Origin of the sequence: Streptomyces sp. NPDC008092 (genome assembly GCF_042957285.1) — a bacterium.
GTDB lineage: Bacteria > Actinomycetota > Actinomycetes > Streptomycetales > Streptomycetaceae > Streptomyces.
On sequence record NZ_JBIBHY010000008.1, the window covers coordinates 282,796 to 395,924 of the forward strand.

General features: G+C 72.5%; 96 protein-coding genes (2 of these 96 only partly in view). 39 read left to right on the top strand and 57 right to left on the bottom strand.

Translation table 11 applies throughout. The annotated features are described in order from the left end of the window. Positions 1-830, top strand: the 3' portion of a protein-coding gene (locus ACFZB3_RS26815; RefSeq protein ID WP_391379803.1) for a LysR family transcriptional regulator. Its footprint begins 19 nt before the window's first position; the window shows 830 of its 849 coding nt (coding positions 20-849); the start codon falls outside the window, past its left edge; its stop codon occupies positions 828-830. Between the two features lie 69 nt (positions 831-899). Here ACFZB3_RS26815 and ACFZB3_RS26820 read toward each other — a convergent pair whose 3' ends face one another. The 5 genes from ACFZB3_RS26820 to ACFZB3_RS26840 form a co-directional block, all read right to left on the bottom strand. Next, positions 900-2,009, bottom strand: coding sequence for a SpoIIE family protein phosphatase (locus tag ACFZB3_RS26820; RefSeq protein ID WP_391379325.1), 1,110 nt, complete (start codon positions 2,007-2,009; stop codon positions 900-902). A 205-nt stretch (positions 2,010-2,214) separates the two neighbouring features. After that, positions 2,215-3,609, bottom strand: a complete 1,395-nt coding sequence (locus ACFZB3_RS26825; protein ID WP_391379327.1) for a HupE/UreJ family protein — start codon at positions 3,607-3,609, stop codon at positions 2,215-2,217. Then, entirely contained in the window at positions 3,606-4,886 is a 1,281-nt protein-coding gene (locus tag ACFZB3_RS26830; protein ID WP_391379329.1) for a DUF3500 domain-containing protein, read from the bottom strand. The genes ACFZB3_RS26825 and ACFZB3_RS26830 overlap by 4 nt, the downstream gene beginning before the upstream one ends. Positions 4,887-5,169: 283 nt before the next feature. Further along, positions 5,170-7,002, bottom strand: coding sequence for a 5'-nucleotidase C-terminal domain-containing protein (locus tag ACFZB3_RS26835; protein ID WP_391379331.1), 1,833 nt, complete (start codon positions 7,000-7,002; stop codon positions 5,170-5,172). Between the two features lie 163 nt (positions 7,003-7,165). Further along, positions 7,166-8,449: an adenylosuccinate synthase gene (locus tag ACFZB3_RS26840; protein WP_391379333.1), complete on the bottom strand. Its 1,284-nt coding sequence runs from the start codon at positions 8,447-8,449 to the stop codon at positions 7,166-7,168. Positions 8,450-8,646: 197 nt separating this feature from the next. Between ACFZB3_RS26840 and ACFZB3_RS26845 the strand changes: the two genes are divergently transcribed. After that, on the top strand, positions 8,647-9,489 hold the full coding sequence (locus tag ACFZB3_RS26845; RefSeq protein WP_391379335.1) for a diacylglycerol kinase family protein: 843 nt from the start codon (positions 8,647-8,649) through the stop codon (positions 9,487-9,489). A 94-nt stretch (positions 9,490-9,583) separates the two neighbouring features. Here the strand turns inward: ACFZB3_RS26845 and eutC are convergent, their stop codons facing one another. Both eutC and ACFZB3_RS26855 read right to left on the bottom strand, forming a co-directional pair. After that, positions 9,584-10,366 carry an ethanolamine ammonia-lyase subunit EutC gene (eutC, locus tag ACFZB3_RS26850; RefSeq protein WP_391379337.1) on the bottom strand — a complete coding sequence of 261 codons (783 nt, stop codon included), beginning with the start codon at positions 10,364-10,366 and terminating at the stop codon, positions 9,584-9,586. Beyond that, entirely contained in the window at positions 10,363-11,745 is a 1,383-nt protein-coding gene (locus ACFZB3_RS26855; protein ID WP_391379339.1) for an ethanolamine ammonia-lyase subunit EutB, read from the bottom strand. Before ACFZB3_RS26855 ends, eutC begins: the two co-directional genes overlap by 4 nt. A 160-nt stretch (positions 11,746-11,905) precedes the next feature. Between ACFZB3_RS26855 and ACFZB3_RS26860 the strand changes: the two genes are divergently transcribed. Beyond that, on the top strand, positions 11,906-13,417 hold the full coding sequence (locus tag ACFZB3_RS26860; RefSeq protein WP_391379341.1) for an amino acid permease: 1,512 nt from the start codon (positions 11,906-11,908) through the stop codon (positions 13,415-13,417). 171 nt (positions 13,418-13,588) lie between these two features. Next, complete coding sequence (locus ACFZB3_RS26865; RefSeq protein WP_391379343.1) at positions 13,589-15,154, top strand: LPXTG cell wall anchor domain-containing protein; 1,566 nt, start codon at positions 13,589-13,591, stop codon at positions 15,152-15,154. 11 nt (positions 15,155-15,165) lie between these two features. On the opposite strand, the gene ACFZB3_RS26870 is transcribed toward ACFZB3_RS26865, so the two are convergent. Beyond that, on the bottom strand, positions 15,166-15,681 hold the full coding sequence (locus ACFZB3_RS26870; RefSeq protein ID WP_391379345.1) for a MarR family transcriptional regulator: 516 nt from the start codon (positions 15,679-15,681) through the stop codon (positions 15,166-15,168). Between the two features lie 74 nt (positions 15,682-15,755). On the opposite strand from ACFZB3_RS26870, the gene ACFZB3_RS26875 reads away from it, so the two are divergent. From ACFZB3_RS26875 to ACFZB3_RS26885, 3 genes are all read left to right on the top strand, one after another. Continuing rightward, on the top strand, positions 15,756-16,676 hold the full coding sequence (locus tag ACFZB3_RS26875; protein ID WP_391379347.1) for an ATP-binding cassette domain-containing protein: 921 nt from the start codon (positions 15,756-15,758) through the stop codon (positions 16,674-16,676). Further along, on the top strand, positions 16,673-18,241 hold the full coding sequence (locus ACFZB3_RS26880; protein ID WP_391379349.1) for an ABC transporter permease: 1,569 nt from the start codon (positions 16,673-16,675) through the stop codon (positions 18,239-18,241). Before ACFZB3_RS26875 ends, ACFZB3_RS26880 begins: the two co-directional genes overlap by 4 nt. Positions 18,242-18,330: 89 nt before the next feature. Next, a complete protein-coding gene (locus ACFZB3_RS26885; protein WP_391379351.1) occupies positions 18,331-18,876 on the top strand; it encodes a hypothetical protein in 546 nt (181 codons plus the stop codon). Positions 18,877-18,882: 6 nt separating this feature from the next. Here ACFZB3_RS26885 and ACFZB3_RS26890 read toward each other — a convergent pair whose 3' ends face one another. Further along, positions 18,883-20,088 carry a cytochrome P450 gene (locus ACFZB3_RS26890; RefSeq protein WP_391379353.1) on the bottom strand — a complete coding sequence of 402 codons (1,206 nt, stop codon included), beginning with the start codon at positions 20,086-20,088 and terminating at the stop codon, positions 18,883-18,885. Positions 20,089-20,248: 160 nt separating this feature from the next. Between ACFZB3_RS26890 and ACFZB3_RS26895 the strand changes: the two genes are divergently transcribed. The 5 genes from ACFZB3_RS26895 to ACFZB3_RS26915 all read left to right on the top strand — a co-directional run bounded on the left by ACFZB3_RS26895 (position 20,249) and on the right by ACFZB3_RS26915 (position 27,138). Next, positions 20,249-21,163 (top strand): chlororespiratory reduction 6 domain-containing protein, encoded by a 915-nt coding sequence (locus ACFZB3_RS26895; protein ID WP_391379355.1) that lies wholly within the window; start codon positions 20,249-20,251, stop codon positions 21,161-21,163. Next, positions 21,153-24,122, top strand: coding sequence for a CHAT domain-containing protein (locus ACFZB3_RS26900; RefSeq protein WP_391379357.1), 2,970 nt, complete (start codon positions 21,153-21,155; stop codon positions 24,120-24,122). The genes ACFZB3_RS26895 and ACFZB3_RS26900 overlap by 11 nt, the downstream gene beginning before the upstream one ends. After that, on the top strand, positions 24,122-24,952 hold the full coding sequence (locus ACFZB3_RS26905) for a hypothetical protein (RefSeq protein WP_391379359.1): 831 nt from the start codon (positions 24,122-24,124) through the stop codon (positions 24,950-24,952). Before ACFZB3_RS26900 ends, ACFZB3_RS26905 begins: the two co-directional genes overlap by 1 nt. Before the next feature lie 180 nt (positions 24,953-25,132). Then, positions 25,133-25,876: a UTRA domain-containing protein gene (locus ACFZB3_RS26910; protein WP_391379361.1), complete on the top strand. Its 744-nt coding sequence runs from the start codon at positions 25,133-25,135 to the stop codon at positions 25,874-25,876. Then, the gene (locus ACFZB3_RS26915) at positions 25,873-27,138 is read left to right on the top strand and encodes an MFS transporter (protein WP_391379363.1); all 1,266 of its coding nucleotides are present in this window, start codon (positions 25,873-25,875) and stop codon (positions 27,136-27,138) included. Before ACFZB3_RS26910 ends, ACFZB3_RS26915 begins: the two co-directional genes overlap by 4 nt. Before the next feature lie 41 nt (positions 27,139-27,179). Here the strand turns inward: ACFZB3_RS26915 and ACFZB3_RS26920 are convergent, their stop codons facing one another. The 10 genes from ACFZB3_RS26920 to ACFZB3_RS26965 all read right to left on the bottom strand — a co-directional run bounded on the left by ACFZB3_RS26920 (position 27,180) and on the right by ACFZB3_RS26965 (position 38,056). Further along, positions 27,180-28,022, bottom strand: coding sequence for an MHYT domain-containing protein (locus ACFZB3_RS26920; RefSeq protein ID WP_391379365.1), 843 nt, complete (start codon positions 28,020-28,022; stop codon positions 27,180-27,182). 199 nt (positions 28,023-28,221) lie between these two features. Then, the gene (locus ACFZB3_RS26925; RefSeq protein WP_391379367.1) at positions 28,222-28,896 is read right to left on the bottom strand and encodes a response regulator; all 675 of its coding nucleotides are present in this window, start codon (positions 28,894-28,896) and stop codon (positions 28,222-28,224) included. Continuing rightward, positions 28,893-30,260, bottom strand: a complete 1,368-nt coding sequence (locus ACFZB3_RS26930) for a histidine kinase (protein WP_391379369.1) — start codon at positions 30,258-30,260, stop codon at positions 28,893-28,895. The genes ACFZB3_RS26925 and ACFZB3_RS26930 overlap by 4 nt, the downstream gene beginning before the upstream one ends. 108 nt (positions 30,261-30,368) lie before the next feature. Then, entirely contained in the window at positions 30,369-31,055 is a 687-nt protein-coding gene (locus tag ACFZB3_RS26935; RefSeq protein ID WP_391379372.1) for a response regulator, read from the bottom strand. Further along, a complete protein-coding gene (locus ACFZB3_RS26940) occupies positions 31,052-32,455 on the bottom strand; it encodes a histidine kinase (protein ID WP_391379374.1) in 1,404 nt (467 codons plus the stop codon). Before ACFZB3_RS26940 ends, ACFZB3_RS26935 begins: the two co-directional genes overlap by 4 nt. Beyond that, the gene (locus tag ACFZB3_RS26945; protein ID WP_391379805.1) at positions 32,448-33,662 is read right to left on the bottom strand and encodes an acyltransferase family protein; all 1,215 of its coding nucleotides are present in this window, start codon (positions 33,660-33,662) and stop codon (positions 32,448-32,450) included. The genes ACFZB3_RS26940 and ACFZB3_RS26945 overlap by 8 nt, the downstream gene beginning before the upstream one ends. Before the next feature lie 28 nt (positions 33,663-33,690). After that, positions 33,691-34,638, bottom strand: a complete 948-nt coding sequence (locus ACFZB3_RS26950) for an alpha/beta hydrolase (RefSeq protein WP_391379376.1) — start codon at positions 34,636-34,638, stop codon at positions 33,691-33,693. Positions 34,639-34,960: 322 nt separating this feature from the next. Next, complete coding sequence (locus tag ACFZB3_RS26955; protein ID WP_391379378.1) at positions 34,961-35,836, bottom strand: alpha/beta hydrolase fold domain-containing protein; 876 nt, start codon at positions 35,834-35,836, stop codon at positions 34,961-34,963. A 176-nt stretch (positions 35,837-36,012) separates the two neighbouring features. Beyond that, positions 36,013-37,221 carry a kynureninase gene (gene kynU, locus ACFZB3_RS26960; RefSeq protein ID WP_391379380.1) on the bottom strand — a complete coding sequence of 403 codons (1,209 nt, stop codon included), beginning with the start codon at positions 37,219-37,221 and terminating at the stop codon, positions 36,013-36,015. Further along, positions 37,214-38,056, bottom strand: coding sequence for a tryptophan 2,3-dioxygenase family protein (locus ACFZB3_RS26965; RefSeq protein ID WP_391379382.1), 843 nt, complete (start codon positions 38,054-38,056; stop codon positions 37,214-37,216). The genes kynU and ACFZB3_RS26965 overlap by 8 nt, the downstream gene beginning before the upstream one ends. A 181-nt stretch (positions 38,057-38,237) precedes the next feature. On the opposite strand from ACFZB3_RS26965, the gene ACFZB3_RS26970 reads away from it, so the two are divergent. Then, complete coding sequence (locus ACFZB3_RS26970) at positions 38,238-38,657, top strand: DUF3151 family protein (protein WP_391379384.1); 420 nt, start codon at positions 38,238-38,240, stop codon at positions 38,655-38,657. A 20-nt stretch (positions 38,658-38,677) separates the two neighbouring features. Here the strand turns inward: ACFZB3_RS26970 and ACFZB3_RS26975 are convergent, their stop codons facing one another. From ACFZB3_RS26975 to ACFZB3_RS26990, 4 genes are all read right to left on the bottom strand, one after another. Next, the gene (locus ACFZB3_RS26975) at positions 38,678-39,097 is read right to left on the bottom strand and encodes a hypothetical protein (RefSeq protein WP_391379387.1); all 420 of its coding nucleotides are present in this window, start codon (positions 39,095-39,097) and stop codon (positions 38,678-38,680) included. Positions 39,098-39,311: 214 nt separating this feature from the next. Further along, positions 39,312-39,740, bottom strand: coding sequence for an ATP-binding protein (locus ACFZB3_RS26980; RefSeq protein WP_391379389.1), 429 nt, complete (start codon positions 39,738-39,740; stop codon positions 39,312-39,314). Positions 39,741-39,985: 245 nt separating this feature from the next. Next, a complete protein-coding gene (locus tag ACFZB3_RS26985) occupies positions 39,986-40,771 on the bottom strand; it encodes a zf-HC2 domain-containing protein (protein WP_391379391.1) in 786 nt (261 codons plus the stop codon). A gap of 25 nt (positions 40,772-40,796) precedes the next feature. Further along, positions 40,797-41,399, bottom strand: coding sequence for a sigma-70 family RNA polymerase sigma factor (locus ACFZB3_RS26990; protein ID WP_391379392.1), 603 nt, complete (start codon positions 41,397-41,399; stop codon positions 40,797-40,799). Between the two features lie 174 nt (positions 41,400-41,573). Between ACFZB3_RS26990 and ACFZB3_RS26995 the strand changes: the two genes are divergently transcribed. Genes ACFZB3_RS26995 through ACFZB3_RS27005 form a run of 3 tightly spaced genes read left to right on the top strand, consistent with a single transcriptional unit; the run spans position 41,574 to position 43,782 of the window. Then, the gene (locus ACFZB3_RS26995) at positions 41,574-42,056 is read left to right on the top strand and encodes a plastocyanin/azurin family copper-binding protein (RefSeq protein WP_391379394.1); all 483 of its coding nucleotides are present in this window, start codon (positions 41,574-41,576) and stop codon (positions 42,054-42,056) included. Then, positions 42,053-43,108, top strand: a complete 1,056-nt coding sequence (locus tag ACFZB3_RS27000; protein ID WP_391379396.1) for a metallophosphoesterase — start codon at positions 42,053-42,055, stop codon at positions 43,106-43,108. Before ACFZB3_RS26995 ends, ACFZB3_RS27000 begins: the two co-directional genes overlap by 4 nt. Further along, positions 43,105-43,782, top strand: a complete 678-nt coding sequence (locus tag ACFZB3_RS27005; protein WP_391379398.1) for a hypothetical protein — start codon at positions 43,105-43,107, stop codon at positions 43,780-43,782. Before ACFZB3_RS27000 ends, ACFZB3_RS27005 begins: the two co-directional genes overlap by 4 nt. Here ACFZB3_RS27005 and ACFZB3_RS27010 read toward each other — a convergent pair. The 9 genes from ACFZB3_RS27010 to ACFZB3_RS27050 all read right to left on the bottom strand — a co-directional run bounded on the left by ACFZB3_RS27010 (position 43,779) and on the right by ACFZB3_RS27050 (position 52,421). Then, complete coding sequence (locus ACFZB3_RS27010; protein WP_391379400.1) at positions 43,779-45,221, bottom strand: DHA2 family efflux MFS transporter permease subunit; 1,443 nt, start codon at positions 45,219-45,221, stop codon at positions 43,779-43,781. The two genes, ACFZB3_RS27005 and ACFZB3_RS27010, sit on opposite strands and share 4 nt — an antisense overlap. 67 nt (positions 45,222-45,288) lie before the next feature. Then, entirely contained in the window at positions 45,289-46,311 is a 1,023-nt protein-coding gene (gene fbaA, locus ACFZB3_RS27015; protein WP_391379402.1) for a class II fructose-bisphosphate aldolase, read from the bottom strand. A gap of 161 nt (positions 46,312-46,472) precedes the next feature. After that, positions 46,473-47,021: an orotate phosphoribosyltransferase gene (pyrE, locus tag ACFZB3_RS27020; protein ID WP_391379404.1), complete on the bottom strand. Its 549-nt coding sequence runs from the start codon at positions 47,019-47,021 to the stop codon at positions 46,473-46,475. A 10-nt stretch (positions 47,022-47,031) separates the two neighbouring features. Next, positions 47,032-47,829 (bottom strand): aldose 1-epimerase, encoded by a 798-nt coding sequence (locus tag ACFZB3_RS27025; protein ID WP_391379406.1) that lies wholly within the window; start codon positions 47,827-47,829, stop codon positions 47,032-47,034. A gap of 271 nt (positions 47,830-48,100) precedes the next feature. Further along, a complete protein-coding gene (locus ACFZB3_RS27030) occupies positions 48,101-48,844 on the bottom strand; it encodes an SRPBCC family protein (protein WP_391379408.1) in 744 nt (247 codons plus the stop codon). Between the two features lie 85 nt (positions 48,845-48,929). After that, positions 48,930-50,636, bottom strand: a complete 1,707-nt coding sequence (locus tag ACFZB3_RS27035) for a polyamine aminopropyltransferase (protein ID WP_391379410.1) — start codon at positions 50,634-50,636, stop codon at positions 48,930-48,932. An 84-nt stretch (positions 50,637-50,720) separates the two neighbouring features. Then, a complete protein-coding gene (locus ACFZB3_RS27040; protein WP_391379412.1) occupies positions 50,721-51,251 on the bottom strand; it encodes a DUF2617 family protein in 531 nt (176 codons plus the stop codon). A 331-nt stretch (positions 51,252-51,582) separates the two neighbouring features. Beyond that, positions 51,583-51,870 carry a hypothetical protein gene (locus ACFZB3_RS27045; RefSeq protein ID WP_391379414.1) on the bottom strand — a complete coding sequence of 96 codons (288 nt, stop codon included), beginning with the start codon at positions 51,868-51,870 and terminating at the stop codon, positions 51,583-51,585. 134 nt (positions 51,871-52,004) lie between these two features. Continuing rightward, positions 52,005-52,421 (bottom strand): hypothetical protein, encoded by a 417-nt coding sequence (locus ACFZB3_RS27050; protein WP_391379417.1) that lies wholly within the window; start codon positions 52,419-52,421, stop codon positions 52,005-52,007. Positions 52,422-52,605: 184 nt separating this feature from the next. Between ACFZB3_RS27050 and ACFZB3_RS27055 the strand changes: the two genes are divergently transcribed. From ACFZB3_RS27055 to ACFZB3_RS27070, 4 genes are all read left to right on the top strand, one after another. Next, positions 52,606-53,793 (top strand): pyridoxal phosphate-dependent aminotransferase, encoded by a 1,188-nt coding sequence (locus ACFZB3_RS27055; RefSeq protein ID WP_391379419.1) that lies wholly within the window; start codon positions 52,606-52,608, stop codon positions 53,791-53,793. Between the two features lie 306 nt (positions 53,794-54,099). Next, positions 54,100-57,828, top strand: a complete 3,729-nt coding sequence (locus tag ACFZB3_RS27060; protein ID WP_391379422.1) for a hypothetical protein — start codon at positions 54,100-54,102, stop codon at positions 57,826-57,828. After that, a complete protein-coding gene (locus ACFZB3_RS27065; protein WP_391379424.1) occupies positions 57,818-58,174 on the top strand; it encodes a hypothetical protein in 357 nt (118 codons plus the stop codon). The genes ACFZB3_RS27060 and ACFZB3_RS27065 overlap by 11 nt, the downstream gene beginning before the upstream one ends. A gap of 111 nt (positions 58,175-58,285) precedes the next feature. Continuing rightward, positions 58,286-59,467, top strand: a complete 1,182-nt coding sequence (locus ACFZB3_RS27070) for a hypothetical protein (RefSeq protein WP_391379427.1) — start codon at positions 58,286-58,288, stop codon at positions 59,465-59,467. 3 nt (positions 59,468-59,470) lie between these two features. On the opposite strand, the gene ACFZB3_RS27075 is transcribed toward ACFZB3_RS27070, so the two are convergent. From ACFZB3_RS27075 to ACFZB3_RS27085, 3 genes are all read right to left on the bottom strand, one after another. Beyond that, positions 59,471-60,001 carry a YbjN domain-containing protein gene (locus ACFZB3_RS27075; RefSeq protein WP_391379429.1) on the bottom strand — a complete coding sequence of 177 codons (531 nt, stop codon included), beginning with the start codon at positions 59,999-60,001 and terminating at the stop codon, positions 59,471-59,473. A gap of 102 nt (positions 60,002-60,103) precedes the next feature. Further along, complete coding sequence (gene clpB, locus ACFZB3_RS27080; protein WP_391379431.1) at positions 60,104-62,737, bottom strand: ATP-dependent chaperone ClpB; 2,634 nt, start codon at positions 62,735-62,737, stop codon at positions 60,104-60,106. Positions 62,738-63,257: 520 nt separating this feature from the next. Continuing rightward, the gene (locus tag ACFZB3_RS27085; protein WP_046730465.1) at positions 63,258-63,554 is read right to left on the bottom strand and encodes a (2Fe-2S)-binding protein; all 297 of its coding nucleotides are present in this window, start codon (positions 63,552-63,554) and stop codon (positions 63,258-63,260) included. Between the two features lie 373 nt (positions 63,555-63,927). On the opposite strand from ACFZB3_RS27085, the gene ACFZB3_RS27090 reads away from it, so the two are divergent. Together ACFZB3_RS27090 and ACFZB3_RS27095 are read left to right on the top strand one after the other, a co-directional pair. Further along, complete coding sequence (locus tag ACFZB3_RS27090) at positions 63,928-64,893, top strand: helix-turn-helix transcriptional regulator (RefSeq protein WP_391379433.1); 966 nt, start codon at positions 63,928-63,930, stop codon at positions 64,891-64,893. Then, on the top strand, positions 64,890-65,879 hold the full coding sequence (locus ACFZB3_RS27095) for a helix-turn-helix transcriptional regulator (protein WP_391379435.1): 990 nt from the start codon (positions 64,890-64,892) through the stop codon (positions 65,877-65,879). Before ACFZB3_RS27090 ends, ACFZB3_RS27095 begins: the two co-directional genes overlap by 4 nt. On the opposite strand, the gene ACFZB3_RS27100 is transcribed toward ACFZB3_RS27095, so the two are convergent. Then, positions 65,842-66,894: a LuxR C-terminal-related transcriptional regulator gene (locus tag ACFZB3_RS27100; protein ID WP_391379437.1), complete on the bottom strand. Its 1,053-nt coding sequence runs from the start codon at positions 66,892-66,894 to the stop codon at positions 65,842-65,844. The two genes, ACFZB3_RS27095 and ACFZB3_RS27100, sit on opposite strands and share 38 nt — an antisense overlap. 394 nt (positions 66,895-67,288) lie before the next feature. On the opposite strand from ACFZB3_RS27100, the gene ACFZB3_RS27105 reads away from it, so the two are divergent. Genes ACFZB3_RS27105 through ACFZB3_RS27115 form a run of 3 tightly spaced genes read left to right on the top strand, consistent with a single transcriptional unit; the run spans position 67,289 to position 70,609 of the window. Continuing rightward, positions 67,289-68,836, top strand: coding sequence for a circularly permuted type 2 ATP-grasp protein (locus tag ACFZB3_RS27105; protein WP_391379439.1), 1,548 nt, complete (start codon positions 67,289-67,291; stop codon positions 68,834-68,836). Continuing rightward, entirely contained in the window at positions 68,833-69,765 is a 933-nt protein-coding gene (locus ACFZB3_RS27110; protein ID WP_391379440.1) for an alpha-E domain-containing protein, read from the top strand. Before ACFZB3_RS27105 ends, ACFZB3_RS27110 begins: the two co-directional genes overlap by 4 nt. Before the next feature lies 1 nt (position 69,766). Then, entirely contained in the window at positions 69,767-70,609 is an 843-nt protein-coding gene (locus ACFZB3_RS27115; protein ID WP_391379442.1) for a transglutaminase N-terminal domain-containing protein, read from the top strand. Between the two features lie 213 nt (positions 70,610-70,822). On the opposite strand, the gene ACFZB3_RS27120 is transcribed toward ACFZB3_RS27115, so the two are convergent. After that, positions 70,823-71,932, bottom strand: a complete 1,110-nt coding sequence (locus ACFZB3_RS27120; protein ID WP_391379444.1) for a substrate-binding domain-containing protein — start codon at positions 71,930-71,932, stop codon at positions 70,823-70,825. A gap of 293 nt (positions 71,933-72,225) precedes the next feature. Between ACFZB3_RS27120 and ACFZB3_RS27125 the strand changes: the two genes are divergently transcribed. Next, positions 72,226-74,193, top strand: a complete 1,968-nt coding sequence (locus ACFZB3_RS27125; protein WP_391379447.1) for a PA14 domain-containing protein — start codon at positions 72,226-72,228, stop codon at positions 74,191-74,193. A gap of 58 nt (positions 74,194-74,251) precedes the next feature. On the opposite strand, the gene ACFZB3_RS27130 is transcribed toward ACFZB3_RS27125, so the two are convergent. The 5 genes from ACFZB3_RS27130 to ACFZB3_RS27150 form a co-directional block, all read right to left on the bottom strand. After that, positions 74,252-74,698, bottom strand: coding sequence for a heat shock protein transcriptional repressor HspR (locus ACFZB3_RS27130; protein ID WP_351713617.1), 447 nt, complete (start codon positions 74,696-74,698; stop codon positions 74,252-74,254). A 5-nt stretch (positions 74,699-74,703) separates the two neighbouring features. Continuing rightward, the gene (gene dnaJ, locus ACFZB3_RS27135; protein ID WP_391379450.1) at positions 74,704-75,879 is read right to left on the bottom strand and encodes a molecular chaperone DnaJ; all 1,176 of its coding nucleotides are present in this window, start codon (positions 75,877-75,879) and stop codon (positions 74,704-74,706) included. A 45-nt stretch (positions 75,880-75,924) separates the two neighbouring features. Next, on the bottom strand, positions 75,925-76,581 hold the full coding sequence (grpE, locus tag ACFZB3_RS27140) for a nucleotide exchange factor GrpE (protein ID WP_391379452.1): 657 nt from the start codon (positions 76,579-76,581) through the stop codon (positions 75,925-75,927). After that, positions 76,578-78,413: a molecular chaperone DnaK gene (gene dnaK, locus ACFZB3_RS27145; protein WP_391379455.1), complete on the bottom strand. Its 1,836-nt coding sequence runs from the start codon at positions 78,411-78,413 to the stop codon at positions 76,578-76,580. Before dnaK ends, grpE begins: the two co-directional genes overlap by 4 nt. 94 nt (positions 78,414-78,507) lie before the next feature. Continuing rightward, on the bottom strand, positions 78,508-79,527 hold the full coding sequence (locus ACFZB3_RS27150) for an MraY family glycosyltransferase (protein ID WP_391379458.1): 1,020 nt from the start codon (positions 79,525-79,527) through the stop codon (positions 78,508-78,510). Between the two features lie 228 nt (positions 79,528-79,755). On the opposite strand from ACFZB3_RS27150, the gene ACFZB3_RS27155 reads away from it, so the two are divergent. Continuing rightward, positions 79,756-82,038, top strand: a complete 2,283-nt coding sequence (locus ACFZB3_RS27155) for a heterodisulfide reductase-related iron-sulfur binding cluster (RefSeq protein ID WP_391379460.1) — start codon at positions 79,756-79,758, stop codon at positions 82,036-82,038. 80 nt (positions 82,039-82,118) lie between these two features. Here the strand turns inward: ACFZB3_RS27155 and ACFZB3_RS27160 are convergent, their stop codons facing one another. Both ACFZB3_RS27160 and ACFZB3_RS27165 read right to left on the bottom strand, forming a co-directional pair. Then, positions 82,119-82,502 carry a fic family toxin-antitoxin system, toxin component gene (locus tag ACFZB3_RS27160; RefSeq protein WP_391379462.1) on the bottom strand — a complete coding sequence of 128 codons (384 nt, stop codon included), beginning with the start codon at positions 82,500-82,502 and terminating at the stop codon, positions 82,119-82,121. Beyond that, positions 82,496-82,771: a hypothetical protein gene (locus ACFZB3_RS27165; RefSeq protein WP_361286616.1), complete on the bottom strand. Its 276-nt coding sequence runs from the start codon at positions 82,769-82,771 to the stop codon at positions 82,496-82,498. The genes ACFZB3_RS27160 and ACFZB3_RS27165 overlap by 7 nt, the downstream gene beginning before the upstream one ends. Before the next feature lie 246 nt (positions 82,772-83,017). Between ACFZB3_RS27165 and ACFZB3_RS27170 the strand changes: the two genes are divergently transcribed. Then, on the top strand, positions 83,018-84,322 hold the full coding sequence (locus ACFZB3_RS27170; RefSeq protein ID WP_391379809.1) for a hypothetical protein: 1,305 nt from the start codon (positions 83,018-83,020) through the stop codon (positions 84,320-84,322). Positions 84,323-84,355: 33 nt separating this feature from the next. Here ACFZB3_RS27170 and ACFZB3_RS27175 read toward each other — a convergent pair whose 3' ends face one another. Beyond that, positions 84,356-85,447, bottom strand: a complete 1,092-nt coding sequence (locus tag ACFZB3_RS27175) for a substrate-binding domain-containing protein (protein WP_391379811.1) — start codon at positions 85,445-85,447, stop codon at positions 84,356-84,358. 446 nt (positions 85,448-85,893) lie between these two features. Here ACFZB3_RS27175 and ACFZB3_RS27180 point away from each other — a divergent pair, with 446 nt between their 5' ends. The 3 genes from ACFZB3_RS27180 (at position 85,894) to ACFZB3_RS27190 (ending at position 89,048) form a co-directional block, all read left to right on the top strand. Beyond that, positions 85,894-86,934 carry a substrate-binding domain-containing protein gene (locus ACFZB3_RS27180; RefSeq protein WP_391379464.1) on the top strand — a complete coding sequence of 347 codons (1,041 nt, stop codon included), beginning with the start codon at positions 85,894-85,896 and terminating at the stop codon, positions 86,932-86,934. An 88-nt stretch (positions 86,935-87,022) separates the two neighbouring features. After that, the gene (locus ACFZB3_RS27185) at positions 87,023-87,259 is read left to right on the top strand and encodes a hypothetical protein (RefSeq protein ID WP_391379466.1); all 237 of its coding nucleotides are present in this window, start codon (positions 87,023-87,025) and stop codon (positions 87,257-87,259) included. Between the two features lie 391 nt (positions 87,260-87,650). Beyond that, a complete protein-coding gene (locus tag ACFZB3_RS27190) occupies positions 87,651-89,048 on the top strand; it encodes an alpha/beta hydrolase (RefSeq protein WP_391379468.1) in 1,398 nt (465 codons plus the stop codon). Positions 89,049-89,169: 121 nt separating this feature from the next. Here the strand turns inward: ACFZB3_RS27190 and ACFZB3_RS27195 are convergent, their stop codons facing one another. After that, on the bottom strand, positions 89,170-91,647 hold the full coding sequence (locus tag ACFZB3_RS27195; RefSeq protein WP_391379470.1) for a SpoIIE family protein phosphatase: 2,478 nt from the start codon (positions 91,645-91,647) through the stop codon (positions 89,170-89,172). 265 nt (positions 91,648-91,912) lie between these two features. Beyond that, a complete protein-coding gene (locus tag ACFZB3_RS27200; RefSeq protein WP_391379473.1) occupies positions 91,913-93,259 on the bottom strand; it encodes a S8 family serine peptidase in 1,347 nt (448 codons plus the stop codon). A 275-nt stretch (positions 93,260-93,534) separates the two neighbouring features. On the opposite strand from ACFZB3_RS27200, the gene ACFZB3_RS27205 reads away from it, so the two are divergent. Continuing rightward, complete coding sequence (locus tag ACFZB3_RS27205; protein ID WP_391379476.1) at positions 93,535-94,854, top strand: DUF5933 domain-containing protein; 1,320 nt, start codon at positions 93,535-93,537, stop codon at positions 94,852-94,854. A 52-nt stretch (positions 94,855-94,906) separates the two neighbouring features. Here ACFZB3_RS27205 and ACFZB3_RS27210 read toward each other — a convergent pair whose 3' ends face one another. Beyond that, complete coding sequence (locus ACFZB3_RS27210; RefSeq protein ID WP_391379478.1) at positions 94,907-97,582, bottom strand: SpoIIE family protein phosphatase; 2,676 nt, start codon at positions 97,580-97,582, stop codon at positions 94,907-94,909. 119 nt (positions 97,583-97,701) lie between these two features. Further along, positions 97,702-99,123, bottom strand: a complete 1,422-nt coding sequence (locus tag ACFZB3_RS27215; RefSeq protein WP_391379481.1) for a helix-turn-helix domain-containing protein — start codon at positions 99,121-99,123, stop codon at positions 97,702-97,704. A gap of 175 nt (positions 99,124-99,298) precedes the next feature. Here ACFZB3_RS27215 and ACFZB3_RS27220 point away from each other — a divergent pair, with 175 nt between their 5' ends. From ACFZB3_RS27220 to ACFZB3_RS27235, 4 genes are all read left to right on the top strand, one after another. Further along, a complete protein-coding gene (locus tag ACFZB3_RS27220; protein ID WP_391379483.1) occupies positions 99,299-100,018 on the top strand; it encodes a DUF4232 domain-containing protein in 720 nt (239 codons plus the stop codon). Positions 100,019-100,077: 59 nt separating this feature from the next. Beyond that, positions 100,078-100,200, top strand: coding sequence for a hypothetical protein (locus ACFZB3_RS27225; protein WP_391379485.1), 123 nt, complete (start codon positions 100,078-100,080; stop codon positions 100,198-100,200). A 349-nt stretch (positions 100,201-100,549) separates the two neighbouring features. Next, positions 100,550-101,572 (top strand): FUSC family protein, encoded by a 1,023-nt coding sequence (locus ACFZB3_RS27230; protein ID WP_391379487.1) that lies wholly within the window; start codon positions 100,550-100,552, stop codon positions 101,570-101,572. Positions 101,573-101,708: 136 nt separating this feature from the next. After that, the gene (locus tag ACFZB3_RS27235) at positions 101,709-102,386 is read left to right on the top strand and encodes a GAP family protein (RefSeq protein WP_391379489.1); all 678 of its coding nucleotides are present in this window, start codon (positions 101,709-101,711) and stop codon (positions 102,384-102,386) included. Positions 102,387-102,414: 28 nt separating this feature from the next. On the opposite strand, the gene ACFZB3_RS27240 is transcribed toward ACFZB3_RS27235, so the two are convergent. Further along, positions 102,415-102,570: a DUF6131 family protein gene (locus tag ACFZB3_RS27240; RefSeq protein ID WP_391379491.1), complete on the bottom strand. Its 156-nt coding sequence runs from the start codon at positions 102,568-102,570 to the stop codon at positions 102,415-102,417. 149 nt (positions 102,571-102,719) lie between these two features. On the opposite strand from ACFZB3_RS27240, the gene ACFZB3_RS27245 reads away from it, so the two are divergent. Further along, positions 102,720-103,406 carry a response regulator gene (locus ACFZB3_RS27245; RefSeq protein ID WP_391379493.1) on the top strand — a complete coding sequence of 229 codons (687 nt, stop codon included), beginning with the start codon at positions 102,720-102,722 and terminating at the stop codon, positions 103,404-103,406. A 19-nt stretch (positions 103,407-103,425) separates the two neighbouring features. On the opposite strand, the gene ACFZB3_RS27250 is transcribed toward ACFZB3_RS27245, so the two are convergent. From ACFZB3_RS27250 to ACFZB3_RS27265, 4 genes are all read right to left on the bottom strand, one after another. After that, complete coding sequence (locus ACFZB3_RS27250; protein WP_391379495.1) at positions 103,426-104,820, bottom strand: hypothetical protein; 1,395 nt, start codon at positions 104,818-104,820, stop codon at positions 103,426-103,428. A 153-nt stretch (positions 104,821-104,973) separates the two neighbouring features. Further along, positions 104,974-106,194, bottom strand: a complete 1,221-nt coding sequence (locus tag ACFZB3_RS27255; RefSeq protein ID WP_391379497.1) for a cytochrome P450 — start codon at positions 106,192-106,194, stop codon at positions 104,974-104,976. A 26-nt stretch (positions 106,195-106,220) separates the two neighbouring features. Continuing rightward, positions 106,221-107,615 carry an FAD-dependent oxidoreductase gene (locus ACFZB3_RS27260; protein WP_391379500.1) on the bottom strand — a complete coding sequence of 465 codons (1,395 nt, stop codon included), beginning with the start codon at positions 107,613-107,615 and terminating at the stop codon, positions 106,221-106,223. Continuing rightward, positions 107,612-107,851, bottom strand: a complete 240-nt coding sequence (locus tag ACFZB3_RS27265) for a 4Fe-4S domain-containing protein (protein ID WP_391379502.1) — start codon at positions 107,849-107,851, stop codon at positions 107,612-107,614. Before ACFZB3_RS27265 ends, ACFZB3_RS27260 begins: the two co-directional genes overlap by 4 nt. A 488-nt stretch (positions 107,852-108,339) precedes the next feature. Here ACFZB3_RS27265 and ACFZB3_RS27270 point away from each other — a divergent pair, with 488 nt between their 5' ends. Continuing rightward, complete coding sequence (locus ACFZB3_RS27270) at positions 108,340-109,134, top strand: glucose 1-dehydrogenase (RefSeq protein ID WP_391379813.1); 795 nt, start codon at positions 108,340-108,342, stop codon at positions 109,132-109,134. Positions 109,135-109,175: 41 nt separating this feature from the next. On the opposite strand, the gene ACFZB3_RS27275 is transcribed toward ACFZB3_RS27270, so the two are convergent. Further along, on the bottom strand, positions 109,176-111,038 hold the full coding sequence (locus tag ACFZB3_RS27275; RefSeq protein WP_391379505.1) for a glycoside hydrolase family 15 protein: 1,863 nt from the start codon (positions 111,036-111,038) through the stop codon (positions 109,176-109,178). A 128-nt stretch (positions 111,039-111,166) separates the two neighbouring features. Continuing rightward, positions 111,167-111,967 carry a DUF4239 domain-containing protein gene (locus tag ACFZB3_RS27280; protein WP_391379506.1) on the bottom strand — a complete coding sequence of 267 codons (801 nt, stop codon included), beginning with the start codon at positions 111,965-111,967 and terminating at the stop codon, positions 111,167-111,169. 349 nt (positions 111,968-112,316) lie between these two features. On the opposite strand from ACFZB3_RS27280, the gene ACFZB3_RS27285 reads away from it, so the two are divergent. Continuing rightward, complete coding sequence (locus ACFZB3_RS27285) at positions 112,317-113,021, top strand: TetR family transcriptional regulator (RefSeq protein WP_391379508.1); 705 nt, start codon at positions 112,317-112,319, stop codon at positions 113,019-113,021. 37 nt (positions 113,022-113,058) lie between these two features. Here ACFZB3_RS27285 and ACFZB3_RS27290 read toward each other — a convergent pair whose 3' ends face one another. After that, positions 113,059-113,129: the 3' end of an SsgA family sporulation/cell division regulator gene (locus ACFZB3_RS27290; RefSeq protein WP_391379510.1), read on the bottom strand. It continues 352 nt past the right edge of the window; only the last 71 of its 423 coding nucleotides appear in the window; its start codon lies off the right edge, out of view; the stop codon is at positions 113,059-113,061.

Genomic DNA, 113,129 nt, shown 5'->3' on the forward strand with positions numbered 1-113,129 from the left:
GGTACTTCGTGGCCGTCGCAGAGGAGCTGCACTTCGGGCGGGCGGCCCGGCGGCTCGGGATGGCGCAGCCCCCGCTGTCGCGGACGATCAGCCAGTTGGAGCGGCGGCTCGGGGCGAAGCTGCTGGAACGCACCAGCCGTGCGGTCGCCCTGACCGAGGCCGGGTCGGTGCTGCTGCGGGAGGCACGGGCCGCGCTGGACGCCGTCGAGGCGGCCGAGCAGCGCACCCGCCGCGCGGCGCTCGCCGCGTCCGGCCGGCCGGGCGTGGTGCTGGCCACGAAGGCGGGCGCGTCCGGCGAACTGCTGGCGAAGCTGCTCGACGCCTACGCCGCCGAACCGGACGCGGTCGCCGTCGATCTGCTGCTGTGCGGGGTCGGCGAGCAGGAGCGGATGCTGCGCGACGGACGGGCCGACGTGGCGCTGCTGCACCTGCCGTTCGACAGCGCGGTGGGCTTCGACACCGAGGAACTGCTGACGGAGGGCCAGGTGCTGGTGGTGCCGGCCGGGCATCCTCTCGCCGTCCGCAAGCAGGTGCGGACGACCCAGGCCACCGAGCTGGCCGGCCTGCCCCTGGCGCGCTGGCGAGGCCGCGACGGCAGGTACCCGGCGGGTCCCGGTCCGGAGGTCAGGGACCAGGCCCAGCTGTACCAGCTGATCGCGCTGGGCCGCGCCTGCTGTGTCGTGCCGGAGTCCGTCCGGTCCCAGCTGCGCGAGGATCTGGCCGCCGTACCGGTGGTGGACGCGCCGCCGGTCACCACCGTGATCGCGTGGCCGCCGCACAGCCGCTCCCGGGCCGTCGCCGGGCTGGTCCGAGCCGCCACACTGCTCTGAAGCTCGGGCAACCGTCGTCAGGCGCGGCGCGCCGTCGCCGTGGTGGTCCTCGGCTCCCTGACCGGAGGTTCACAGGCGGACGATGACCAGGGCGGTGTCGTCGGTGGCGTCGCCGGGTGGGAGCAGGTCGGTGAGTACGGCGTCGGCCAGTGCTTCGCATGGGGTGGTGCGGTGGCGGACCAGGGAGTCGGCGAGCCGGGCGAGGCCCTTGTCGATGTCCTCGCCGCGGCGTTCGATCAGGCCGTCGGTATAGAGCACGAGGACGGCGTCGTCGCGGAAGGCCGTGACGGCCTGGGTCCGGGGGCCGTGCTGGGGGCGGGCGGCCAGGGGCGGGTCGGTGGCCTGGTCGAGGAAGTCGACGGTCCCGTCCGGCTGCAGGAGTGCCGGTGGGGGGTGTCCGGCGCTGCTGTAGGTGATGGTGTGGCTCTCCCAGTCGACGAATGCCGTGGCCACGGTGGTGTTCTCGGCGCCGTCGACGGTGCGGGCGTACTGCCCGAGGACCTCCAGGGCGCGGGCGGGGCCTTCGGGGACGAGGGAGGCGGCGGTGAGGGCGCTGCGCAGCTGCCCCATGACACCGGCCGCGGGCAGACCGTGGCCGACGACGTCCCCGACGGCGACGGCGATGCGGTCGCCGGGCAGGTCGACCAGGTCGTACCAGTCACCGGCGACGTTGAGGGCTTCGGCGGCGGGCCGGTAGCGGACGGCCGCCGGGTGCCGGCCGATCTGGCGCGGGGCGGGCAGCATGGCTTCCTGCAGGGTCAGCGCGACCTCACGGGCGCGGATGAGTTCGGTGACGTCCTCCAGCCGGTGCAGGAGCAGCGTCACCTGCCCGTCGGCTCCGAACACGGGAATGTTGGTCACGTTGAAGTACCGCTCGTGCCACACCCCGGGCTGTTCGGGGTCCTCCCTGTCGAAGCGCTGCAGCGCCACGACACTGCGCTCACCGGTGGCCGCCGCCCGGCGCAGGGACGCCAGAACCCTGAGCAGGAGAGGCTCGGCGGACTCGTTCCCGGTGTTGTCCTCGGGCAGGAAGCGCCCGATCACCTGCTCACGGGGCAGGCCCCGGAGCCGCACGAACTCCGCGTTGGCGTCCGCGAAGATCAGCTGCGGAGTCACCAGCGCCGCGGCCCCGGGAAGGGCCTGGAACACCGCCGCGTAGTCGACCTCCGGTGCTGCCATGATCTTCCTTGCTCACCCCGCTGGTCTCTGTCTTTTCACGATACGAGCAGGTGGTCGTGGCTCGCACCACGAGGTCGGCGGCCCCGAGCGTGGGCCGTAGGGGCCTCGACGCCGGTGGCGAGGGCGCCGGACACCCGCCGTGCGGACCAGTGCCCGATGGCCGTCACCCCGCCGGACCCGGCGGCCGAGGCCGCCCTGCGCAGGCTCATGACCGGTCCGGGGCCGCACGCCATCGGGGCCTGAGCCCGTCCCGGGGGGTGCCGCGCAGGCGGGTGGCCAGGGTCCGTCCGGTCCATCCGGTGCTGATGAGCGCGGCCAGCGTGAGAACGGCCACCAGCAGCGTGGTGTGGGATCCGGCGCCGTCGGCCGCGCGGGCGACCGGGTTGGGCAGGCCGAGGCGGTCGGCCAGCCAGCCGAGGGCCGCGATGCCGGTGAGCACCGCGCCGGCCAGCCGCAGTACGGGCTGGACGCGCAGGCGGGCCAGCACCAGCAGCGAGGGCAGGGCGAGGCAGACCAGCAGCAGCTGGACCAGTTCGATGCCGAGGTTGAAGCCGAGGAGGCTGGTGACCAGCTGGCCGGTGGAGAGGTGCATCTCGGCCAGCACGAAGGAGAACGCCATGCCGTGGCCGAGGCCGAAGACGCCCGCCACGACCGCTTCCCGTCCGGGGAAGAGGGGGCGGATCGCGTGGATCGCGCCGACCAGGATGCTCGCGGCGATGAACGCCTCCACCGGCCAGGACGGGATGTTCAGCCGTCCCAGGGAGCTCGCGGCCAGGGCGACCGAGTGGCCCGCGGTGAAGGCGAGGGTGATGCCGCCGATGCGGGTCAGCGCCTTGCGGGGGCCGACCAGGCCGGTCCAGCGGCCGCCGGTCGCGGCGAGCGGGGCCGGCAGCAGCAGGATCAGCAGGAAGAGCAGGTGGTCGGTGCCGGTGAGGATGTGGTTGCCGCCCAGTTCGACCATGGCGACGAAGCCGCGCCAGGCGCTGCCGGGGCCGAGGTCGACCTTCAGGGCCGGGACCTTCATGTGCCGGATGTCGAGTTCGATCGTGCCGACCTGGGTGGTGCCCTTGCCGTCGACCTGGCCGTTCGCCCAGTCCTGGCGGACCGTCACGAGGGTGACGTGGGTGACCACCTGGTGCACGATCACGTCGTAGTCGAAGGTGAAGTGGCGTACGTCGGCGCCCGCGGGCGGGGTGAGGACCGCGGCGACGGTCAGTTCGCGGTAGGGGCCGGTGGACGTCTGCCGGGTGGCGCTCAGGTGCATCGAGCCGACGGCGACCTGCCAGGCCTTGCCGCCGGTGGTGGTCGGGTGGATGTGCTGGGCGAGGTAGGCGCGGATCGCCTTGGTCCGCGCGGCCGGGACGGCCCTGCCGGTGACGTCGTCCAGGTCGATGCCGCTGGCCCGGGAGAAGTCGGAGACGGGCAGTTCCAGCCGGGCGGACACCGAGGACCTGTACACGTCCAGCTGCACCACCGAGTGCGGCATCGGATGCGCGGCGGCCGGCGACGCCCCGAGCAGGAGCGCCGCCGGTACCACGATCGCGATTCCGGCCACCAGGCGTGTCAGGGCGTCGGTCAGCCAGTTTCGCGGTCCGGTCATGAGAAGGAGAACTCGTTCCCGTAGTCGCGGGTGTGGTCGCGGTACACGGTGTGGTAGTGGACCTGGTTCTGGAACACGACACCGTTCTGGCAGACGAACTCGACCCAGACGCTGGGTCCGTCGATGCGCACGTAGTCGCCCTGGGTGTCCAGGCCGGTGCCGCCGGAGTAGGCGACGTAGGTCTGGTCGAGTTCCTTCGCGTACGTCTTCATCAGCTGGGCGGCGGTGGCGTCGTCCACGTCCGCGATCCAGGGGTGGATCGCCGCCAGGACCAGCTTCTTCTGCTTCGGCGACAGCTCGCTGGCCTTGATGCCCTCCTTGGTCTCCGGGAAGTCGCCGTCCTTGCCGGGACCGAGCAGTACGTCGCTGAACGACTCCGACAGCTTGGCCTCGGCCAGCTGCGCGGTGCTCAGGCTGCCGGTCAGCTTCAGCAGGCCGTCGCGGAACTTCGCCAGCGGCGCGTAGGTGGTGCCGTCGTCCGCGGTCCAGCTGGTCGGCTCGACGCCGGTGAAGAAGGGGCTGGCGCCGGAGACCTTGCCGTCCTTGTACGTGATGTTCACGGCGAGATGGTGGCCGCCGAAGTGCAGCTGCCAGGTGCCGGTCCTGGACGGGGTGCCGAGGAGCGCCAGGTAGTAGTAGCCGCTGCCGTACGAGAAGCCGCCAGCGCCGCCGCCACCGGAGGGCGGGGCGCCGGTCGGGACGTCGGTGGGCGCCGCGGAGGCGGAGTCGGTTGCGGTGGCGGAGGGGTCGGCGGAGGCCGAGTCGGTCGCCGTGGCCGTGGGCGCGTCCGTCGGCGCGGCCGAGGCGGAGCTGGTGCTCTCGGCCGAGGCGAGCACGTCGTCGGCCTTGAGGGTCTGCAGGACGTGCTCGTAGCCGGTGTCCTTGCCGGTGCCCAGGGCCGTCTTCAACAGGGTCTCGGCGGCGGCCAGCTGGTCGTCCGACAGCGTGCTGAACTGGATGCCGGGGCGGCAGGTCCCGCCGCAGGGCAGGTTCGACCAGGCGGTCGCGTTCGCCTGCGTGAGGTCCAGCAGGGTCGAGGCCTGCTGGTCCGAGGTCAGGGTGTTCAGGAAGGCGTTGGCGGCGCTGACGACGGCCGCGCTGCCCTTGGCCTGCTTGTCGACCGGACGCTGGACGCCCACCGCCGATTTCTCACCGGCGGGCGTCGCCGCATTCGCCACGGCGAATCCACCACCGGCGAGAACCAGGGCGGTGGCGGCTCCGAGCGCGACCCGCCGAGTCCGCCTGGAGCGGACCAGACGGGTTCTCTCTTTGCTCACGAAATACTCCTTCGGCATGCCGAACTAGCCATACGGGCACACCCGTTGGCCTGGTCGGGAGATCAGGGGAACGCACCGCGGACGCTACCAACAACATTGTTGACACTCAATGCGAAAACCCAGCCGAATAGATATTTCGAATGACGATCGTGGCAGGATTTTCAGGATTCACAGAAACAATGAAATCCACAAATGAAATCGACAGGTCCCTCTTGTTCGGGAAAAAGAAAAAGTGGTGGCCCCACCCGAGGGGTGGGGCCACCACACGTGCGGCTGCGAGGTGCTAGAAGACGGGCGTGCCGCCCTGCGTCAGCTTCCAGTTGGTGGCCGCGAAGGCCGCCGGGTCGATGGTGCCCTTGGCCGTGGCGTAGGCGATCATCAGATCCCGGACCTGGTTGGTGGAGCTGTAGGCGGTCTCCGCGGCGGCGATGTGCGGGTAGCCGGAGCCGCCGTTGGCGCGGTAGTTGTTGACGGCGACGACGAAGACCTGGTCGTCGGGGACCGCCGCGCCGTTGTAGGTGAGGTTCTTGATGCGCGAGCCCTCGGCCGCCGCGATGTCGATCTCGTACGAGACGCCGGACGCGGTGTCGTACATGTAGTCCCAGAAGCTGTTGGCGTTGGTGAGGGTGGCGGTGTCCACCGCCGTGCCGGACGGGACCTGGTGGTAGTACTTCGCCGCGTACTCCAGGTAGTCCTTGAGCTGGGCGCCGGTGAGCTTCTTGCCGTACAGCGTGTTCTCGTAGATGTAGAGACCGGCGATGTCGCGGATCGTCACGTTGCCGGCCGGGATGTCGGCGGTGCGGCTGAAGCACGCGGCCACCGAGATCAGCGGGAGCGCCGCGTCCGCCGCGGACAGGCCCGCCTTCACCGCCTCCGTCTGGACCTCGTGGATGAAGTCGATGGCGGGCACGTCCTTCCAGCAGGCCTCCGCCGTCGACATGTTCTGCGTGGAGGTGCCGATGGCCGTGTTGACGTACTTGACGACCAGGTTGTGGTCGGCGGTGAGGAGCTCGGTGATCCGCGGGTCCTCGGCGACCGTGTTGCTGTTGAGGGTGGTGGCCGTCTTCTTGGTGATCTTCCAGGAGCCGTGCACGTGCTCCAGCTCGAAGTCGAAGACCGAGAGGCGGTAGCCGTAGCAGTACGGCTCGGAGAGGAGGACGTCCTCGCCGGTCTCGGCGTTCTTCACCGTGTACGTCGGGACGTCGACGTGGGTGTGGCCGACGAGGATCGCGTCGATGCCGGGGACCTGCTCGGCGACCAGGTTCGACGCGTTCTCCACGTAGGGGAGTTCGTCGCCCCACGAGGTCGAGCCGTCCAGGCCCGAGTGGTCGGTGAGGAAGACGACGTCGCAGCCGAGGGCGCGCAGCCGCGGCACGTACTTCTTCGCCTGCTCGACCAGACCGGTGAAGGCCATCTTCCCGGAGACGTTGTCCTTGTCCCACAGGGCGATGCCCGGGTTGGTGAGGCCGAGGATGCCGACCTTGATGTCCGGGCCGTGCGGGACCTTGATGTGCTTGACGGTGTAGGGCCGGAAGGCCGGCTTCAGCGTCTTGGCGTCCAGGGCGTTGGCGCCGAGCAGCGGGAAGTCGCACTGCTTCTCGAAGGTGCGGATGACGTCGATGCCGTAGTTGAACTCGTGGTTGCCGAGGGCCGCCGCGTCGTACCGCATCTCGTTCATGGCGATCGCCATGGGGTGCTTGGGGCCGCGCTTGCCGTCCTTGCCCGTGATCGGGTCGACGTTCGCGTAGTAGTACGCGAGGGACGTGCCCTGGATGATGTCGCCCGCGTCGACGAGCAGCACGCGGTCCGCACCCTTCTCCTTGCGCAGGTTCTTCACCAGGGTGGCGATGCGCGCGATGCCGTACGTGTTGCCCTTGGAGTCCACCGGGGCGGCGTTGGTGTAGTAGTCCCAGTTGAAGACGTGGCTGTGCAGGTCGGTGGTGCCCAGGATGGAGAAGCTCCAGGTCTTGGGCGCCTTCGGGGGCTTGGCGTGGCCGTGGCCGGCCTCGGCGGCCTCGGCGCTGCCGGTACCGACCGTTCCCGCGACGGCCACGGCAGCGCCGGTGACGGCCGACTTCTGCACGAACTCACGGCGGTTCATGGGATTGACGGGCATTCAGGGCTCCTGGGAAGGCGGAGAGGACGGGTGTGGCATGCGGGAGGCGGCGGGCTACCCGCGTAGATGCTGGCCGTCGCCCGTTACCGGCGTAACCACGGAAAGCCCAAGGGCCGGTCAAGGATTCCCAAGACCGGCCCAAGTGGACGCGCGTACACACGACTTACAGGAACGAGTTGATCTCGATGGTCTCGTCCCGGCCCGGGCCCACGCCGATCGCGGAGATCGGGGCGCCGGACATCTCCTCCAGCGCCTTGACGTAGTCCTGCGCGTTCTTCGGCAGGTCCGCGAAGGACTTGGCCTTGGTGATGTCCTCGGACCAGCCCGGCAGCGTCTCGTAGATCGGCTTCGCGTGGTGGAAGTCGGTCTGGGAGTACGGGAGTTCCTCGACCCGCTTGCCGTCGATGTCGTAGGCGACGCAGACCGGGATCTGCTCCCAGCCGGTCAGGACGTCGAGCTTGGTGAGGAAGAAGTCGGTCAGGCCGTTCACGCGGGTCGCGTAGCGGGCGATGACCGCGTCGAACCAGCCGCAGCGGCGGTCCCGGCCGGTCGTCACGCCCCGCTCGCCGCCGATCCGGCGCAGCGCGTCGCCGTCCGCGTCGAAGAGCTCGGTCGGGAACGGGCCGGCGCCGACGCGGGTCGTGTACGCCTTCAGGATGCCGATGACACGAGTGATCTTCGTCGGGCCGACGCCGGAGCCGGTGCAGGCGCCGCCCGCGGTCGGGTTCGACGACGTCACGAAGGGATACGTGCCGTGGTCGATGTCGAGGAGCGTGCCCTGGCCGCCCTCGAACAGGACGACCTTGTCGTCCTCCAGGGCCTGGTTGAGGACCAGGACGGTGTCGGCGACGAACGGAGCGAGCTTCTCCGCGTAGCCGAGCAGCTCCTCCACGACCTGCTCGACGGCGATCGCGCGCCGGTTGTAGAGCTTGGTGAGCATCTGGTTCTTGACGTCGAGGGCCGCCTCGACCTTCTGGGTCAGGATCGACTCGTCGTAGAGGTCCTGGACCCGGATGCCGACGCGGTTGATCTTGTCGGCGTAGGTCGGGCCGATGCCGCGCCCCGTGGTCCCGATCTTCCGCTTCCCGAGGAAGCGTTCCGTCACCTTGTCGACGGTCACGTGATACGGCGTGATGATGTGCGCGTTACCGCTGATGAGGAGCTTTGACGTGTCGACGCCACGCTCGTTCAGACCGCTCAGCTCGGAGAGCAGGACCGACGGGTCGACGACGACACCGTTGCCGATGACCGGGACACACGTGGGCGAGAGGATTCCGGAAGGGAGGAGGTGCAGCGCGTACTTCTGGTCGCCGACGACGACCGTGTGACCGGCGTTGTTGCCGCCCTGGTAACGCACCACGTAGTCGACGGAACCGCCTAGCAGGTCCGTCGCCTTTCCCTTGCCTTCGTCACCCCACTGAGCACCGAGCAGCACAAGTGCGGGCACGCGCGTACACCCCTTCCGGGCGGGGCATGTCCAAGGTCAGGGGCGTACGCGTAAGGTTCGTCGCCGCGTACCACCGCGACCGTCGTTGGCCGCACAACCGTCGGACCGGATGCCCCGGAATAGACGAAGCCCCTGGCGCAACAGCGCAAGGGGCTCTTGCACAGTGATGCTACCCGAGGAAGCGAGGCACGACCGAGGTGGCGACATTCGCGAGGTCCGATCAGCTGCTGGTGATCATCGATCCGGCGGCACGGGAAACGGACGGCGAATCCGTCCGGATCGCGAAAGACGTGCTCAGCGCGGGTGCGGCCGCGAAGGTGTGCATGCCGGACGGGCCCGAGGAATTCGCCCGGGTGATGTCCCGCAGGGGCTCGCGGCGGCCGGTGGTCGTCGGGGACGACGGCGCCCTGGTCCGTGCGGTGACCTTTCTGCACCGCAGGCGGGAGCTGGCCGACTGCGTGCTGTCCATGGTCCCGGTCGGGGGCGCGCTGGGGGTCGCGCACGCACTGGGGGTGCCCGCCGGTGCGGTGGCGGCGGCCCGGGCGGTCCTGGACGGGGTGGAACGCCGGATGGACCTCCTCGTCGACGACAGCGACGGGGTGGTGCTGGGCGCGCTGCGGATCCCGCCGCTGGCGGTGGTGGCGCAGGCTCCGGTGCCGGTGCCGGCCCGGGGATGGCTGCGGCCGTACCAGCACCTCGTGCGCTCCCTGTCCGCGCGCCCGGTCCCGGTCCCGGCGGTGCCCGGTCCGCCCGCGCGGCTGCGGGTGGAGGTCGACGGGGAGACCGTGGTGGACCTGGACCAGCCGGTCGAGGGGGTCTCGGTGACCCCGGGCGGCCAGGACGGCCTCGCCGAGGTGGAGGTGCGCCCGCTGTCGGTGGGCGCGGAGGCCACCCCGGTACGGGCCGCGGGGCGGACGGTGACGGTGGCGGGCCCGGACTTCCGCTACCGGGCCGACGGCGGACTGGCCGGTCCGGTACGGCGGCGGACCTGGCGGGTGGTGGAGGGCGGGTGGGGGCTCACGGTGCCGGGGGCCCCGTAGCGGGGGCGCGGCGGCCGCCGTCTGGCACGAGGCGCCTGCCCCCTGCCCACGAGCCTGCCCACCAGCCCGCCCACCAGCCCGCTCACGAGCCCGTTCACGAGCCGATGGCGGCTCGGGGCAGTCGGTCGGTCGCGGCTTCCTGGCCGGACTCGTCCTTCAGCGCCACCCCCGTGACCCCGAGCTCCCGCGCCCTTCCCATCAGCCCCGCCAGCTTGCCCGCCGCCGTCTCGTACGCGAGGCCCCGCGGTGGCCGGATGTTGCTCAGGCAGTTGCGGTCGGCGTCCGTCGTCACGCCCGGCACCGGCCGGTACGTCAGGTACGCGCCCAGGGAGTCCGCCGCCGACATGCCGGGCCGTTCGCCGATCAGGACCACCACCAGGCACGTGCCCATCGCGTGGGCGATGTCGTCGCCGAGGGCCACCCGGGCCTGTTCGGCAAGGACCACCGGGGCGACGCGCCAGTCGGGGAGGCGGGCCGCCGTCGCCCGGACCACCGCCGCCGCGTGCTCGTGCACGGCCCGGCTGGACAGCCCGTCGGCGACGACGAACACCACGTCCCAGCCGCCGGCCGGGAGGTGGGCGCGGTCCACGGGGTCGAGGCGGCGCCCCAGGTCGGGGCGCTGGAGATAGGTCAGCCGGTCGCCGGCCGCGCTGCGGACCCGTACCGTCGGCAGGCCCGCCAGCCCGGCCGCGACCAGGTCCGGCTCGAACGGCGAGTGGACCGCGTCCCGGGCCGCGGCGTGCGCCGACTGGAGGCCCAGGCGGTGCCGGGTGGGCAGGGCGGGGCCGGAGCGGCCGAGGCCGATCCGGGCCTGGGTGTGGCGGCGCAGCAGCGGCCAGAGTTCGTCGAGTCCGGTGGTCGTCGGCACCTCGGTCATGCGGCCAGTTCCCTTCCGATCGCCGCCAGCGGGTGGCCGCCGACCTCGCGTACGCCGCCGTCCTCGGCCAGCAGCCCGATCGACTCCAGCCACGCCTCGAACTCCGGTGCCGGGCGCAGGCCCAGCACCTCGCGCAGGTACAACGCGTCGTGGTAGGAGGCCGACTGGTAGTTGAGCATGATGTCGTCGCCGCCCGGCGTGCAGATCACGAAGGACGCGCCCGCGACGGCGAGCATGGTCAGCATGGTGGCGATGTCGTCGTCATCGGCGTCGGCGTGGTTCGTGTAGCAGATGTCCAGGCCCATCGGCAGGCCGAGGAGCTTGCCGCAGAAGTGGTCCTCCAGGGCGGCCCGGAGGATCTGCCGGCCGTCGTAGAGGTACTCGGGGCCGATGAAGCCGACGACGGTGTTCACCAGGAGCGGGCGGTAGCGGCGGGCCACCGCGTACGCCCGTGCCTCGACCGTCTGCTGGTCCACCCCGTGGTGCGCGTCCGCCGACAGGGCGCTGCCCTGCCCGGTCTCGAAGTACATGACGTTGTCGCCGACGGTTCCGCGGCCGAGCGCGAGGGCCGCCTCGCAGGCCTCGTCGAGCAGGCCCAGGGTCACGCCGAAGGAGGCGTTCGCGGCCTGGGTGCCGGCGATGGACTGGAAGACCAGGTCGACCGGGGCGCCGCGCTCCATCAGGTCCACGCTGGTGGTGACGTGGCAGAGCACGCAGGACTGGGTGGGGATCGAGTAGCGGTCGATCACTCCGTCCAGGAGCTCCAGCAGGTCGCGGACGGCCTTGGGGCTGTCGGTCGCCGGGTTGATGCCGATCACCGCGTCGCCGGAGCCGAGCAGGAGGCCGTCGAGGAGGGCGGCCGCCACGCCCGCCGGGTCGTCGGTGGGGTGGTTGGGCTGCAGCCGCGTCGCGAGCCGCCCCGGCAGGCCGATCGTCGAGCGGAACGCGGTGACCACCCGGACCTTGCGGGCGACGGCGACCAGGTCCGCGTTGCCCATCAGCTTGGACACGGCGGCGGCCATCTCCGGCGTGATCCCCGGCGCCACCGCGGCCAGCGCCCCGGTGTCCGCCGCCAGCAGCCACTCGCGGAACTCGCCGACGGTCAGCCCGGCGACGGGTGCGAAGGCGGCCGCGTCGTGGGTGTCCAGGATCAGCCGGGTCACGTCGTCGTCCTCGTAGGGGATCACCGGCTCGGCCAGGAAGGTGGCGAGCGGCACCTCCGCCAGCGCCCAGCGGGCCGCGACCCGTTCCCGCGCGCTCGCGGCGGCGAGGCCGGCCAGCCGGTCGCCGGAGCGTTCGGGGCTCGCGGCGGCCAGCAGGCGGGCCAGGGAGCCGAAGCGGTGGCGTTCGCCACCGAGGGTGGCCGTGTACGTGCTCATGGCGGCGACCGTACGAGCCGGGTGTTGCGGACAGATTGCGTCAGATTTCTAAAGGTCTGGTTGACAAACATTTAACGCGCCGAGACCCTCGGCGGACTCATTCGGCCTTCAGAGTTCCGGTTCGGTACAGCCGGCGAGCAGCAGGAGAGGGGCCACCCCGATGGCAGTGGACGAGGGAGTCGCCCCGGCGACGGAAACAGGCGGCGAGAGCACGGTTCACCGGCTCAAGCCGAACGCGATCGGTTTGCTCGGGGTGGTCTTCATGGCCGTCGCGACCGCCGCGCCGATCACCGCGATGACCGGCAACGTGCCCTTCATGGTGTCGTCGGGCAACGGCATCGGCGCCCCGGCGAGCTACCTCGTCGCAATGGTCGTCCTGGCAATCTTTTCCGTCGGCTTCACGTCGATGGCGAAGCACATCACCTCGACGGGCGCCTTCTACGGCTTCATCTCCTACGGTCTCGGCCGCACCGCGGGCCTGGCCTCGGGGCTGCTCGCCACCTTCGCGTACGTCGTCTTCGAACCGGCGCTGATCGGCATCTTCTCGGTCTTCGCCAACACAACCCTGAAGGACCAGACCGGACTTGACGTCCCGTGGTGGGCGTTCGCGATCCTGATGCTCGCGATCAACGCGACCGGCACCTGGTTCGGCGTCAGCGTCGCCGAGAAGCTGCTCGTCGTCCTGCTCGGCACCGAGGTGACCGTCCTCGCGGCGATGGCGATCTCGGTCGCCCTGCACGGCGGCGGCCCGCACGGCTTCACCTTCGGCCCGGTCAACCCGGTCAACGCCTTCAAGGGCACCTCGGCCGGCCTCGGCCTGTTCTTCGCCTTCTGGTCCTGGGTCGGCTTCGAGTCGACGGCGATGTACGGCGAGGAGTCCCGCGACCCGAAGAAGATCATCCCCAAGGCGACGATGATCTCGGTGCTCGGCGTCGGCGTCTTCTACGTCTTCGTCTCCTGGATGGCCATCACCGGCAACGGCGAGGCGGAGGCCGTGAAGGCCGCCTCCTCCGCGAACCCCCTCGCGCTCTTCTTCAACCCGACCGAGCACTACGTGGGCCACTGGGCGGTCGTCCTCATGCAGTGGCTGATGATCACCGGCTCACTGGCCTGCGGCATGGCCTTCCACAACTGCGCGGCCCGCTACATGTACGCGCTGGGCCGCGAGGGCGTCCTGCCGAAGCTGCAGAACACCGTCGGCCGCACCCACCACAGGCACGGCTCCCCGCACATCGCCGGCCTGGTGCAGACGTTGATCTCCGCCGTCCTGATCGCCGCGTTCTGGATCGCGGGCAAGGACCCGTACAACGCCCTCTACGTCCTGCTGGCCATCCTCGGCACGATGGCGATCCTGGTCGTGCAGGCCGTGTGCTCGTTCGCGGTGCTGGTCTACTTCCGGAAGAACCACCCCGAGAGCCGGCACTGGTTCCGGACCTTCACCGCCCCGCTCGTCGGCGGTGTCGCGATGCTCGCCGTGGTCGTCCTGCTGGTGTCCAACATGGGCGTCGCGGCCGGCACCGAGTCCGGCTCGCTGCTGCTGAAGGCGACGCCGTGGCTGGTGGCGCTGGTGGCGGCGACGGGCGTCGGCTACGCGCAGTACCTCAAGTACCGCGCGCCCGAGCGGTACGCGCTGCTGGGACGGACCGTGCTGGAGGAGACGCGGGAGCGGTAGGCCTGCGGAGCGGTGGGCCTGCGGAGCGGTAGACCTGCGGAGCGGTGGGCGTGAGGGGCCGTCGGCCGGTTCGAGCCGACGGCATGGTGAACTCCCGGACAACCATCGGCATGCACCAGGTGTCTCAGTGGTGTGGCAGGGGCGAGGGCCGCCCCGCCGGGAGGAGCCACCATGACCCACCGCCGGCACCGTTTCGGGGCCGCGCTGGCAGTCTTCGCGGCCGCGGTCACCGCATGGCTGCCCGTCACGTCCGCCCGGGCCGCCGACGGCCCGGTGGTGCACATCCGGCTCCAGGACGACACCCTGGGGCTGCCGCTGCCGCCGACGGGCGACCCCACGCTGGTGAACTGGGGCCTGTACAACGACGGTCCGGGCACCGCCAGGGACGTCACCATCAGCGCGGACCTGAGCAACGTCATCGACTGGGTCACCACGGACGCGGCCGTGCCCGCCGACCACATCTACACCTGGCCCATGAACGACGTCCACGAGGGCGAGGCGGACGGCTCGTTCATCGGCCTGAGCGCCAAGCCCGGCACCCCCCTCGGCACCACCGGCACGGTGACCCTCAGCGGCACGTCCGCCAACGGCACCGTGGTCTCCACCACCGCGAAGGTGACCGTGGGCACCACCGACCTGGAGGTCAACAGACTGGCGGCCCGCAAGGGCGACAGGCCCGGATCCACGATCGGCACCCCGGTCACGATCAGCAACGTCGGCACCCTGGCCGCCGACGGGGTCCAACTGCGGATGCGCACCACCATCGGGCTGGCGTACGCGAAGCACTACTCCAACTGCGTGTACTCCAAGGAGAGCGCGGACGTCTACGGCCTCACCGAGCAGGCGCTCTGCACGTTCGACACGGTGATCGAGCCCGGCAGGAGCTACCGGGTGGACCAGCCGGTCGGGCTGGACGTGACGGACCAGGCCCTGTTCGAGTACTTCGGCCACGAGGCCCTGCCCCTGTCCGGTGCCGCGCCGAAGCCGGGGGACGGTCCCGTGCTCTCCCTCGTCGCCGCCGGGGACGCCGCGACCGGCGGCACCTCGATCGACCGGCAGCACATCGACGCCGACAACACCGCCGACATGGTCGCGGGCGGCGCCACCGCCGAGGGCAAGCCGGGCGACCTGGTGCACGTCACCGTCTCCCTGGGCAACGAGGGCCCGGGCTGGGTCGGTTACAACGCGAGCGACGACCAGCCCGCGCTGCTGGTGACCGTCCCCACCGGCACCAGGGCCGTGGAGATCCCCGACCGCTGCAGCGTGTGGAGCGAGGAGGCGCGGTCCGGCACCGGCGAACGGACGCCGGGCGCGCCGCAGTACATCTGCAACCCGCGCCCGAACCAGTTCACCGTCGGGGACACCCGCTCCTTCGAGTTCGGCCTGCGGATCCGCGCCGGCGGCGCGACCAGCACCGGTGAGGCCCGTGCGACCACGGCCTACGGCAACACCATGACGTTCGACCACACGCACGGCAACGACACCGCGGCCGTCACGGTCGAGGTCAGGGGCGGCAGCACGGCGACGCCGAGCGCCTCCGCGTCGGCGTCGGCGACGGCCGCTGCCGGCGGCGGCAACACCCCCGGGACGCAGACGGTCGCCGCCGCCGGCGGTTCCGGTTCCCTCGCCGCCACCGGCAGCGGCGGCGCCGTACCCGCGGCCGTCGCCGGCGGCGCGGCCGCGCTGCTGCTCGGCGGCGGTCTGGTCCTCCTGGCCAGGCGCCGGAACCGGGCCTGAGACAGGCGGGGTCAGCGGTCTTCGGCGAGGCCTCGTCCCTCGCCGAAGAGCCGGTCGCGATGGACCCGCCAGCGCTCCATCATCTTCACGACCTCCTCGTCGACGAACTCGAAGAACGCCAGCGTCTCGGTCATCCGCCGCCCCGCCGGGGTGTCGGGGCCGAGGCTGGCGACCCCCTCCCTCAGGGCGGCCTCCCAGCGCTTGATCACGGCCTCGCGGTTGGTCAGCGCCTCGTACCACTGGTCGCCGTGCACCCGGTAGCGCTCCCGGCGCGAGCCCGGCTCCCGCTCCCGCGCGACCATGTGGGTCATCGTCAGGTAGCGCACCGCCCCGGACACCGCCGCGGGGCTGATCTGCAGCAGCTCGCCCAGCTCGGCGGAGGTCAGCACGCCCTCGTCGGAGGAGAGCAGGGCGGCGAAGACCCGGGCGGGCATGCGCTGCATCCCGGCCTCGACGAGCTGCGCCGCGAAGGACTCGACGAACCTCGACACGGCCTCCGCGTCCCGGCCACCGGCTGTTTCCGTCATGGGCTCCACCCTATCCGAGCTTCAGACGCTTCCTTAACTTCACAAATTTCTGAAAGAAGCGTACGTTCTGAACCATGACGAAGGCCATCACGGTCGCCGGGCTCCACAAGTCCTTCGGCCGCACCCACGCCCTGGACGGCCTCGACCTGGCCGTCGAGGCCGGCGAGGTGCACGGCTTCCTCGGGCCCAACGGCTCGGGGAAGTCGACCACGATCCGGGTCCTGCTCGGCCTGCTGCGCGCCGACTCGGGCGCCGCCCACATCCTCGGCCGCGACCCCTGGAAGGACGCCGTGGAGGTGCACCGCCGGATCGCCTACGTCCCCGGCGACGTGACGCTGTGGCGCAACCTCTCCGGCGGCGAGGTCATCGACCTCTACGGCCGCCTGCGCGGAGGCCTGGACAAGTCCCGCCGCGCCGACCTGATCGACCGCTTCGAACTCAACCCGACGAAAAAGGGCCGCACGTACTCCAAGGGCAACCGGCAGAAGGTCGCCCTGGTCGCCGCCTTCGCCTCCGACGCCGACCTGCTGATCCTCGACGAACCGACCTCCGGCCTCGACCCCCTCATGGAGGAGGTCTTCCAGCGCTGCGTCGAGGAGGAACGGGACCGGGGCCGTACGGTCCTGCTCTCCTCGCACATCCTCAGCGAGGTCGAGGAACTCTGCGACCGCGTCAGCATCATCCGGGCCGGCCGGACCGTCGAGTCCGGCTCCCTCGCCGACCTGCGCCACCTCACCCGCACCAGCGTGACCGCCGAACTCGCCGGTCCGCCGAACGGGCTGGCGCACCTCCCGGGCGTCCACGGCCTCGACGTCCAGGGCCGGCGGATCCGCCTCCAGGTGGACACCGACCAGCTCACCGCCGTACTCCGCGCGCTCTCCGGGACCGGCGTCCGCTCCCTCACCGCCACGCCCCCGACCCTGGAGGAACTCTTCCTGCGCCACTACCAGGACGATCCGGACGAGCGGGACGAGAACGCGGCGGCCGCCCGATGAGCACCCTGGCCGGCACCGGCACCCTGCTGCGCTTCGCGCTCCGCCGCGACCGCGTGACCACCCCGGTGTGGATCGCGGTGACCGCGCTGATGGTCCTCTCCATGCCGGACACCCTGAAGAGCCTGTACGGCACGGACGCCGAACGCACCGACCTGGTCCGCCAGTTGCAGACCAACGCCGCCTACCGCGCCCTGATCGGCCCGCTCCACGACACCTCGCTCGGCGGCCTGACGGCGTGGCGGGTCGGCGTGTACGCCGGGCTCCTCGCGGCCGTGACCGGCCTGCTCGTCGTCGTACGCCACACCCGCGACGAGGAGGAGACCGGCCGCGCGGAACTCGTGGCGTCGGGCGCGGTGGGCCGCCGGGCCGCCCTGACCGCGGCCCTGCTGGCGGCGGCGGCCGCGAACGCCGTGCTCGCCCTGGTCGTCACGGCGGGCCTGGCGGGCCAGGGCACGGCGGGTGCGCTCGCCCTCGGCCTCGGCCTGGGCGCGACCGGCATGGTCTTCGCCACGACGGCGGCGGTCGTCGCCCAGCTCACCGAGAGCGCCCGCCTGGCGAGGGGCCTGACGTCGGCGGTCCTGGGCGCGGCCTTCGTGCTCCGCGCGGCGGGCGACTCGGCGAGCCGCGACGGTTCGTCGCCGTGGACCTGGCTGTCTCCCCTCGGCTGGCTGGAGAACCTGCGCCCGTTCGCCGCCGAACGCTGGTGGGTGCTCCTGCTGTTCGCGGCGGCGGTGCTGCTGCAGGCCACGGCGGCCTATGTCCTTGCCGGGCGCCGGGACCTCGGCATGAGCTTCTTCCCCGCCCGCCCCGGCCCGGCCGCCGGCCGCCTCGGCTCCGCCGCCGGGCTCGCCTGGCGGCTCCAGCGGGGCGGTGTGCTCGGCTGGTCGCTCGGCTTCTTCCTGGCCGGCGTGGTCTACGGCGGCCTGACGGACGGCGCGGCCGGCCTGGTCGGCGACAACACCGGCGCCCGCGAGATCTTCCAGCGGATGGGCGGCCAGAGCGGGCTGACGGACGCGTTCCTCGCCTCGATGGTCGGGATGCTGGGCCTGGTCGCCGCGCTGTACGTCGTCGCGTCGGTCCTCCGCCTCGACGGCGAGGAGACCTCGGGGCGTGCCGAACTCCTGCTCGCCGGCCCGGTGAGCCGGCTGCGCTGGGCGGCCGGCCACCTGACGATCGCCTTCGGCGGCGCCGCCCTGATCATGCTCCTGGCCGGCGCGGGCTTCGCCGTCGGCTACGGCAGACAGGTGGCCCCGATCCTGGGCGCCTGCCTGGTCCAGCTCCCGGCGATATGGGTGATCGGCGGGGTCGCGGTCCTGCTGTACGGCCTGGCCCCCCGCCTCGCCCCGGCCGCCTGGGGCGTGGCCGTCGCGGCCCTCCTGATCGGCTGGGTCGGCCCGGCCCTCAACGCCCCCCGACTCGTCCTCGACCTCTCCCCCTTCGGCCACCTGCCCAAGCTGCCGGGCGGCGGGATGGAATGGGGACCGGTACTGACCCTGACCGGGCTCGCGGTGGTACTGGCGGGAGCGGGGCTGGCGGGGCTGCGGCGGCGGGATGTCCCGGCCTGACGGGTGGCAGGGGTGCAACCGCTCGACGGTCCGCCATGTCTTGCTTCCCGTCACGGATACGCACGCGGCGGAACCACGGGAGTTGCCAGATGGCGCGGCAGACAGCGGAGCCGGGGCCCGGACCCACGAACGATGACCCGCGGCGGCGCGTCCGCCGGGCGACCGTGATCGGCGCCTGCCTGACCGGCCTGGTGGGCGGTGGGGGATTCTTCGTCCAGGGTTACACGGCCCATTTCCCCGGGTGGTTCTTCTGGCCGATCGCCGTGCCGACGGTCGGCCTCTTCACCTGGGCCGGGGCCAGGCTCGGCCGCGAAAGCCAGATCCGCACGGAGACACTCGAACCCGGCGAGACCGTGCTCGGGACCTACACCGTGAAACCGTCGTTCGCCCCGCCCCGTGAGCCCACGACCTACGAGAGCCCCGCCTACCAGCTGCGGCTCACCTCCCGGCATCTCCAACTCTGGCAGCAGGCGAACCTGTTGTGGACCTACCCCTGGAGCGACCTGCGGCTGGTCACCGACGGGCCGCTCCTGCGCATCTACCGCCAGAGCCAGGAGGCCGGTGTCCTCACCCTGGAACGCCCGGGTGCGGTCAAGGAAGTCCAGCTCAAGGCCCGCAGCCTGGGGGCAGGCTGACACCGGCTAGCCCACCTCCACGCTCAGCCCCTCCAGCCCCCGGATCACGAAGTTCGGCTTGCGCTGCGGTTCCGCCGACAGGGTCAGGGTCGGGGCCTTTTCCAGCAGGGCCGTCATCGAGGCCGCCAGTTCGATGCGGGCCAGCGGGGCGCCGATGCAGTAGTGGATGCCGGCGCTGAAGGAGATGTGCGGGTTGTCGCGGCGGGCCAGGTCGAGGCGGTCGGGGTCGCGGAAGACGGCCGGGTCGTGGTTGGCGGAGCCGAAGAGCATGGCGATCTCGGCGCCGCGGGGGACGGTCGTACCGTCGATCTCGATGTCGTCCAGCACCCAGCGTTCGAAGAGCTGGAGCGGGGTGTCGTAGCGCATCAGCTCCTCGATCGCGGTGGGGACCAGGGAGTGGTCGGCGCGCAGGGCGGCGAGCTGGGCGGGGTTGCGGAAGAGGGCGTACCAGCCGTTGACCGTGGCGTTGACGGTCGCCTCGTGACCGGCGTTGAGGAGCAGCACGGCGGTGGAGATCATCTCCTGCTCGGTGAGCCGGTCGCCCTCGTCGTGCGCCTCGATGAGCCCGGAGATCAGGTCGTCGCCGGGCTCCTTGCGCCGTTCGGCGATCAGCTCCCGCAGGTAGTCGGAGAACTCCACGGAGGCCCGGACCGCCTTCGCCGCCGTGTCCTCGGACGGGTTCAGCTCGTACATGCCGCAGATGTCGGCCGACCAGGGGCGCAGCGGGGCGCGGTCCGCCTCCGGGATGCCGAGCATCTCGGCGATGACGGCGACGGGGAGCGGTTCGGCGACGTCGGCGAGCAGGTCGCCGCCGCCCCGCCGGACCAGGCCGTCGACCAGTTCGCCCGCGAGTCGCGCCACGTACGGCTTGAGTTGTTCGACCGTGCGCGGGGTGAACGCCTTCGACACCAGGCGGCGGATGCGGGTGTGGTCCGGCGGTTCGAGGTCGAGCATGCCGTGGTCGTTGAGCGTGTGGAACGGCTCGTGTTCCGGGGCGGGCGCACCCCGCCCGAAGTCCTCGTGCGTGAACCGGTGCTGGTACGTCCGCCCCAGCCGGCGGTCCCGCAGCAGGGCCGAGACGTCGGCGTGGTGCGGAACCAGCCACTGGTTCGTGGGCTCGAAGTACTGCACCCGGCCCCCGGCGCGGAGCTCGGTGTAGGAGGGGTACGGGTCGGCCAGGAAGTCCGGGTCCCAGGGGTCGAAGGCTGCCATGGACGGACGTTAGACCGCCGGTCCCGGCCCTGACCAGGGCTGTCCGGAGAGAGCGGGGTCGAAGGCATGTACGTATGGTGCGAACCGGCAGCAAAAACCCGCAGCGCATATAAAATGACGGCAGTGCGGCGGGTTTCCGCCACGGGGGCCGGGGGGTCGCTTGCCCGTATCAGACGGTGGACAGCGCAAGGGTGCGAGAGAACCCACTTTCCAGGAACGCGTCGACGCGCTGTGCGTGTCGATGGGGGACGGCACCCAGCGGGTGGATCTCAACTCCCTGTGGGATCTGGTCGAGTCCGATCCGGAGCAGACCGCGGTCACCTGCAGGTCGTGCGTCCGCAGGGCCGTCGAGCGGGGCCGCCACTGGCACGGATACGCACAGGTCGCGCTGACGCTGGCCCAGCTCTACGAGAGCATCTTCGAGGACGACACCCTGACCCTCTGGGTCACGGACGAGTTCGAGCGGGCCGGTGTCACCGTCCAGCAGCCCCGTACGGCCGTCCTCGACCCGGAGACCGGCTCCCTGTCCAGTCCCGACGACCACCCCGACGACCGTCCCGTGCTGCTCGACATCGAGCGGCGGCTGATCGACTCCGCGGACATCTACCCGCTCGTCGCGTTCTTCTCCCACCACCCCGACGGTGAGGACCGGGAACAGCTGCGGCGGCTCCGCGAGCACCGGTGCCGGGTGATGTTCACGTTCGACATACCGACGACGGACCCCAGGGAGGTGTGGGAGGTTCCGGAGGTGCGGGCCTACGTCGCCCTGCTCGCCGAGCGGATGCCGTACCTCCCCTACTACTTCCTGCCCCGCGAGTTCGGCACGCTGTTCACCTGGCTGGCCTGTCTGGCACCGCAGGAGGCCAGATCCGGCGGCGGCGTCCAGCTCCTGCATCCCGACGTCCTGGTACACGCCGCCCTGGCCTACCACTACACCTGGCGCTTCGCGCAGTGGCTCGGCGACGACCCCGACGCCGTGGTGCGGGACGTGTTCTCGCCGCTGCCAGGGGAGTTCATGCCGTACGTCCGGGAGATGCACCGCCGCCTGGAGGAGCAGCTCGGCGATGCCCTCTGACGACGCCCGCGCTCACGCCGGCTCCCACGCCGACGCCCGTGCGTACGCCGGCACCGACGGCTTCGAGATCGTGTCGGCCGTACTGGACGGTCGGCTGGCCAGGACCGACGCGGCGGAACTGCTGCGGCGCCCCCTGGCCGGGACGGCCCGGCTGCACCTGCGGCACGCCGAGGTCGTACGGCTCGGGGAGCTGATCGAGCAGGCACCGAGCATCGAGCGGACCCGCGCGCTCACCGAACTCACCGCCGTGGCCGCCGAGCCCCTCGGATCCGAGGCACGCGGGCGCGTCCTGGGCCGGGGAGCGGCCCGGCTGCTCGGTCTCAAGGCGCCCGAGACGGCCCTGGCGCTGCTCGACGAGGCCCGGGAGCTGCTGACCGGCGATGTCCTGCTCGCGCTGGAGGCCGCGAAGTTCCGGCTGCGGGCCCTGTGCGATCTCGACCGCCGCGCGGACTTCGAACGCGACCTGCCGGCGTTCCTGGCGGAGGCGGAACGCCTCGGCAGCGGCGTCGATCTCTGCACGGTCCTGTACGACCGGGCGCTGCTGGCGGCCCGGGCCGGGGACACCGTGAGCGCGCTGCGGAGCGTGCGCGAGGCCCGCCGGATCCGGGCGACGGTCCCGGCACAGGACAGCGACCACGTCCGCAGCCCCGCCTCGTTCGCACTCCAGCACGCCATGATCGCCCGGCAGGGCGGACGGTTCGAGGAGGCGCTCGGCGCCCTGGAGGACATGCGGAGCCTCGCGCTCGCGGCCGGGCAGCAACCGGCGGCGGCCTGGGCCCTCAGCGAGCTGGGCATCACCTGGGACCTGCTCGGCGACGCCGGCCGGGCCGAGGAACTCCTGGCGAAGGCGGCCGCGGAGGCCGAGCGGATCGGGCGTCGGGCCTGGGCCGATCACTGGCGGCACCGGACCCCGGACCAGCCGCGGTACGGCGACGACGAGGAGTCCGCCTCCTGGCACCGCGCGTCGTCCATCATGCTCACGGACCCCGCCCGCGCCGCCGACGCCGTACCCCTGCTGCGCGCGGCGATCGCCACGGCACGCGCCGCCCACCAGCCGGATCTCGAAGCGGACGCCCGCAACCAGCTCGCCGCCGCGCTCCAGCAGTGCGGCCGGCCGGAGCAGGCACAGCTCGCGCTGCGGGCGGCCGTCGCCACCACCCGGCGCTCCGGCGACCTGCTGCGCGAGGTCCGCTACGTCACCAACCTCGCCCGCCATCTGCTGTTCGAGGCGGACACCGAGGACGACGTCCAGGACGCCCGGAAGGAGATCGCGGCGGCCCTCGAACTCGGCGAACGGCTGCGCGCGGACGCGGCCACCGTCGAGCTCGGCCAGAACGTGGCCATCACGCTCGCCCGCGCCTACGACACCGCGATCCTCATCGCCGCCGCCCTGTACGAAGTCGGGCTCGACGCGGCCGACGCGACGTACGCCGGTCTCGCGCGCCGGCAGCCCGAAGCGCTGCTGGAGATGGGCCAGCGGGCCCGTGCCGCCACGATGACCGAGGCGCTGCGCGTCGGGCAGGTCGTGGAGCAGCATGCGGACGCGGCCCCGGAGCTGGTGCCGGCGATGCTCGGACTGCGCGCCGCGGAGGCCGCCGTACAGCTGGCGGCCGCGCGGTCCGGGAACCTGGCGCCGGCGCTCTCGGCACGGGACCGGTCCGCGGCACGGCTCACGGCCACCGCGGGCTCCGCCGGGGTGTCCCTGGCGGTGAGCTCCGAGCCGGTGCCGGCCGGCGAACTCGCCGCCGCGCTGCGGCCCGGTGAGGTCCTCGTCGACCTGCTCACCGTCCCCGAGGGCGTGGTCGTCACCTGCCTCGACCCCGCCGGGCGGTCCGCGGTCGCGCTCGTCCGGTGGCCGGAGGAGGACCGGCGCGGCATGCTCCTGCGGCTCAGGCGCGCCTACCGGGAGCGGCTGGGCGCCCACCCCGACGACCTGGCGGAGACCCGGCAGCTGCTCCGGTCCGCCCTGGCCGACCTGGACACGGCCCTGCTGGCCGCGGTGCGCGACACCGTACGGCAGGTGTCCCCCGCCCCGCCCCGGCGGATGCTGGTCAGTCCGGAGAACGAGCTGTTCCATCTGCCGTACTGGCGGCTGTCGGACCGGCTGGACGGCTGCGTCGTGAGCGTCCTGCCCACACCGGGCGCCCTGCCGCTGCTGCGGGCCAGGCGGCGCGACGGGCGGCGCCCCTGGATCTCGGTCGGCGACCCGTCGGGGACGCTGCGCCATGCCGCCCTGGACCTCTCCCCCGAGCTGGGCTACCGGCCGTGTCCCCCGGAGACCGGGGCCTTGCTGGACACGCTGCCCGGCGCGGGCCGCGTCCACTTCGCCTGCCACGGGAACTTCGACGAGGACAACTCGCACCTGTCGGGGCTGGAGGTGCTCCCCTCCCCGGACCCGGGATCCGATCCCCTCGACGCACCCCCGGGCGACGGCCCCGGGGCCCTGGGCCGCTTCACGGTGGCGCAGATATCCGGCCGGCTGCACCTGCCGCACTGCGCCCTGGTGGTCCTCTCCGCCTGCACGTCCGGCCTCCCCCGGCTGCACCCGGCGAGCGAGTTCACCGGCCTGCCCGGGGCGTTCCTGATGTCCGGCACGCGCAACGTCGTCGCCTCCCTGTGGCCGGCGAGCGACGCGGCCGCGGCCCTGCTGATGCGCTTCTTCTACGCCGCCCTGGACGACGGCCGTCCCGCCGTACCGGACGACGGCCGTTCCCCCACACCGGGCGACGGCCGTTCCCCCACACCGGGCGACGGCCGTTCCCCCGCACCGGACGGCGGCCCGGCCGTTCCCTTCGGCCGCGGCCCGTCCGCCGCCCTGGCCGCGGCGCGGCGGCGGCTGGCCGGGACGAGCCGCGCGGAGGCGGCGGAGCTGCTGGGCACCGACGAACTCCCGCCCTTCGACCCGCCGTTCGCGGAGACCGTGTACACCGACTGCTTCCAGCACTACGGAGTGGACTGATGACCGACCCCTCCCGCGCGTTCGTCCGCGCCCTGGCCGGTGTGTGGGGCCCCGGCTACTGGGTCACCTGGCACCCCTCGTCCCGGCTGGCGCTCGGCGCCGTCGGCCCGGCCAGGTATCCCGGGATCGTGCCCGTCGACAGGCTCCCGGACGACGGCACCGTGCCGCCCGAAGTGGCACCGGCCGGCCGCGACACCCTGACCTGGAACACGGAGGGGGCCGTCCGGGTCACCTACCGGGGGACGGCGGGGGCCGCCGACCCGGTCGGCGGGCTCGCGGACGTCCGGGCGGGCGCCGTCGTGGAGTTCACCCGCAAGAACGCCCTCCTCGTCGTCTACCGAGGGCTGGCCGAGACCCGGCTCGCCGACCAGCCGCGCCTGGCACAGGAGCTGGTCAGGCGCTACTGGGCCGGTGACTGGCACCCCGACTGGTGTGTCGTCAGCCATCTGGTGACGGCGCGGTCCGGCACCGTGCTCATGGCGGCCGACAAGGGCGCCACGGTCGAGCTCAGCGCGAGCGGCTCCGTCACCGCCGGGCCCGCCGGGCTGGCCGACCTGGCCACCCAGGTCCGTGCCACCAGGTCGTCCGCGTTGCAGTGCGAGCTGGTCGGCAGGCAGCTGACCCCCTTCTACCGGGTGCTCCGGCTGCGCCGCAGGTTCCTCCGCGGCATCGAGGCCGAGTACGGAGCCCGCGGCCTGCGGACCCCGGCCGGCCGCCCGGCCGAGGTGCCGCCGGGCCTCCTGCACGAGGTCGGGGACGCGCCGGACGCGGCCCTGGAACACCCGGCCCAGCCGGCGCCCCCGCCCAACGAGGAGGAGAGCACCGGGTGACACGGCCGGACGGGCTCGGGCGGCGGGTACCGCCGCACCCCGGTCGGCCGGCGTAGCGCATCCACCGGGCCCGGGGTGAGCGACGGAGCGTGTTCCTGCTCCAGCAGCTTCCGGCGGGGGCAGTAGCTTGCCGACTCCGAACCCGGAACCCGTCCGGGGCCACAGAGCGGAGGGCCGCCGATGCCCCGGCAAGCGCCGTACCTGGTCACGGCCGAGGCGCTGCGCGCACGGCTCGCCGCGGGTGAGTGGCGGCTCGGCGAGCGGCTGCCGTCCCGGGCGCGGCTCGCCGAGGAGTACGGCGTCGGGCGCAACGTCATGCAGCGGGCGGTGGACCTGCTGATCGCCGAGGGGTTCCTGGAAGGCCGGGCGGGCTCGGGTACCTACGTCCGCCCACCGCACGAGCGGCTGCGGATGGTCCGCTCCCGGCGCCGCGGACACTCGCTCGCCGCCCGCACGGAGCGGGGCCGGGCGGGTGCCTGGGACGCGCACAGCGACGTACGGGTCCCGGCCCCCGGGCACATCGCCGAACGGCTGGCCATCGCCGCCGGGGACCCCTGTGTCCGCACGCACTACGAGTTCCTCGCCGACGGCCGGCCCGTCCAGCTCTCCGAGTCCTGGGAGCCGTTGGCCCTCACCGGCGGCACCCCGGTCGTACTGCCCGAGCGGGGGCCGCTGGCCGGCCAGGGGGTGGTGGCGCGGATGCGGTCCATCGGCGTGACCGTCGAGACGGTGGTCGAACTGCCGCGCCCGGCCCGCGCCACCCGGGCGCAGGCGAACCTGCTCGGCATCGGCGCCGGTGACCTCGTCCTCCGGATCGAGCGGACCATCCACGACACCGGCGGCCGTCCGGTGGAGACCGCGGACATCGTCATTCCGGACGCCCGCCGTGAGGTCGTCTACGAGTTCGAGGTGGACCGCCGGTGACCTCCCGGACCGGGCTGTCGCACGACCCCGACTTCCGCCGCCTCCTCGTCGCCACCGCCCTCGGTCAACTGGGCGACCGCGTCCTCTTCCTGGCGTTGCCGCTGGTCGCGATCACGGCCCTGGACGCCTCCGCGTTCCGGGTCGGGCTGCTGACCGCGGCGACCACGGCCGGCTCGCTCCTGGTCGGGCTGCCGGCGGGCGCCTGGGTGGACCGGACACGGAAACGGCCGGTGCTGATCGCCGCCGACCTCGCCCGGTCGCTGGTCCTGCTGACGGTGCCGGTGGCCTGGTGGACGGGCCGTCTCACCTTCTGGTGGCTCTGCGCCGTGGCTCTGCTGCACGGCGTGCTGACCGTCTTCTTCGACGTCGCCCACGTCAGCTACCTGCCGGGGCTGGTGGGCCGGGCCCGTCTGGTCGAGGGCAACGCCCGGCTCTCGGCGGTCCGCTCGGTGACGAGTATCAGCGGGCCGACGGTGGCGGGACCGCTGGTCGGGCTGGCCGGCGCCCCCGCGACGCTGCTGGCGAGTTCGCTGGGGATGGCCCTGTCGGGCCTGATCGCGACCGGCATCCGCAGACCGGAGGAGCGGCCCGCGGCGGGCGAACACCCCCGGCTGGGACGGGACATCAGGGAGGGCCTGCGGTTCGTCCTCGGGCATTCGGCCCTGCGCGCCATCGTCCTCGGGGACGCGATGTTCAACTTCTTCCTGGTCATGTACCAGGCCATGCTGCTGGTCCACCTGGAGCGGGTGATCGGGCTCTCCTCCTTCGGTGTCGGCCTGGTCCTGTCGGGGATGGGGTGCGGTGCCCTGCTCGGCGCGCTGCTGGCGACCAGGGTCGCGCGACGGCTCGGCCCCGGCCCGGTCATCTGGCTCGCCCCGCTCACCACGTGCCCGCTGACCGCGCTGATGCCACTGGCCCGGCCGGGCTGGAGCGTGACCGTGGCCGCGGTCGGGCTGGCGGCGCTCTCCCTGGGCGGGGTCGTCCGCGTGGTGGCCCAGTCGAGCGTGCTGCAGACGCTGACGCCGGACCGGCTCCTGGGCCGCATGAACGCGACGGCCCGGTTCGTCTCCTGGGGCGGCATCCCCCTGGGCGGCCTCCTGGGCGGCGCCTCGGGCACGCTCCTCGGCCCGACGCCCACCCTGTTGCTGGGCGCACTCGGCATGACCCTCAGCGCCCTCCCGACCCTCGCCCTGCGGGGGGCGATCGGCGGATGTGTGCCACAAGTGGGGCCGCCCACCGGGGAACACATGCCCCGGTCGTGACACACATCCGCCACTCACCTGTCCTGACCGGACCGGACCGGTCAGGGTGTGAAGCGGTGGTTCGGCACGGGGTGGTGGGGGGTGTCGGTGGGGGGCCAGGGGGACGGGGCGAGGGCGGGGTCGGCGGGGGCGGCGGGCCAGTCGCGCTGGCCGCCCACCACCTCCGGGTCGAACATGACGATCGCCGCCGCCAGGATCAGGGCCGCCACCGGGCCGGCCAGCATGACCAGGAGGAAGGCGAGCAGGCTCGTCGAGGACTGGCCGCCCGTCTGTGCCTGGGCGACGTGGACGGTGACCGCGGCCATGCCGGTGTAGTGCATGGTCGCGACGGCCGCGCCCATCACCAGGCTGGCGCCGACCGTCGCCCAGACCGCGCTGATCGACACCGCCGCCCAGAGCGCGGCGGTCGCGGCGACCACGGCGATCACCACGGAGAGGACGACGACCACGGTGTCGTAGTGCACGGTGCCGCCGGTGTTCATCGCGGTCATGCCGAGGTAGTGCATCGCCGCAACGCCGAGGCCGGTGATGACGCCCGCGGTGCCCAGGGTGACGGGGCCCGAACCCCGGAGGCCGACCAGGAAGACGCCGACGGCGACCACCGCGATGCAGACGACGAGGCTCAGTACCGTCCGGCCGGCGTCGTAGCTGACGAGGGCGCCGTCCACGCTGAAGCCGATCATCGCGATGAAGTGCATGGTCCAGATGCCGCACCCGAGGGAGACCGCACCCAGCGCAAGCCAGCCGAAACGTTTCTCTCCTCGGCCGCGGCCGATCGAACGGGTCGTGCAGCGCAGGGCCAGCACGGCGCCCAGGCATGCCATCAGGTACGCGGCTATCGGGGTGACCAGGCCGTAGTGGAATTCGGACACGTCAGCGGTCATCGCGGCAACTTTCTTCACGCGAAACGGGGACGGCGGGGACGGGGGCGGGAATGGGGTGGGGACAAGAAACGGCAGGAACCAGCCACCTGGCTGATTCCTTCACCATTCAAACACAACCTGAGCACGCTGTATCCACACCTGTACCGCCCGCGATCGAATCGCAACAACGACTGTGCGCATGGCATGTGCGTTTCCTGTGCTACCCCGGCGTCACCAGCCGTGCCTCGTAGGCGAACACCGCCGCCTGAGTGCGGTCGCGCAGACCCAGCTTCACCAGGATGCGGCTGACGTGGGTCTTCACGGTCGACTCGGCCACCACCAGGCGCTCCGCCATCTCCGCGTTGGACAGGCCCTGGGCGATGAGGACCAGGACCTCGGTCTCCCGGTCGGTGAGGCCGCCGTAGGCCGCGTGGGCCGCGGGCATCAGGCGCGGGGTGTCGGAGAGCCGCGAGAACTCCGTGATCAGGCGCTTGGTGACCGAGGGGGCCAGGAGCGCCTCGCCGGCCGCCACCACCCGCACACCGTCGGCGAGTTGGCGGGCCGAGGCGTCCTTGAGGAGGAAGCCGGAGGCCCCGGCGCGCAGGGCCTGGTAGACGTACTCGTCGAGGTCGAAGGTGGTCAGCACGAGGACCTTGGACGTGGTGTCGGCGGCGACTATCTCGCGGGTCGCCTCGATGCCGTTCAGCTCGGGCATGCGGATGTCCATCAGGACCACGTCGGGGGCGAGTTCCCGGACCCGGTCCACCGCCTGACGGCCGTTGACCGCCTCGCCGACGACCTCGATGTCCGGCATCGCGTTCAGCAGGACCGAGAAGCCCTCGCGCACCATCATCTGGTCGTCCGCGATCAGTACGCGGATGGTACGGACGGTCATGCCTCGCCCCCGGTGGCGGTGGCCGGCAGGAACACCGTCACCTCGTAGCCTCCCTCCGGCGTCGGAGCCGCCGTCATCTCGCCGTTCAGCATGGAGACCCGCTCCCGCATGCCCGTGATGCCGTGGCCGGCGCCGGGGGACGGTTTGACGAGGGCCGGCCGCGGCGGCGGGCCGTTGACCACGCGCAGGCCCAGGCCGCCGATGACATAGCCGATCTCGACACGGGCGTCCGCCCCCGGCGCATGGCGCAGGGTGTTGCTCAGCGCCTCCTGGACGATCCGGTACGCCGACAGCTCCACGCCCTGCGGGAGTTCACGGACCGCGCCGGTCACCGCCTTGCCGACGGCGAGGCCCGCCTCCCGCACGTTGTCGAGCAGCGCGTCCAGGTCGGCGAGGGTGGGCTGCGGGGCGTCCGGCGCCTCGTAGTCCTCCGCACGGACCACGCCCAGCACACGGCGCAGTTCGGTGAGCGCCGCCACCGCGTTCTCCCGGATCGTGACGAACGCCTTCTCCAGCTCCGGCGGCGGGTTCTCCACCCGGTAGGGGGCGGCCTCCGCCTGGATGGCGACGACGGACATGTGGTGGGCGACCACGTCGTGCAGCTCGCGGGCGATCGTCGTGCGCTCTTCGAGGAGCGTGCGCCGGGAACGCTCGTGCGCCGTCACCGTCCGCTGGGCGGTCACCTCCCGCCGGGCCGCGCTGCGTATGTGCCAGACGGTCACCCCGAGCAGCGACAGCGCGGACAGGAACAGCAGCTCCATGGTGTCGGAGCCGAAGTAGTGGCCGCTGCTGAAGCCCGCCTCCGCCATGACGCCGTACACCGCCGTCAGCACCCACATCCAGGCCGCCGTGCGCGGCCTGGTGCGTATCGCCACGATGGTGAGCACGAACAGGTGGCAGGCGAAACTGCCGGGCAGCCAGGGCCATTCGTTGTCCCAGTCGCTCCCCAGGACGGCCGCGACCGGGGTCGCCGCCATCGACAGCCAGAACGCGCCGACGGGCCGCACCATGGTCAGCAGGACCGGGACCAGGGCGAGCAGGCCGAGACCCAGGTTGCTCGCCGCGCCGTTCATCTCGCTGTCGGAGGCGATGAGCATCGCGATGAGGCCGCCCGCGCCGACCAGGGCGCGCGGCGCCCAGGCCGCGTACTCCCGCAGCCGGCCGGGCAGGCGGCGGGCGAGCGGGCCGTCGGTGCTCGCCCGGGGCAGCGGCCGGTAGGCGAAGGCATCGTGGAACAGGTCCTGGCGCAGTCCGCGCAGGGCGTCCATCGCCGCCCGGAACTCCGGACTGCGCGGCTTGTACGGCTCGAACGCGCTGTCCGGCGGCTGCGGCTGCATCGGCTGCGTGTGGGGCGTCTCGGTCACGTACACGACCGTAGGCGCTGGACGGGGTCACCGTCGTCACCAGTGAGAAGGGTCCTCCGGCGTCCCTCTCAGGTACTACGGGTACGCCGGGGAGCCGCGGCGGACCGGTCAGTAACCGGAGGGCCGGACCAGCCCGGACTCGTACGCGAACACCGCGGCCTGGGTGCGGTCCCTGAGGCCCAGCTTCACCAGGATGCGGCCCACGTGCGTCTTCACGGTCTGCTCGGCGACGACCAGCCGCTCGGCGATCTCCGCGTTCGACAGGCCCTGCGCGATCAGCGTGAGGACCTCCGTCTCGCGCTCGGTCAGCTCGCCGACCCGCGCCTTCAGCGGGGCGCGTACCCCGCCCCCGTCCAGCTGGGAGAACTGGGTGATCAGCCGCCGGGTGATGCCGGGCGCGAGCAGCGCGTCACCGGCGGCCACCACCCGCACCGCCTCCGCCAGTTTGTCCGCGGACGCGTCCTTGAGCAGGAACCCGGACGCGCCGGAGCGCAACGCCTCGTACACGTACTCGTCCAGGTCGAAGGTGGTCAGCACCAGCACCTTGATGTGCGGGCGGGCACCGACGATCCGGCGGGTGGCCTCGATGCCGCCCAGTTCGGGCATGCGGATGTCCATCAGGACGACGTCCGGAGCGAGTTCGTCGACCTTGGCCACCGCGTCCAGACCGTCCACCGCTTGGCCGACCACCTCGATGCCGGGCTGGGCGTTCAGCAGCACGGTGAAGCCCTGCCGGACCATCTGCTGGTCGTCGGCGATGACCACGCGGATGGGGCTGCCGGTGCTGCTCGTCATGCGCGGTCGTCCTTCGGGTCGAGGGCACGGGCGGTGCCGGTGGTGGGGTCCGCGGTCCGGTGGGGTACCAACCCGGGCGCGGTGGCTGGGAGTTCCGCGAAGATCTGGTAGCCGCCGTCCGCCAGGCGGCCCGCGGTCAGCGACCCGCCGAGCATCGCGGCCCTCTCCCGCATGCCGAGCAGGCCGTGCCCGGCGCCCGGCGACGGCGGCGCGGGCCGCGTCGGCCGGGAGTTCACGACGGACAGCAGGAGTCCGTAGGGGATGTACTCGATCTCGACGTGGGCGGTCGCCCCCGGCGCGTGCCGCAGCACGTTGCTCAGTGCCTCCTGCACGATCCGGTACGCCGACAGCTCCACGCCCGACTGCATCGGGCGCCGCTCGCCGTTGATCCGGGTGGTGACGGTCAGGCCGGCCGCCCTGGTGTTCTCGACCAGCGTGTCCAGCCGGTCCAGGGTGGGCTGCGGGCTGTGCGGGCCGGTGCCGGAGTCGGCGGGCGCGTCCTCGTCCGGGCTCTCGGAACGCAGGACGCCCAGCACTCTGCGCAGTTCGGTCAGCGCCTCCAGCGCGTTGTGCCGGATGCCTTCGAGGTTCTCGCGCAGCTCGTCCGGCGGGTTCTCCACCAGGTGCGGGGCGACCTGCGCCTGGATGGAGATGACCGACATGTGGTGGGCGACCACGTCGTGCAGCTCGCGCGCGATCCGGCTGCGCTCCTCCAGCAGGGTGCGCCGGGCCCGCTCCTCCGCGGTGAGCGAGGCCTGGCGGCCCAGTTCCGCGCGCGCCTCGCGGCGGCCCCGCAGCGCCGTGCCGAGCGCCACGACGATCACGGCCAGGACGACGGTCACCACCGAGGTGGACTGGTGCGGCGGCGCGCCCCAGACGCCGTCGAGGAGCCAGGTGACCAGAACGGTCACGGCCAGTGCCTCGACGGCCACCCGGGCCCGGACCCGCAGCGCGAGCAGCAGCAGGACCAGCAGCTGCGCGATGATCCCGGCCGTGGTCCAGGGCCAGGTGAAAGGGGCCTGCGCGGTCATGCCCAGCCGGCCGTGCAGCGCGACGGCGCCCACCAGCATGGCCCCCGTCGACAGCCACCATGCCGGGACGGGTCGCCACATCGCGAGCACCACGGCGGCGCCCGGCGCGAATCCGAGCAGGGAAGCGAGACCGGGACCCAGGTGCCCGTTGTCCGAGAACTGCGCGATACCGCCGAGCGTGATGCCGAACGCGGCCAGGCACAGCACGCCGTGCGGCAGCCAGCGCAGCCACACGGAGGGCGGCAGCGGGTCGACGCGGACGGTGCACAGGTCGTCGCGGAGCATCCGCAGCCAGCGCAGCACGCGGCCGGCTCCGATCCGCCCCGCCCGCCGGGTCCCCGTCTCCGTCACAGCGGTCAGCCTAGACATGGCGGACTCCCTTCGGTGCCGCCCGACCGGACGCGCGGCGGGTCCTGACGACGCGCGGACGGGTCCGGGGGCGGCCGCGCTCGTACCCGTGGAACGCCGCCAGGCAGAGACCGAGCGCCAGGGCGAAGACCGGCAGCCAGAGCAGGCGGGCCGCGATCCAGCCGAGGTGGTCGGGGGGCGTGTGGAGGCCGGGAAGGCGACCGAGCAGGAGGCCGGTGGCCGTGGTCGCCATCAGCGCCGTCTGGTGCCAGAGAAAGATCGTCATCGCGGAGAGGTTCACGAGGGCCACCGCCGCCCAGGCCAGGGGGCGGCGCATCGTACGACGCAGCCGCTCGCGCAGGAGCAGGGCGAGGCCGCACTGGGCCAGGCCGAAGGTGACGGCGGCCAGGGTGGGCGGGTCGAGGTTGGAGACGGCCGCGCCGGGCACGCCGACCATCGACGCCGGATAGCCCGCCCACGCGACGAGCCCGGCCGTCGCCGCCGTACCGCCGACGAGCAGGACCCAGCCGGCGCGCGGCCGGTCCAGTTCGCCGCGGGTCCAGGCGGCGCCCAGGGAGTACGGCACCAGCCAGCCGGCCGCCAGGTTCACCCAGCCGACGTCGGGGGCGGCGCCGAAGCCGAAACGGAGGAGGTCCACATGGAGGACGACGGCCAGCGGCCACAGCGGGTTGAGCCGGGCGACGAGCGGGGTCGCCGCCGTCAGCGCCGCGAAGACCACGAGGAACCAGAGGGGTGACAGGGCGAGTTTGGCGAGGGTGCGGACGGTGGTGAAGCCGGTGCCGGACAGCAGGAGGGCGGCCGTCACGACCGTCCAGAGCGCGAGGAGCACCGCGACCGGTGCGAACAGGCGGGACAGACGGGCCGTCAGCCAGCGGTGGTAGGGGGTGCCCCCGGCCTGGGCCGTGGCGTAGCTGCGCGTGGCGACATGGCCGCCGACCAGGAAGAACACGGCGAGGGTCTGGAAGACCCAGGAGATCGGGGCCAGCCACGGCAGGTGCTGGAGGGGGCTGCCGGTGTGCAGCTCGCCGCCGTCCGCCACCAGTGCCGTGACCAGCCAGTGGCCCAGGACCACACCGAGGACGGCGACCGCGCGCAGGGCGTCCACGGCGCGGTCCCGGCCGGGCGGGGTGGCCGTGTCGATGCGGTGGGCGAGGAGTCGTACGCGGTGCTGTGTGCCGTGCCGTGTGCGGTGCCTGAGACGTCGTATGCGGTCGGGGAGGCGGGGTTCGGGCGGCTTACGCACGGGTGACCTCCGTCGTCTCGCCGAGGACGATCCGGGCGAGGTTGGCCAGGGAGGCCGAGCCCGGGGTGAAGTAGTCGCTGTGGCCGCCGGGGCCCGCCGCGAAGACGCGGGCGCCGAAGGACGGGGACACGGGGTCGGTGCCGAAGCCGACGGTCGTGCCGAAGAAGTCGGCGTGGACGTGCGGGACGTCGGCTATCCAGTCGTCCGCTCCCCGGGCCGCCCAGATCCGGGCTGGGGTGTGCAGGGCCGCGGCCGAGCCGGCGCCGGTGCCCGGGCTGCCGACCAGGGCGATGTCGGTGACGCCGAGGCCGGTGAGGGCGGGGGCGGCGCGGGCGCAGACCACCGTGCCGTAGGAGTGGCAGAGGAGCGCGACGGACGCCGGCCCCGGGACGGTGAGGGCGCGCAGCTCGCGGACGGACTCGCGCAGGAGCGGGGCGGCTTCGGCGGCCCGTCCCGGCGTGAGGACCGTGGTGCTGACCGTGGCGGGGGTCCGGTAGCCGAGCCAGGCGACGACGGCGATCCGGGTGCGTCGCCGCTCGCGGTCGTGGGCTTCGCGGTCGTGGGTTTCGCGGGTGAGGCGTCGGTAGAGGGACTCGGCCGCCGTGTGGAAGCGGGCGTAGGTGTCGAGGGTGGTGTCCGAGCCGGGGACCAGGACGGCGATGCGCGTCGCGTACGGCAGGTCGCCGAGGACCTCGGTGACCTGGCCGGTGCCGCGGGCGTCGAGGTGCAGGAGGTGACGGGAGGGGGACGCGAGGGCACGGTCGGCGGCGGCGCGGGAGAGGGCGCCGTCGGCGGCGGCCATGCGGGCGGCCCGCTCGGCGTTCTCGCGGTTGGCCTCGTAGACGGAGGCGAGGGCGGCCGGGGTGAGGCGGGCGGGGAGAGCGGCGGGCGGCGGGGCGGGGATCCGGGGCCGGACGGCCGCGGAGAGGGGGAGGACCACCGCGGCGGTGAGGAGGGTGGTGAGGAGGGCTCGGCGCAGCCTTCCGCGCCGACGCCCCCGACCCGGCCCGTGCCCCTGCCGCTGCCCCAGCTCTTGCTCTTGCTCTTGCCCTTGCTCTTGCCCTTGCTCTTGCTCTAGCCCCTGCCGCTCCCCCGTCGCCGCCGTCATGGTCGGTCCCCCCGCTCAGTTCGCCCGGCCGTCGGGCTTGTCTGATCGGGAAATTACGGAGCGGACCGTGTCGTTCGCGTCCCGCCGGAGAGCTCACCTGGGAGGTAGCTCTCAGGTACTACGGGTATGCGGGGAAGGGCTCAGGGGCGGCCCGTCACCAGGCCAGTTGGGCGATCTCCTCCGCCACCACCGCGCAGGCGTCCGCCGCCGGGTCGATGAGGGGGAAGTGGCCGACCTCCTCCAGGAGCGTCAGGCCCACCACCTCGCCCGCCTTGGCCGCCGCATCCGCGTAGGACTCGGCGACCGCCTGCGGGACGACCACGTCCGTGCGGCCCTGGACCAGCGTGGTCGCGATGCCGGTCGGGAGCAGCAGCGCGGGGTCGGCGTAGGGCTGACGGTCGGCGAACTTCTCGTCGCCGCCGAGGAGTTGGAGGGCCGCGTTGCCGCAGACGTCCAGCTTCTCGGCCATCGCGAAGTCCGCGATCGGGGCCAGGGCCACGACACCCCGCAGGAGCGCGGGGCCGGCGGTGCGCCACGCGGCGTCCGCCGGGAGGACGTGCCGTGCCGCCGCCCACAGCGCCAGGTGGCCGCCCGCCGAGTGGCCGGTGAGGACCGTACGGCGCAGGTCCGCCCGCGGCACCGCCGCGCGGACCAGGTCCGGCAGGGCGTCCAGGGCCGCCGCCACGTCGTCGAAGGTGTCCGGCCAGCGGCCCGCCACCGGGGCCGTACCGCCCTGCGCGGGGAGCGCCGGGCCGCGCCGGTACTCGACGTTGGCCACCGCGAAACCGCGCCGGGCCAGGAAGTCGGCGAACGGGGTGATGTGGCCGCGGTCGTACGGCGCACGCCACGCGCCGCCGTGCAGGACCACCACCAGCGGGGCCAGCGGGTCGTCGGTGCGCGGGCCGTAGAAGTCGATCACCTGGTCGGGATGGTCGCCGTAGGCGGCCGTGGCGTCGGGCGCGACGTGCGGGTGCGAGAAGGCCGACTCCTCCTCGGCGGCGGCCCGGGCTGCTGCGTCGTCGTCCGGCATGCTCCAACCTCTCAGCGACGTAATGATGTTGGCGGACCAGGTGGGGAATTCGGCCGTTGGCCGGGACGGTATCAGGCCCGTGACGTGCGCCGACACGCGGATGTCACGCACGGTGAGGATTGCTCGGTTCTGTACCGTCCCGGCCCTTGCCCGGGGATCACTATGTCGCCATGTCGCTAGGCGAGCGCCGCTCCCGGTCCCTCCGCCAGCACCTCCGCCAGCACCCGCGCCGCCCGCTCCGCGTCCGCGAAGCCGACGTACAGCGGGGTGAAGCCGAAGCGGAGCACGTCCGGGTGCCGGAAGTCGCCGACCACGCCCCGCTCGATCAGCCGCTTCATCACGTCCCCGGCGCCGGGGCAGCGCAGCGCGATCTGGCTGCCGCGCTCCTCGTGGGCCACCGGGGTCACGCACTCGACCCCGCGGGCCGGGACGTAGGCCTCGACGCACTCCAGGAAGAAGTCCGTCAGGGCAAGGGACTTGGCGCGCACGGCCGCCACCGGCACCCCCTCCCACACCTCAAGCGCCGCCTCCAGGGCGAGCATGGAGAGGATGTCCGGGGTGCCGACGCGACCGCGTACCGCCCCGCCCGCCGGTTCGTACGCCGGGCGCATCCCGAAGGGCTCCGCGTGGGAGTTCCAGCCGGGGAGCGGGGAGTCGAAGCGGTCCTGCAGCTCCTGTCGGACGTACAGGTACGCCGGGGAACCCGGGCCGCCGTTCAGGTACTTGTAGGTGCAGCCGACCGCCAGGTCGACCCCGTGCTCGTCGAGGCCCACCGGCAGCGCGCCCGCGCTGTGGCACAGGTCCCAGACGGACACGGCCCCGGCCGCGCGGATCGCGGCGGTGAGGGCGGGCAGGTCGTGCAGGCGTCCGGTGCGGTAGTCGACGTGGTTGAGGAGCACGGCGGCGGTACGGTCGCCGAGCGCCGCCGGGACCTCGGCCGGCGTGAGCGGGCGCAGGGTGCAACCCGTCAGCCGGGCCGCCGACTCGGCGATGTAGCCGTCCGTGGGGAAGGTCGTCGCGTCGACCAGGATCTCGTCGCGGCCCTCCCCCGCCAGCCGTACCGCGCCCACGAGTGCCTTGAACACGTTGACACTCGTCGAGTCGCCGACGACGATCTGGCCGGCCGCCGCGCCGACCAGCGGGGCGATCCGGTCGCCGATCCGCTCCGGCGCCGTCCACCAGCCGCTCTCGTCCCAGGACCGGATCCGCAGCTCGCCCCACTGCCGGCGGACGACGTCCTCGACGCGGCCGGGGACGTGCGCGGGCAGGGCGCCCAGGGAATTGCCGTCGAGGTAGACGACGTCATCGAGGACGAAGCGGTCGCGGAGCCCGGCCAGCTCGTCCGACGCGTCCAGCTTCTCCGCCCTCAGGGCCTGCTCAGACATGGGACCTCGCCGTCCACAGCTCCGGGAACACGTTCTTGCGGGCGCGCTTCTCCAGCCAGGCGACCCCGGCCGAGCCGCCGGTGCCGACCTTGGCGCCCATGGCGCGGCGGGTCGCGACCAGGTGGTCGTTGCGCCAGCGCCAGACGAGCTCGGCGACGTCGGTCAGGGCCTCGCCGAGGCGGGCGAGGTCGGCGTGCTCGTCGCCCGAGTAGACGGCGGTCCAGGCGGCCTCGACGGCTTCGGAAGGTGTATAGGGCAGTGATATGTCACGTTCCACCAGCACCGCGTCCGGGATCGGATACCCCCGCCGCCCCAGCACCCGCACCACCTCGTCGTACAGGCTCGGCTCGTGCAGCGCCTTCTCCAGTTCCGCGTGCACCCGTGGCGCGCCGCGGTGCGGGACGAGCATGGACGCGGACTTCTCGCCGAGCAGGAACTCCATCCGCCGGTACATCGCCGACTGGAAACCCGAGCCCTCGCCGAGGGCGGACCGGTAGGAGTTGAACTGGGCCGGGGTGAGCTGGCCGAGCGGCCTCCAGGAGGCGTTCAGCGCCTCCAGCTCGCGGGCGGAACGCTTCAGCGCGGCGATCGCGGTGGGGATGTCGTCGCCGCGCAGCGCCGCCGCGGCCGTCTCCCACTCGTGGACGATGACGGTGAACCACAGCTCCATCACCTGGGTCGTGACCAGGAAGACCATCTCTCCGGGATCGTCGGAGAGGGTGTGCTGGAGATGGGTGAGCACGTCGGCCTTGACGTAGTCCTCGTACGGCGTCGTGCCGGCGAAGTCGAGATGCGGGGTCTCGGGCTCGTGATTTTCGAGAGCCTCATGGGACATCGCTGTCTCCTGTAGTACTCCGGGTAGCGGTCCGCCCCTGCCGATGCCGACACGGGGGCCCCGGTCCCCACCGGCATCTTCCGCAACGTAACCCGGAAACGGCAAGGCCGCCCGCCGCCGGACGGCCCTCCGGAGGCCGACGGGACGCGGGGGAGGCCCCCGACGGTGGCAAACTTGCGCCATGACGACGCACACGAACCTGCTCGGCGGCCCGGAGCCGACGAATCTGCCGGAGAACGAAGAGGCGTACCGCCTGCTGAGCGAGGAGTCGCTGGCTCCCGTCGAGGTGGCGGCCAAGTTCCCGACCTTCTCGCTGGCCTGGGCGCTGCTCGCCGAGGAGGCGTTCGAGCGCGGCGCGGTCGTCGAGTCGTACGCCTACGCGCGCACCGGCTACCACCGCGGTCTTGACGCCCTGCGCCGCGCCGGCTGGAAGGGGCACGGTCCCGTGCCCTGGGAGCACCGGGCCAACCGGGGCTTCCTGCGCTGCCTCGCCGCGCTCGCCCGCGCCGCCGGTGAGATCGGCGAGAAGGACGAGTACGAGCGCTGCTGGCAGTTCCTGAAGGACAGCAGCGCGGAGGCGTACGCCGAGCTGCACGGATAGCCACGGGCAGCAGGGCCGGTTCAGGTTCCGGGGCATCCGGCGGCCGTCCAGGCGGCGTACTCCTGGCGGACGTAGAGCCGGTGTCCGGGCCTGGGCGTGATCACGTCGGGGTGGTACGGCCCGGCCGCCAGACCGGGATGGCGGCGGTCGTACCGGACGAGTTCCCCGGCTGTCTCCGCGGCGGCCGCGGCCGGGCCGGAGCCGCCGCCCAGGGCCATCCGGTCCATGAGGGCCGCCCTGCGCAGCAGCCAGGCCCGTTCGGCCGCCGCCGTGTCGACGTCGGCCGGGGTGCCGGTGACAGGCCAGGCCCGGCGGCCGTCGCGCTCCGCCCCGAGCGCGAGCAGCCGGTGCATCTCGCGGCGCAGCTGCGGCGCGTTCGCGTAGGCCCGGTGCGCGGGCGGGGCGCCGGTCTCCGCACGGGTGTCCGAAGTGACGTCCATGGTCATCGCTCCGCCGGTACGCGGGGGCCGGTGCCGCAGCGCCGGCACGGTGCCGATTCGTGGACCCGGGCCGGTCCCGGGCAGTCGTCGACGGGGCACGGTCTGTGGGTCGCGAGGGCCCACTCGTGGGGTCGTACGGTGACCTGGTGCCGCGGCTCGCCCGGAACGCCGACAGCGTCGGTGGCACCGGTGGCGCCGGTGGCGCCGGGGCCGGTCATGCCGAACACCTCAGGCAGGCGCGGACCTCGCGGCCGCCGCGGGTCTGGTGGACCTCGGTCGACTGGGCGAGGTACTGGACGATGCCGGTGCCGCGGCCGTGTTCGTCGGGAGCGGTGTCGCGGTGTCGGCGCTCCACCGTCATGCCGGAGTCGGTGACCACGATCTGCAGGGTGCCGTGGTCGAGGACGAGCGACAGGGTCATGTGCTCACGGCCGTACTGGGCGGCGTTGGCGGCGAGTTCGTCGACGATGAGGACGGCGGAGTCCCGCTCGCTCGCGGGCACGCTCCAGGTCTCCAGCAGGTCGGCCGCGAAGTGGCGGGCGGCGGGGACGTGTGCCTCCTGCGCGGGCAGGGTGAGCAGCGCCTGGTAGCGGCTGGGCTCGCCGGGCAGGGAACTCGGGCGGGGCGAATCGGTCACGAACATGGTCTTCTGGCTCTTCCGTGGAGGTGCGGAGACCGGGACGGGGAGACCGCCGAAAGCGTCGGGGCGGCCGGTGTACCGGTCCTGCGGGGGCGCGCTCATTCAGTTCCACGGATGGCGCATGTCCGACGGTTCGAGCTGTTCGCACCTTTTGTGACGAATTTCGCGAGCTTCCGCGGAGGCCTACGACAGCGGCAGGCAGCGGCGGCGGCAGCAGCAGCAGCAGCAGCAGCAGCAGCCACAACGCCTCACGCCCGGATGGTGACCAGCTTCTGGCCGTCGCCCGCGAGGATCTCGAAGTGCTGGATGGCCTCCGGGGACATGTCGACCGCCCCTTGGACCGTGGTGCCCGGAGGGTATTCGCCCGCCCGCCAGGTGGCGCCGTCCGCCCTGGCGCCGCCGGGCCCGACGGCCTGTAGCCGGCAGGTGATTCCGGCGGGCGCCCCCTTGGCGTGGACCTGCAGGACGCTGCCCCAGGCGGAGGGGTAGACCTGCACCGAGGCGGTGACGCCGGTCGCGGGATCGCTTCCGGAGAAGGTGCGCGAGGCGGTCGGCGCGGTCGCCCCGGGCGGCGTCGCCTGGCTGGTCACGGTTCCGACCGTGGCCAGCCACGTGCCGCCGGCCGCCGCCGCGACGAACGCCAGGGAGGCGGCGGCGCCCGCCAGTTGCAGGCGCCGGCTCCGGCGCCGCCGGGCCGCGGCCCGCTGCAGCAGGCTCTCCAGCACACCCGGCTGCGACGGCGCGGGCACCGCCGGCCGTGCGGGCGAGGAGACCTGCGTGCTCTCGGCCGCCTGGGCCACCAGCCGGTCGGCCAGTGCGCCGTCGGCCGTCGGCAGCGTCCCGCCCGCGGCCTCGGCCTCGGCGGCGGTCACCGTCGCCAGCAGCGCGGGCAGGCCCGCCAGCCGGACGTGTTCGGCCCGGCACTCGTCGCATTCCGCGAGGTGGACGCGCACCTGTTCCGTCTCCGCCGCGGGCAGCGTGCCCAGGACGTATCCGCCCAGCGCCACCCGGAGGGCATCGTGCTCCGTACTCACGGTCGCCACCTCCCGCACACCACGGTCACGGCTCGATCCCCCGCTCCTGGAGCGCCAGCCGCAGGGCGTGCAGGGCGTAGTACGTCCGCGACTTCACGGTGCCCACCGGAATGCCCAGCACCTGCGCGGCCTCCGCCATGGTCCGCCCCCGGTAGTAGGTCTCCAGCAGCACCGCGCGGTGATCGGGGGACAGCGCCCGCAGGGCGTCGGCAACCGCCCAGCTCTGCAGTGCCTGCTCGATCTCGTCCTCGCCCGGTGTCTGCTCGGCGGCCCGTTCCAGCGCCTCGCCGCCGGTCTCGGCTGGCCTGGCCCGCCGGGCCCGGTGGGCGTCGATGACCAGGTGCCGGGCGACCGTGCACAGCCATGCCCGCGCGGGGCCGCGTGCGGGCTCGAACGCCGCGGGGTGCTGCCACGCCCGCAGCAGCGTCTCCTGCACCACATCCTCCGCCCATTGCCGGTCTCCCGAGGTCAGTCGCAGCACGTAGTGGAACAGGGGCCCTGCGTGCTCCGCGTACAGCGTGCGCAGCAGCTCCTCGTCCGCGGTCGAAAGCGTTCCTCTACCGGAGACACGGTGCGCGGGGCGATCCGGATCAACCCTTTGCTCACGTTTTCGGAAACTCCGGGGCATAAGTCGATGATCGCGCATATGCAGTTCTTTGTCCTGTAACGCAGGGCGCCGTACGGGTAGCGCTCCGCATCGCGGTGGAGAAATCCGAGAAATGTGCATTTATGCCGAACCGTTTGGCCGTCGCCATCCGTGGAGCCCGACAAGAAGCCCCCCATGGCAAAGGACGGATCAGACGTGACCGAGACACACCACCCCCCGAAGCCCCGCACACCGGGCCGACGATCACGCACCGCGGCCGGGCTGGCCCTCGCCGCCCTCGCCACCGTCGGCACGCTGGGGCTGCTCAGCGCATGCGGCACGTCGCCGCACTCCTCGTCCGCCGGGGCCTCCCGGCCGGGCGCACCGCCCATGTCCGGCATGAGCATGCCCACGAGGCATCCGGGCGCGGAAACGGCGGTGACCGGGGACGCCGTCGCGATCAAGAACTTCGCGTTCTCGCCGGCCACGCTGAAGGTGCGGGTGGGTACGACGGTGACCTGGACCAACCAGGACACCGACGCCCACACCGTCACCAGCACCGGACCGGGCGGCCCCTTGCATTCCCCGGCCATGGCCACCCACGCCACCTACAGCCACACGTTCACCAGGCCCGGCACCTACGCGTACCTCTGCACCGTCCATCCGTTCATGACCGCCACCGTGGAGGTGACCCGATGACCGCCCACGACGCCTACGACGCCCACGACGCCCACGACGAGACCGGTGAACCCGGTGACCGCGGTGAACCCGCCACGGAGCACGGCATGACGCGCCGCCAGCTCATGCGGCACGCGGGGTGGTTCGGCGGCGCGGTGGTGCTGACCGTGGCCGGCGGAGAGGTGATCAGCCACATCGCCGGCTCCCGGGGCAGCACCGCCGAAGCCGCGACCGGCACCACCGGTACCACCGGAGCCGTCGGAGCCGCCGACACCACCGCGGCGGACAGCGGCACGCTCCGGTTCGTGCAGGTCTCCGACAGCCACATCGGGTTCCAGGGCCCGGCGAACACGGACGTGGCCGGCTCGTTCACCGAAGCGGTCGACCAGGTCAACTCGCTCGGCTTCCGGCCCGACTTCGTCATGCACAGCGGCGACCTGACCCACCTGTCCACGACCGGGCAGTTCGACCAGGTCAAGCAGATGATGTCCAGGCTGAGGACGGACCGCGTCTTCACCGTGCCGGGCGAGCACGACTCCATCGGCGACGCGGGCCGCGCCTACCGGCGGACCTTCGGCGCGGGCACGCTCGGCGACGGCTGGTACAGCTTCGACACCCACGGCGTGCACTTCGTCGCCCTGGTGAACACCCTGAGCCTGGAGAAGCTCGGCCACCTCGGCAACAGCCAGATCGACTTCGTCCGCAAGGACCTCGCCGGGCTGTCCTCCGACACCCCCGTGGTGGTCTTCAGCCACATCCCGCTGTTCGCCATGTACCCGAAGTGGGGCTGGAGCACCGACGACGCCCTCAAGGTCATCGCCCTGCTGCGCCGCTTCTCCTCCGTCACGTGTCTCAACGGGCACGTCCACCAGCTCTTCACGAAGACCGAGGGCAACATCACCTTCCACTCCGCCACCACCACCGCCTACCCGCTGCCCAGACCGGGCCGCGCCCCCGCCCCCACCCCGCAGGTCGTCCCCGCCCGGCAGCTCAGGGCCGCGCTCGGCATCCGCAGCGTCGGCTACCGGCGGGGCGACCGCGAACTGGCCGTCAAGGACGAGAGGCTGGCATGAACCACCGAAGGCTCCTCACCCACACCCTGCGGTGGGCGACCGCCGCGACCCTCGCCGCCGGCGGATACGTCCACGCCCAGCTGTACGTCGACGGGTACCGCCACGTCCACGTCGTCGGCCCCCTGTTCCTCCTCCAGGCCGGCGCGTCCTTCGCCCTCGCGGTCCTGCTGGCGGCGGGGACGCCACCCCCGCTGCTGCGGGCCGCCGCGGCCGGCGTCGCACTCGGCGCCCTCGGCGGCTTCGCGGCCTCGCGCACGGTCGGCGTGTTCGGGTTCACCGAGCACGGTCTGCAGCCCGCGCCGCAGGCCGGCCTCAGCCTCCTCGCCGAGACCGGCACGCTTGTGTTCCTCGCGGCCTGGCAGCCGGCCGCGGCCGCGGCCGGACGGCGGGAGGCACCTGCCCCGCCCCTGGAACCACGCCCGGGTAGCGCCTGGCCGAGCCCGCGGCTGCGCGAACTGAGGGACACCGTGCGCGTCCTGCTCGGCCTGGACGACGACACCGCCGTCGTCGTCCGCCAGCTCGGCCGTGACGCACACGGCCGCCCGCCGCTGGACACCGTCGTCGAGGTACAGCCCATGGACGGCGGCGAGGCCCGCCGCTGGACCCTCCACCGCCCCGCCGACCAGATCACCGAGCACGACCTGCGGACGGCCCTGCTCCGCGGGCGGGGCTAGGGCCGGCCCTCGGCCTCGATCGGCGGCGACGTCACGTTCCCGTGGGTACGGCACTCCGGGCGCACGCAGCCCGGGGCCGGCCTGCGGACCAGGGCGAAGGCCAGGGCCGCGCCGACCACCAGGACGCCGGCGCAGACGGGCATGGCCCGGTCGAACGCCGCGTCGAAGGCCGAGGGCGACCGGTACGCCTCCGGGCCCATCCCGGCGATCAGCGGCAGCGCCGCCACCGCGATCAGGCTGGCGGCGCGGGCCGCCGCGTTGTTGATGCCGCTGGCGATGCCGGCCCGGGCCGTGTCCACGGAGGCGAGGACGGACGCGGTGAGCGGGGCGACCAGGGTGACCATGCCGACACCCTGGACGAGGACCGCCGGGAGGACGTCGGTCAGGTAGTTCGCGTGTTCGCCGACGCGCAGCATCAGGAGCATCGCGGTGGCGCACAGCAGCGGGCCCACCGTGAGGGGGATGCGGGGGCCGATACGGTCGGCGAGGGCGCCCGAGCGGGCCGAGAAGAGCAGCATCAGGGCCGTCGTCGGGAGCAGGGCCGTGCCCGCGGCCAGCGCCGAGTAGCCCGCCACCACCTGGAGTTGGAGCGCCGTGAGGAAGAAGTAGCCGCCGAACGCGCCGTACACGCACAGGGTGACGATGTTGAGTGCGGTGAACTGGCGGGAGGCGAAGATGTCCAGGGGCAGCATCGGGTCCCGGCGGCGCTTCTCGACGTACACGAAGGCCACGCCGGCCGCGACGCCCGCGACGGCGAGCAGCGAGGTGGTCCCGGCCTCGATCAGCGCGAAGGTCACGAGGCCGAGCGCCAGGGCACCCAGCACCGCGCCGAGGACGTCGAATCGGCCGTGCGCGCGGCCGTCGGCGGACTCGGGGACGTGGCGCAGGGCGATGGGGACGCAGAGCAGCGCCAGCGGGACGTTGAGGAGGAAGACCCAGCGCCAGCCCGGCCCGTCCACCAGCCAGCCGCCGAGGAAGGGCCCCACCGCCGCGCCGATGCCGCCGAAGCCGGACCACAGGCCGACCGCGCGGGCCCGGTCGTCGGGATGGAAGGAGGCCTGGATGAGGGCCAGGGAGCCGGGCGTGAGGAGGGCGCCGCCGATGCCCTGGAGAGCGCGGGCGGCGATCAGGATCGCGTCGGTCGGGGCCAGGCCGCACATCAGGGACGCGGCCGCGAACCAGACGACCCCGATCACGAAGATCTTCCGGCGGCCGTACTGGTCGCCGAGCGAGCCGCCGAGCAGGATCAGACCGGCCAGCGTCAGCATGTACGCGTTGATCGTCCACTGGAGCGCGGACAGGCTCGCGTCCAGGTCCTGCCCGATACGGGGCAGGGCGACGTTGACGACCGTCGAGTCCAGCAGCGCCATGCTGGAGCCGAGGACGGTGGTGATCAGGATCCACTTGCCCTGGGCTGAGGCGATCCGGACATCGGGCATGGTTCCAGGTATACAGCGGACCCGGCGCCGTAGACAGACGAACGCCGGGTCCTGACCGTAATGCGGCTTACTTGATCTTGTTGCCCGCCGAGCGCAGGTTCTGCGTGGCCTCTACGACGCGTGCGGCCATGCTCGCCTCGGCGAGCTTGCCCCAGGTGCGCGGGTCGTAGGTCTTCTTGGAGCCGACCTCGCCGTCGACCTTCAGGACGCCGTCGTAGTTCCTGAACATGTGGTCGGCGACCGGACGGGTGAAGGCGTACTGGGTGTCCGTGTCGAGGTTCATCTTCACGACGCCGTTCTCCAGCGCGGTGCGGATCTCCTGCTCGGTGGAGCCGGAGCCGCCGTGGAAGACGAAGTCGAACGGCGACTGCTTGCCGAACTTGGCGGCCACGCCGTCGCTCAGCTCCTTGAGCAGGTCGGGGCGGAGCACGACGTTGCCCGGCTTGTACACGCCGTGCACGTTGCCGAAGGAGGCGGCGAGCAGGTAGCGGCCCTTCTCACCGAGGCCGAGCGCCTCGGCGGTGCGGATCGCGTCGTCGACCGTGGTGTAGAGGGAGTCGTTGATCTCGTGGGAGACGCCGTCCTCCTCGCCGCCGGTCGGGGTGATCTCCACCTCGAGGATGATGTTGGCGCGGCGGGCCTGCTCCAGGAGCTCCTGCGCGATGGCGAGGTTGTCGGCGAGGGTCTCGGCGGAGCCGTCCCACATGTGCGACTGGAAGAGCGGGTTGCGGCCGTTCTTCACGCGCTCCTCGGAGATCGCGAGCAGCGGACGCACGTACCCGTCGAGCTTGTCCTTCGGGCAGTGGTCCGTGTGCAGGGCGACGTTGACCGGGTACTTCTCGGCGACGATGTGCGCGAACTCGGCGAGCGCGACCGAGCCGGTCACCATCTCCTTCTTGTACTGGCCGCCCAGGAACTCGGCACCACCCGTGGAGATCTGGACGATGCCGTCGCTCTCCGCCTCCGCGAAGCCGCGCAGCGCCGCGTGCAGGGTCTGGGTCGAGGTGACGTTGATGGCCGGGTAGGCGAACTTGCCTGCCTTCGCCCGGTCGAGCATCTCGTTGTAGACCTCGGGGGTTGCGATGGGCATCTGTCCGCTCCTTGAGTGTGCGGGTCGGCGTACTGCTGTTTTCTTACGGCCCTGACCTAGACCTTGGAGTGCGACGTCGTCGTCGTCCCCATCTTTCCAGACATGAACCGATGCTCCTGGCTCCGGTCGAATCCGGGTCAATCCCACTCGTCAACCGGGTGTCAGTCCAGACCCAGTTCATCCTTCGAGAAGGCGAACAGGTACGGCACCCCGGCGCCCTCCTGGATCTTCTCGGCGGCGCCGGTGGCGCGGTCCACGATGGTGGCGACGGCGACGACCTCGGCGCCGGCCGCGCGCACGGCCTCCACGGCGGTGAGCGGGGAACCGCCGGTGGTGGAGGTGTCCTCGACGACCAGGACGCGGCGGCCCCTGATCTCCGGACCCTCGACCTGGCGCTGCATGCCGTGCGCCTTCGCCGCCTTGCGCACGACGAAGGCGTCGAGATGCCGGCCGCGCGCGGCGGCCGCGTGCAGCATGGCGCCGGCGACCGGGTCGGCGCCCATCGTCAGCCCGCCGACGGCGTCGAACTCCAGGTCCGCCGTCAGGTCCAGCAGCACCTGGCCGACGAGCGGGGCGGCCGCGCCGTCGAGGGTGACGCGGCGGAGGTCGATGTAGTAGTCGGCCTCCAGCCCCGACGACAGGGTCACCCTGCCGTGCACCACGGCCTTGTCCTTGATCTGTTGCAGCAGCTCAGCGCGTACGTCCGTCATGCCGACCAGCTTAGAGGCGCGTCCAGGTCCAGGTGGTCGTGGCTTCCAGCGGCTCCAGCGGGGTGACGAGCCGGGGCAGCGTGTTGAGCCCGTTCGGCGGTCCGGTCTGCGGCTCCACGCAGACGGCCTCCGCCTGCTCGTCGTAGACGACGACCCACTGCTCGCGGCTGGCGACCTTCAGCTCCAGCTGTCCGGGCCAGGTGAGGGTGACGTCGACGCCGTCGGGCATGCCGAAGCAGTCGTCCCAGGGGCCGGGCTTCGGGTCGACGCGGTTGCCGGTGGGCAGGTGGTCCTCGCCGCGCTCCTCCTGCCAGGCGGGGGTGAAGTCCACCCGCACGTCCTGGGCGTCCTGGCCGCCGAGGTTCCGGTTGAACCACGGGTGCCAGCCGATCTGTGCCGGGAAGGAGTCGTCGTACGTCTCCACGGACATCGTCAGCGTCAGCGAGTCCTCGGCGAGCTGGACGACGTGGGTGACGCGGGCGGGGTGCGGCCAGGGGGCGCCGAGGTCGCGGGTGATCACGGCCTCGGTCGCCGAGAGCCGCGCGGTGCGCCAGGCGCCGTCGCGGGCGGTGCCGTGGATGGCGTGCGGCGGGGAGTTGAGGGGCATCTGGACGGTGGTGGCGCCGTCGCGGAAACGGCCGTCCCGGATCCGGCCGCACCACGGGACCATCGGGAAGCAGCCGAAGCGGTCGCCCTGCCGGAGGAGTTCGAGGGAGCCGACTTCGAGTCCGGCGATCCGGCCGCCGTTGCCGGGGTGCAGGTGGAGGGTGACGTCGCCTGCGGTCAGCGTGATGTCTTCGTTACTCACGGGATGAGAGTAGTGGGGAGGGCGTCGAGTTTCGGGTGCGGGTGGGTGGGGGCTGGTCGCGCAGTTCCTCCCCCAGCCTTCGGCCGGGGGGACCCCCAGCGCCCCTGAAGGGACGCTTCGCCCGCCGTATCTCCCCAGCCGCGGGCAGTCGTGCCTCCCCCAGTGCCTTAAGGGCCTGGGAGGTGCCCCCAGGGCGGCACGGGTGGGCGCGGGCGGCGCCCGGCCAGCGCCGGTGAGCGTCCCCACCCCCGCCCCAGCCAACCCGCACAGCTCAACGCCGGCGCCGCAACGCCCTCGTCACCACGATCGCCGATGCCAAGGCCAGCGCCGCCGCCGGCGCGGCCCAGCGCAGGGCCGACGCCCCCGTAACCGTCTGCGGCGCCGGGACCGGCGCGTACCGCCCCCTCGGCGGTGCGTGGTCCACCTCCTCCGCGCTGCGGCCGATCATCGTCCGGCGCGCGTGCGCCGCCTCCGCGAAAATCTCGGGAAGCGGCTCCACCACGGGTTCCACCACCGGTTCCACCACCGGCTCCGTCACCGGTTCCGGCGCCGGCGTCGGGACCTCCGCCTCGAAGACCGGGGCCGGTTCGTCCGCGGGCGGCTCCCCCAGCCCCTCCGCGAAACGGCTCAGCAACCTCGTCGCCGCCGCCTCCACCGCCTCCGCCGCCAGCTCCGCGACCCGGCCGTCGGCGGAGGCCGTACCGGTCACCGTGACGGTGCACCCCTCGCCCGTCTCCGCGAGGCGGAAGGTCAGCGCCAGCTTCACCGTGCCGGTGCCGCGGGCCTCGGTGGCGTCGCCGTCGACCGCGTAGGAACCGTCGTCGTGGGCGGTCACGCGCAGGGAGCCCCGGTAGGTGATCGAGTGGCTGCCGATGCGGACCTTGAGGCGGCCGGTGCCGGGGTCGGCGCCCGCGTCCTGCTGGAGGCCGGGGACCGCCCGGGCGACCCGCGCGGGGTCGGCCAGCGCCTCCCTGAGCCGCGAGGCCGGGGCCGGGACGTACACCTGGTGCTCCATGGCGACTGAGCCTACCCACGAGTCGGTCCGCCACAACCTCCCCGACGCGCGCCACCCTGCGAGCCTCCTTGACGCCCGGATCCGCTCAGTACCGCGGGTGCACCAGCGTCGACGGCGGCGGCAGCCCGGCCGCCGGCGCCTTCAGCGCGTCCCGCTCCAGTCCCTCTTCCGTGAGCGTCCGCAGCCGCGGGCCGCCGGCCGGCAGGCGTAGCGGCGGCCCGCGGCGGCCCGCGGTCGCGAGGACGAAGCCCCAGTCGTGCGGGGCCCTGGACTCGCCCGCCGAGCGGTCGGGGCCCGGGGCGAAACCGGCGTCCCGGCCGAGGACCCGGTAGGGGGTGGTGGCGAGGCCTGCCGCCCGGATGGTCGCGGCGACCGTCCAGAAGGCGTGGGGGCGGGCCTGCACCGGTCCGGCGTGCACGGCCAGGCGGCCGCCGGGGGCGAGGGCGCGGCGGACGAGGCCGTAGAACTCCTCCGAGTACAGCTTGGTGCTGGCGGTGATGCCGGGGTCGGGCAGGTCGGCGATGACGACGTCATAGCCGGAAGAGCCGGAAGAGCCGGAAGAGCCGGAGGAATCGGAGGAGCCGGAGGAGCCGGAGGAGTCGGAGTCCCCGGCGCGGGGTGCCTCGCGCAGCCAGTGGAAGGCGTCGGCGGTGTGGACGTGGACGCGCGTGTCGTCGTACACGTGACCGTTGAGGGCGGCGAGGGCCGGGTCGTGGCGGGCGAGGCGAACCAGACCCGCGTCGAGTTCGACGATGTCGACGCGGTCGACGCCGGGGTGGCGCAGCACCTCGCGGGCGGCCATGCCGTCGCCGCCGCCGAGGATCAGCACGCGCGCGTGCGGGCCGGTCATCGCGGGGTGGACGAGGGCTTCGTGGTAGCGGCGTTCGTCGTGGCCGCCGACCCGCAGCCGGCCGTCCAGGAAGAGGTCGAGGGGGCGGCCGTGGGTGCCGCCGGTGAGGACGATCTCCTGGACGTCCGTCTGGAGGGCGACCCGGACGTCGGCGCCGTAGACGGCGTGCCGTGCGGCCCGTTCGAAGTCGCCGACGAGGACGGCGGCGGAGGCGAGGAGGCCGAGGACGGTGACGCCCGCGACGAGCAGGGTCCAGCGGGCCCGGCGGGACAGGTCGCGGCGGAACAGGCCGAGGACCAGGGCGCCCCCGGCGACGACGTTGACGGTGCCGGTGAGCAGGGTGCCCGTCAGCTGGCCGAGGAAGGGCAGCAGCAGGAACGGGAAGGCGAGGCCGCCGACGAGGGCGCCCACGTAGTCGGCCGCGAACAGGTCGGCGACCGCGCCGCCCGCGTCCTGGCGGCGGATGCGCTGGATGAGTTCCATCAGGAGCGGCACCTCGGCGCCGATGAGCAGGCCGATGGCGAGGGAGAAGGCGACCAGGAGGCAGCGCGGGCCGGCCGCCCACAGGCCGCCCCAGCCGCCGGTCCAGGCGAAGACGGCGTACAGGGCCATGGCGCTGCAGCCGCCGACCAGCGCCAGCGCGGCCTCCACCGCGGCGAACCCGGCCGCCGCGTGCCAGCGCAGCCGTTTCGCGGCGAGTGAGCCGACGCCCATCGCGAAGACCATCACGGACAGCACGACGGAGGCCTGGGTGACCGAGTCGCCGATCAGGTACGAGGCGAGGGCGACGAGTTCGAGTTCGTACACCAGTCCGCAGGCCGCGCAGACGAACACGCACGCCAGGACCAGGAAACGGCCCGTCCCCGGCCGCACGGGCAGCCGCGCGGGGGTGCCCCAGGACGGCGGTGTGCCGGGCGGGGCGGGTGCGTGCGGATCGATCACTCTGCGACGTTACGTCACTCGCTCGGTACGCTTCGTCACCCACACGTGTGGAACTCCGGGCCCTTGCCGCCCCGTTGGTTTATGTCATCCGGCCACGGGTTGAGGCACCGGGACCCGTACACCGACCCGGGTCCGGGTCGCGACCAGCTGGCCGTCCTGCGGGTACGCGTGCCAGGTGCGCCAGTGCACCTGGCCCTCGTGGCGCTGGGCGAGCATCGCGGTGAAGGCGTGCGGGCTGCCCGGGAAGACCCCGGCGAGGCCGTGCGGATGCTCGGAGACGAGGGCCAGCAGTTCCTGGGCGCGGCCCGCGAAGGAGCCCGGTGACAGCACCTCGACGCGGGCCGCGAACTCGTACTCCCAGTCGCCGATGCGCTTGGCGACCCCGAGCGGCAGGGGGGTACTGGACCCCGGGATGCACGCCACCGTCTCCGAACAGCCGCCGCACTCCTCCTCCAGGAGTACCTGGTGGGAGGCGCCGAGCAGTCTCAACTGCAGCTTCGCCCCCGTCAGTTCCAGGTCGAGGGTGGCCAGGGCGGGCAGCGGCTCGCGTCCCAGGGCCCAGGCGAGGTCGGCCGCGCGCGTATCGGTGTAGGTGGTGTTCAGGGTCGTGAGCATGGGTCGGCTCCGCTAGCACGCAAAAGGGGAGGAGTGTGGTCCGGCGCACCTCGGTCGACACCGGGAGATCGGCCCGGCCGGCCCAGCCGGGGGAGGGTGTCGTCAGGACGTCCGAGGTGCTGCTTTGGTGATTTAGAGGGAATCATGAACTGTGGTGCCGCCACAGCGTTTTTACCCAACTTCGTGGGGTTTCCATCCCTCAGAGGGCTCCACAGCTCAACTGTTCAACCAAGTTGTGCGCCCCACTCTTTCCGGCGCACGCCGGGGCGCCCGGCGAGAGCTCCTCTGCTCTCCGTCCGGACGCCCCGGTCCTCCGCCGCCGCCGGGCGGCTCAGTTGCCCCCGCCGCAGCCGCCCCCGCCGCACGACGAGCCGCCGCCGCAGGACGAGCCGCCGCCGCACGAGGAGTGCCCGCCGCCGCAGGAGTGGCCGCCGCCGTGATGTCCGCCGCCGTGCGAGGACGACGACCCCGAGTCCCCGGCCCACCAGCTGCCGGAGCTGTCGTAGGACGAGGACCCGCCGCCGCGGTACGCCCCCTTGGTCCCGCCGCCCCGGCGGACCGCCGCCGCGACGACCGCCAGGCAGATGACCGCGGCCACCACGATGAAGACGGTGCCCATGGCGTCACCTTCTTTCCGTTCCCCCGAAGGCGACCCCCCGTGGGCGCCCCGGCCGCCGCGCGAGCGCGGCGTGGACTGGGGATGCCCGGCCGTCGTGGCGGCCAAAGCGGAGTTGAGGAACTTCTGAGGGTCTCTCAGGCCATCCGGCCCCTCGTCAGCGCGAACAGGATCAGGAGGTCGAGTGTCATCACGGGGATGGCCCACAGCGGGTAGTACGGAACGAACATGAACTGGGTGATCAGGCTGATCGCCGCCACCGCCATGCCGGCCCCGCGGCTCCAGCCCTGCTCCGTCAGCACCCCCAGGCCGGCGACGACGAGTGCCAGCCCGATGACGAGGTGGATCCAGCCCCAGGCCGTCACGTCGAACCGGTAGGAGTACCGGGACGCGGCGAACAGCGTGTCGTGTGCGATGCCGGACGCGCCCATCAGGATGCTGAGGGGGCCGCTGAGCATCATCATGCTCCCGGCGAACAAGGAGGCGCCGTTGGTCGTTCCGCTGCCGCCGGGCCCCCCGGGTCCGCGCTCTGGTCTGCTCGGCACCGTTGTCATGGCAGCAACCTTCCTGTGCAGCGCGGTCACCGTCGGACGGCGCCCGCGCGAAGTCGGCCATGCTCTCCTGCCAGCATGGCCGCAATCGTTCGGCACCGCGACCGGGGCCCGCACCGCCGTCGGGGTGTCGCCGCAGGTGCCCGCCCGGAAGCCGGGTTGAGGAACTCCGGAGCCAGGGCGCAGGATGACCGGCATGACCTCCAGCGAACGCCCGCTCCTGAACCGCCGGCTGGCCGAGTTCGGCACCACGATCTTCGCCGAGATGTCCGCCCTCGCCCTGCGCACCGGCGCCATCAACCTGGGGCAGGGCTTCCCGGACACCGACGGTCCCGAGGAGGTCAGGGAGGCCGCCGTGCGCGCGCTGCGCGAGGGGCGCGGCAACCAGTACCCGCCGGGTCCGGGCGTCCCCGAACTGCGCACCGCGGTCGCCGCGCACCAGCAGCGCCGCTACGGGCTGTCGTACGACCCGGACGCCGAGGTGCTGGTCACCGCCGGCGCCACCGAGGCCATCGCGGCCGCCCTGCTCGCCCTCCTGGAACCGGGGGACGAGGTCGTGGCCCTGGAGCCGTACTACGACTCCTACGCGGCGAGCATCGCGATGGCGGGCGGCATCCGGGTCCCGGTCACCCTGCGCCCCGACGCCGGCGCCTTCCGCCTCGACCTCGACGAGCTGCGCGCGGCCGTCACCCCGCGCACCCGGCTCCTCCTGGTCAACACCCCGCACAACCCGACCGGCACGGTCCTCACCCGCACCGAGCTGACCGCGATCGCCGAACTGGCCGTGGAGCGGGACCTGCTGGTGGTGACCGACGAGGTGTACGAGCACCTGGTCTACGACGAGGCGGAGCACGTGCCCCTCGCGACCCTCCCCGGCATGCGCGGGCGCACGGTCACCATCGGCTCGGCCGGCAAGACGTTCTCCTTCACCGGCTGGAAGGTCGGCTGGGTGACATCGCCGCCGGAGCTGGTCACGGCGGTGCGCTCGGCGAAACAGTTCCTGACGTACGTCGCGTCGGGCCCCTTCCAGTACGCGGTCGCGGAGGCCCTCGCCCTGCCGGACGCGTACTTCGAGGCGTTCCGCCGCGACATGCAGACCAAGCGGGACATCCTCGCGGCGGGCCTGACGGAGGCGGGCTTCGAGGTCTACGACACCGCCGGCACGTACTTCATCACCACCGACATCCGCCCGCTCGGCGAGACCGACGGCTTCGCGTTCTGCCGTTCGCTGCCGGAACGGGCGGGCGTCGTCGCCATCCCGAACGCGGTCTTCTACGACCACCGGGAGGCGGGGGCCCCGTTCGTGCGGTTCGCGTTCTGCAAGCGGGCGGAGGTACTGAAGGAGGCGGCGGAGCGGTTGCGGCAGCTCGCCTAGCCACGGAGGCGCCGCGCGGTACGGCGTTTGGTCTGCTTCAGGTAAAGAAACCCTCTACCGAACTCCTGTTTCCTGTGTAACTCTTGTAAAGCCCTGAGGGGGAGGGCGCGGGGGAGGTGTGCCTGACCAGCACACGTGATATTCGACCGGCCGACCGCGCGTCTCGACATCTCGACGTCTCGACGAGAGCGCGTCGGCGATCCGGCCAAGGCTGTCGCACAGCCATGCCCGCCTGCTCTTCTCCTGGGCCGACCGATCGTCCAGAAGACAGGCGACAACATGCGAAGAGCCTTGCGCTCAAGGGGGATGGCGGGCACCGCGCTGGTGGCGGCCTCCGCCGTACTGACGGGACTGGTGTACGCGGCGCCCGCCCGGGCCGACGAACCGCCGCCGCAGGATCCGGACAGCGGCCTGCTGCGGATCAGCCTCGGCCAACAGCCCCGTGTCGACCGGTGCATGGCCGGTGTGGCCCTGCACATCGGCGGCCCCGCCCTGAAGGCGGCGGCCGCGAAGGCACTGAACGGCACCGACGCCGATCTCGCCACCGCTCTCGACGGCGTTCTCTGGAAGCTGGGCCCCCTCGGTGACGCCCTGTCCAAGGACAAGGACGGCGTCACCGAGTACCTGAACAAGTCCCGTGCCCGCAAGGAGGGCTGGGAAGGCGCGAACAAGATCTACGCCCAGACCGGGTGGGACTCGGGCACCAGCTACCACGCCCCCGAGTTCGACGCGGACGTCGTGGCGTTCACCCTCGGCCCGCAGCAGGACCTGTACGGCCTGCTGGGGCAGGACGGCCGGAGCGTACCCACGCCGGCCTCGGTCGAGCAGGTGCGGAAGACCGCCGCCGCGATCGAGGGCCAGGACAGCTGGAACGATTTCGCGGCCGGCGTCATGTTCCGGGACAGCGACGTCAAGGGGCCCTACAACTCGACCACCGCGAGCGACGTCGCCTCCTACCTGCGCCACGGCGGCTTCGTCACCAAGGCGCCGGAGGTGGGCTCCGCCGAGTACCGCATGGAGGTGGAGGCCCTCAAGGTCGCCTGGGGCGGCTGCGACAGCTTCAACCCCGTCGACGCCCGGCGGATCCTCAGCCCCGTGGTCGCGACGGCCGACCAGGAGTGGGAGCAGGAGTACGCCGCTCAGGCCAAGCCCCGCGCCACCATCATGGCCGCGGAGACGAACGCGTCCGCGGAGGCCCGCAGGGCCACCGAGGCGATGATCGAGTCCATCGGGCAGGCCTGGCTGGCCGACCAGATCCTCCTCTGGCAGAAGTACTGGGCCGCCCAGCCCAAGGACAGCATCCACCGGCCCAAGCCCGCGGTCTTCACCCAGGCCAAGGCGGACCTGGCCACCGCCCAGAAGAAGGCCGCCGACCAACTGGCGCTGGCCAACAAGGCGGTGGCCGTCGCCAAGACGGCCGCGGACCAGGCCGCCACCGCGCAGAACGACGCGTACGTCGTCGCCGACGCGGCCAAGACCCCGCGCGGTCGCGGGCTGTTGTACGCGCAGCAGTCGGTGCAGGTCGCCAAGGCCTCGTACGCCGCGGCCCAGGCGGCGGCGAAGGCCACGCAGACCGCAGTGAACGCCGCGAAGGCGACGGTGGCCGACAGCAAGACCCTGTTCGCGCTCTCCCAGAGCCAGGCCCACGCCATCAACACGGAGTTCCGGCGGATCGCCGCGCAGGAGGCGGCGGCCCAGGCGAAGGCGGCGGCCGTGTCCGCGGACGCGCTGGCCAAGGAGGCCGCCGCCAACGCCACCAAGGCGAAGAACGCGCAGGCCACCGCCGAGCGGGCGCAGGAGACGGCCCGGGTCGCGGCGGAGACCGCCAAGGCGCAGCGGGCCAAGGCCGAGCAGGAGAAGGGCGTCGCCGCGCGGGAGCGCCAGAACGCGGCCGGCGAACGGGCCAAGGCGAAGGCGGCCGAGCAGCGCGCCGCCGACGAGCGCGAGACGGCCGGCTCCGCCCGCAGCCGCGCGGAGGCCGCCGCGACGACGGCCGACGAGCAGCTGACCACAGCGCTCCTCGCCGAGGGCCGGGCCTCCGCCGCGCGCGAGAAGGCCGAGGAAGCGGAGCGCAACAAGAAGGCCACCGCGTCCCGGGCCGCCGCCCTGGAGTCGGCCGCCGCCGCGGCCGTCGGCACCGGCGCCGCCGGCGAGACCCGGGAGGCGGCCACCGCCGCCCGTACCGCCGCCGACGACGCGGCCGGTGCGGCCACCAGGGCGCGTGCCGCCGCCGGTGAGGCGAGCACCGCCGCGCAGAACGCCCGCGCCGCCGCCACCCGGTCCGACGCCGCCGCGCAGCGCTCCCGCGCGGCCGCCGACAAGGCGTGGTCGGCCTACCAGACGGCCGTCGCCGCGGGCGCGGTCGCGCATGCCGCGGCAGCCGACGCCATCGACGCCTCCGAGGCCGCGTCGGCGAACGCCGCCGACGCGGAGAAGGAGGCCAAGAAGGCCCAGGCCGCCTCGCTGAAGGCGAGCCAGGAGGCCCAGGCGGCCCGCGACGAGGCGGCCAGGACCAGGGCGTGGGCGGCCGAGGCCGCCGGACACGCGTACGCGGCCGGCCAGGCGGCCGCCGCGGCCCGTGACTCGGCGACCGAGGTGATCAAGCCCGCCAACACCGCCATCGCGGCGGGCACCCCGTACCGCGAGTCGGACACCGCGGCCGCCTTCGCCGTGCTGATCGGCCAGACCTCCATGTCGCTGTCCGAGCAGCAGGCAGCCGCGGCTGCCGCCAAGGCCAAGGAGGCGGCCAAGGCCGCCGCCGACGCCAAGGCGCTGGCCGACAAGGCCGCAGGCGACGCCAAGCTCGCCGCGCAGGCGGCAGCGGCCGCGGCGGCCGACGCGGCGGCCGCGCTCAAGTCCGTGGCCGAGGCCCGGGCCTCGGCGGCGGAGGCGGCCAAGGCCGCCGAGGCGGCGAAGAAGGCCGACGCGAAGACCGGCGAGTACGTCGCGCAGGCGGGCACCGACTGGTTCTACGCCGACAGCGCCGCCCGCGACGCCGCCGGCGAGGCCGCCGCGGCGGACAACGAGGCCACCGAGGCCGAGAAGAGCGCCACGAACGCCCGCGCCTCCGCCGACGCCGCCACCCGCGACTCCGGCGCCGCGGACTCGGCGGCCACCCGGGCGGAGCAGGACGCCGTCACCGCGGAGAAGTCCGCGGCCAACGCCGACGCGGACGCGAAGGCGGCCGACTCGGCGGCCGACCGCGCCGAGCAGGAGTTCCTCAAGGAGCAGGAGGAAGCCCGCAAGGCCGCGCTGGACGGCCCCAGGCCCGACACGGGGGCGGACCTCTCCCAGAGCGAGGAGGCGCTGCTCCTCGCCCAGTGCGGCCAGTCCTGCGTGGACGACTTCCGCGCGGCCAGGCAGCTGCTGGCCATGGACGTCATGGACTGGGTGGTCGACAACGGCGGCCAGATCCTCCTCGACGAGCTGGGCTACACCGACGCCAAGAAGTGCTTCACCCAGGGCGACGTCGAGGGCTGCCTGTGGACACTGGTCAACGTCATCCTCGTGGGCGCGGCCATCGGCAAGGTTCCGGCCGTGAGCAAGGCGATCTACCGGGTCAGCAACGGCATCTACTCCTTCTGGGAGAAGCTGGACAAGGCCAAGGACACCCTGGACCGGCTCCGTACGGTCCTGGACCGGGTCAAGAAGGGCCAGAGCGCCGTATCGTGCCTCCTCGCGGCAGGCACCTCCGCCGCCCGGCCGGCCGCGTTCGCCGCCGCCGGCAAGCCGAAGATCTGCGTGACCTCGGCGCTCGGCAAGAACAGCAAGCTCGCCAAGCTCGCCGAGAAGTCCACGAAGAACGAGGACGTGCAGCGCGAGATGAACCAGCTCATCAACAAGCTGCTGGACGGCAACGACCAGCCGGGCAAGGGCTCCAGGGCGCTGCCGCACGGCATCCGCTACCTTCGGGGCGACAAGGGCGCACGGCTCTTCTTCCGCGAGGTCGAAGGCGGCTTCGAGATCATCGGTAAGTCCGACAAGCCGAACGAGCCGCACGTCATCAAGGAGCTGCTGAAGACCTATGGCTCATGAACCACTGGTGACCGTGGAGACGGCCGACTTCTCCGTCACCTACGTACTCGCCCTGGACGACGACGCCGACACCGCCGAGGACATCGACGCGGTCATCCGCACCCGTGACGGCAAGGGGTGGACCGCGACCTTCATGACCCCTCGGAAGATCGCCGAGGTGATGGACCACCGGTCCACCACCGGCGAGTGCGCCGGCGGCCTGTACCTGCGGATCCCCGACCTCGTGGTCATCCGCGAAGGCGGCCTGGACGCCATGACCAGGGCCCTGGTCGACCTCTTCGGCACGTACGGCACGGACACCGACGTCCTGCCGCGTTTCGAGGCCGACGAGGACGACGACGACTGACCTCACGTACACGACGGTGCCCCGCCGGGTCGATCCCGGCGGGGCACGGTCTTTTCCCCCATCGGGCGTACATTTCTCGCCCCCGCCCCGATCCCCCGGCAGGGTGCGAATGTGAGCCACGCCAGCACCACCGCCCTCGCCCCGCCCGTCGCACAGCAGCCCGGCACCCGGCTGTCCCTGGTCACCGCGGGCGGGGTGGCCGTGGGACTGTTCGCGGCGGTCCGGCTCACCGGCATGGCCGTGCTGGCGCTGGCCGCCTGGGCGGGCGGGCGGCACCCGCTGACGCTGCTCGGGAGGTCGTGGGACGCGGCGTGGTACCTGGGGATCGCGGCGCACGGCTACGGCCGCACCCTGTACTTCGGCCCCGGCATCGTCCACAGCGACCTGGCGTTCTTCCCGCTCTACCCGGCCCTCGTCCGGACCCTGACGGCCGTCACCCCGCTCAGCGGGGCCGGCGCGGGGCTGCTCGTGTCGTGGACGGCCGCCGCCGTCGCCGCGGGCGGGATCTACGCGGTGGGCGCCCGGCTGCACGGCCGTGCGGTGGGCACCGCGCTGGTGCTGCTCTGGGGGCTGCTCCCGCACTCCGTGGTGCTGTCCATGGCGTACACGGAACCGGTCCTGACCGCCTTCGCCGCCTGGTCGCTGTATGCCGTGCTGGCCGGGAACTGGCTGTGGGCGGGCACCCTGGCCGCCCTGGCCGGCCTGTCCCGCCCGAACGGCTTCGCGGTCGCGGCGGCCGTCCTGCTCGCCGCCGGCCGCGAGCTGTACCGCGCCCGCGGCCGGGTCACCCACAGGCTGTGGACGGGCGCGGCGCTCGCCCCGCTGGGCTGGACCGCGTACGTCCTGTGGGTCGGCCGCCGCACCGGCGACGCGCTGGGCGGCTACTTCGGCGTACAGCGGCTGTGGGGCTCGCGCTTCGACTTCGGCCGGGGCTCGCTCGCCGTCGTCCGCAGGCTGCTGCTGCGCGGCGACCGGTTCGTCTTCCCGATGGCGCTGGTGATCGTGGCGGCCGCGGTCGTCCTGTTCGCGCTCCTGGCGCTCGACCGCGCCCCGCTGCCGCTCCTCGCCTACACCGCGGTGCTCCTGCTGATCGCCCTCGGCGGCTCGGGCTTCTTCGAGTCGAAGCCGCGCTTCCTGCTCCCGGCCTTCCCGCTGCTGCTCCCGCTGGCCCGGGCGCTGGTCCGCACGGCGAGAGCCCGCCCCTGGCACGCGACGGTGGTGGTCACGGCCCTGGCCGGGCTCTCGTTCGGCTACGGCACGTACCTCGTCGTGTACGCGCAGACACCGCTGTAGGCCTTACTCGTCGTCGTCTTCCGGGCCGTCGGCCTCGTTGACGTCCTCCTCCAGGCCGAGCTGCTCGACCAGCCACTTGTCGAACTCGATCGCGGCCCGCACCCAGCTGACCGTGGACGAGACGAAGTGGTTGATGTCGACACCCGTGCCGATCAGCATCTGGGCCTCACCGATGAGACGGACGGTGCCGTCGTCGTGGGTGTGGGTGTAGACCTTGGGCCACAGCGTCCGCCGGTTCCAGTCGTCGATGGACTCAAGGAGCTGCGGCTTCTCGTCGATCTTGTGGGGGCGGTCGTAGAACGTCCGGACCGAGAAGACGGCCTGCTCGTCCTCGCCGCGGAACATGAAGTACGTACGGAACTGCTCCCACGGCGCGGCGAGGTCGCCCTCGTCGTCGACGACGTACTTGAGCTCCATCTGGTCGAGGAGCTGCTTCACAAGATCCTGATCCGGGACGACGGGGCCCGCCGGTCCTTGGGGCTGCGGCTCGGGCTGGCCCCCGAAGTTCGGAATCGAGGACGGGTCGATGGTCACCGTGTTTTTCCCTTCATACGGATCCCGCCATCCTCCCCCATCCGGGGAGGGGGGTGGCAACCCCCGCCCCGGCGGGTTCATCTCGCGTTGGCGTAATTCCGCTCAGAGCGTTTTCCCGGTCTCCTGACCGGCGTTTTCCACAGCCTCCTCGGCCGTCGCCGGACCCACGATCAACCCCTCCCCGAAGGCGTCGACGCGGATCGTGTCGCCGTCCTTGACCTCGCCGGCCAGGATCTCCCTGGCCAGCCGGTCGCCGATGGCGGTCTGGACCAGGCGGCGCAGCGGACGGGCACCGTAGGCCGGGTCGTTGCCCTCCTCGGCGAGCCAGGCCAGCGCCTCGGGCGTGATCTCCAGGGCGAGCCTGCGGTCGGCGAGGCGCTTGGCGAGCCGGTCGATCTGGAGCCGGGCGATCCGGGCCAGTTCGTCCTTGGCCAGGGCGGAGAAGACCACCAGGTCGTCGAGGCGGTTCAGGAACTCCGGCTTGAAGGACTGCCGGACCGTCTCCAGGACCTGCCGCTTCTTCTCCTCCTCGCCGAGGACCGGGTCGACCAGGTACTGGCTGCCCAGGTTCGACGTCAGCACCAGGATGGTGTTGCGGAAGTCGACCGTGCGGCCCTGGCCGTCGGTGAGGCGGCCGTCGTCCAGCACCTGGAGCAGGATGTCGAAGACCTCCGGGTGGGCCTTCTCCACCTCGTCGAGGAGCACCACCGTGTACGGGCGGCGGCGAACCGCCTCGGTCAGCTGGCCGCCCTCCTCGTAGCCGACGTATCCGGGCGGGGCGCCGACCAGCCGGGCCACGCTGTGCTTCTCGCTGTACTCCGACATGTCGATGCGGACCATCGCCCGCTCGTCGTCGAAGAGGAAGTCGGCGAGCGCCTTGGCGAGTTCGGTCTTGCCGACGCCGGTGGGGCCGAGGAAGAGGAAGGAGCCGGTGGGGCGGTCCGGGTCGGCGATGCCGGCGCGGGACCGTCGTACGGCGTCGGAGACCGCGCGTACGGCCTCGGTCTGGCCGATCAGGCGGCGGCCCAGCTCGTCCTCCATGCGGAGCAGCTTCTGGGTCTCGCCCTCCAGCAGGCGGCCGGCCGGGATGCCGGTCCAGGCGGCCACCACGTCGGCGATGTCGTCGGAGCCGACCTCGTCCTTGACCATGGTGTCCCTGGCCGTCTCCTCCTCGGCCTCGGAGGCGGCCTCCAACTCCTTCTCCAGCTGCGGGATCTCGCCGTACAGCAGCTTGGAGGCGGTGTCGAAGTCGCCGTCGCGCTGTGCGCGTTCGGCGGTGCCGCGCAGGGCGTCGAGCTTCTCCTTCAGCTCGCCGACCCGGTTCAGGGACTGCTTCTCGCGCTCCCAGCGGGCGTTGAGGCCGCGCAGGTCCTCCTCCTTGTCGGCGAGGTCGCGGCGCAGCTTCTCCAGGCGCTCCCGGGAGGCCGGGTCGGTCTCCTTCTCCAGCGCCAGCTCCTCCATCTTCAACCGGTCGACGGAGCGCTGGAGTTCGTCGATCTCGACGGGGGACGAGTCGATCTCCATGCGGAGCCGGGAGGCGGCCTCGTCGACGAGGTCGATGGCCTTGTCGGGGAGGAAGCGGGAGGTGATGTAGCGGTCCGAGAGGGTCGCGGCGGCGACCAGCGCCGAGTCCGCGATCTGGACCTTGTGGTGGGCCTCGTAACGGCCCTTCAGGCCGCGGAGGATGGCGATGGTGTCCTCGACGGTCGGCTCGGCGACCAGCACCTGCTGGAAGCGGCGCTCCAGCGCCGGGTCCTTCTCGATGCGTTCGCGGTACTCGTCGAGCGTGGTGGCGCCGACCATGCGCAGCTCGCCGCGGGCCAGCATCGGCTTCAGCATGTTGCCGGCGTCCATGGCGGAGTCGCCGCCCGCACCCGCGCCGACGACCGTGTGCAGCTCGTCGATGAAGGTGATGATCTGCCCGTCGGAGTCCTTGATCTCGGCGAGGACGGTCTTCAGCCGCTCCTCGAACTCACCGCGGTACTTGGCCCCGGCCACCATGGCCCCGAGGTCGAGCGAGACGAGCCGCTTGTCCTTCAGCGACTCGGGGACGTCCCCCTTGACGATCCGCTGCGCGAGCCCCTCGACGACGGCGGTCTTGCCGACGCCGGGCTCGCCGATGAGGACCGGGTTGTTCTTCGTACGGCGGGACAGCACCTGCACGACCCGGCGGATCTCCTGGTCGCGGCCGATGACCGGGTCGAGCTTGCCGTCCCGGGCGGCGGCCGTGAAGTCGGTGCCGAACTTCTCCAGCGCCTTGTACTGGCCCTCGGGGTCGGCGGTGGTCACCCGGCGCCCGCCGCGCGCCTTCCGGAAGGCCTCGGCCAGCTTCTTCGCGGTGGCGCCCTGGCGGTCGAGGACCTCGCCGGCCGCGCCGCCCTTGGCGGCGATGCCGAGGAGCAGGTGCTCGGTGGAGAGGTAGTCGTCGCCGAGTTCCTTGGCGCGTTCGCCGGCGTCGGCGAGGACCGCGAGCAGTTCGCGGTTGGGCTGCGGGGGCGCGACCGTGGAACCGGTCACGCTGGGCAGCGCGGCCAGCACGCGCTCGGCGCCCTGGCGTACGGCGGCCTGGTCGGCGTCGACGGCCGCGAGCAGGTCGGTGATGTTCTCGTTGTCCTGCCCGGCCAGCAGAGCCAGCAGCAGGTGGGCAGGGGTGAGGTCCGCGTGCCCCTCGGTCACGGCCCGGCTGCTGGCCGCGTTGATCGCGTCCCGGCTCCTGTTGGTCAGCTCGGCGTCCACGTTCGCGTTCTCCTCCTCGGCATCGTTCGGCTGACTCAGCCAACGTACACAAAGTTGAGTCTATTCCACTCAAGGTACGGGCGGGAGCCCTTCCGGGGAGCACCTTCTCGGGAGACCTTCAGGGGAACTTCCGGGGGGGTTCAGGGGAGACCCTCCGTGGGTGGCTTCCGGGGCCCTCCGAGGGCGCCTTCCGGGCCATGGGCACCTGCCGCGCGGACACTGTCGCACCGAACGGGGCCCCGGACGGACTCCTGGCGGAAAAGGCACCAGGTTGCCTGCGGCGCGGAGGCGGGGCCGGCCCGGGTGGCGCGGCGCGGCGACCGGGAACGCGGCGGCACGGGGACGCCGGGGCGGCCACCCTGTTCTACCGGTGAGTTTCAGCCACGGTAAGTCCTGGCCGAAACCAGCTGATACAGCGAAATGTCCCCCGAAAACTGCAGCGGCGTCACCGTGTTCAGGTCACGGTGACGCCGCTGCGGGGGGAAGCACCTGAGCGATCTTTTACGACGGGGGAATCGCGTCAGGCACTGCGGGGGGTGGCCGAGATGGTCCTCACGTCCGGCACTTCCGGCTCAGCCAGCCGGTGGTCCCGTTGGTCCAGGTTCACAAAGATCATTCCGTACCGGACGGCACAGCGGACGGGCTGTGGCGCACCCCGGGGCTTGCGCAGGCACCGGTATGCCCGTACGTCCTCGTCCTCGTCCCGCGTGACGACGACCGGCTCACCGAAGACGGTCACCATCAGCGAGTCACCGCTGTGGGGGATGGCGGTGACCAGGTCGATGAAATGCCAGCCCGAGCGGTAGGCGGTGGCCATTTCGCGGCGGAAGGATCGGTCGTCCGGTGGGGTGGTCACGTCAGCTCCCAGCTCAGTCTGCCGTACTGGCGTTCACAGCTACCGCAGGCCATTCGGTGACGGCTTGGGTGTCACTCTTCGGGCCGGAGAGGCCGCTCGACACCACCATGGCCACCAAGGCTGCGAGCGCGGCGGCTACCACCGAGCGAAGCAGTCTGTTCCGCATGGTCGGCTTCGTCCTCACTTGAAGTTTCCTCTCCCCCGTCAGGTAAGACGATGGCTCATTCGGGCACATGGTGGCCACACAAACAGTGCATCATGTTCCTGCATGTTCAGGACCCTGGGGGGTGGAGATTTGACAACCAAGCGGGCGAAAGCGACACATCCTCACGCGATGACCGAGCTGTGTGACGAAGGCAGCCGTCTTTACGCCACTGCTCTGCGTGCGGGACGCGTCGCCCGCGCGGACGCGGAGGACGCCCCCTGTCTGATGGAGCGCGCGCTGCTCCACCCCGATCCGGACGATCCCGACTGGCTGCGCCCGGTCCCGCCCGCCGTCGCCCTGGCCCGCCGGCTCAACCCCATCGAGCGGGAGATCACCGAACGCAGACAGCTCTCCCTCGAACTCTCCGAGTTCTTCGAGCCGTTCATGGCGATCGGCCCGGAGGCGGACACGGCCAGCGACGCGATCACCGTCCTGGAAGGCAGCGAGCGGATCAACGCGGCACTCAACCTCGCCACCGCCCAGTCCCAGTCCGAGATCCTCACGGTGCAGCCGTCCGACCGTATCTCGGAAGCCAGCCTGCTGCGGGGCCTCGAACGGGACCGTCACCTGATCGAGCGGGGTGTGAAGGTCCGGAGCCTCTATCAGCACACCGCCCGCTACAACCCGGAGAAGCTGGCCTACGCGGCCCTGCTCTCCGACGGCAAGTTCGAGTACCGCACCATCGACGAGCTGGTCGAGCGCCTGATCATCGTCGACGAGGCCATCGCCTTCATCCCGGCCCGCGACGACCAGGGGATCGCGCTGGAGCTGCGGCACCCCGGCGTGGTCCGCTACCTGATGAAGGTCTTCGAGTACCTGTGGGACCGCGCCGTCCCGATGAGCACGGGCGGCCCCTACACGGTCGACTCCGAGGGCATCACCGAGATCCAGTACTCCATCGCCAAACTCCTGGTGGAGGGCCATGTCGACGAGGCCATCGCCCGCCGGCTGGGCATGAACGTACGGACCTGCCGGGCCCACATCGCCAAGCTGGCGCAGGTCCTCGGGAGTGGCAGCCGCGCCCAACTCGGCTATCTCATCGCCCAGTCCGGCATCCTGGACCAGGCGCTCCCGGGGGAGGGCGGCAGCCGGTGACGGCCGCCCCGCACACCGAGCACGGCATCGAGGACCTGTGCGACGCGGGGACGAAACTGTACGAACGCGCGCTGCGCGACGGGCGGCTGTCCGCGGAGGACGCCGCCGAGACCCCCTGCCTCGTCGACCTCGGACTGCTCCACCCCGCGCTCGACGACACCGGCCGGCTGGAGCCCGTCGCCCCGGACATCGCCCTGAACCGGCTGCTGCGCGCGGCCCGCGCCCGCGTCACCGAGGAATGGCGGCTGGAACAGCGCCTGGTGGAGTTCTTCGAACCGCTGATGAACGTCCAGGGACCGCCCGGCACGACGACGGACTCCCCGGCCCTGCGGCTGCTGAGCGGCACACGGCGGATCAACCAGGCCATCGGGGAGGCCATGGCGGAGGCCCGGCAGGAGATCCTGTGCGTGCAGCCGCACGCCGGTCTGATCGGCGAGCGCGGCGACCAGGCCCTCCCCGCCGCCTACTCACGCGACCAGGCGTTCCTCGACCGCGGCGGCCGGTTCCGCACGCTCTACCAGAACACCCTGCGCCATGTGCCCAACGTGTTCACCTACGCCGAGGCCCTGAAGGGCGACAGCACGGCCCGTGGCCTCGACGAGGTGCCCGACCGGCTCGTCGTCATGGACCGGTCGGTGGCCTTCCTCCCCGCCAACGACGACGGCACCCTCGCCCTGGAGGTCCGCCACCCGGCGCTGGTCGACTACCTGGTCACCGCCTTCGACCGGCTCTGGCGCCTGGCCACCCCGATGTTCCCCAAGGCCGAGCTCCGCCCCACCGTCAACGGCATCACCCCCCGCCAGCAGGCCATCGCCGCCCTCCTGGTGGAGGGCCACACCGACGCCGTCATCGCCGACCGCCTCGGCATGAACATCCGCACCGCCCGCGTCCACATCGCCAAACTCGCCGGCACCCTCGGCAGCGAGAGCCGCGCCCAGCTCGGCTACCTCATCGCACGCTCGGGGATCCTCGATCCGGAAGGCTGATCGCGGCCGGCGCCCCGCTCGCCCCGCCCGGCGGCCGGTCCAGCCCCACCTGCGCTATCCGCACGCCGAGTTGGGTACGGCTGGCCGCGCCCAGGGTCTCCGAGAGGCGGGCGATGTGGGCGCGGCAGGTGCGGACGCTGATGCCGAGGCGTTCGGCGATGACCGCGTCCTGGTGGCCCTCCGCGAGCAGCGCCGCGATGGACTGCTCCCGGTGCGAGATGCCCTCGATACCGGTGTCGGGGAGCGGGGCGGTGAGCGGGAGCGCGAGGCGCCAGAGGCGCTCGAAGACCGTGACGAAGTATTCGACCAGGGCGGGGTGGCGCAGCTCCAGGGCCATCGTGCGGTCCGGGTTCGCGGGGATGAACGCCACCGTGCGGTCGAAGAGGATGAGCCGGTCGATGACCTCGTCGAGGGTGCGGGCCTCGACCGCGTCGCCCATCAGTTCCAGGTAGTTGAGCAGGCCCTGGCCGTGCCGGGCGACGTGCGTGTACAGGTCGCGCATCCGCACGCCCCGCCCGCGCAGGGCGACGGCCCGGTGCAGCCCCTCGGTCAGCTCCGACTCCCGCCGGATACCGCCCGGCTGCACGGTCAGCACCTCCTGCGTGCAGGCCTCCGTCGCCTCGTCCATGGCCGCCTGGATCCGGGACAGCCCGTCGAGCACCCGGATGGCCGCCGTGCCCTCCGCGGAAACCGACACGGCCTGCAACTGCCGTCCCAGACCGGCGTACCACTCGAACGCCTCGACGGCCGACCCCACCCGCCGCTGGCTCTCCGTCACCTCGTCGTACACGCCGCGCAGCAGCCGGGTCATGACCTCCTGCGGCGCGGTCGGCACCAGCCAGTCCATGTCATCGGGGTCGGGGTGCAGCAGCGCCAGTTCGAGCAGGCAGGGCACCGTGTCGGCGTCCGTGCGCGGCACCCGGCCCCGGCGCACGGCCCGGGAGTACACGCGGTCCCCGACGGCGCACAGCCGGTCGGCACCGTGTGGATGCTCCTCCGTCCCGTGCCCGGCCATCGACCATTCCACCCCCGGTTTGCTGCCTCTTCCGCAGCGCAACTATGAGCGGTCCGGACCGGGTCCGCAACACGGCTCCCCTCCCGCAGGACGTCGCAATACCCGGATACGACCCGATATCGCACCGCCTCCCCCAGCCGCGTTGCAACAAGATGACGGTGGTGGCAGGGGGGTGTGCGCGGCATCGTGGGAGCCGCTTCCCACGGGTGTCGCCGGACACCCGACGGGGCCCCGGGCCATCCTCCCCCGATCGGGCCGGGGCCCCGTGCAACGCACCCACGGGGGAGGTGCGTTGCAGGGAGGGCCGCTCGCGGGCGCGTGACGCGGCAGTCCCGGCGAATCCCCGAAATCCGCCAGTGATCGCCGCGTTACGTGCCCGCTCTAACGTCCCTGCATGGCGGACATATTCGACGCGTACGCGTTGGCCGACGCGTGGGACGAGATGTTTGTGCGGCCGGGTGAGGTCAGGACCGCCTATGAGCCGGTACTGGCTGCGCTCCAGCCGATCGAACCGAGTGAACTGCGGTTCCGGGCCGACCAGATGGCCCGGGCCTTCACCGACCGGGGGGTGACCTACGCCTTCGCGGGCGAGGAACGGCCCTGGCCACTGGACCTGGTGCCGAGGATCCTCGACGCCCTGGAATGGGATCTCATACGAAGAGGCGTGGCCCAGCGCGTGCGGGCCCTGGAGGCCTATCTGGCCGACGCCTACGGACACGCGCGGGCCTTCGAGGACGAGGTGGTCCCGTGGCGGCTGCTCCTTGGCTCGCCGCACTTCCACCGGGCGGCGCACGCGGTGGAGCCACCCGGCGGGGTGCGCATCCATGTGGCCGGAATCGACCTGGTCCGGGACGAGGCCGGGGCCTTCCGGGTCCTTGAGGACAACGTGCGGGTGCCGAGCGGGGTGTCCTACGTCATCGAGAACCGCAGGGCGATGACCCGGATCTTCCCCTCGCTCTTCGCCGAGCAGCACGTGCTCCCGGTGGACGGGTACGCGGGGCGGCTGCTCGCCGCCCTGCGCGCGGCCGCGCCCGGCGGCACGGCGAGCGATCCCCGGGTCGTCGTCCTCACCCCCGGGCCGAGCAACGCGGCCTACTTCGAACACGCCCTGCTGGCCCGGCTGATGGGCGTGCAGCTGGTGGAGGGGCACGACCTGGTGTGCCGGAGCAACCGGGTGTGGATGCGCACGACCCGCGGCGAGGTGCCCGTGCACGTCGTCTACCGGCGCCTCGACGACGACTTCCTCGACCCGCTGCACTTCCGCCCCGACTCGGTGATCGGCTGCCCCGGCATCCTGAGCGCCGCAATCGCGGGGAACGTCACACTCGCGAACGCCGTGGGCAACGGCATCGCGGACGACAAACTCCTCTACACCTACGTCCCGGACCTGATCCGCTACTACCTCGGCGAAGAACCGGTTCTCCCCAATGTCGAGTCCTACCGGCCCGATGAACCAGGGCAGTTGGAGGCCGTCCTCGACCAGATCGACCAACTGGTCGTGAAGCCCGTCGACGGGGCCGGCGGCCAGGGCATCGTGATCGGACCCAAGGCCGACCGGGACACCCTGGAACGCACTCGCAAAGCCGTCACGGCCGACCCGCGCGGCTTCATCGCGCAGCGCCCGGTCGCCCTCTCCACCTCTCCCACCCTCTCGGGTGAGCGGATGGCACCGCGCCACATTGACCTGCGGCCGTTCGCGGTGAACGACGGCGACGACATCTGGGTACTGCCCGGCGGCCTCACCCGGGTCGCGCTCCAGGAGGGCAACCTGATCGTCAACTCCAGCCAGGGCGGCGGCTCCAAGGACACCTGGGTGCTCGCCGAGGGCCCGGCGGAGCGCCCCGAGCCGGTCGGCGCGGGCCCGATCCCCGCCGTCGCCCCGCGCCGCCTCGGCCCCGACGGCACCCGTGCGGTCGTACCGGAAGGAGCGCAGCAGCAGTGAACGACGTGATCCTCTCCCGTATCGCCGAGTCGCTGACCTGGACCGGGCGGTACGTCGAACGGGCCGACGCCACCGGCCGGATCCTCGACGCCTACCTGCACCGGATGCTGGAGGACCCCTGGCGCGACGAGGACGCCGCCTGCCGGTCGCTGTACGCGATCCTCGGCGTCGACGCCGGCGCGGCACGGGTCGACATGCAGCAGGTCCTGGACCAGCTCGCCTTCGACGCCCGCTCCACCTGCTCCATCGAGGGCGCGCTGGGCGCCGCCCGGCTGAACGCGCGCAGCGCCCGCGAGGCCGTCTCCTCGGAGATGTGGGAGTGCCTCAACTCCACCTGGCACGCGCTCGGCGACCGGCGCCGCGCGGCCCGCCGTACCGGCCCCTACGCCTACCTGGAGCTGGTCCGCAGCCGCGCCGCGCTCTTCTTCGGCCTCGCCGACTCCACGATGAGCCGGGACGACAGCTGGCGGTTCGTCGTCCTCGGGCGGAGCCTGGAGCGGGTGGACATGACCGTACGGCTGCTCTCGGTACGCGTGCTGGACGCGGCGCACGCGCCGGACTGGCCGACGCTGCTCAGCGCGAGCGGCGCCGACGAGGCGTACGCACGGGTGCACAGCGGGTTCGGCGACACCCCGAGAGTGGCCGAATACCTGCTCCTGGACCGGGACTTCCCCCGGTCGGCACTGCACGCGCTGACCACGGCCGAGGAGTGCCTGGCGGCGCTCGGCCGGCCCCGCAAGGACCCCGCCCGCTCCCCCGTCGGCCGGGCCCGCACCCGCCTCGAATACCTGGACACCGCCTCCCTGGAGAAGCAGCTGCCCGGCCTGCTGCGCGACCTCCAGCAGGCCTGCATGGCGTCCGCCGACGCGGTGGCGGAGCGGTTCTTCCCGTACCAGGGGCCCGTTCAGTGGGCCCAGGAAGGAGCCTGAGATGGCTCGTCGCCTCCGCATCCGGCACACCACCCGGGTCTCCTACGCACAGCCCGCGGCCTCCTCGCACAACGAGGTCCGGATGACCCCGCTGACCCTGCCGGGGCAGACCACCCTGGACGCGCGGGTCACGGTGCAGCCGGCGACCGCCGTCTGGTCGTACTGGGACTACTGGGGCACCCAGGTCACCGGCTTCGACCTCCTGGAGCCGCACGAGGACCTGACGATCACCGCGTCCAGCCTGGTGGAGACGGCGGCGCCGGGCCCGCTGCCGGCCGCGCCGGGGTGGCCGGAGCTGGCCGAACGGGCGGCGACGTCGAGGCTGCTGGAGTTCGTGACGCCGACCGGGCGGACGTCGGTGCCGAAGAAGCTGGTGAGGAAGGCGCTGGCCGCGGCGGAGGGGCTGGGCCCGCACGAGGCCGCGGTGGCCGTCTCGGGGCTGGTCGCCGACCGCGTCACCTACCTGCCGGGCGCGACCGGCGTGAACACGTCCCCCGCGGAGGCGTGGGCCCAGCGGGCGGGCGTCTGCCAGGACATCACCCACCTCACCATCGCCCTGCTGCGGGGGCTGGGGCTGCCGGCCCGGTACGTCTCCGGGTACCTGCACCCGGAGCGCGAGGCGGAGCCGAACCGGCCCGTCGCCGGGCAGAGCCACGCGTGGATCGAGTACTGGGCCGGCGACTGGTGCGGGTACGACCCGACGAACCGGGTACGGGCGGGGGAGGACCACGTGGTGGTGGGGAGGGGGCGCGACTACGACGACGTCACCCCGCACAAGGGGATCTACCGGGGGGTGCCGGGCGGGGCACCGGAGGTGACGGTGGAGTTCACGAGGGTCGCGTAGTCGTTCGTCCGCGGGCCGGCGGGGGCTGGCCGCGCAGTTCCCTGCGCCCCTACATAGCTGCGGGCAGGCGTGCCGCAGGGCGGCACGGGTGGGCGCTGGGGGTCCCCCCGGCCGAAGGCTGGGGGAGGCACCCTGCAAGCGCCGGTAAGCGTCCCCACCTCCGGCACACAGCAGCCCCGTTCCCCTCGCAGGGAACGGGGCCGTCCGCAGGGCTTACTTGAGCCCCGCCTCCGCGCAAGCGGTCTTGTAGTCGGCCGTGCAGATCTGCGAGATCTTGTAGATGCCGTCCGCGACGACGGTGTCCTTGATCTTGCTCTTGGTCACGGCGCTGACCTGCACCAGCTGGGACGGAATGTCCTTGTTGGTGGGGCTGTCGACGGTGTCCTGGGTGAGCGCGTCGAACTGGATGTCCTTGCCCTGCACCTTGTACACGGCCATCTGGGCGGCGGCCTCGGCCTCGTCCGGGTACGGCTTGTAGACGGTCATGTACTGCTCGCCGGTGAGGATCCGCTGGATGGCGTCGAGGTCCGCGTCCTGGCCGGTGATCGGCGGCATCTGGGTGACGCCGGCCGCCTTGAGGGCCTGGACGATGCCGCCCGCCATCGCGTCGTTGGCGGAGTAGACGGCGGCGATGTTGTCCTTGCCGATCGCGCCGATCGCCTTGGTGACCTCCTGCGCGGCGATCTTCGGGTCCCAGTCCTTGGTGTCGTAGGAGAGGTTCGCGGTCGTCACCTTGCCGTTCAGCTCGGACAGGGCGCCCGTCTTGAACTGCTTGGCGTTCGGGTCGGTCGGCGAGCCGTTGATCATGACGACCTTGTCGGAGGTGTCGACGTTCGAGCCGAGCGCCTCCAGCAGGGTGCGGGCCTGCACCTCGCCGACCAGCTCGTTGTCGAAGGAGACGTAGGCGTCGATCGGTCCCTCGGCGAGGCGGTCGTAGGCGATGACCGGGATGCCCGCAGCCTTGGCCTTCTTCACCGTGCCCGCGATGGCGTGCGCGTCGACGGCGTCCAGGATGATCACGTCGATCTTCTCGTCGATCATCTTCTGCATCTGCGTCGCCTGCGTGGAGGCGGACGACGCGGCGTTCTGGTAGTCGACCTTGCCCTGCTTGTTGGTCAGCTCGGCGATCTTCGACGCCATGATCGGGTAGTCGAAGTTGACGTACCGGGTGTTGATCTTGTCCGGCATCAGCACGCCCACCGTGATGTCGTTGCCCTTCGTCGGGCTCGCGGACGTCGACGATCCTGTCGCGTTGAGCACGCCGCAGCCGGCAAGCGAAAGGGTCATCGTGGACGCGGCCACAAACATGGCTATACGACGCATACGGGGGCTCACTTCAGGTGCGTTCCGGACGTGGGCTGCTTTGCGACCCAGATGTCTGAAAAGCCAACGCGTACGCCACACCCGGCGTCAAGCGGAATCACTTAACGAGTGCGCAACACCACGCTCCGCTGCTCCTGTGAAGGCGGAGCGGAACCCCCTCCAAACACTCTTTACGGACCCTCCATCCAAAGGGAGTTCATGGGTAGGCAAAGATCAGTACAACCAACGCGGTTCCTCACGAGTCGACATCCGGAACGACCATGCCCGTCGTGCGGATACGACCAGAGGATCGAATGAACCCAGCCAGAAGCGCCGCGGCCACCACCGTGGTGCTAGCCACCGCCGGCACCCTGCTCGGCGGCGCCGTCGTGACCGCGTCGGCGGCCACGACGTGCAACTCGCCGGTCTTCAAGCGCCAGCTGTTCGCGAACACCGCGTTCAAGGGCACCCCGAAGAAGACCGACTGCGACACCACGATCGACGAGAGCTGGAGCGGCGCTCCGGCGTCCGGACTGCCGAAGGACAACTTCGGCGTGCGCTGGACCGTCACCCGCGACTTCGGCTCCGGCGGACCCTTCGCCCTCGCCGCCTCCGGCCTCGACGGCATCCGGGTCTACCTCGACGGCGTCCGCAGGACCGACCTGTGGAAGAACACCACCAAGACAGTCAGCAAGACCGTCAACGTGACCGTCCCCAAGGGCAAGCACACCCTCCGCGTCGACTACGCCAACTTCACCGGCGCCGCCAAGGTCAAGTTCACGTACACGCCCCGCACTTCGGCCACCGTCGACAAGATCGCGCCGCTCACGCCGGCGGACCCGCTGGTGTCCTACGCCGGCGGATCCAACACGGCGAAGCTGAGCTGGACGAAGAACCAGGAGATGGACCTCGCGGGCTACCGCGTCTACCGGCGGCTGCGGGGCAGCACCGGCTGGACCCGGCTGACCGCCGCCACCGCGACCTCGTACACCGACGCACCGCCCGCGACCGGTGCCGTCTACTACTACGAGGTGCGCGCCTACGACAGGGCGGGCAACGAGTCCGCCGGCACCGCCGACCAGCCGGTCACCAGCATCACGCTGGCCGCGCCGGCCGGCCTCGGCTGGTCGGTCACGGACACCACGGCCACGGTGACCTGGCGGGCGGTGCCGGGCGCGGTGAAGTACCGGGTGGTGCGCACCGATCCGAGCGGCGTCGACACGGTCAAGGACGTCAACCGGATCTCCTTCAGCGACGACACGCTCGGCCGGAGCGCCGCCTACGAGTACAAGGTGGCCGCACTGGACGGCTCCGGCCATCTGTCGCCGTACAGCGACCCCGCGAGCGTCCACCGGCCGCCCGCCGCGCCCCGGGACCTCACGGCGACCGCGGACGTCGGTGCCGCGCTGCTGAGCTGGACGGTCGAGCCGGGGGACGGCCGGGAGCACGCCTTCCACGTCTACCGTTCGACGACCCTGCCCGTCAGCACCTCGGGCACGCCGGTGCCGTGCACCACGACCTACGCCGAACTCCCCGACGGGTCACGGCGGTACAGCTGCGGTGACTACTCGGCGGCGGAGGGCACCACCTACCACTACGTGGTGACGACGGAGGACCAGCTGACCTCCGTGTCCCTCCCCTCGGGGACGGCCACCGTCACCACCCTGGAGTCGGACAAGCCGCCGGCGCAGGTCACCGGTCTGACCGCGACGGCCACGGAGTACGGCATCGAGCTGGACTGGGACGACAACACCGAGCCCGACCTGAAGCGGTACGTCGTCTACCGGGGCACGGTCCTCGGCGAGGAGGGCGAGGAGCAGGTCTGCTCCGGCTCGGAGTGGGCGTACCTGCCGGCGGGCACCTCCCACTACCGGGACGTACGGCTGCCGGACGGCGACCACGCCTGCTACTGGGTGAACGCGATCGACAACGCGAACAACTCCAGCAGCTGGCTGGGGCCGGTGTCCGCGGTCGCCGTCGACGAGCTGGACCTGACCCCGTCGGTGGCGACCCCGGAGGGCTCCCCGCTCACCCTGACGGCGGACGCGACCGACTCGGGTGTCGTCCTGGGGTGGAACGCGGTCGGCCCGGCGACGGGCTACCAGGTCTACCGCTGGAACCCGGCCACGCAGACCTACGAGAAGCTGGCGACCACGACGGAGCGCACGTACGACGACACCACGGCCGCCCGCGGCACCACCCACTACTACTGGGTGACCGCGCTGTACGCCGACGGCACGGAGTCGGCACCGGGTGCGGACCAGGCGGTCCTGGAGCCGTGACCGGCATGCGAAAGGGCCCGGAGGCGCACGGCCTCCGGGCCCTTTCGTGCGGATGCTGCTAGTCCTTCGCCTTCTTCGGCCGCCACACCACCAGCGCGCTGGTCTGCTGGACCTCCTGGTACGGCACCAGGTCGCGGCGGTAGGACGCGTGGACGGCGGCCTCGCGCTGCTGCATCGCGGTCGCCGCACCGTCGACGGCCGCCTGGAGTTCGGCGACGCGCTGCTGGAGCGCTATGACCTGGTTCTCCAGTTCGATGATGCGCTTGATGCCGGCCAGGTTGATGCCCTCGTCCTGCGACAGCGCCTGCACCTGACGGAGCAGTTCGATGTCGCGGGCCGAGTAGCGGCGGCCGCGCCCGGCCGTGCGGTCGGGGGAGACCAGGCCGAGGCGGTCGTACTGGCGCAGCGTCTGCGGGTGCAGTCCGGAGAGCTGGGCCGCCACCGAGATGACGTAGACCGGGGTCTCCTCGGTCAGTTCATACGGATTGCGTCGACGGCCGTCCATCTCTGTCATGCTCCCTTCGCAGCCTCGAACAACTCGGCGCGCGGGTCCTCGCCCGCGGTCGCCTCGCGATACGCCTCCAGTGCGTCACGAGCATTCCCCGACAGGTCCTTCGGGACACTCACCTCGACGGTGACCAGGAGGTCGCCGCGGGTGCCGTCCTTGCGGACCGCGCCCTTGCCACGGGCGCGCATGGTGCGGCCGTTGGGCGTGCCCGGGGGCAGCTTCAGGGTGACCGGCGGCCCGCCCAGGGTCGGGACCCTGACCTCGCCACCGAGCGCCGCCTCGGTGAAGGTCACCGGGACGGTCACCGTGAGGTTGTCCTCCTTGCGGCCGAACACCGGGTGGGTGTCCACGTGCACCATGACGTACAGGTCGCCCGCGGGGCCGCCGCGTTCGCCCGGTGCGCCCTTGCCGCGCAGCCGGATGCGCTGGCCGTCGGTCACCCCGGCGGGGATGCGGACCTGCATGGTCCTCGACGACTTGGCGCGCCCGCTGCCCTTGCAGTCCAGGCAGGGGTGCTCCGCGATCAGGCCGCGGCCCTTGCAGTCCGGGCACGGGTCGGTGAGCGAGAAGCCGCCGCCGGACCCCCGCGCCACCTGGCCGGTGCCGACGCAGGTCGGGCACACCCGCGGGGTGCCGTTCTTGTCGCCGGTGCCCGAACAGGCCTTGCAGGGGGCCTGCGAGGACATCCGCAGCGGGACCGTGGCGCCCTCGATGGCCTCCGTGAAACTGAGCGTGACCTCGGACTCGATGTCCTGGCCGCGCCGCGGCTGGGTACGGCCGGCCGTGCCGCCGCCCCGGTTGAACAGGCCCCCCAGGACGTCACTGAAGCCGCCGCCGCCGAAGCCGCCGCCCCCGCCCTGGGCGTTGCCCCCGAAGAGGTCGCCCAGGTCGAAGTTGAAGTTGCCGCCGCCCGCGCCCGGCCCCGGGCGGAAGCCGCCGTTGCCGAAGAGGGCGCGTGCCTCGTCGTACTCCTTGCGCTTCTTGGGGTCGCCGAGTATGTCGTTCGCCTCGGAGATCTCCTTGAAGCGCTCCTCGGCCTTGGCGTTGCCCTTGTTGGCGTCCGGGTGGAACTCGCGCGCGAGCTTCCGGTACGCCTTCTTGATCTCGGCCTCGGTGGCGTCCTTGGGGACGCCGAGGACCTTGTAGTAGTCCTTCTCGATGAAGTCCTTGGTGCTCATCCCCGACGCGCCCCCTTTCCGGTGTTCCGCGTGTTACCTACGACTTCAGCCCTCCTCAGGGCCGTTGTCCTTCTCGTCCCCGGCCGCCGGGGCCTCTTCGGTCCCATCGGCCTTCACCGGCGTCGCCCCCGGCTGCGGTTCGGCGACCGCCACCCGCGCGGGGCGGATGGTGCGCTCGCCGATGCGATACCCGGGCTGCAGGATGGCCACGCACGTCGTCTCGGTGACGTCCGGCGCGTAGCTGTGCATCAGCGCCTCGTGGATCGTCGGGTCGAAGGGCTCGCCCTCCTTGCCGAACTGCTGCAGGCCCATCTTCGCCGCGACCGTCTCCAGCGACTCGGCCACCGACTTGAAACCGCCGACCAGTTCGCCGTGTTCCCGGGCGCGGCCGATGTCGTCGAGCACGGGCAGGAGTTCGGTCAGGAGGTTCGCGATGGCGATCTCCCGGACCGTGATCCGGTCCCGCTCCACCCGGCGGCGGTAGTTCTGGTACTCGGCCTGGAGGCGCTGGAGGTCCGTGGTGCGCTCGCCGAGCGCGGTGCGCACCTGGTCCAGCTGCGCCGTCAGACCGGCGAGCTGTGCGCTGGAGTCCCCGGCCGGGGCCGCCCCCTGTGCGGGAGCGGCCTTCGGCGCGGCGTCGTCGGGGGTGGCGCCGGAGGGGACGTCGGGCTTCTCCTCGAAGCCCGGGGTCTCCTCCGTCACGCGGCACCGTCCTTGCGCTCGTCGTCGACGATCTCGGCGTCCACCACGTCGTCGGCGGCGTCACCGGCAGGCGCGGCGCCGGCGGTGGCCCCGGAGGCCTGGGCGTCGGCGTACATGGCCTGGCCCAGCTTCTGGGAGACGGCGGCGACCTTCTCGGTGGCGGTGCGGATCTCCGCGGTGTCCTCGCCCTTGAGGTGCTCCTTGAGCTCCTCGACGGCGGCCTCGACCTCGGTCTTGATCTCGCCCGGGACCTTGTCCTCGTTGTCCTTGAGGAACTTCTCCGTCTGGTAGACGAGCTGCTCGCCCTGGTTGCGGGTCTCGGCGGCCTCGCGGCGGCGGTGGTCCTCCTCCGCGTACTGCTCGGCCTCCTGGCGCATCCGGTCGACCTCGTCCTTCGGCAGCGAGGAGCCGCCGGTGACGGTCATCTTCTGCTCCTTGCCCGTGCCCAGGTCCTTCGCGGTCACGTGCATGATGCCGTTGGCGTCGATGTCGAAGGCGACCTCGATCTGCGGGACACCGCGCGGGGCCGGCGGCAGACCGGTCAGCTCGAACATGCCGAGCTTCTTGTTGTACGCCGCGATCTCGCGCTCGCCCTGGTAGACCTGGATCTGGACGGAGGGCTGGTTGTCCTCGGCGGTGGTGAAGATCTCGGACCGCTTGGTCGGGATCGTCGTGTTCCGCTCGATGAGCTTGGTCATGATGCCGCCCTTGGTCTCGATACCGAGGGACAGCGGGGTCACGTCGAGGAGCAGGACGTCCTTGACCTCACCCTTGAGCACACCGGCCTGCAGGGCGGCGCCGATGGCGACGACCTCGTCCGGGTTGACGCCCTTGTTGGCGTCCTTGCCGCCGGTCAGCTCCTTGACGAGCTCGGCGACGGCGGGCATACGGGTGGAGCCGCCGACGAGGACGACGTGGTCGATCTCGCCGAGCTGGATGCCGGCGTCCTTGATGACGTTGTGGAACGGCGTCTTGCAGCGCTCCAGCAGGTCCGCGGTCAGCTGCTGGAACTGGGCGCGGGTGAGCTTCTCGTCGAGGTGCAGGGGGCCCTCGGCGGAGGCGGTGATGTACGGCAGGTTGATCGAGGTCTCGGTGGAGCTGGACAGCTCGATCTTGGCCTTCTCGGCGGCCTCGCGGAGGCGCTGCAGGGCCATCTTGTCCTTGCCGAGGTCCACGCCGTGGCCGGCCGCGAACTGCTTGACCAGGTAGTCGACGACGCGCTGGTCCCAGTCGTCACCACCGAGGTGGTTGTCGCCGTTGGTGGCCTTCACCTCGACGACGCCGTCGCCGATCTCCAGCAGGGACACGTCGAAGGTGCCGCCACCGAGGTCGAAGACGAGGATCGTCTGGTCGTCCTTGTCGAGGCCGTACGCGAGAGCCGCGGCGGTGGGCTCGTTGACGATGCGCAGGACGTTCAGACCGGCGATCTCGCCGGCCTCCTTCGTCGCCTGGCGCTCGGAGTCGTTGAAGTAGGCCGGGACGGTGATGACCGCGTCGGTCACCTTCTCGCCCAGGTAGGCCTCGGCATCCCGCTTGAGCTTCTGCAGGATGAACGCGGAGATCTGCTGGGGGTTGAAGTCCTTCCCGTCCAGCTGGATCTTCCAGTCGGTGCCCATGTGGCGCTTCACGGACCGGATCGTCCGGTCCACGTTGGTGACCGCCTGGCGCTTGGCGACCTCGCCGACGAGGACTTCGCCGTTCTTCGCGAAGGCGACGACGGACGGCGTGGTCCGGGCACCCTCGGCGTTGGTGATGACGGTGGGCTCGCCGCCTTCAAGAACGCTGACGACGGAGTTAGTCGTGCCCAGGTCGATGCCGACCGCACGTGCCATGGTGATTTCCTCCAGCTGACTTGAGTGGAACGGACTCAAGTGTGCATCAAGCCGCGCCCGGGGTCAACAGACCTGAGCGGAGCAGACTCAAGTCTTATCCGCTCCTTACACGCAAGTGGCCGCTGACCTGCGTCGGTACGGCGTTCCGGGGCCCGTACACCGGAACCCGAAGGAGTAGCAGCACGATGCTGAAGGTGACGCAGGCGACGCAGGTGGCGCCGGCCCGGGCGACCCAGCCACCGTGCACGAGCACCGCGACGAGCACCCCGGCGAAGGACGCGCCCCCGAGGACGACGGTCGCCCGCTGCGAGGTGAGCCCGAGGCGCCGCAGCCGGTGCGCCAGGTGGTCGGGCCCGCGCCGCAGCACCGGCCGCCCGGCGAGGAGCCGCGACAGCACGACGAGCAGGACGTCGGCGCTCGCCAGGGCGGTGAGCGCGAACAGCACACCCGCGCTGGCGGCGGGGTCGTACCCGGACCGGGTGATCAGCGCGGCCGCGGCGAGCACGAACCCGGTGAACAGCGAGCCGGCGGCACCGAGCGCGATCCGCGCGGGAGCCCAGTTGTGCAGCAGGAACCCGGTGAGCGCGGCCGCGAGCACACTGAGCAGCACGGCGAGCCCGTCCATCACCTCGGCGGCGGCGCAGGCCCCGACCCCGAAGGCGGTCACCACGCCGACGGTCCCGGCCAGCCCGTCCGCGTGGTCGAGCCCCTTGAAGGCGACGGCGACGAAGGCGATCCAGGCCGCCCCGAGCACCCCGCCGGCGATCCCGAACTCGCCGTAGGGCACCACGCACGCGGCCGCCACCGCCGTGCCGAAGAGCAGGAACCGCGTCTTCAGCCGCCACACGTCGGCGACCACCCCGAGCAGCGCGACGGCTCCCCCGGCGGCCACCAGCTCCCCGACGCCGGTGCCGAGCGGGGCGACGGCGGTCCAGTCACCGGCGAACGCGACCAGGCAGGTGGCGCCGACCACGGCGAGGCCGCCCAGCGCGGGCACCCGCCGGGCCCGCCGCCGGTCGACGAGCCCCAGCCGCAGGGCACACGGCCGGATCAGCGCGGCGAGGAAGGCGGCGAGCAGGAAGGCGGTGGTGGCGGCGGCGATCCCGTAGAGCACGGGTCCAAATTAGACCTAAATGTAACAATTCTGTACGAATAACACGATCAGGTTGGGGCGTGCCGCCCAGGCGGCCCTCAGCGATCCAGATCACCCCGCACCTGGCTACAGTGCGAGTAAAGATGCGGGTAGTCTCGAACGGACTGCATAAGTTACCGCTTAGTAATTTCGGGAACCCTCCGCGAGGAGACCCGAAGAGACCACCCCTCGCAGGCCCGAGGAGCCCCCATGCAACTCGCCGCGATCATCGTGTCGCTGGTTCTGATCGTGGTTGGCGTGGCGTTGTTCGCCCGCGCCGTCCTGCAGATCTACAACTTCATGCGGCTCGGCCAGAACGTGCCCGCCGGCACCCGCACCGACGAGCCCGTCCAGCGGACCGTCACGGTGGTCAGGGAGTTCCTCGGCCACACCCGGATGAACCGCTGGGGCATCGTGGGCGTGGCGCACTGGTTCGTCGCGGTCGGCTTCTTCTCCCTCCTCCTGACGATCGTCAACGCCGTCGGCCAGCTGTTCCAGGCCGACTGGATCCTGCCGGTCATCGGCGACTGGGCGCCGTACAACGTCTTCGTCGAGTTCATCGGCACCATGACGGTCCTCGGCATCCTGGTGCTGATCGTCATCCGCCAGCTGAGCAAGCCGAACCGGCCGGGCCGCAAGTCCCGGTTCGCCGGCTCCAACTTCGGCCAGGCGTACTTCGTCGAGACGGTCATCCTGATCGTCGGCGTCTGCATCTTCACGCTGCACGCGCTGGAGGGCGCCCAGCACCACGTGGACTCCTACGAGGCGTCGTTCTTCATCTCGTACCCGGTGGTGTCCTGGTTCCGCGGCATGGACGTCTCCACGCTGCAGAACCTCACCTACTTCTTCGCCGGCCTGAAGATCGCGACCTCCTTCATCTGGATGATCGTGGTCGCCCTGAAGACCGACATGGGCGTCGCCTGGCACCGCTTCCTCGCCTTCCCGAACATCTGGTTCAAGCGGAACGCGACGGGTGAGACCTCGCTGGGCGCGCTGCTCCCGATGACCTCGGGCGGCAAGCCGATCGACTTCACCGACCCGGGCGAGGACGACGTCTTCGGCGTCTCGCAGGTGGAGCAGTTCTCCTGGAAGGGCCTGCTGGACTTCTCGACCTGCACCGAGTGCGGTCGCTGCCAGTCGCAGTGCCCGGCCTGGAACACCGGCAAGCCGCTCTCCCCGAAGCTGCTGATCATGTCGCTGCGGGACAACGCGCACGCCAAGGCGCCGTACCTGCTGGCGGGCGGCGGCAAGAGTGCCGAGGGCGAGGAGAAGGGCTCCGAGGAGCAGCTCGCCGGGGTTCCCGCGGCGGCGCTCGCGGAGGCCGAGCGGCCGCTGATCGGCACCGCCGAGGAGAACGGCGTCATCGACCCGGACGTGCTGTGGTCCTGCACCACCTGCGGCGCCTGCGTCGAGCAGTGCCCGGTGGACATCGAGCACGTCGACCACATCGTCGACATGCGCCGCTACCAGGTGATGATCGAGTCCGCGTTCCCGTCCGAGGCGGGCACGATGCTCAAGAACCTGGAGAAGAAGGGCAACCCCTGGGGCCTGGCGAAGAAGCAGCGCCTGGAGTGGCTCAAGGAGGTCGACTTCGAGGTCCCGGTCGTCGGCAAGGACATCGAGGACCTCACCGAGGTCGAGTACCTGTACTGGGTCGGCTGCGCCGGCTCCCTCGAAGACCGCGCCAAGAAGACCACGAAGGCCTTCGCCGAGCTGCTGCACATCGCGGGCGTCAAGTTCGCGATCATGGGCGGCGACGAGAAGTGCACCGGCGACTCCGCCCGCCGCCTCGGCAACGAGCCCCTGTTCCAGGAGCTCGGCATGGAGAACGTGGCTGCGCTGAACATGGCGTTCGGCGAGTCCCTCAACGAGGAGGGAGAGGTGGACCCGGCGACGAAGAAGCCGAAGTCGGCCAAGAAGATCGTCGCCACCTGCCCGCACTGCCTCAACACCATCGGCAACGAGTACCCGCAGCTCGGCGGCGACTACGAGGTCATCCACCACACCCAGCTGCTCCAGCACCTGGTGGACGAGGGCAAGCTGGTCCCGGTCACCCCGGTCGAGGGCATCATCACCTACCACGACCCCTGCTACCTGGGCCGCCACAACAAGATCTACACGCCTCCGCGCGAGATCATCGCCAGCGTCCCGGGCCTCAGGAACGAGGAGATGCACCGGCACAAGGAGCGCGGCTTCTGCTGCGGCGCCGGCGGCGCCCGCATGTGGATGGAGGAGCGGATCGGCAAGCGCATCAACAACGAGCGCGTCGACGAGGCCCTGTCCCTCAACCCCGACATCATCTCCACCGCCTGCCCGTTCTGCCTCGTCATGCTGACCGACTCGGTCAACGGCAAGAAGAACGATGGCAAGGCCAAGGAGTCCATCACGGTGGTCGACGTGGCCCAGCTGCTCCTCGACTCGGTGAAGACCCCGGTGGACCCGGCGGGCGCGGCCGAGCAGGAGAGCGAGCCGGAACCGGAGCCGGTGAAGTAGTCCTCCCGATCGTCACGGCGCCTCGTGCCCCCGCCGGGCACGGGGCGCCGTCGTATGCGGGGGCGGGCCGTACCGGCGGCTCAGTCCGCGTCCACCGGCCGCCACCAGGCCGAGAGGGTCCTGGCGGTCTCCGACAGTTCGATCTCGTACGCGCGGACGCCGGCCACCAGGGCGAGCGCGTCCTTGGGCTCCGCCTCCAGCCGCAGGCCGTTCAGGCGGGCGAACTCGCAGACGGCCAGCCAGGCGAACTGGTAGTTGCTGTGCTCCAGGGCGTCATGGCGGGCCAGCTGCTCCAGGAGTGCCGCCGCCTTGTAGCGCAACGTGGGGTAGACCTCGCGCTCCAGCGCCACCGCGGACAGCCGGTCGCAGGCGGAGGTCAGGATGCCCAGGTCGTCCACCTGGGGGTCGCGCGGCAGGGTCTCGGCGACGGCCAGCAGCTTGGGCAGGTCGAGGGGGATCACCACTCGCCGGGCTCCCGCTCGAAGCCGCGAGCCGCCTCGCGCAGGCGGGCCAGCCGGGCGTCGTTCTCCCGGTCGGCGGCGGCGAACGCCTCCGCGTAGCGCTCCACCCCCTCCCGCACGGACCGGCGGAGCAGACGGTCCGCCTCCACCGACTCCGCCATGAGCGTGTCGTGCATGTGCGCCTGGAGGCTCTTGCCCTGCGCCTCCGCCCGCCGGCGCACCGCGTCCAGCTCGTCCGCACGGAGCCGTATCGTGACCGTCTTCATCTCCATGACTGCGACGCTAGCAGTGCAGCCAACGCCGGTGAAGACCGAGATCAAAGGTGACAGATACTGCCCATTCGGGGCACTGCCCGCGCCTGACGGGCCGCGCACCTGCGCCGGCCGGCGCACCGCCGGCACGGGCGCGTTCCGGCGGGCTCCCGGCCGCGTCCGTCCCCCGGACGGCCCCCTCCTGCTCGCGTGCGCGCGCCACTGCGGTTCGGCTGGCAGAAGGGCCGGATCGAGCGGGAGGTACGGGTGGCGGAGGACAGCGCGCACGACGACGGGGACGGGGGCCGGTCCGACGACGTGCGGGAGCTGCGGGCCAGGGTCGCGGCCCTGGAGAGCGAACGGGCCCGGCCGCCCCGGCACCATGCCAGGTCCCTGCTCGCCGTCGTCCTGGTCGTCGTCGGCTGCCTGCTCGCCCCGCTCGCCGTGGTCGCCTCGTGGGCGGCCGACCAGGTGGGCGACACCGACCGCTACGTCAGCACGGTCGCCCCGCTCGCCTCGGACGCCGACGTGCAGAACGCCGTGGCCGACCGGGCCACCGACGCCCTCATGAGCCACCTCGACCTGCCCGCCCTGCTCGCCGACGTGGCCCCGGCCGACCGGCCCCGGCTGCAGCAGGCCCTCGGCGGCAGACTCGGTGACGCGCTCGAAGGAGCCGTGCGCAGCTTCGTCCACGACAAGGCCCGCGAGGTCGCCGCGTCCGCCGCGTTCCGGACCGTCTGGACCGACGCCAACCGGCGGATCCACAGCAGCCTCGACAAGGCCCTCACCGGCAGCGGCGGCGGCGCGGTGCAGCTGACCAACGACAGCGTCACCCTCGACATCGGCCCCCTCGTGGACCAGGTCAAGCAGCGGCTCGTGGACGCCGGACTGACCCCCGCCGAGCACATCCCCGCCGTGCACACCGACTTCACCCTCGCCAGGTCCGACCAGGTCGGCAAGGTCAAGACCTACGTACGGCTGCTGCAGCTCGCCGGGAACTGGCTGCCCGTGCTGGCCGTGCTCCTGGTCGCCGCCGGGGTGCTGCTCGCGGTCCGGCGGCGCCGGGCCCTGGTGGCGGGCTGCGTCGGGATCGCCGTCACCACCGGGCTGCTCGGCATCGGGCTGCGCGTGTTCCGCGTGTTCTACCTGGACCGGCTGCCCGCGGGCGTCTCGCCGGGCGCGGCGGCCGCCGTCTACGACGCGCTGACCCACTTCCTGCGCACCGGCGTGCGCATGGTCGTGGCCCTCGCCGTCGTCGTCGCCCTGGCCGCCTGGCTCTCCGGCCCCGGCCGGTACGCCGGGCTGGTCCGGGGCCTGTGGACGTCCGGCATCGACGCGGTACGCGGCACCGCCGACCGCGCCGGACTGCGCACCGGGCCGGTCGGCCCCTTCGTCCGCCGGTACCGCATCTGGATCATCTGGGTCCTGGTGGCCGCGGCGGTGCTGGTCTACCTGCTGTGGCCGTACCCCACCGGCTGGGTGGTGGTCGGGATCGCCCTGTGCCTGCTGTTCGTGCTGGCGGTGGCGGAGTTCCTCGCCGCCGAACAGCCCCCGGCCCGGTCGCCGGCCTGACGGCACGCGGACGGCGGACGGCGAGGCGCCCCGCTACTCCAGCCCGATCGCGGCGCACGCCGACCGGTACTTCGGGGTGCAGATCTGGGCGACGGTGTAGACGCCGTCCGCGATCACCGTGTCCTTGATGTTGTCCTTCGTGAGGGCGACCACCGGGACGAGCGTCGCGGGGATGTCCTTGTCGGTGGGGCTGTCGACCTTGTCCTGGGCCAGCGCGTCGTACTGGATGTCGCGGCCCTGCACCTTGTACACCGCCATCTGCGCGGCGTCGGTGGCCTCGTCCAGGAACGGCTTGTACACGGTCATGTACTGCTCGCCCGAGACCACCCGCTGCACCGCGTCCAGGTTCGCGTCCTGCCCGGTCACCGGCGGGATCGTGGTGGCGCCCGCCGCCTTCAGGGCGTCGATGACGGCGCCGGCCATGCCGTCGTTGGCCGAGTAGACGGCGGCGATGTGGTCCAGGCCGACGGCCCGTATCGCCTTCTTCATGTTCGCCTCGGCGACCGCGGGCGACCACTTGTCGGTGTCGTACTCCTCGGCGATGCGGACCTTGTTCTTCAGCTCGCCGAGGGCGCCCTCCTTGAAACTCGCCGTGTTCGGGTCCGCGGGGTCGCCGTTCATCATGACGACCTCGCTGGTCGCCGCCCTGCTGCCGAGCGCCCCGATGATGGCGCGGCCCTGGACCTCGCCGACGAGTTCGTTGTCGTGCGAGACGTAGGCGTCGACGGGGCCCTGCGCGAGCCGGTCGTAGGCGATGACGGGGATGCCGGCGTCCTTGGCCCTCCGGACGTCCGGTGCGATGGCCTCGGCGTCCACCGCGTCGACCAGGACGACGTCGACCTTCCGGTCCACCAGCTGCCGGAACTGCCGGCTCTGGGTGGCCGGGCTCGCCTCGGCGTTGGCGTAGTCGACCCTGCCCTTGCCGTGGGTGAGGGAGGCGACCTCCTTCTCGATGATGGGGCGGTCGAAGGCCTCGAACCGTGCGGTGTCCTTGTCGGGCAGGAGCAGCCCGACCGTGATGTCGTCGCCCTTCTTCGCGGACGCGGAGTCGCCGCCCCCGCCGATGCCGTCGACGACGCCGCACGCGCTGAGCGTGAGAGCGGACGCGGAGGCGGCCAGGGTCATCGCGAGGCGGGGCAGGGGGGTCCCGCGGGGGGTGGGAACGCTCACATCAGGCGCCTTCCGGGTGGGGGGAGCGTCATGCGCAACCGATGGTGTGAAGGAAGCAAACGCGCAGCGGCCGGATACGTCAAGACGTATGGACAACACGGCAGTTGGGGCCGGTCCCGGGTGTCGCCGCGGGGCACCGGGCGGGCTGACGTCGTCCCAGGTCAAGGCGGTGCGGCGGGAGTTCGGCAGGGCCGGCGGAGCGGGGATCGCGGGGGAAGGGAGCCGGGAGCGGGCAACCGGCCGCCCGCGTCGGGGACTTCACCGGGTCTTCGCAGTTGCTACCCGGCCTTCACAGTCACCACTCCGGCCCGGCAAGATCTTAAAGCGTTTTAAGAACTGGTACCATCGATGACCTCACAGGCAACCGCCAAGGACGGCACCGCGCACCCACGGGAGGTCGTGTGGACGAGCCCGGCTCCGCCGCCCCGGCGGACGGCACCGGAGGGCCGGCCGTGCGCCCCCGGCTGGAGGACGTCGCCGCCCGCGTCGGCCTGTCGACGGCCTCGGTCTCCCTGGTGCTGCGGGGCGTGCCCGGCCCCAGCGAGCGCACCCGGCAGCGGGTCCTGAAGGCGGCCGCCGAGCTCGGCTACCGGCCCGACCGCACCGCCAGCGCCCTGGCCAGCAGGCGCAGCCGGCTGCTCGGCGTCATGGTCGACGTGCACAGCCCCTTCCACGCCGAACTGGTCGAGCACCTGCACATCGCCGCCGAGGAGGTCGGCTACGACCTCGTACTGAGCGCCCTGACCCGGACCCGGGACGAGAGCACGGCCGTCGAGACCCTTCTCGCGTTCCGCTGCGAGGCACTGATCCTGCTCGGCCCCGAGGCCTCCGCCGCCACCCTCGCCGGCCTCGACCGCAGGGCGCCCGTGGTCAGCGTGGGCCGCCGGATCACCGGCGCCGGCCCGGACGTCGTCCGCACCGCCGACGACGACGGGGTGAGCCAGATCGTCGACCACCTGGTGGGCCTCGGGCACCGTGCGATCGCCTACGTCGACGGCGGCAGGGGCGTCATCGTCACCGACCGCCGCGGCGGCTACCGGGACGCCATGCGCCGGCACGGCCTGCACGAGCACGTCCGGGTGCTGCCCGGCGGCAGCACCGAGGAGAGCGGCGAGGCCGCGGGCAGGCGGCTCCTCGACGACGGCGTCCTGCCGACCGCCGTCGTGGCGTACAACGACCAGAGCGCCATCGGCCTGCTGACGGCCCTCCGCTCGGCCGGGGTGGACGTGCCCGGCACCGTCTCCGTCGCCGGGTACGACGACGACACCCTCTCCCGGCTGAGCTGCTTCGACCTCACCACCGTCAGCCAGAACGCCCGGGAGCAGGCCCGCCACGCGGTGACGGCCGCCGTGCAGCGCCTCGACGGGGGCCGCCGGGAGCCCCGCGAGATCGTCCTCGCGCCCACCCTGGTCGTCCGGGGGACCACGGCGCGGGTGCGCTGACCCCGCGCGGCCCCGGGGGTCCCGCCACGGCGGGGTGGCGTTCCCCGGGCGCCGCGTTTCCTCCCGGGCGCCGGTTCGTTGGCCGGGCATGAAGAAGATCATGATGCTGGCCGCGCTGCCGGCCGCCGCCCTCGCCCTCGCCACCCCCGCGCACGCCGACAACGACAGCAACTTCGGGTCCGGCGTGAACGCCGCGAACAACTGGAACTTCTCCGCCGCCGCGGTGTGCTTCCAGGAGCTGGCCATGGTGCCGGTGGGCGGCGCATGGGTCGGCGACACCCTCAACCACTGCGTGAACGGAAACGTGCTCAACCACGCCGGCTGAGGCGCGAGTCGTGTGAGGCACGGGCCGCGTGAGGCGCGAGTCGTGTGAGGCACGGGCCGCGTGAGGCGCGAGTCGTGTGAGGCACGGGCCGCGTGAGGCGCGAGTCGTGTGAGGCGCGAGTGGCCTCGCCCCCGGGTCGTCCGCCCGGGGCCGGGGCCAGGGGCCCGGCGGAGGGTGCCGGGGGCGGCGGGGCGGACGGGGCGGACGGGGCGGGTGGGCGCATCGGGTGCGGCAGCCGGGCACACCGAGCGCACCGGGCACACCCGGCAGCCAATGTTGTGCATCTTGTTGACCGCCGTAAGCAATGAGCCCTACATTCCTCGATGCCTTCGTTCAGTGCACTGAGCACCGCTCCCCCGCCCGTCGCCCCCACGCCCAAGGAGCCGTCTCCATGCCCGTCAGCACCCGCACCCGCACCTCGCGCACCCGACTGCGGATCGCCCTCGCCGCCCTGGCCTCGCTGGCGGCCACGGCTCTCACCGCCCTGCCCGCGCCCGCCGCCGCGGCGGACACGCCGGTCACCGGGAGCCTCACCGGCACCCTCTCCGACGGCGCCACCTGGATCGCGGACGTGCCCGAGCACTGGAACGGCACCCTGCTGCTGTTCAGCCACGGTTTCGGACCCACCGTCGCCCGGGACGCCCCCACCGACGCCGTGCGCACCGAACTGCTCGCCGAGGGCTACGCGCTGGCGGGATCGTCGTACGACCCCCAGGGCTCGATGTGGGCGCTGAACAGCGCCGAGCGCGACCAGTTCGCCACCCTCGACGCGGTCACCGCGCGGATCGGCACGCCGCGGCGCACCCTCGCCATGGGGCAGTCCATGGGCGGGCTCGTGAACGCGCAGCTGGCCCGGGACGGCGCCGGCCGCATCGACGGCGCGCTCGGCCAGTGCGGCCTGGTCGCGGGCGCGACGGACCTGGACAACTACCAGCTGGACGCCGAGTACGCCATCGCCCGGCTGCTGTCGCCGGCGCAGGACGTGCAGCTGGTGGGATTCGGCTCCGCCGGCGCGGCCGCCGCCACCGCGAACACGCTCGGCGCCGCCGTCACCGCCGCCCAGGCCACCCCGCAGGGCCGCGCCCGGATCGCGCTCGCCGCCGCCTTCCTCAACCTGCCCGCCTGGTCGCCCGGTAAGTCCGAGCCCGCCGCGACCGACTGGGCGGGCCAGGAGGCGCAGCAGTACGACTGGTTCGCGCAGGGCATCCTGGCGTTCGTCGAGGGCGGCCGGTACGCCGTCGAGCAGTCCGTCGGCGGCAACAACTCCTGGAACCGGGGCGTCGACTACGCCCGCCTGCTCGCCGGTTCCGCACACGGGCCCCAGGTTCGCGCCCTGTACCGGGCGGCCGGGCTGGACCTGGACGCCGACCTGCGGACGCTGACCGGGGGCGCCACGATCGACGCCGATCCCGCCGCGGTCGGTACCGCGCAGCGCACGTCCTCCGCGGGCCAGGGGCTGGGGGTGCCGCTGCTCGACGTCCACACCACCGCCGACAACCTGGTTCCGGTGGAGCAGGAGAACCGCTTCGCCGCCCGGGTGCGCGCCTCCGGTGACGGCGCGCTGCTGCGGCAGGCGTACGTGCGGCGCCAGGGCCACTGCACGTTCACCACCGCCGAGACCGTGGCCGCCCTGCACGCCCTCGAACACCGCGTGGAGACCGGCCGGTGGGACGACGCGGCGACCCCGGCCGCACTCCAGCGGTCCGCCACCGCGCTCGGCCTGGACGGTGCGGCCTATGTCCCGTACCGGCCGGCCGGGTTGACGGTCGGGCGCGACCGGCGGAGCTGAGCCAGAGGCGGCCGCCGCCTCCCCGGCGGCGGCCCCGCCACCGCGGTTCCTGTGGCCGTCAATATCGCCGTCCCGATTAGAGACCCCATCGCGGTCCCGATCGCCCCCCCCTCCGCCACCGTCACCCCTCCCGAGCGGGGAGTTCGATCTCGGCCCAGATGGTCTTGCCGCCGGCCTGGTGGCGGGTGCCCCAGCGGCGGGCGAGCTGGGCGACGAGGAGCAGGCCGCGGCCGCCCTCGTCGTAGGTGCGGGCCCGGCGCAGGTGCGGGGCGGTGCCGCTGCCGTCGGAGACCTCGCAGATCAGCGCGGCGCCCCGGATCAGCCGCAGCTGGACGGGGGGCTGCCCGTAGCGGATCGCGTTCGTGACGAGCTCGCTGACCACCAGCTCGGCGGTGAACGCCACCTCCGGCAGGTGCCAGGCGTCCAGCCGGGCCAGCACCTGGGCCCGGGCGTCGGCCACCCGGGCGGGGTCGGAGGTCAGGTCCCAGGTGGCGACCCGGTCGGCGTCGAGCGCCCGGGTGCGGGCGACGAGCAGGGCGACGTCGTCCTGGGGCTGCGCGGGCAGCAGCGTCCGGAGCAGGTCGTCGCAGAGTTCCTCCAGCGGCCGGGAGGCGGCCCGGCCGAGGGCGCGGCGCAGCCGGGCCAGGCCGCCGGCCAGGTCGTGCGCGGCGTCCTGGACCAGGCCGTCGGTGTACAGCGTGAGCAGGCTGCCCGGGGGCAGTACCAGCTCGGCGGTCTCGAAGGGCAGCCCGCCCGCGCCCAGCGGTGGTCCGGGCGGCACGTCGAGGAAGTCCGCCGGGCCGTCCGGGCCGACGACGACCGGGGGCGGATGGCCCGCGCTGGCGGCCGTGCACCGGCGGGAGACCGGGTCGTAGACCACGTACAGGCAGGTGGCGATGAGGTCGGTGCAGGCCTCGACGTCGGGTTCGTGCTCCGCGGTGCTCTCCTCCTCGGCCGCGAGGAGGGTGACCAGGTCGTCGAGATGGGTGAGCAGTTCGTCGGCGGGCAGGTCGACGTCGGCCAGGGTGCGCACGGCGGTCCGCAGCCGCCCCATGGTGGCCGAGGCCCGCAGCCCGTGGCCCACCACGTCCCCCGCCACCAGGGCGACCCGGGCGCCGGAGAGCGGGATCACGTCGAACCAGTCGCCGCCCGGCCCCGCGCGGGTGCGGGCCGGCAGGTAGCGGTGGGCCGCCTCGACCGCGTCCTGGGCCGAGAGCCGGCTCGGCAGGAGGCTGCGCTGCAGGGCCAGGGCGGTGCCGCGTTCGAGGGTGTAGCGGCGGGCGTTGTCCACGGCCACGGCGGTGCGCGCGGCGATCTCCTCGGCCAGCAGCAGGTCGTCGTGGGTGAAGGGCTCCGCGCGCCGGTGCCGGACGAGGACCGCCACACCGAGGGTGATGCCGCGGGCGCGCAGCGGAATGACCATGACCGAGTGGATCCCGAACCTGCTGACCACGCCCGACCGCCGGGGATCGGCGAGCTGCCAGTTCCGGATCGCCGCGTCCCCGGTGGTGTGCAGCGAGGACCTGCCGGTGGCCAGGCAGCGGACCGGGGGCGCGGACGAGGGGTAGTCGTCCACGTCTCCCGGCTCGATCAGCGCCTCGGGCGCTCCCCGCAGCACGGACTGCTGGGCCGCCCGCCGCAGCGGCACCAGGCCCGTCCCGGACGGTCTGGGCTCGACGCCGCGGTACAGGGAGTCGAGCAGGTCGATGGTGATGAAGTCGGCGAGCCGCTCCACCGTGACGTCGGCCATCTCCTGCGCCGTGCGCATCACGTCCAGGGTGCTGCCCACCCGGGCGCTGATGTCGTTGAGCAGCGCGAGCCGCTCCCTGGCCAGGTACTGCTCGCTGACGTCCAGCGCGGAGACCTCGACGTGCCGTACCTGCCCCGCCGGGGTGACGAGCGGCGAGACGGTGACGGACCAGACCCGCTCGGGGCCGTCCGTGCGGACCCGGCCCCGGAGGCGGAACTCCTCGGGCTCGCCCGTCGCCAGCACCCGGACCATGCCGTCCGCGACCCGGTCGCACAGGTGCCGCGGCAGGATGTCGGTGACGTGCCGGCCGCGCATCCGCTCCTCGCGCAGGCCGAGTTCGCGCACGGCACCGGCGCTCGCCTTCACGACCCGCAGCCCGGCGTCGTACACCATCAGGGCCAGCCTGCACTGGGTGAACGCCTCGTCCCCGGTCACCCCGTCCGGCTCCGGCGGCTCCGCGGACTCCGGGGACGTCACCACGAGGAGCCGCTGGGCGCGGCCCTCGCCGTCGACCGACGGATACGCCCGCACCCGCACCGGCACGGACCGGCCGTCCCGGTGCCGGAACAGGGCCGTCGTGGCGGTCCCGCCCGGGGCCGCGAGGCCGTCGCCGGGGCCGTCGTCCGGGGCGACCAGCCGGCTGACGGGGCTGCCGACGGCCTCCCGGCTGGGGTAGCCGAGCAGCCGCTCGGCGCCCGCGCTCCATCCCGTCACGACTCCCCGGTCGTCGACGACCGCCGTGGCCGGATCCGCCGGGCCGGGCGGATCGTGCGGGCCGGGCGGATCGGGCGGGCCCGCCGGACCGGGCGCTACGGCGCCGCTCCCGCCGCTCGGGGTGGCATCACGCATGCCGGTCACCGCCCGTTCTGCCGGCCCGTCCGCCCTGGCCCCGGGCGAACGCCGAGGAGGCCATGGACCCCGGAACCGACCGGTCTCACCGCGTCGCCCTCACACCTCTCGTCCCTCCATGGTCCTTCGCCCGCCCCGGCACGTCACCTCCGCCGCCCTCACCGCGCCCCGCCCCGGAGGCCGGCGGCCGGGGGCGGATACGGACGACGGCCCGGGTACGGGACCCGGGCCGTCGTCCGTGCGGTGCCGTGCGGTGCCTGCGGCGTCAGGGCTTCTGCTTTACCAGAGCCGGGACGAAGCGCAGGGCGTCCACGGTGCCGACGCCGGTGGCGAGGTCGTAGCCGTTGACGGCCTTGTAGCCGGTCACGCCCTGGTAGCTGTTGTTCGTGCCGTCGTTGACGTCGACGACGCCGGTCAGCTTGGAGCGGTACGAGGAGAGGTCGTACAGCCGCTTCTGGATGTTGCCGAGGCGGTGGCCGGCGGCCTGGTCGGCGAGGGCGACGATGCCCGCGAAGAGCGGGGTGGCCTCGCTGGTGCCGCCGCTGACGTCCCAGCCGGTGGCGGTCGGGTCGAAGCTGGAGTAGATCCAGGCGCCGCCGTCGACCGCGGCGGACATCGAGATGTCCGGGGTGCCGCGGCGGGTGCCGACCACGTTCTTCACGCCGTTCTGGAAGGACGGGCGGGTGAACACGTGGGACTGGCCGCCACCGCCGGAGCCGTAGTCGTTGTAGACGCTGTCCGGCTTGACGCGGTTGCCCTTGTCGTCCAGGTGGAGCTGGGTGCCGCCGACCGAGGTGACCAGCGGGTCCGAGGACGGCCAGGAGTTGACGCGCTTCTTGTAGTACGTCTTGCCGTCCGCCTGGAGGTCGGTGGCGCCGCCGTCACCGGAGGCGGCGAGGACGGTGACGTGCTTGCGGTTGGCGTCCTGGAAGGCGTACCGCAGCTTCTTGATGCTGGAGAAGTCGCCCTTGGCGAAGCCGGGGAAGGTGTTCTCGGTGGCGCCGAAGCTCTGGCTGATGACGTCGCCGACCCCGTGGTCGATCATGTACTTCTCGGCGTCCATCATCTCCGGCAGACCGGTGGTGCCCTCGGTCTCGGAGACGGCCGTCTCGACGACGACGATCTTCGCGGCGGGCGCCACCGCGTGCGCCATCTCGACGTCGAGGGTGGTCTCGCCGGCCCAGCCGGTCATGTCCGAGTTCTTCGGGTCGAAGGCGGGGACGTGCCCCCACTTGACGACCTTCACCTTGGTGCTGGGCAGCCCGAACTGCTTGCTGTAGACGTCGAGGTCGTGCTGGACGGTCGGCGAACCGTAGGAGTCGACGATGACGATGGTGCGGCCCTTGCCCGTGACGCCCTTGCGGTAGAGGGCGTTCAGGTCGTACGCGGTGCGGTACTGGAGCGGCGTGTAGCAGTTGATCTGCCACTTGGCCTGGCACTGCGCGTCGGAGAGCGGGCTGCTCACGCGGTGCGCCAGGGTGTGCCCGACGAGGGCCGGTACCGCGAGGGTGTGCGGTGCGGCGGCGGGCGCGGCGGCCGTGAGCGCGGTGGCCGCGAGGGCGGCGACGGACGTGGCGGCCGCGACGCCCAGCCCGGTACGGGCTATGTGCATGGATCCCCCTGTGGTTCGGAGTCTCACGTAGTGATCTCGAAGTGGTCTTCGCGCATCACACCGGAGAGGTCATGCACAGATCAAGCGCGTTGAACCGACGATGCCGAACCCTTTACCACGCGTTGTCCCGCCGTTAGCCTTCCCGCCGTCGAGAACAGAACTGGAACCCCGGCAGCGGTCTTTCCGTCTTCCCTCGTCGAACAGGACCTCAACTCTCCTTCAACGTCTAGCAAATCGGCCGGAACTTGAGACACACATCACTGAGACCCTGGGCCGTGGCGGCTGCCACGGCCTTCGCGTTCCTCGTCGCGCTGGAGGCCGCCGCACGTCACTACGGTATGCCGGGGCCCCTCACCAACCAGGCCCGCGAGGTGATATGCGCCCCCAAGTCCGGCTTCCTGCTGTACGCCGGGCTGGCGTTGGCGATGGTGGTGCTCACCTGGCGGCAGCGGTTCGTCGCGCTCGGCGCCGCGATCGGCATCGACCTCGCCTTCGCGGCGGTCCGGTGGGCGACCGGGGCCGGGGCGGCCCACGGCCAGCCGTTCGGCAACGGCGCGTTGTGGGTGCTGCTCGGCTGCGGGGCCGTCGCCGTGACCCGCCGCACCGGCCCGGAGCGCGTCCTGCTGCTGAAGGGCACCGGTCTCGGCCTGCTGCTGGTGACCGGCCGCAAGACCGGCGACACCTGGCTGCTCATCACCTCGAAGACCCGCCCGGCGGTGCTCGACCAGTACGTGGCCACCGCCGACCACGCCCTGGGCAACCCCTCGTGGCTGGCGGGCCGGATCGTCACGGCCACCGGCCCGGCCGGCTTCAACCTCCTCGACGTCGTCTACGGCCAGCTCGCCGTGGCCGCGGTCGCCGTCGCGCTGTACCAGCTGCGCGGCGTGGCGGCCGACCGCCGCTTCCCGCGCCACCACCTGGTCCGCACCTTCCTGGTGATAGGCCTGCTCGGCCCCGCCGTCTACATGGTCTTCCCGGTGGTCGGACCGGTCTTCGCCTACGGCACCGGCGCCGACCACTGGGCGTCGGTCAGCCTCTGGCCGGAGCGGCCGCCGCACGGGCACTGGCCGGTGCCGGACCTGTGGCCGCGCACGGTGCCGCCGCTCAGCGCCCCGCACCCGGTGCCGTACGACGGGTTCACCCCGCGCAACTGCATGCCCAGCCTGCACACGGCGTGGGCCACCGCGATCTTCGTGCACTCCCGGCGGGGCCCCCGGGCGCTGCGCTGGGCGGGCACGTTCTGGCTGGCCGCCACGGTCACCGCGACGCTGGGCTTCGGCTACCACTACGGCGCCGATCTCCTCGCCGGCGCGGTGTTCGCGCTCACGGTCGAGGCGGCCCTGCGCACGTTCGACCGCGGCTGGGACCGCTCCGGCGTCCGGCTGATCGCCCACGGTACGGCCGTCTTCGCCGCGCTCCTGGCCTCCTACCGCTGGCTGCCGCTGGAGATGGCCACGCACCGCTGGCTGTCCGGACCGCTGCTCGTCCTGGCGACGGCGTCGGTGATCCACCACTACGTGCGGACCGTCAACCGGTGGGAGCCCCGGCCCGGGGCGACGGCGCGCCGACCGGTACCGCAAGCCGAACTGGTCTGAGACTGCCGCGATACGCGGTCATCCGCCCGCGGCGCCGTCGCGGCCGGCCGGTTCACGGCACCGGGCCGAGCCACTGCTCGGTCCAGATGACCTTTCCGTCCGGGGTGTAGCGAGTCCCCCAGCGGTCGGCGAACTGGGCCACCAGGAAGAGCCCGCGGCCGCCCTCGTCCATGGTGGTGGCCCGGCGCAGGTGCGGGGAGACGCTGCTGCCGTCGGAGACCTCGCAGATGAGGCTGCGGTCGTGGATCAGGCGTACCCCGACGGGGCCCGTCGCGTGCCGGATGGCGTTGGTGACCAGCTCGCTCAGGATCAGCTCCAGGGTGAACGCCTCCTCCTTCAGGCCCCAGTCCCGCAGCAGCTCGGTCGCCTCGGCCCGGACCCCGGCGACCGCCGCGGGATCGGAGGGCACGGTCCAGTACGCGGTGTGGTTGCCGTCCAGCGCCCGGGTGCGGGCGACGAGCAGGGCCACGTCGTCGCGGGACGCCCCGGGCAGCATGGCGTCCATGGCGGCCCGGCACATCTGGTCCGGCGTGCGGCCCGGCACGGCGAGCGCCCGGCGCAGGCGCTCGATGCCCTCGTCGATGTCCTTGTGCCGGTCCTCGATCAGGCCGTCGGTGTAGAGCACGATGCCGCTGCCCTCGGGCAGCAGCACCTCGCTCGTCTCGTACGGCATCCCGCCCAGCCCCAGCGGCGGCCCGGCCGGTACGCCGGCCGGGTGGGCGGCGCCGTCCGGGAGCACGATGATCGGTTCCAGGTGGCCCGCCCTGGCCATGGTGCACACCCGGGAGACCGGGTCGTAGATCGCGTACAGGCAGGTGGCGCCCATGACGGTGCGGTTGCCGCAGCCGCCGTCCCGGTCCTGGTCGATGCGGGTGACCAACTCGTCGAGGTGCCAGAGGAGTTCGTCCGGCGGCAGGTCGAGCGTCGAGAAGTTGTGCACGGCGGTGCGCAGCTGGCCCATGGTGGCGGCGGCGTGCAGTCCGTGCCCCACGACGTCGCCGACCACGATGGCGACGCGCGCCCCGGGCAGCGGGATCACGTCGAACCAGTCGCCGCCCACGCCGCCGAGCCCCGCCCCCGCCGGCAGGTAGCGGTACGCCGCGTCGACCGCGTTCTGCTCCGGCAGGGCGTGCGGCAGCAGGCTGCGCTGCAGCGTGACCGCCATGGTGCGCTCGCGGGTGAAGCGGCGCGCGTTGTCGATGCTGGTGGCCGCGCGGGCGACCAGTTCCTCCGCGAGCGAGAGGTCCTCCCGGGTGAAGGGGGTCGGCTCCTTGGAACGCCAGAAGGTGACCACGCCGAGGACCACCCCGCGGGCCCGCAACGGAGCGGAGATCATGGAGTGGATGCCGTAGGCCACCAGCTGGCGGGCCCGGTCGGGGTCCTGGGCCTGCCAGCCGGAGAAGGCCGCCATGTCGGACTCCAGCACCATCCGCCCGGAACCGAAGCCCTCGCCCTGCGGGGTGAAGGGGTCGAAGTGGATGAGCGCGCCGGGCGGGTAGAGCGGAACCCCCGGCCGGATGCCGTGCAGGGCGACCCGGCGCAGCTCCGCCACGCCCGCCACGCCCGCCTCGTCCGGATCCTCGCCGCTCAGCACGGTGTCGGCCAGGTCGACGGTGACGTAGTCGGCGAATCCGGGCACGGCGAACTCCGCCAGTTCCTCGGCGGTGCGGGTCACGTCGAGGGTGGTGCCGATGCGCAGCCCGGCGTCGTACAGCAGCGTGAGCCGTTCCTGGACCACCTCGATCCGGCCGGTCAGCGCGGTCAGTTCGGTGGTGTCCCGCAGGGTGGCGACCGAGCCGCCCGGTCCGGGCGGCCCGTCCATGGGGCGCTGGCTGACGGCCAGCAGCCGGTCGCCGACCTCGATCACCTCGTCCGTGGCCGCCCTGCCGGACACGAGGAGTTCCTCCGCCCTGGGGGCGATCCCCAGGTCGGCGACCGGCCTGCCGTCCACGTCGGGCGCGATGTCCAGCAGGCGCCGCGCCTCGTCGTTGACCAGGAGCAGCCGGCCCCGCCGGTCGACGATCAGGACGCCTTCGCGCACCGAGTGCAGCACGGCGTCCTGGTGCTCGTACATGCGGGTGATCTGCACCGGCCCCAGACCGCGCGTCTGGCGGCACAGGCGCCTGCCGATGAGCGCCGTACCGCCGGTGGCGGCCGCCAGCGCCAGCCCCGTGCCGGTCACGACGAGCGGCACCTGCCGGGCGGCCGCGAGGCTCACCTGGTGGACGGTGATGCCCGCGGAGACCAGCCCGACGACCTTGCCCCCGGCGGAGGTCACGGGAACGACGGTCCGGACCGAGGGGCCCAGTGTCCCGGTCGTCGTCTCGGTGACCGTGCCGCCGCGCTGCGCCGCCGCGATGCTGCCGATGTAACGGCGGCCGATCTCGGCGGGGTTCGGATGGGTGTAGCGGATGCCCTCGGGGCTCATCACGACGACGAAGTCCACGTGGGCGTTGCGGCGGGTGTCCTCGGCCAACTGCTGGAGTACGGCGCTCGGACGGGCGTCTGCCAGCGCCTGCCGCACGGTGGGATCCGCGGCGACGGAGGCCGCCACGGCCTGCGTACGGTTGCGGGCCTCCCGCTCGGCGTCGGTCCGCGACTGGAGCAGGAGGGCGGCGACCGCCGTCGCCACGAGGACCAGGACGACCGCGACCTGCAGAAGGAACATCTGACCGGCAACGCTGCGTATCCCGTACCAGGACCGCGCCTGCCGGAGCATATGGTGCATACGGCTCATATAACACCAAACGGGTAAGTCTCCATCACCCCTGAGCCGCATCCGTTCACACCACCGGCGCGCTCCGCGCCCGGACCGCTACGGCACGTGAGCGCGCGGCACCGCGCGCGTCAGCCGCCCTCCCGCACGATCCACTCGCTGCCGCCCAGCGGGTAGTCGTAGCCCGGACGGCCCACGTCGGCGCTGGTCCGGAAGGCGGTGCCGGCGTTGTCGACGCGGACGGTGCCGTGGCGGCTGCCGCTGGACCAGTCCAGGGTGAGGTCCCAGCGGACGTCGTGGGCCGTGGTGCGGGCGAAGACGTAGAAGACCTCCGGGTCGGACTCGCTGACCTTGTACGGGAAGTCGCGCTGGCCGTTCTTGGCGGTGACCGTGGGGCTGCCGTTGTCGAGGTCGATGTCGAACGACTTGGTCCCGACGCCGCCGCCGCAGCCGACGCCCATCGAGTAGTCGTTCCAGGCGAGCGGCGCGCCCTTGCTGAGCACGCGCACGTGCAGCGCCTCCAGGACGACCGTCTCCGAGCCGGTGCCCTGGACGGTGAGGGCGATCTCCTGTTCGCCCGAGGACACCGCCCCGTACGCCGCGGCCCAGCGCGGGGCGTCCTGCTCGCTCGCCGGCGGGCCGACCTGCGCGGGCTCGCTGTCGACGAGGAAGTGCTGGCTGCACGGGTCGTCGTAGACATAGGGACGCGTGTTGACGGCGAGCGGGACGGCGGTACCGGTGGTGCCGCCGTCGGCGCCCTGGGCGCCGCCGCCCCGCTTGCCGTCGTCCGCCGAGGCACTGGACCCGGTGGTGGGGGTGGCGGAGGACGATGCGGAGGGCTTGCGTGCGTTCGCGCTCGGGGACGTGGACGGGGACGTCCTCGGGGTGTCCGGGGTGCCGGTGAGCACGGCGGTGTCGCCGGCCGCCCGCTGGTCGCCCGCGCCGCCGTCCCCGCCGCCGCCGAGCAACGGATGCACGGCGAACACGACGGCCCCCAGCACGGCGGCCGCCGCGACGGAGGCGATCAGCGCGCCACGGCGCCGGCGCGGCGCGGCGGGCTCCCGCGCCAGCTCGACGACGACCGGTTCCCCACCGTCGTCCCCCTCGGGCGACGCGTGCGACGCATGCGACGCGTGTGCCGGGTCTGCCGGGTGCGCCTCGCCGGAGTCGAGGACGGCCGGCGCACCGCCGTCGCCGGGGCCGGGGCCGGGTGGCGCGTCGGCACCGGCACCGGCTCTCCGCGGCGCACCCGTCGCCGTGGTCTGGTCCGTCCTGCCGCTCCCCCGTGCCGCGTCCGCCAGGATCCAGCGCCGGTGCAGCTCCACCAGCTCCTGGGGCGTCGCCCGGCAGACCCGGGCGAGGCGCTCCACCGGTGCGTACTCGACGGGCACCGCCGTGCCGTTGCAGTACCTGTGCAGCGTCGACGTGCTCATGTGCAGCCGCTTGGCGAGCGCCCCGTAGCTGAGCCCCGAGCGGTCCTTGAGCTCCCGCAGCAGCAGCGCGAACGCCTCGGTCGCGTCGGCCCCTGTCGCCCCTGACACCCGTTTCCCCATCCCCTCGCGTCCCAGTCCCGCGTTCCAGGGTCACCGTGTTCGCCCTGGTCAGAGCCCGTTTCCGCGTTCCAGTGTCCCCAACTGCCCGCCATGCCTGGCGGTTGGGACGGATCGCCTCGCAGGCTTCGGTCATCCAATCACCACCGCCACCCGAACACCGAAGGGGCACGTCCACATGTCCAGCCTCCGCACCTCCCGCATCCGTCTCGCCGGCGCCGCCACCACCGTCGTACTCGCCGCGCTGTCCCTGACCGCGTGCAGCGACGGCACGGGCGTGCACGCCGAGAGCGTCGCGGCCACCGCCCCCACCGCGCACTCCGCGTCCCCCGCTTCTCCCGCTTCCTCCTCCGCCGCGTCCGCCGGCTCCGGCTCCTCCGCCGCCCCGGCCCCCGGGGCGGCGGCCACCACCGGCACGCCGAAGTCCGCCGCGGGCGCCCCCGCCGCGAAGGCGCCCGCCTCGTCCGGCCGGCCGGTCACCTGCGAGGGGTCCAACACCAGGACGGTCGCGGCCCCGCTGAACCGCCCGGTGAACCACATGCTCCTCACGGTGACCAACACCGGCAGCAAGTCCTGCTACCTCTACTCCTACCCGGCCGTCCGCTTCGGCGAGGCCCAGTCCGTCCCGCCGGTCATCGAGGACTCGAAGCCGCAGGCCGTCGTCACGCTCGCGCCGGGCGAGTCCGGCTACGCCTCGGTGAGCCTGTCCGCCACCGACGGCAGCGGCACCGACGGCCACACCGTGAACTCCCTCTACGTCTACTTCCACGGCCGCTCCGGCAACGAGAGTGTCGGCGCGGCCGCCCACCCGTCGCTGCCCGCGAAGGGCGTCTACGTCGACGACTCGCTCAAGGTCACGTACTGGCAGCAGTCGATGGACGACGCCCTCGGCTGGTGACGCCCGGACCCCGTTCGCAGCACCAGCCCTCGGACCGCCCGGCAGGAAGGTGAACCGCCATGCGCAGCACCCGCAGGATCTCCCGCTTCGTGACCGCCTATCTCCGCGCCGCCTTCCAGGTCGTCGTCCTGGGCGGCACCGGCGACCTGCCGCAGGCCGCGGCGGTCCACCGCCGTGGGTAGCGGGCCCGGCACGCGCGAACGCCCGTCGCCAACCGGTCTCGGCCGCCGGGAAGGGCTGGTGCTCCGGTGCCGCCCTGCGGGCCCGCGGGATCCGCTCGGCCGGTGGGCCGACCGGGACGCGCAGACTGCGGTTCGGCCGTCCCGGTCCCGGAGATCCGGGTCGAGCCCGGCCCCGGCTTCCGGCCGGCGGGCGGCGCCGGCGACCCCTGTCTCCGACGCGATCGACACACCGCGACGGCTCCTGCAGCCGACCGCACCGGCCCCCGCACGCGACTGAGCGGCGTCGGCCCCGGCGCCACGGATTGTCACCGGCGGGCAGCGGGGCGTGACCTGTGCCTAAGGTGGGCGGGTGACGGGCGTTTCCCCGTGGGCGCGGGCGTGCCGCAGGCTCCGGGTGCAGGGGCCGACGGCGGCCCGGATCCTGGTGATCGCGGTGCTCTGCTGGCAGGTGGCCCTGTGGGCCGGTGCCGACCAGCCTCCGGTGTTCGCCGCCATCGTGCCGCTGCTGTGCCTGCGCGGTGACTCCGCCGCGGCCCTGACGGCACTGCTGCTGAGGATCCTCGGCGTGCTGGCCGGGGTGGCGCTGGGCGTCACCGTGGTCGGCCTCTTCCGGCCGAGCACGCTCGTCCTCGCCGTCGTGCTCGGGCTGGCCCTGCTCTGCGGGGCCGTGATCAGTTCCGGGACGACGCTGAACGTGCAGGTCGCGGTGACCTCGCTGCTGGTCTTCGCCAACCCCTCGCCGGAGTCGTACGGCTTCGCCCGGCTGTGGGAGAACGCGCTGGGCGGTGCCGTCACCGCCGTCCTCGCTCCGCTGCTCTGGCCGCGGGACCCCCGCAGGGAGGTGTCGGCGCTGGCCCGGGAGTGCGCGGACGGTCTCGCGGAGGGCCTCGTGTGCGGCACCCGCGTGATCGGGTCCCCGGACGCGGCCCGCGCGAACCGGGCGTCGGCGCAGGCGGCGGCGGACCGGCTGCGCGGCTACGGGGCCGAGGCGCGGGAGGCGGAGCAGGCCATGCGGTTCAATCCGCTGCGGCGGCGCCACCGCGCCGAGGTGGCCGAACTGGGCGACCGGATCGACCTCGCCGTCCGGGCGGTGCCCCACCTCCTCTCGCTGGCCGCCGAGGCCGAGTTCTTCAGCGTGCGCGACGGGCCCGCCCCGGCGCTCTCCCGGGCCCGGACCTCGCTCCTCCCGGTCGCCGAGGCCACCGGGCGCGCCCTGGCGGCGATCCTCGCGGGGCGGGACCCGCGCGCCGACACGGACGCCGCCCGTGCCGGACTGGCCCGGTACGCCGAGGAGGACAGGGAGCCCCCGGCCGTGGTGCTGCGCAGGCCGTTCACCAGGATCCTCGGCCTCTGCGACGGCTCCCGGAGCTGACCTTCACGAAGCGAGGCGAAGCAGGGCCCGGGACACGGGGCCCGGCGCCCGGGGCGCGGCGGGCTCCCGAGGACAGATCCGGCCGGACGCAGGAGGATGGAAGCGATGGGGCGTGCCGACGGCGTCGGAGGCAACCATGGGTGCAGTTCTCGGTGACGTGCTGGGTTTCGCGGCCGCCGTCGCGGTCAGCCCGCTCCCGATCATCGCGGTCATCCTCATCCTCGCCACGCCCCGGGGCCGGCTCAACGGCGTCCTCTTCACCGTCGGCTGGATCCTCGGGCTGTCGGTGCTGGGCGCCGTGATGCTGGCGATCGCCTCCCCCGCGCACGCCTCCGCGCACAACCACCCGGCCACCTGGGTGGGGGCCCTCAAGCTCGCCCTGGGCCTGTTCCTCGTCGTCTTCGGCGCCCGGATGTGGCACCGGCGTCCCAGGGATCCCTCGGAAGCCCGGCTGCCGAAGTGGATGAGCGCGATCGACCGTCTCACCCCGGTCAAGGTCTTCGCGCTGGGAGTGGCCCTGGCCGCGCTCAACGCGAAGAACGCCCCGCTGACGATCGCCGCGGGCGCCGCGATCGGCTCGGCCGGACTGCCGGTGGGGCAGCAGATCGGGGCCCTGGCGGTCTTCGTCGTGATCGCCACCCTCGGCCTGCTGGCCCCGCTGGGGGTCTTCCTGCTCGGGGGCGAGCGGGCCAGGACCACCCTCGGCAGCTGGAAGGACTGGGCGGCTCAGCACAACGTCGCCGTGATGGCGGTCCTGTTCTTCGTCCTCGGGCTGAAGCTGCTCGGAGACGGTGTCTCCGTCCTCACCTCCTGACGGACCCGGTGGCGGAGCGCCGGCACGCTCACCAGTAGTGACGCCGGCCGGCGACCGAGTGCCCCAGGGATCCCATGATCCAGAAGACGGCGCCGACGACGAGCAGGATGACGCCCAGCGTCCACAGGACGGATATGCCCGTGACGAATCCGACGACGAGCAGGACGATGCCGAGAGCGATCATGACCGTACCTCCTAGCGCGTTCCATGACCTCTGTCGGGTTCCGGGTGCCCCGGGGCGGCGAGGTCATTCCGGATGCGGCGCGGTCGCTGCCGCCGCGTACGGGTTTTTCGATACGCCGGCCATAGGTACCGGCCCGTAGCCTCGACGGCATGCGTGTGCTGATCGTCGAGGACGAGCCCTATCTGGCGGAGGCCATCCGCGACGGCCTGCGCCTGGAGGCGATCGCCGCCGACATCGCGGGGGACGGCGGTACGGCTCTGGAACTGCTGGGCGTCAACAGCTACGACATCGCCGTCCTCGACCGCGACATCCCCGGCCCCTCGGGGGACGAGGTCGCCAGACGCATCGTCGCCTCCGGCAGCGGTATGCCGATCCTCATGCTCACCGCGGCCGACCGTCTCGACGACAAGGCGTCCGGCTTCGAACTCGGCGCCGACGACTACCTCACGAAACCCTTCGAGCTCCAGGAACTCGCGCTCCGGCTCCGGGCACTCGACCGCAGGCGCGCCCACAACAGGCCCCCGGTACGGGAGATCGCGGGGCTGCGGCTGGACCCGTTCCGCCGGGAGGTCCACCGGGACGGGCAGTATGTCGCGCTGACCAGGAAGCAGTTCGCCGTGCTCGAAGTCCTGGTCGGCGCCGAGGGCGGTGTGGTCAGCGCCGAGGAGCTCCTGGAACGCGCGTGGGACGCGAACGCCGACCCGTTCACCAACGCCGTGCGCATCACCGTCTCGGCGCTGCGCAAACGGCTCGGCGAGCCCTGGCTCATCGCCACCGTTCCCGGCGCCGGGTACCGCATCGACACGCGGTGGCACACCGGACGCACGGGAAGGTGAGGGGAGCCGGTCCGCCGGGTCAGTTCACGGTGAAGGAGTAGTCGTAGGCGAGCAGCCGGATGCCGGAGCGGGTGGTCGCGTAGACCTCAAGGCTGTGGGAGCCGGCCGAGTCCGGGGCCCAGTCGACGCTCGCGGTGCCGTCGGCTCCCGCGGCGACCGTGGCCTCCGGCTCCGTGTCGAAGGCGTACGTGTAGCTCACGACGCCCTGCACCTTCGGCGTGAACGTGAAGGTGCCCGGGACGCCCGCACCGCCGCCGGAACCGTCCTCGGGGTAGACCTCGGAGGCGACGGTGGGTGTCGTGTCGTAGTCGATGTCCCAGAACGTCGGGTCACTGACCCAGCCGTTGGCGCTCCTGCTGGTCACCGTGACGTGCTCACCGGTGATGCCGTCGATGGTGAGCTCCGTCGTCGCCGTGCCGTCGGCCGCCGCCACTACGTCGAAGGTCCGGTCGCCGTCCGGGCCGTTGAAGGTGTGCACGGAGTAGCTGACGACCGGGCTCCTGGACTGCAGCCCGGCGTCGGGCCGGAGCGTGAACGTGGTCGTGTCGCCGAACTCGGGCGAGGGGTCGGACGGGGTGATGGTGGGTGCCGTGTTGCCGACGAGGAAACTGTAACTGGCCGTGTCCGACGGGTTGAGGGCCCGGTCAAGGCTCTGCACCGACAGGGTCCCGCCGCCACCGTACGGCGGAACCAGGTCGACCGTGGCCGAACCGCCGGGGGCATCGGCGCGCACGAAGTGTGCTGAATCCGCGTACACGTCGCGGGGCCGCGGGACGCCGTGGTCGCCGAAGTCCGCGAGGACGATGACCGGGACGGGCTGTGTCCAGGAGAACTGGAACCCGGTGACGTCGTCGTCGCCGTTGGCGCTCAACGTGAACCTGACCGGGTCGCCGCCCTGGTTCCACCGGTTCGGCGGATAGTTCGGCGAGGTGACGGACGGCGTGCTCGCGGGGCGGGTGTCGTCGATCGTGACGTAGCAGGGGGCGGACCAGTCCGAGGCCGCGTCCCCGGCCACGGTCTGCGCCCGCCACGCGTAGGTCTGCCCGTCGGCGAGCATGTCGCCCGGCAGGAGGCTCCTGGCCTCGTCGCCGGGGGTGGCGCGGTCATGGGTGACCGTCTCGGTCCGCGACGGGTCGGCGACCGGCCAGGCCTGGTACCGCACGCTGAGCGGGGAGTTGCCGGTGGCGTCCGTGGTGCCGGGGATGCCCTCGACGACAACGTTGCCGAGAGCCGAAAGGTACGTGGGCCGGTCCGCGTCGGTCGAGCAGTTCCGGTAGCCGTTGAAGAGCTGGGTGGGCGTGGTGGGCGCTCCGTCGGCCGCGTTCGCGGGCGATGCGGCGGCGGCCAGCGACAGGCCGAGTGTTCCCAGCAGAGCGAGGACGGCACGCGGGCGCGCGCCGAAGGAGATGGTCAAGTGGTCCCTCCCGTTTGGGTGCCCGCAACGTGACGCGAATGCGCACTGGTGTACGGGCAGCGGAGGGATCGTATGGGCGTGGCGCGACAAGTCGCATGGGAATTAAGGGGGTTGAGCGATCCGCACGCGGGACCGGCGGTCCCGGCCGGTGCGCTAACCGCCGTTCTGCTCGACCTGCAGATGGATCGGACCCCGGAGGACGGGGCTGCGCCGGTACGGGGGCGGGTCGGTGACCAGGGTGGGGTGGTCGAGTCGGCGGGAGAGTTCGCCCAGCGCGATCTGGGCCTCGCGGCGGGCCAGCGGGCCGCCGAAGCAGAGGTGGATGCCGCTGCCGAAGCCGAGGTGCTGGTTGTCGCGCCGGTCGGGGTCGAAGCGGTCCGGGTCGTGGAAGCGGTCCGGGTCGCGGCTGCCCGAGGCCAGCATCAGCATGATCTGCGAGCCCTTGGGGATGACCGTGTCGGCGACGGTGATGTCGCTGTACGCCGCCCGCCAGGGAATGATGTGCACGGGCGGCTCGTAGCGCAGGAGTTCCTCGACCAGCGGCACCACCAGGTCCGGTTCGTCACGCAGCCGGCGCAGCAGCTGCGGGTGGCGCAGCAGGGTCAGCATGCCGTTGGTGATGAGGTTGACGGTGGTCTCGTGGCCGGCGATCAGCAGCAGGTTGGCGGTGCTGATGATCTCCTCGTCGGTCATCCGCCCGTCCGGCCCGTCGTCGTTGGCCAGCCGGGACAGCAGGTCGTCGCTCGGGTGGCCGTGGCGCTGCTCCACCAGTCCGCCGAGGTACTGGCGCAGCTCCTGGCGGGCGCGCACGCCGTTGTCGAGTTTCTCCTGCGGGTCGGTCCTGGCGTCGTAGTCGATCGCGTTGATGACGTCGTTCACCCACACCCGGAACCGCGGCTCGTCCTCGCGCGGCACGCCGAGCAGGTGGCAGATCACCGTGACGGGGAACGGGTAGGCGAGGTCGTCGACGATGTCGATCCGCTCCCGGCCCGCGACGTCGTCGATCAGCCCGCCGACGGTGTCGGCCAGGGCCGGTTCCAGGCCGGTCACCAGTCCCGGGGCGTGCGGGGGGCCGAAGTGGCGCATCGCCATCCGCCGCAGCCGGTCGTGCTCGGGCGGGTCCATGTTGATGAACGCGGGCGTGGTCGTGCCCTCGGCCGAGGGCATCGGATGCGCCAGGTTGCGGACGTCGGAGCTCAGGTGCGGGTTGTGCAGGACGTCCTCCAGCTCGCGGTACGTGCTGATGACGTAGCTGCCGTCGTCCTGCCGGGCCACCGGGGTCCTGCGCAGTTCGGCGTAGAGCGGGTACGGGTCGGCCCGGGAGGAGTAGTCGAGGATCCGGCGCAGTGTGTCGGGGGCCTCGGTCGTGGTCATCTCGCTGTCCTTTCCTGGGCCTGGGCCTACCGGCAGTGCTGGTGCGCGGCCGTGACGCGTCGCTCACCCGGGTCGTGTCCGGTGACGACCACGGTGGCACCCTGGGCGAGCAGGGTCGGGCCGGGGAAGTCGACGGGCACCGGCTTGGAGTCGACGGGCTGGTCCGGCGTGGGGCAGGGCGGCGGGAAGGGCGCGGCCGTCTCGATGAGACGCCGGTAGTGGTCCAGCCACTTCGCGTTGTTGAAGGTGACCGCCGCGGTGACCCGGCCCTGGTAGCCGTACGCGGCGACGAAGCGGTGGTCGGACACCGATCCCTGGGTGACGACCACCTCGTCGGCGAAGGTGGGCACACCGACGGACTTGATGTTGACGCCGAACTGGATCGACCAGAACCGCGGGATGGACAGGTGGGGCCAGCGCTCCGCCTGCCCGTGGACCATGTTGTGGGCGGCGACCTCGGCCTGCTCCACGGCGTTGGCCCAGTGCTCCAGCGAGATGAGACGGTACTCGTAGACCGGGTTCGGGCAGCGTGCCACGTCCCCGGCGACGAAGACGTCGTCGGTGATCAGCCCGTTGAGGTCCATGGCACGGCAGCCGGTGTCGCAGGCGACGCCCCAGACCCCCGCCGCCAGTCCGGAGCCCCGCAGCCACTCGGTGTTGCGGATGCCGCCGAGCGCGACCACGGCCACGTCGGCGTCGACGGTGCTGCCGTCGTCGAAGTGGGCCCGGCGCAGCCGCCCCTGGGCGTCGCCCTCCAGCTGGGTGACCTTGACGCCGCACCGCAGGTCGACGCCGTGGGCGCGCTGCATCTCCGCCGCCACCTCGCCGATCATCGCGCCGAGCGCCCCGACCAGCGGGTACGGCGCGAGTTCGGCGACGGTCACCGGGATGTCCCGTTCCCGGCAGATGGAGGCGATCTCGGAGCCGGTGAACCCCGCACCGATGACCAGCACCCGGGAGGGCCCGGCGGCCAGGGCCCGCTGCAGGCCCTCGGCGTGCTCGCGGGTCCGGACCACGAACACCCCGTCCAGCGCCGCCTCGGACTCGACGAACCAGGGCCGGGCCCGTACCCCGGTGGCGATCAGCACCCGGTCGAAGGGGACCTCGCGTCCGTCGGCGAGCCGCACATGGTCGGTGGCCAGGTCGAGACCGCTCGCGGGCACGCCCAGCAGCCACTCCGCGTCGATGTCGCGCCGGCGCGGCAGCGTGGTGCCGTCGGCGGGCACCCATCCGGTCAGGACCTGCTTGGACAAGGGGGGACGGTCGTAGGGCTCGCCCAGTTCGTCGCCGATCATCGTCAGCGATCCGGTGAAACCCTCGTCCCGCAGGGACTCCGCGGCCCGCAGTCCGGCCAGCGACGCCCCGACGATCACGATGCGGCCGTCGCGCCGGAACGCGCGCAGGTTGTCGGCGCTGGTCATGACCCCGACGCCGCCAACCGTGCCGCCGGGCGCTCCGGCCGCCCTTCCAGCCGGTCGACCAGGATCGCCTGCACCGGGCAGGCCGCCGCGGCGCGCAGCACCCGGTCACGCTGGGCGTCGTCGGGGTCGGGGTCGTACATCAGCGCTTCCTCGCCGTGCATCCGGAACGCGTCCGGGGCCAGGAACGCGCACTGCGCATACCCTTCGCATCGGGAAAGATCAACGACGACTCGCATCCCGGCCTCCACAGGGGCTGCAGGCTGCGGAGGCGGCGCACCGAACCCGTCGGGTCTCCGCAGGAGGAATCTGGTGATCGCGTGATCGCGAGAGAGAACGCGCGAGAGAAAAGCGGGAAAGACCGGTCGTCGCGGTGCGCCGCCGCACCGTCGCCCGTCGCGCGGGGGCGACGGGCGGCGCCGGGCGGCGCCGAGAACGCCCGAATATCCTGCTATTTCACCCGATCAGCGTATGCCGCGCACCCCTCGCCCGCACCCCGGGAAGTGCGGCGGCCCGGACCCCGGCCGGGCGAAGATCCTCCGCCGCGCAGCGCAACGCGGTCCGCCCCGGGATGCCGCCGCCGGACCCCGGTGCTTGTCTGATGCCCGGACCTCCGGGCGACGGGCCCGGCGCGGGCGGGCACGCAGTGGAGGAGCAGGACATCGTGAGTTCCACCGAGGGGACGGCCGGTGCGTCCGGCGCGGCCCGGGGCGTGCTCCCCGCGCATCTGCTGCGCGGGCAGAAGGCCCTGGTGACCGGCGCGAACTCCGGCATCGGCAGGGCGACGGCCGTCGCCCTGGGCCGGGCGGGAGCCGACGTCGTCGTCAACTACGTGGCCGGCCGCGAGGAGGCCGAGCAGGTGGTCGAGGAGCTCACCGGCCTCGGGGTCCGGGCCGCCGCCTACGAGGCGGACGTCTCCGACGAGCAGCAGGTCGTCGCCATGACGGACCGGATGGTCGAGGAGTTCGGGACGATCGACATCCTGGTCGCCAACGCGGGACTCCAGCGGGACGCCCCGTTCACCGACATGACCCTCGCCCAGTGGCAGAAGGTCCTGGACGTCAACCTCACCGGTCAGTTCCTGTGCGCCCGCGAGGCGACCAGGGAGTTCCTGCGCCGGGGTGTCGTACCCGAGGTGTCGCGCGCGGCCGGGAAGATCATCTGCATGAGTTCGGTGCACCAGATCATCCCCTGGGCCGGGCACGTCAACTACGCCTCCTCCAAGGGCGGCGTGCAGATGATGATGGAGACGCTGGCCCAGGAACTCGCGCCGAAGAAGATCCGCGTGAACGCGATCGCCCCCGGGGCCATCAGGACCCCCATCAACCGCAGCGCCTGGGAGACGCCCCAGGCCCGGGAGGACCTGCTGCGGCTGATCCCCTACGACCGCATCGGCGACCCCGAGGACATCGGCTACGCGGCCGTGGGCCTCGCCTCCGACCTCATGGACTACGTCGTGGGCACCACCCTGTACGTCGACGGCGGGATGACGCTCTTCCCGGGCTTCGCCACCGGCGGCTGACACCGGCGGCTGACTCCGGCGGCCGACGTGCCGGGGCGCCCCTAGGCGTGCTGGACGAGCCCGGACCGCCGGCTGTCGAGGGCCTCGTTCAGGGTGAGGGCCGAGTCGATGAGGGCGAGGTGGGTGAACGCCTGCGGGAAGTTGCCGAGCTGACGTCCCGTCGGGTCGATCTCCTCGGAGTACAGGCCCAGGTGGTTGGCGTACCCCATCATCTTCTCGAACACCAGCCGCGCCCGGTCGGTCCGGCCCGCGCGTGCCAGGGCGTCGACGTACATGAACGTGCAGAGCGAGAAGGTGCCCTCCGAGCCGCGCAGGCCGTCCGGCGAGGCGTCGGGGTCGTACCGGTAGACCAGGCTGTCGCTGACCAGCTCCTGCTCCATGGCGTCCAGGGTGGCCGACCACATGGGGTCCCCGGGGGTGAGGAACCCGACCGTCGCCATCCGCAGCAGCGAGGAGTCCAGGACCCCGCTGCCGTAGTGCTGGACGAAGGCCTGCCGGTCCTCGCTCCAGCCCCTGGCCATGACCTGCTCGTAGACGGCGTCCCGTTCGGCCTGCCAGCGGCCGGCCGCCGCCGGCCACCCCTTCGACTCGGCGAGGCGCAGCGCCCGGTCGAACGCCACCCACGACATCACCCGGCCGTACGTGAAGTCCTGGCGGCCGCCGCGGGTCTCCCAGATGCCCTCCTCCGCCTGGTCCCAGTGGTCGGCCAGCCAGTCCAGGTCCGTCCGCAGCGAGGTCCAGCCCCCGTACCCGACCGTGAAGCCGTGCCGGTGCGCGAAGTAGATGCTGTCCAGGGCCTCGCCGTAGATGTCCAGCTGGAGCTGGGTGGCGGCGCCGTTGCCGATCCGCACCGGGGCGGAGCCCGCGTAGCCCTCCCAGTGGCCGAGGATCTGCTCGCTCAGGTCGGAGGAGCCGTCGACCTTGTACATGATGTCGAGCGGGCCCGTGCTCCGGTCGCCGCCGGCCCCCTCCTTGACCCGGTCGCCCAGCCAGCTGATGAACGCCCTCGCCTCCTCCGTGAAACCCAGCCCCAGCAGGGCGTACACGGAGAAGGAGGCGTCCCGGATCCAGGTGAAGCGGTAGTCCCAGTTGCGCTCGCCGCCCAGCTGTTCCGGGAGCGCCGCCGTGGGGGCGGCCACCACCGCGCCGCTCGGGGCGAAGGTCATGAGCTTCAGCGTGATCGCGGACCGCTCCACCACCTCCCGCCAGCGCCCGGTGTAGGTGGACTGCGCCAGCCAGGACCGCCAGAACGCCGCCGTCTCGTCGAAGAGCTGTTCGTGCTCGGCCCGCCGGATCTCCCGGGGCGGTGCCTCGGCACCCGTCTCCAGGATCAGGCCGCGCTGCTCGCCGGCGGCCAGGGTGATCGTGACCTGGAGGTCGGCGTCCCGGTACGTCAGCACGTCCGCGAGCCGGGGGTCCTCCGGCTCCCGGACGGGGTGCACGGTGAGTTCCGTGCCGTCCTCCGCGGCGAAGACCGCGCCGTGCGGGGTGATGTGCAACTGGTGCTTCATGAGCCCGTAGTCGAACCGGGGGGCGATCTCCACCTCGAAGGTCATGGTGCCGCGCACACAGCGGACCAGGCGCACCAGCCGGTGCCGGTCCGTGGCCGTCGTGCCGGTCACGGGCATGAAGTCGACCACCTCGCCGGCGCCCGCCTCGGTCATGAACCGGGTCACCAGGATCGCCGTGTCGGGCAGGTACAACTGCTTGGTCGAGTAGGTCGGGTGCGCCGGCCGGACCGTGCAGTGGCCGCCCTTGTCCTTGTCCAGCAGCGCCCCGAACACACTCGGCGAGTCGAACCGGGGGGAGCAGAACCAGTCGACCGCGCCGTCGGTGGTGACCAGCGCGGCGGTCTGCAGGTCGCCGATCAGCCCGTGGTTCTCGATCAGCGGGTAGTCGTCCATCGGGGCGCCCCTTCCGGTGTGCGATTCACCCGAATGCCCCCCGATCAGCCTATGCCGGGGCCCCTGCCCCGGCTCGTCGGGCGGTCCCGTACGTCATCGGCCGGAGACGGGGGGACGCGCTGCCGCGCTCAGCGCTGCGGGTCCGGCCAGTACTGGGCGAGGGCCCCTTCCCGGTACGGGGCCGGGCTGACGCTGAGGTCGCCGGAGAAGGGGCGGTCCAGGACGAAGACCAGCAGCAGGCTGAAGCCGACGAGCCCGGCGACCGAGGCGACGAAGAGGATCTGGACTCTCAGTTTGCGCATGCCGAACAGGAACGTGAGCGGGACCAGGACGAGGGCGCCGCCGACGGCCAGCACCTGGAGCAGCGGGGGCAGTTCCTGGCGGGCCATGGTGATGCGGGCGCGCCGCTGGGCGGCGACGTCGTCGAGATGGCTGACGGTCTGCTCGTAGAAGACCTGCTCCTGCTCGGTCTTCGGGTCGTACGTCTGCAACACCTGGAAGGCGGACCGGAGATGGGTCTCCGTGGCGCCGTAGCTGGGGTGCCCCGCGCGCATCCGCGGCCACTGGTCCTCGACGACCGCGTGGACGTAGCCGCCCACGGCGGAGTCGAGGCGGGCCCGCACCGCCGCCGGGAACGCGGCCGCGTCCCGGGTGATGAGCGCCGCGTCGGTGGCCTCGGCGGCGACGATGGTCTGGGTGTCCTCCAGCTGCGTCCACAGCGTGACGATCACGAACGCGAGGATGATCCCGTAGATGGCGCCGAACATCCCCAGCGTCACCCCCACCATGTCGTTGTGCTCCCCGCCGGCCAGCGACGGATACCTGCGCCGCAGCAGCACGCTGCCGGCGACGGCCAGGACGACGGTGCCGCCGACGGTGACGACGGCGAGCGTGAAGGTACTGAAGTGGTTGAGCAGCCAGAGCGACATGGGCCCGGAGTCTAGGCCGGGCGCGACGGCCCGAAACCGCAGCTCCGCGCACAACTGAGGGCGCGCGGGAAGAAGTTCACACCACCGAGTGAGCACGCCGCGGTCGACCGCCCGTCGACCGCTCGTCGATCAGCCGGAGCAGGCCGGCGCGGCCCGGAGTTTCCCGCACCCCGGAGATCCGTCGCCGCGTCCCGGCGGGCGGACTGCGGTTTGCGCAGCCGTCGCGGCGGTTGTACGCCCGCCGCCCCCCACGCGGCGGGGATGCCGTCCGAGACGGCGGGTGACGCGTCCATGCCGTGAGCAGGGCCACATCCCGAATTCGAGGGGCCCCTCATGTTAGCCTGGACGCATGAGCCCCCAGCACGTCCTGTCCGCGTCCCAGGCGCCGGCCAAGCCGCTGCGCCGTGACGCGCAGCGCAACAGGGACGCGATCGTGGCCGCCGCCCGCAAGGCCTTCGCCGAGCAGGGGCTGGAAGCCTCCCTGGAGGGCGTCGCCCGCGAGGCGGGCGTCGCGATCGGGACGCTCTACCGGCACTTCCCCCGCAGGCTCGACCTGGTCGAGGAGCTCTTCACCGCGAAGTTCACGGATCTGCTGGCCGCGGCCGAAGAGGCCGCCGCCATGGACGACGCCTGGGAAGGGTTCTGCCACTACCTGGAGAAGCTCTGCGAGCTGCAGGCCTGCGACCGCGCCTTCAACGACCTGGTCTCGGCCCGGCTCCCGCTGCACGCGCTCGGCAGGGGGATGTTCGAGCGCGCGGAGGAACGGGCCGCACAGATCTTCCGCGCCGCCCAGGAGCAGGGCGTCCTCCGCGACGACGTCACCCCGGAGGACCTCGCGTTCGTGATCTGGTCCCAGGCCGGGATCATCCAGGCCACACGCGCCGTCGCCCCCAACGCCTGGCGCCGCCACCTTCACCTGCTGCTCGACGCGTTCCGTGCCCAGTGCGCCCATGAGCTGCCGGAGCCGCCGCTGACCCCCGAGCAGGTCGACCGGACCCTCACCACTCTGGAGTGCCCCGAACAGGAGTGCCACGAGTGCCACGAGGAGGCCTGAGCCGCAGCGGCTGAGGCCCGCCGGACGGCGGCAGCGCTCAGTTTCCCGCCAGCAGCTGTGCCAGCTCCGCGTCCAGGCCGAGCCGGCCGGACTCGGACCCCGGCGGCA

Excerpts from the sequence above, each read along its gene's own strand:
- ACFZB3_RS26820 (WP_391379325.1), bottom strand. The coding sequence starts at position 2,009 with ATGGCAGCACCGGAGGTCGACTACGCGGCGGTGTTCCAGGCCCTTCCC.
- ACFZB3_RS26825 (WP_391379327.1), bottom strand. The coding sequence starts at position 3,609 with ATGACCGGACCGCGAAACTGGCTGACCGACGCCCTGACACGCCTGGTG.
- ACFZB3_RS26835 (WP_391379331.1), bottom strand. The coding sequence starts at position 7,002 with ATGCCCGTCAATCCCATGAACCGCCGTGAGTTCGTGCAGAAGTCGGCC.
- eutC (WP_391379337.1), bottom strand. The coding sequence starts at position 10,366 with ATGACCGAGGTGCCGACGACCACCGGACTCGACGAACTCTGGCCGCTG.
- ACFZB3_RS26855 (WP_391379339.1), bottom strand. The coding sequence starts at position 11,745 with ATGAGCACGTACACGGCCACCCTCGGTGGCGAACGCCACCGCTTCGGC.
- ACFZB3_RS26860 (WP_391379341.1), top strand. The coding sequence starts at position 11,906 with ATGGCAGTGGACGAGGGAGTCGCCCCGGCGACGGAAACAGGCGGCGAG.
- ACFZB3_RS26865 (WP_391379343.1), top strand. The coding sequence starts at position 13,589 with ATGACCCACCGCCGGCACCGTTTCGGGGCCGCGCTGGCAGTCTTCGCG.
- ACFZB3_RS26870 (WP_391379345.1), bottom strand. The coding sequence starts at position 15,681 with ATGACGGAAACAGCCGGTGGCCGGGACGCGGAGGCCGTGTCGAGGTTC.
- ACFZB3_RS26875 (WP_391379347.1), top strand. The coding sequence starts at position 15,756 with ATGACGAAGGCCATCACGGTCGCCGGGCTCCACAAGTCCTTCGGCCGC.
- ACFZB3_RS26880 (WP_391379349.1), top strand. The coding sequence starts at position 16,673 with ATGAGCACCCTGGCCGGCACCGGCACCCTGCTGCGCTTCGCGCTCCGC.
- ACFZB3_RS26885 (WP_391379351.1), top strand. The coding sequence starts at position 18,331 with ATGGCGCGGCAGACAGCGGAGCCGGGGCCCGGACCCACGAACGATGAC.
- ACFZB3_RS26890 (WP_391379353.1), bottom strand. The coding sequence starts at position 20,088 with ATGGCAGCCTTCGACCCCTGGGACCCGGACTTCCTGGCCGACCCGTAC.
- ACFZB3_RS26900 (WP_391379357.1), top strand. The coding sequence starts at position 21,153 with ATGCCCTCTGACGACGCCCGCGCTCACGCCGGCTCCCACGCCGACGCC.
- ACFZB3_RS26905 (WP_391379359.1), top strand. The coding sequence starts at position 24,122 with ATGACCGACCCCTCCCGCGCGTTCGTCCGCGCCCTGGCCGGTGTGTGG.
- ACFZB3_RS26910 (WP_391379361.1), top strand. The coding sequence starts at position 25,133 with ATGCCCCGGCAAGCGCCGTACCTGGTCACGGCCGAGGCGCTGCGCGCA.
- ACFZB3_RS26920 (WP_391379365.1), bottom strand. The coding sequence starts at position 28,022 with ATGACCGCTGACGTGTCCGAATTCCACTACGGCCTGGTCACCCCGATA.
- ACFZB3_RS26925 (WP_391379367.1), bottom strand. The coding sequence starts at position 28,896 with ATGACCGTCCGTACCATCCGCGTACTGATCGCGGACGACCAGATGATG.
- ACFZB3_RS26935 (WP_391379372.1), bottom strand. The coding sequence starts at position 31,055 with ATGACGAGCAGCACCGGCAGCCCCATCCGCGTGGTCATCGCCGACGAC.
- ACFZB3_RS26940 (WP_391379374.1), bottom strand. The coding sequence starts at position 32,455 with ATGTCTAGGCTGACCGCTGTGACGGAGACGGGGACCCGGCGGGCGGGG.
- ACFZB3_RS26955 (WP_391379378.1), bottom strand. The coding sequence starts at position 35,836 with ATGCCGGACGACGACGCAGCAGCCCGGGCCGCCGCCGAGGAGGAGTCG.
- kynU (WP_391379380.1), bottom strand. The coding sequence starts at position 37,221 with ATGTCTGAGCAGGCCCTGAGGGCGGAGAAGCTGGACGCGTCGGACGAG.
- ACFZB3_RS26965 (WP_391379382.1), bottom strand. The coding sequence starts at position 38,056 with ATGTCCCATGAGGCTCTCGAAAATCACGAGCCCGAGACCCCGCATCTC.
- ACFZB3_RS26970 (WP_391379384.1), top strand. The coding sequence starts at position 38,238 with ATGACGACGCACACGAACCTGCTCGGCGGCCCGGAGCCGACGAATCTG.
- ACFZB3_RS26975 (WP_391379387.1), bottom strand. The coding sequence starts at position 39,097 with ATGGACGTCACTTCGGACACCCGTGCGGAGACCGGCGCCCCGCCCGCG.
- ACFZB3_RS26980 (WP_391379389.1), bottom strand. The coding sequence starts at position 39,740 with ATGTTCGTGACCGATTCGCCCCGCCCGAGTTCCCTGCCCGGCGAGCCC.
- ACFZB3_RS26990 (WP_391379392.1), bottom strand. The coding sequence starts at position 41,399 with ATGCCCCGGAGTTTCCGAAAACGTGAGCAAAGGGTTGATCCGGATCGC.
- ACFZB3_RS27000 (WP_391379396.1), top strand. The coding sequence starts at position 42,053 with ATGACCGCCCACGACGCCTACGACGCCCACGACGCCCACGACGAGACC.
- ACFZB3_RS27005 (WP_391379398.1), top strand. The coding sequence starts at position 43,105 with ATGAACCACCGAAGGCTCCTCACCCACACCCTGCGGTGGGCGACCGCC.
- ACFZB3_RS27010 (WP_391379400.1), bottom strand. The coding sequence starts at position 45,221 with ATGCCCGATGTCCGGATCGCCTCAGCCCAGGGCAAGTGGATCCTGATC.
- fbaA (WP_391379402.1), bottom strand. The coding sequence starts at position 46,311 with ATGCCCATCGCAACCCCCGAGGTCTACAACGAGATGCTCGACCGGGCG.
- pyrE (WP_391379404.1), bottom strand. The coding sequence starts at position 47,021 with ATGACGGACGTACGCGCTGAGCTGCTGCAACAGATCAAGGACAAGGCC.
- ACFZB3_RS27030 (WP_391379408.1), bottom strand. The coding sequence starts at position 48,844 with ATGGAGCACCAGGTGTACGTCCCGGCCCCGGCCTCGCGGCTCAGGGAG.
- ACFZB3_RS27040 (WP_391379412.1), bottom strand. The coding sequence starts at position 51,251 with ATGCTCACGACCCTGAACACCACCTACACCGATACGCGCGCGGCCGAC.
- ACFZB3_RS27045 (WP_391379414.1), bottom strand. The coding sequence starts at position 51,870 with ATGGGCACCGTCTTCATCGTGGTGGCCGCGGTCATCTGCCTGGCGGTC.
- ACFZB3_RS27050 (WP_391379417.1), bottom strand. The coding sequence starts at position 52,421 with ATGACAACGGTGCCGAGCAGACCAGAGCGCGGACCCGGGGGGCCCGGC.
- ACFZB3_RS27055 (WP_391379419.1), top strand. The coding sequence starts at position 52,606 with ATGACCGGCATGACCTCCAGCGAACGCCCGCTCCTGAACCGCCGGCTG.
- ACFZB3_RS27060 (WP_391379422.1), top strand. The coding sequence starts at position 54,100 with ATGGCGGGCACCGCGCTGGTGGCGGCCTCCGCCGTACTGACGGGACTG.
- ACFZB3_RS27065 (WP_391379424.1), top strand. The coding sequence starts at position 57,818 with ATGGCTCATGAACCACTGGTGACCGTGGAGACGGCCGACTTCTCCGTC.
- ACFZB3_RS27085 (WP_046730465.1), bottom strand. The coding sequence starts at position 63,554 with ATGGCCACCGCCTACCGCTCGGGCTGGCATTTCATCGACCTGGTCACC.
- ACFZB3_RS27090 (WP_391379433.1), top strand. The coding sequence starts at position 63,928 with ATGACCGAGCTGTGTGACGAAGGCAGCCGTCTTTACGCCACTGCTCTG.
- ACFZB3_RS27100 (WP_391379437.1), bottom strand. The coding sequence starts at position 66,894 with ATGGCCGGGCACGGGACGGAGGAGCATCCACACGGTGCCGACCGGCTG.
- ACFZB3_RS27105 (WP_391379439.1), top strand. The coding sequence starts at position 67,289 with ATGGCGGACATATTCGACGCGTACGCGTTGGCCGACGCGTGGGACGAG.
- ACFZB3_RS27115 (WP_391379442.1), top strand. The coding sequence starts at position 69,767 with ATGGCTCGTCGCCTCCGCATCCGGCACACCACCCGGGTCTCCTACGCA.
- ACFZB3_RS27120 (WP_391379444.1), bottom strand. The coding sequence starts at position 71,932 with ATGCGTCGTATAGCCATGTTTGTGGCCGCGTCCACGATGACCCTTTCG.
- ACFZB3_RS27125 (WP_391379447.1), top strand. The coding sequence starts at position 72,226 with ATGAACCCAGCCAGAAGCGCCGCGGCCACCACCGTGGTGCTAGCCACC.
- ACFZB3_RS27130 (WP_351713617.1), bottom strand. The coding sequence starts at position 74,698 with ATGGACGGCCGTCGACGCAATCCGTATGAACTGACCGAGGAGACCCCG.
- dnaJ (WP_391379450.1), bottom strand. The coding sequence starts at position 75,879 with ATGAGCACCAAGGACTTCATCGAGAAGGACTACTACAAGGTCCTCGGC.
- dnaK (WP_391379455.1), bottom strand. The coding sequence starts at position 78,413 with ATGGCACGTGCGGTCGGCATCGACCTGGGCACGACTAACTCCGTCGTC.
- ACFZB3_RS27155 (WP_391379460.1), top strand. The coding sequence starts at position 79,756 with ATGCAACTCGCCGCGATCATCGTGTCGCTGGTTCTGATCGTGGTTGGC.
- ACFZB3_RS27165 (WP_361286616.1), bottom strand. The coding sequence starts at position 82,771 with ATGGAGATGAAGACGGTCACGATACGGCTCCGTGCGGACGAGCTGGAC.
- ACFZB3_RS27175 (WP_391379811.1), bottom strand. The coding sequence starts at position 85,447 with ATGACCCTGGCCGCCTCCGCGTCCGCTCTCACGCTCAGCGCGTGCGGC.
- ACFZB3_RS27185 (WP_391379466.1), top strand. The coding sequence starts at position 87,023 with ATGAAGAAGATCATGATGCTGGCCGCGCTGCCGGCCGCCGCCCTCGCC.
- ACFZB3_RS27190 (WP_391379468.1), top strand. The coding sequence starts at position 87,651 with ATGCCCGTCAGCACCCGCACCCGCACCTCGCGCACCCGACTGCGGATC.
- ACFZB3_RS27195 (WP_391379470.1), bottom strand. The coding sequence starts at position 91,647 with ATGCGTGATGCCACCCCGAGCGGCGGGAGCGGCGCCGTAGCGCCCGGT.
- ACFZB3_RS27200 (WP_391379473.1), bottom strand. The coding sequence starts at position 93,259 with ATGCACATAGCCCGTACCGGGCTGGGCGTCGCGGCCGCCACGTCCGTC.
- ACFZB3_RS27210 (WP_391379478.1), bottom strand. The coding sequence starts at position 97,582 with ATGCACCATATGCTCCGGCAGGCGCGGTCCTGGTACGGGATACGCAGC.
- ACFZB3_RS27215 (WP_391379481.1), bottom strand. The coding sequence starts at position 99,123 with ATGGGGAAACGGGTGTCAGGGGCGACAGGGGCCGACGCGACCGAGGCG.
- ACFZB3_RS27220 (WP_391379483.1), top strand. The coding sequence starts at position 99,299 with ATGTCCAGCCTCCGCACCTCCCGCATCCGTCTCGCCGGCGCCGCCACC.
- ACFZB3_RS27225 (WP_391379485.1), top strand. The coding sequence starts at position 100,078 with ATGCGCAGCACCCGCAGGATCTCCCGCTTCGTGACCGCCTATCTCCGC.
- ACFZB3_RS27235 (WP_391379489.1), top strand. The coding sequence starts at position 101,709 with ATGGGTGCAGTTCTCGGTGACGTGCTGGGTTTCGCGGCCGCCGTCGCG.
- ACFZB3_RS27240 (WP_391379491.1), bottom strand. The coding sequence starts at position 102,570 with ATGATCGCTCTCGGCATCGTCCTGCTCGTCGTCGGATTCGTCACGGGC.
- ACFZB3_RS27245 (WP_391379493.1), top strand. The coding sequence starts at position 102,720 with ATGCGTGTGCTGATCGTCGAGGACGAGCCCTATCTGGCGGAGGCCATC.
- ACFZB3_RS27255 (WP_391379497.1), bottom strand. The coding sequence starts at position 106,194 with ATGACCACGACCGAGGCCCCCGACACACTGCGCCGGATCCTCGACTAC.
- ACFZB3_RS27260 (WP_391379500.1), bottom strand. The coding sequence starts at position 107,615 with ATGACCAGCGCCGACAACCTGCGCGCGTTCCGGCGCGACGGCCGCATC.
- ACFZB3_RS27265 (WP_391379502.1), bottom strand. The coding sequence starts at position 107,851 with ATGCGAGTCGTCGTTGATCTTTCCCGATGCGAAGGGTATGCGCAGTGC.
- ACFZB3_RS27275 (WP_391379505.1), bottom strand. The coding sequence starts at position 111,038 with ATGGACGACTACCCGCTGATCGAGAACCACGGGCTGATCGGCGACCTG.
- ACFZB3_RS27280 (WP_391379506.1), bottom strand. The coding sequence starts at position 111,967 with ATGTCGCTCTGGCTGCTCAACCACTTCAGTACCTTCACGCTCGCCGTC.
- ACFZB3_RS27285 (WP_391379508.1), top strand. The coding sequence starts at position 112,317 with ATGAGCCCCCAGCACGTCCTGTCCGCGTCCCAGGCGCCGGCCAAGCCG.